Genomic DNA, 115,343 nt, shown 5'->3' with positions numbered 1-115,343 from the left:
CTCGAGAAACCCGCCGAGCGACTGGCGATCGTTCTTCACCCGGCCGGAGCGCAGCGTCTTGCCGCTGCTGTCCTGCACCACCAGATGGCTATAGGATTTGTGGTAATCAACGCCGATATGGTAATCATAGGACGCAGTCATGCTTCCAACTCCCGTGTTGAGATCTCCAAAACCCCAACAGGATAAGCCGAAAGGCCGGAAGCGTGGCTGTCCCTCAATCATCATCGCCATCTCAGTGATCCGTTCTCTCAGCGGACGCGGTCTCTTTCATGCCAGCTCCTGTGCGAAAGGTGTATATTAGCACATATAATCGATAGATTTCACCTTCATTCTAGAGCGCCCTTTCCAAGCTTACCGCCGCGCGTAGTTTTTTCTCCTCACGCCTGGGACTTTGCGACGATAGAGCTTCCAACCATCGGCTCAGTTGAGCGCCGAAGCGACCGTCAGCAAGCCGACCAGACCGCAGGCGCTGCCAGACAGGTGTGTGCAGTCAAAACACCCTTCCTTCCCTCAGATGCGTGGTCGTGCCGTTCAGCAGGTAGTCGCCCAGCACACGCGACTTATGCAGGAGCGGGTTGTGGTTGAGAACGGTGCGGATGTTGCGCCAGTGCCGATCGAAGTTGTTGCCGCGCGAAGTCGCCGAGCCGCCGCCGAGCTCGAACATGCGCTCAGCGCTTCGCAAGCCGAGCTGGCCAAGGACAAGCTGCGCTCGCGCTGTCGTCAGCGCGCTCTCGATCAAGGCGTCCTCGATCTCGGCATCGTTGCTACTGCCCAAGGCGGCAACCGTCCGGTCGAGCGCAACCGCGGCGGCGGCAACCGCCGTGTCGATCGCGAAGGAATTGGCGGCGATTTCGCCGATCACCTGCTGCACGAACGGATCCTGATTGGCCGTTTCGGCGCTGCTGTGGGCGGCAGATCGCGCTTGGCTGCGAACATAGGCAAGGCCGTCCGAAAGGACGTTTCGCACCGCGCCGGCAGCACTTGCCGCCAGATGCAACTGGCGCAGCGTCGAGCAGTGGCGACCGACGAGATTGTCGAGGGCGCGCCGGGCCAATTCGTGCGGAAACACCTCGACATTGTCGAGGATGACGCCGCCGCTGGCGGTCAGGCGCTGCCCCATGCCATCCCAATCGTCAAGAATGGTAATGCCCTGCCGGTCGACCGGCAGGAGAACACCAACGGCCTGCCCCTCCTCGTCCAGCGCGCTGAACGAAGCGAAGTCGGCAAAGGCTGTTCCCGTGGCATACCATTTGCGGCCGTTGAGCCTGTAGGTGTCGCCCTTTCTGGCGATCGTCGTCGTCACCTGGCCGGGGCGAGCCGTGCCTTGCTCTGTATGGGCGCCGCCAAAAAGCTTGCCGCCCAGAATAAGCTCGACCGCACCGGCATCCCGCTCACGAGGCTCGCTGAGGATAACGTTTTCGACATAGTTGAAATGGGACCGGAGCGCGTGGGCGACGTTGGAATCGGCAGCACCGATCGCCGCGATCATCTCGATGTAATCGGCAACAGAACCGCCCGGCCCGCCGAGCACCGCCGGGATGCGCAGGGTTCCAAGTTCCAGCTCGCGGAAAAGCTTGAAGGCTTCGAAGGGAAGTTGACGCGACAGGTCTCGTTCGGATGCGCCCTTGGCGACTTCGGCCACGAAGCCGGGAATGCGCGCGAGAAGCTGCGCGCGTGTTGGGCGGGAAACGGTCAGCACCTTGGTTATCGTCACACGTCAACTCCGACACTGAAGAAAAAGAGAGTGCAGCCAGGGTCCGCTCCGGCTGCACTCGCGCCTTCGACGACTACGTCGTCGAGATCATTTACGATTGCCCGTCGAGATAGATGCCTGCCCCATTGCTCCAGAGATGCTCGACGCCGAGCTTCAGGTTCTTTACCCGCTTGTCGTAGACGGTGATGACAGCCGGGGTGACGATGTCGAGCGTCGGCAGATCCTGAACCACCAGTTTCTGGAACTCGTTGAAGAGCTGCAGGCGCTTCTTCGGATCGATCTCGACAGCGGCCGTTTCGAGCAGTCGATCGACGTCCGGGTTCGAATACTTGGAGCCGTTGGTGAAGGGCACGCCCGGCTTGAAGTTCTTCGACCAGTAGAGCCGCTGAACACCGACGGTCGGGTCGTAGAGGTTACTCATGCCTTCAATGGCGATATCGAAGTCGCGATCGGTGAAGACGCGTTTGACGAAAGTCGCAAAGTCCTGGGTTCGCAGCTCTACCTTGATGCCCACTTTGCCAAGGGCCTGGGCGATGTATTCCGCGGTCTGCTTGGGAGGACCGGAAGGCTGGGTCGGATCGATGAACAGCTTGAAGCGGAAACCGTCGGCGCCCCGCTCATAACCTGCCTCGTCGAGGAGCTTTTCGGCCTTGGCCGGGTCGAACTCGTATTTGGGAAGGTCCGGAGTGTAGAACTTCGCGAGATCCGGGCTGACAGGCCCGTCGAGCCGCGTTGCATAGCCGAGGTAGACGGTATTGACGATGAAGTCCTTGTCGACCGCGTGCGCGATCGCATGGCGCACCTTGATGTCGGCAAGATACTTGTTTTCGAGATTGAACTCGGCGCGGGCGATGCTCGGCGAATAGGGTGCCGGATCGGTATCGACGACGAGGTTCGGGTTGGTCTTCAGCCGGTCGATGTCGGTGAGCGGCAGGTTGGCCGTCGAGACCTGCACCTCGCCGGTCTCGATCGCAGCGACGGCTGCCGCCGGATCGATGATGAAGCGGAAGATGATCTGATCAAGGTAGGGCTTGGGCGAACCCCAATAGTCCTCGTTGCGCACGAAAAGCGCATGGCTTCCGCGCACCCATTCGACGAACTTGTAGGGGCCGGTGCCGACAGGCGCGACGTTGTGCGGGTTTTCCGCAATCTTTGTGCCTTCATAGAGGTGCTTCGGGACGATTGGCGCCTCGAAGCTTGCAAAGGCGGTCAAAAGGTAAGGAGCCGGCTTGGCAAGGATCAATTCGACCTCATGCGAATTGAGAACATTGGCCTCCTTCACATGGGCAAAGGTCGCCCGGCCACGTGGGTGGTTTTCCTTAAGCGCCAGGATCGAAAAGGCGACGTCTTCGGCCGTGAAATCCTTGCCGTCGTGCCAACGGACACCCTGGCGCAGCTTGAACCAGTAGCGCAGGCCGTCTTCGCTGACCGTCCACTCGGTGGCGAGCAGCGGCTGAGGATTGAAGTCCTTGTCATAGGTGAGCAGGCTCTCGGTCGCCTTGCCGCTGATGTAGTAGGCAGCGCCGGCGCTATGGGCGATAAGGACGAGAACTGGCGGTTCGGTGCCGATGTTGATCGATACGCTGCCGCCGCGCGGCGGCTCGTCTGCCGCGAGCGAGGGCACCGGCAGCATTGGAACGGCAATCGCGCTCGCCAGCGCAACGGAGGAAAGGAGGAACGCGCGCCGCGTCGGCTTGAAAGTCCCGTTGTGTCTTGCTGTCATCTGAGTATCCCCTAGCAGGCGAAGCACAGGCAACGCCGATTTCTCCAGCACCCCTGTCAGGGTGTTAGCCAGACTTTATAAAATCTACTATATTTATCGAGATAGTGTAATTCTAAAGTCCGGGGCTTTTCTGAAAAAAGCTACTCACGCCGAAGCCTTTGCCGGACCGGCGATGTGCACGCAGACAGGATGAGTGTCTGTAAAAGCCGCCTTGGTGGAGGAAAAGTTCCCGAAGGGCCCATCGCACGACAATCCATCCCAAGATCGGCGGGCAAAAAGCAATCGACAAAATACATACGATAAATAGATTATTGCGATCTGCGCGCCCAGCATTCTGAAGGAGTTCTCCATGCGTCCCGAATTCATCGGCCATACGTCCAACAGGGAAGGGTCCGACATCGTGCCGGCCTCCGGTCCGGTCATCGACAAGACCTATATTCGCAATCACGTGCAGGCCGCGGAGGCCGCCGGCATCGATCGTATGCTGATCGGCCAGTTCGCGCAATGGCCCGACAACAACCAGATCGCCGCCTATGTCTTCAGCCAGACCGACCGGATCGGGGCGCTGCTTGCCCACCGGCCCGGCCTGATGGCCCCGACACTCGGCGCGCGCCAGCTTGCCACCCTCGATCAGTTCTCCGAGGGCCGCTTGTGGGTGCATATCATCACCGGCGGATCCGACACGGACCAGGCTCGCGACGGCGACTTCGAGGATCACGACACCCGCTATGCCCGCACCGACGAGTATCTGCAGGTGCTGAGGAAAGTCTGGGAGAGCGATCAGCCCTTCGATCACGAGGGGCGCTTCTACAGGTTCAAGGGCGCCTATAGCCAGGTAAAGCCGTTCCAGAAGCCCCGTATCCCGATTTCCTTCGGCGGTTCGTCCGATGCGGCGATCGCCGTTGCCGGTAAGCACGCCGATATCTATGCGCTCTGGGGCGAACCGCTCGACGGCGCACGGGAAACCATCGGCAAGGTACGCACAGCGGCGATTGCCAATGGTCGCGCGGCAGACGATATCCGCTTCACCCTCGCCTTTCGCACCGTCGTGGCTGAGACCGAAGACGCCGCCTGGGCAAAGGCGGCCGATATCCTCGAGAAGGTCAAGTCACAGGTCGCGCGCTCGGCCGGCGGCAACGGCGAGAAGCTGCCATCTAACGTCGGTTCTGTTCGCCTGCGGCAGGCCGCCAGCCGCGGCAAGGTGCTGGACAAGCGGCTCTGGACCGAAGTCGCAGAAGCGAGTGGCGCCGGCGGAAATTCGACAGCTCTTGTCGGGACACCCGAACAGGTCGCCGACGCCATCCTCGACTATTACGACGCGGGCGTTTCCAACTTCCTCGTTCGTGGCTTCTACCCGACAGAAGATACCGTCACCTATGGGCGTGATGTCGTGCCGCTGGTGAAAGCTGGAATTGCTGAACGCGAAGCGAGAAAGGTTGCCGCCGAATGACCGCTCCGCTCGATATCGTCGACATCCATGCCCATCTCTGGCCGCCAGCCTGGCGTCCCGGAGGCAAATACGAAAAGCCCGCTGGCGCATTTTCGCCGGAGATACATCGAAAAATCACGACGCCTCAGGCGCTGGTCGACGAACTTGAACAAGGCGGCGTATCGCTCGCTGTGGTCACGGCGACGATCGAAAGCCTCTTCGGATTGGAGGCAAGCATACCGCTTGAAGCCGTCCGGGAGGCCAACGACTGGCTGGCGACGCTTTCGCGCGAGCATTCTACCCTCACCGGATTTGCCGTCGTCGATGCCTTTGCCGGCGACGAAGCGGCCCGCGAAGCCGAGCGGGCAATAGTCGAGCTCGGTCTTTCAGGACTGGTGATTGACAGTTCACGCGCCAGCAAGTTCATCGCCGATCCCGCCGTCCGCCCCACGCTCGAAGTTGCGGCGCGCCACAGGGTTCCGGTTTTCGTGCATCCCGTTGCCCACCCGGACGCCGGCGTTCTGATCGACGGCGCCGGCAATCTCGGCAACTCGCTCGGGCGTGGATTGATGAACGGCGTCGCCTTCCTGTCGGTCATCCAGTCTCCACTACTCGAGGAACTGCCAGACCTGCATCTGGTCTTTGCAACGCTCGGTCTGGGCGCAATTGTCCAGGCGGCACGCGGCGGCATCTATGCTCGCTCTGCCAGGGAAGCGGGGCGACGGCCCAATATCTACTTCGACACAATGGGACAGGATCCGGACATCGTACGCACGCTGACAGGCTTTTTCGGCGCAGACCGCGTGCTTGCCGGCACGGACTGGCCAATTCTTCCTGCGCTCGATGCGGACGCGTTGCGGCAGAGCTTGGAGCAAGCCGGGCTAAGCGATCAGGAGGCACGTCTCGTTGCTGGCGGCAACGCCCGGCGCCTTCTCGGCCTCAGGCACCAGCAGGCCGTAGCTGCGGAATAGTCACGCGCAAAACGAAGCCCCGGATCGATGATCCGGGGCTCTTTGCAACAGGATGGCACTGGTCGGGAGGTACCCAGCCAGGACCCTCTCAAGCGACGCGCTGCGAGCGGGCGAGCGGGATGATCTCGGCTTCGCCCGTGCCGGACCGCGGCTCACGGCCTTCGAGCGGGTGGCCCGGATCCGTGAAGCCCGGTGTCGACGGATGACCGGGCGCGACCAGGCGATCAACCAGCGCCTCGTCTTCCGCATCGAGCTTGACGTCCAGCGCGCGGATATAGCCATCCCAATGCTCTTCCGTGCGGGGCCCTGCGATGGTCGAGGTGATCAGCCGGTTGTTCAGCACCCAGGCGAGCGCGAAATCGGCGGCAGCAATTCCCTTGGCCTTCGCGTGTGCGGCAATCTCCTTGGCGATCGCCACCGATTCTTCGCGAAACTCCACGTCATGCATGCGCTTGTCGCCGCGTCCAGCGCGGGTATCGGCAGCTGGCGCTTCGCCGGGATTGTACTTGCCCGTCAGAACGCCGCGGGCGAGCGGGCTGTAGGACACAGCACCCAGTCCATAGGCTGCAGCCGCCGGCAGCTGCTCGGCCTCGGCGGTGCGGTTGACGATGTTATAGAGGGGCTGGCTTGCGATCGGCCTGTCGATGCCGAGCTGGTCGGCGAGATGGGCGACTTCCGCAATGCGCCATCCCCGGAAGTTCGAGACCCCGAAATAGCGCAGCTTGCCGGCCTTGATCAGGTCGGCGATCGCCCGCACCGGCTCTTCGAGCGGCGCATCGAAGACGGCGCGATGAAAGTAGAGGATGTCGATGTAGTCCGTGCCGAGATTGCGCAGCGAGTTTTCGACAGTCTGATAGACCCATTTGCGCGAATAGCCCCCGAGGTTCGGCCCCTTCGCACGCGAATTGACGAACTTCGTTGCCACCACCCAATGGTCGCGGTTGGCCTTGATGCCGCGCCCGACCACCTCTTCCGACTTGCCGTCGTGGTAGACGTCGGCCGTGTCGATGAAGTTGATGCCCTGCTCGCGCGCCTTGTCGATGATGCGGAAGGCAACGTCGTCAGGCGTCTGGTTGCCGAACATCATGGATCCGAGCGTCAGCGGCGACACTTTGAGGGCGCTGCGCCCAAGATAGCGATACTCAACCATTCAAGTTCTCCATTTCAGTTGATCTGGTCCGCGACATGACAGGCCACCTGATGGCCCGGTTTGATGGCGCGGAATTCGGGTTCGGTGACGCGGCAGAGGTCCGTCGCCAGCGGGCAGCGGGTGTGGAACCGACAGCCCGACGGAATGTCGCTCGGGCTCGGCAGATCGCCGCCAAGGGGAGCCGCCTGCCGCGGCCGCGAGGGATCGGGAACCGCAGCCATCAAAGCGCGCGTGTAGGGATGGCGCGGGTCCGACCAGAGCGTCTCATTGTCGGCGCTTTCCACGATCCGGCCGAGATACATGACCAGAACCCGGTCGCAGAAATAACGCACCACAGACAGGTCATGGCTGATGAAAAGGTAGGAAAGACCGAACTCCTTCTTCATCTCCACCAAAAGGTTCAGGATCTGCGCCTGGATCGACAGGTCGAGCGCCGATACGGGCTCGTCGCAAACGATCAGGTCCGGGTTGAGCAGCAGCGCGCGGGCAATGCCGATCCTTTGCCGCTGGCCGCCCGAGAATTCGTGCGGATAGCGATTGATGGCATCGGGGGGCAGCCCGACCTTGGAGATGATGCCGGCAACGGTGTCACGCCGCTGCGCTCGGCTGCCGGCCCTGTGCACGATCAGAGGCGCCTCCAGGATTTCGCCGATCGTGTGGCGCGGATTGAGCGACGCGAAGGGATCCTGAAAGATCATCTGGATCGACTTGCGCACGTTCCTGAGCCGACCCTGGTCAAGTCTCGTGATGTCTTCGCCCTTGAATTCGATCCGCCCCTCGGTCGGATCGACCAGGCGCAAAAGCGTCTTGCCAAGCGTCGATTTGCCACAGCCGCTTTCGCCGACAAGCCCGACGGTTTCACCGCGCTCGACCACGAGATCGACGCCATCGACGGAGCGTAAGAGGCCGTCGCGCGTCTTGTAGTGTGTCTTCAGATCAGAGGCTGAGATGAGCGGCATCGGGCACGGCCTTGAGGGACGAAGTGAACGGGCAGGCAACGAGCCTCTCCGGCGTCTGAGCAATCAGCGGTGGCACCTGATGGCCGCAGCTCGCACGCGCCTGGCGACAGCGCGGCCTGAAGGGACAGCCGGCCTCGCCGGCCGCCGAGACGATCGACCCGGGGATCTCCGTCAAGCGGCCGCTCAGATAGTGAAGGTCGTTCTTTAGCCGTGGCGAGGCCGAAAGCAGCCCGCGCGTATAGGGATGCAGCGGATCGTTGAAGAGATCGCCGGGCAAGGCCTGCTCGACCTTGCGTCCGGCATACATGACGACGACCTTGTCGGCCCATTGCGCGACGACGCCGAGGTCGTGGGTGATCAACACCACAGCCATCTGAAGCTCGCGCCTGAGCGTGTCGAGCAGGTCGAGCACCTGCGCCTGGATCGTCACGTCGAGCGCCGTCGTCGGTTCGTCGGCGATCAGCAACTTTGGCCGGCACGCAACCGCCATGGCAATCATCACCCGCTGGCGCATGCCGCCCGACAGCTGATGCGGATAATCGTCGACCCGCTTTTCGGCGGCAGGAATACGCACGAGCTTCAAAAGTTCGATCGCGCGTTCCCGCGCCGCTCGACCTGAAAGCTTCTCGTGCACCTTCAGCACTTCGCCGATCTGCCGGCCGATCGACATGACCGGATTGAGGCTCGTCATAGGCTCCTGAAAGATCATGGCGATGTCGCGCCCGCGCAGCTGCCGCATCTCGCGCGCATCGAGCCCCAGAAGATCGCGGTCGTCAAAGACGATGCGGCCGCTGGTCACCCGTGCTGCGCGCGGCAGCAACTGCATCAGCGCGAGCGCGGTCAACGATTTGCCCGAACCGGACTCGCCGACGATCGCCAGCGTCTCCCCCGCCCCCACCTCGAACGAGAGATTTCTGACTGGCTCGGCACGCGGAAAGCCGATGGTGAGGTCTTCGACCTGGAGCAGCGGCGCCATCGTCAACGATCCTGCGTGAAGCGGGGGTTAAGGGCATCGTTCAGCCCGTCGCCGATGAGATTGAGCGCAAGCACCGTAAAGACGATGGCGAGGCCCGGAAGGGCCGTCAGGTACCAGGCGGTCCGGACCAGTTCGCGACCGGTACCGATCATCGAGCCCCAGCTCACGACATTGGGGTCGCCGAGACCCATGAAGGAAAGTGCGGATTCCATCAGGATTGCGGTGGCGACCATGACCGATGACGTCACGATGATCGGTGGCAGCGCGTTGGGCAGGATCTCGCGGAAGATGATCCGTCCATGGCCAAAGCCGAGACTGCGGGCGGCCATGACGAAATCCTTCTCTCGGATCGCACGAAACTCGGCCCTGGTCAGCCTTGCCACCGTCGGCCAGGAAATGACGGCGATCGCAAGCGTCACCGTTGTTGCCGAGGGCTGGACGATCGCGACCAGAACGACGAGCAGCACGAAGCTCGGCAAGGTCTGGAAGATCTCGATCAGCCGCACCAGGAGATCGTCGATCCAGCCGCCGAAGTAACCGGCGATCGCGCCGACGATCACGCCGAAGGTGAGACCGAGCGCTGTTGCCATCAGCCCCACGAACAGGGAAATGCGCGAGCCATGCAGGATGCCAGCGAGCACGTCGCGGCCGAGCGCGTCCGTGCCGAGCGGGAAAGCCGGATCCTGGCCCGGCCACAGGAACGGTTTTCCGACCATCGACAGCGGGTCGTCGGGATAAAGCACTGGAGCCAGCAGCGCGACGGCGATCACAAGCGCAAGGAAGGCCGTTCCGAACAGGGCATTGGGGTTGGCCAGAAAGACCTTGAGGGCCCTTCGCCCATTGGTAATGGCGACCGCAGTGCTCTGCTGGGAGCGCGCATCGGGCGCCTTTACGTTGGACCAGGACGGGCGCTCCGGCGCGGTAGCCTGTTCGCTCGTGGCAGGAGCGGCATAGGCGCCGCCCGTAACCGCTGGGAAAGCTCCGAAGTCGGTGGCGGACATCAGCGCGCTCCAATTCGAGGGTCGAGCCAGGCGTGGACAAGGTCCACCGTGGCATTGGCAATGATGACGAGAAGTGAGGACAGAAGCAGGATGCCGAGGAGCACGGTGAAATCCCGACCCATGACCGCCTCGAAGGCGAGCCTGCCAAGGCCCGGCCAGCTGTAGACGGTTTCCACCACCACGGCGCCGCCGAGCATGCCGCCGATGTGCATGCCGGCCATGGTCGTGATCGGGATCAGCGCGTTTCGCAAGATATGCCTCGCGGTGACGCCATAAGGCGTCAGCCCCTTGGCATAGGCAGTGCGGACAAAGTCCTGGTTTTTGACTTCGAGCATGGCGGCGCGCGTCAGCCGCGCATAGATCGCGACGTAAAAAAGCGCGAGCGACGTTGCCGGGAGCACCATGTAGCGGGCCTTGTCGAAGAGCGCCGGGAACCCTTTCAGCTGGGATCCGATCGTGCCTGCACCCCCGGTCGGCAACCAGCCGAGCTTGACCGAGAAGAGCACGATCAGCATCAGGCCGATCCAGAAACTCGGGATCGAATAGAAGAGCAGCGAGAAGATCGACAAAAGCCGATCGGGGATCCGCCCCGCAAACGTCGCCATCAGCGATCCGAGGATGACACCGAGGACGATCGCGATGACGAGTGCCACCGCCATCAGCGTCAATGTTCCGGGCAGGCGCTGCGCAATCAGGTCGGCGACCGGCATGCCGTAGCGCGGGGAAAATCCAAGGCTGAATTGCGCGAGGTTGCCGAGATAGGTGGCCAATTGCTCGAGCACCGGACTATCCAGGCCGAAGCGGGCTCTCAGTGCCGCAACGCTTTCTTCGGTCGCCGAACCCGCCTCGCCGGCAAGCACATCGGCCGCGTCGCCGGGAGCCAACTGCAAAAGGAAAAAGTTCAGGATCACAATTCCAAGGATCGTTGGAACTGCCTGCAGAAGCGTTCGTCGAAGCGTTAGCGCAATTCTGATCAGCACCGGCATCGATGTCGCCTCTCCGTTTGGCTGTCCGCCAACAGCGAACCTTCACCTCGGCCTGACTTTGTCGCCGCGGATGATTTTTATAGTTGACTAATTACATAGGCTTTGTCAAATCTGTTTTAGTAATTTCACCCTGAGAGTGACCATTAGCAGGAACGTCATTCCTACAATATGCCGTGAACGGCGCTCGTCTGGGAAATATAATCCGAAATCAGTACGCTAATAGCAATGGCCGACTAGGAAGAGCCACTCCAACGAAAAACGCTTCCCGGCACACCCCATCGAAGACAGCGGAGAACCTCGTGACAAAAAATGCCATCTCGCAAATCTGGTACACGCGCTGCCCTGTCCCGACACCCGTGGGGCTCGCCACCCAGCTCGGCCTGCTCGACAAGGCGTTTGCCGCGGAGGGCATTGCGCTCAACTCGATCATCGACAGCAAGGACCGCTCAGTCCGATCCAGCCACTTCGATCACCATCTCGATTATTCGTTTCGCCATGGCGGCAACGTCCCGCCGATCCGCGCCCGCTCGGAAGGCAACCCGACGCGGCTCGTCGGCATCACCTGGACCGACGAATTCCAGGCCATCATCACGTTGCCCGAGACCGGGATCAAAACGACGCGCGATCTTGTCGGCCGGCGCTTCGGCATTGCGCGCCGACCACCCGGTATCGTCGACTTCATGGCAGCAACGGCGCTGAAGGGCCTGGTTTCCGCTCTGTCTCTCGAAGGGCTCACGCCCTCCGATGTCGAGATCGTCGATATCCCGCTTTCCGAAAGCGTTCTTGATGGCAGGGAGGGCCCGCAGCTCCACGGCCTCAGAAACCGGCAGGCCTACGGGCCGGAAGCGGCCGCACTGCTGCGCGGTGAGGTGGACGCGATTTATGTCAAAGGCACGCCCGGTATTGCCGTCGCCAATCTCTTTGCGGCTCACACGGTCGCGGAATTCGGTTTCCACCCGGACCCGAAGATCCGCATCAATTCCGGCTCCCCTCGGGTGCTGACCGTCGACGAAAGGCTCGCTGAAGATCGGCCCGATCTCGTCGCCAAGCTGATCTCGACCTTGAAGCAGGCGGGCTCGTGGGCCGAAGAGCACCCCGACGAGGTGCGTCGCTTTGTTGCCCGCGAAGTCGGCGCCTCAGAAGAGGTCGTGGCTGCGGCTAACGGCCCGGACCTGCACAAGCATCTCGGCATCGGCCTCCGACCGGAACTCGTCGCGGCGATCGGGCACTACAAGGACTTCCTGCATGAATGGGGGTTCCTCGCGAGCAACTTCGACATCGACCAATGGGTCGACCAGCGCCCCTGGGCGGAACTCGACGCCCGCGCTGTCGCCTGAACGAGTAAAGCCGATGACCGATCCCACACGTTTCGAACCGGTGATTGCCAAGGCCGAAGAACTCGGAAAACGCTTTGCCCTGACAGCACGCCACTATGATGAAACCGGCGAATTCCCCTTCGCCAATTTCGACGCGCTGCACGAGGCGGGGTTGCTTGGCCTGGTCACAGCGCTCGAACACGGGGGCCTCGGCGGTGGACTGACGGAAGCGCTGGCTGCCGTCTCGGCAATCGCGCACGGAGAGCCATCGACCGCTCTCGTTCTTTCGATGCACTACAATCAGCACTTTTCGGTGCGAACCTCAGGCAAGTGGCCGCCCCACCTTGTCGAGCGTGTCACCCGGGCCAATCGCGAGGGTGTCGCGCTCATCAATGCGGCACAGGTGGAGCCGCGCGTCGGTTCGCCATCGCATGGTTCCTTGCCCGAAACGATTGCCCGCCGCGTTGGCGATCAGTGGCGCATTACGGGCCACAAGACTTACGCCACCGGCATCCCGCTCTTGCGCTGGGTGTCTGTGCTTGCGGTTACTGACGAGCCGGAGCCGAGGCTGGGCTCATTCCTCGTTCCGACATCGGCCGATGGCATCCGCGTCGAAAAAACCTGGAACGCAACGGGCATGCGAGCAACCAACAGCGACGACCTGATCCTCGACGACGTCGCGATCCCGCTCGCCGATGTTCTCGACATCGCGCCGGCGAGCGAAGGCCTGAAACGTGACGAGCGCATGGGCGCCTGGTACTTCAGCCTCGTGCCGGCGATTTACGACGGTGCAGCCCGCGGGGCACGCGACTGGCTGATCGAGTTTACGACCTCGCGCGCACCGGCAAGCCTCGGCGCACCGCTCTCCACCGTTCCCCGCATCCAGGATGGCCTTGGCGAAATCGAGGTCTTGCTGACGGTCAACCGCCGGCTCCTGCGCTCGATCGCCGAGGATTTCGATGCGGGGCGCCCCTTCGGCGCCGATGCCGCCGCGGTCAAGCACACGGTCATCGCCAACGCGATCACCGTGACGACCCTTGCCCTCGAACTGGGCGGTAACCCCGGCATCAGTCGCGACAATCCGTTGGAACGCCATCATCGCGATGCGCTTTCCGGCAAGGCGCACGCGCCGCAAAACAACCTGATCCGGACGATGCTCGCCAAGGCGGCGTTCAGCCGCCATGCCGCAACACCTGCCGTTGCGCTCGAGCCGGTGCCCGTTCGACCTCCCCAGCAAACCCGTCTTGCCGTCGTCGGCGGCCGCTAGGAGTTCCCTGATGTCTTCCCTCTCTTCCGTCTGGTACACGCGCTGCCCCGCCCCGACACCATTGTCGATCGCCCATCAGCTCGGCTGGGTCGACAGACAGTTTCAGAACGCCGGCGTTGCCGTCCGCTCGATCCGCGACAGCAAGGATCCGTCGGTCCGCCAGAGCCATTTTACCCATGCGCTCGATTACTCGTTCCGACAGGGCGGTAACATTCCGCCGATCTGGGCGCGGTCCGGTGGGCGCGAGACACGCGTTGTCGGCATCACCACGACAGACGAGTTCCAGGCGATTATCGCGCTTCCAGGTTCCGGGATCGCTGTCGCGAAGGACTTGAAAGGCCGCCGCATCGGCGTACCACGCAAGCCCAGTTCCGACGTCGTCGACTTCCAGCGGGCCACCGCCTTGAAAGGCATCGTCTCGGCGCTTTCGCTCGACGGCCTTGATCACGGTGATGTCGAACTCGTCTATCTCGACACCAACGAGGGCAACCTCATCGAACGGGGCAACGCCGCCTTCCTGGGCCTGAAGCGCCGATATCCCTATGGCGACGAACTCTTGGCCCTGGCCTCGGGCAAGATCGACGCTTTCTTCGTCAAAGGTGCAGAAGGCATCGTGCTCGCCAATCAGATCGGTGCAGTTGTGGTGGCGGAATTCGGTTTCCATCCGGATCCAAAGATCCGCATCAACAATGGCACGCCAAGGCCGCTGACAGTCGACGCCCGCTTTCTTGACCAGCATTTCGACCTCGTCGTCGATCTTGTGTCGACCGTCGCCAGTGTTGGTGATTGGGCGGCCTCGAACCCGGACACAGCAGTTCGGTTCATCGCCAACGAGATCGGCGTCGGCGAGGACGCCGTCTGGGCGGCGAACGGCGCGGACGTCCACCGTCATCTCGGTCTGGCGTTGGACGAAAACCAGATTGCCGCGTTCGACCACTTCAAGCGCTTCCTTCTCGATTGGCAGTTCATTCCTGATGATTTCGATGTCTTCAGTTGGATTGATCGCCGACCGCTAGAGGCCGCCTTGCAGCGGGCCGCCGCATGAGTGAGAGGCCGATCCTCGTTACCGGCGCCACCGGCAAGCTTGGGCGCCTCGTTGTCGAACGACTTCTCGCACGCGGACAACCGGTTCGCGTCTTTACCCGACGGCCGGAGACGGCACGTGCCCTGTTCGGTGAAACTCTGCAGATTGCCGCAGGTGATTTTGGCGACCGCGCCGCGCTCGACACGGCCGTTCGAGGCGTCGGACGCCTTCTTCTGTTATCGCCCATCAGCACGAGGCTTGTCACGGACCAGGTCGCTGTCGCCGATGCTGCCGTCGCCGCAAATGTTGCCCGCATCGTCAAGATCTCGGGCTCCGACTGGACGATCGAGCCGCCAGGGAATTCTATCTCCGGTGAAGCGCACGCTGCCGTGGAACGGCACTTGAATGGCCTTCCGACCGAGGCTGTTTCGCTTCGTCCCAATGCCTGGATGCAGGTCTCGCTCGCCAACACCATCCGGAACGCGATCATGAACAATCAGGTTGTCGCAGCCAACCTCGAGGCCGGCATCGGTTACATCGACGCGCGCGATATTGCCGATGTCGCCGTGCACCAACTTCTCGCCGGTCGCATTCGGGGGCGCACGCTCAACCTCACCGGCCCGGACGTGGTGTCGTTCCGGCAGGTCGCCGCTCTGCTGACGGCTGCATTGAAACGGCCGGTTGCTGCCCTCGAGAAGCCACCCCAGACGGTTCCAAAAGACGGTGACTTCGAACACCGCGCCGTTGCGCAATTCGTAAGATTGATCGCTGCCGGCCGCGCCGCGACGACGACCGACGTCATTCCAACACTGCTTGGCCGTTCGCCCCGTACCGTCGCCGACTTCATCCTCGAACAAGTGACCGCCGAAACCGCAGTCCCCGAGTACCAGCCATGACCATACCCTTCATCGACGTCGCCATCATCGGTGGGGGACCGGGTGGGCTCGCCCTGGCGCAAGGCCTCAAGAAGAACGGCATCGACACCGCCGTCTTCGAGCGCGACCAGGTCCGGTCGGACTATGTGCAGGGTTTCCGCATGCGGATCCGGCAACGGGGCATCGACGCGCTTCAGGCGAACCTTCCGGCGCACCTCTTTCAAGCCTTCCTTGATACGCTCGGGCTTGCGCCGACGGAAAACCTTGTTCTCGATGAGACATTCCAAAGGCTCGAGAACACGAGCCAGGGATCAGGCGAACCCGAAGATACGCATATCGAGAAATCGGTCAGCCGCATCACGCTGCGCCAGATCCTCCTGTCCGGGCTCGACGGCCTTTTTCACACAGGCAAACGGTTCGAGCGCTATGAGCAGCTTGCCGACGGAACCGTGCTTGCGCATTTTTCCGACGGCTCGGCCGTACACGCCAATCTTCTGGTCGGGGCCGACGGAGCGGGATCGGCGGTGCGTCGCCAACTCCTGCCTGACCTCAAGAGCATCGACACTGGGGTACGCAGGTTGGCCGGCAAGATCACGATCGATGAAGCGGAACGACAGGGCATTTCACCGCTGCTGACCGAGTTCAATACCAACATCCGCCCGCGCGACGGTCGTGGTCTGATGATCACCAGCCATCGGGTGGATCCGTCTGCCTATGCGCGTCACGATTTCATAGGCAGGGAAGATCCCGGCCATGCCGATATCCCTGGCTTCCACTTCAACAACTCCACCAGCTACACCTGGTGGAACACGGCCTATGACACGGATGAACTCGGGCCGGACGAACTGCTCGAACGGCTCAACGGCGCGGCCCTCATCGAAACGCTGCTTCACCGTATCCGTCACTGGGACGAGCGCATCCTGAACCTCATTCGCCACAGCGACCCGTCGACGGTCGCCTTCCTCAAGGTCAAGAGCTCCACACCCGGCGCGATATGGCAAAGCGGTCCGGTGACGTTACTCGGCGACGCGATCCACGCGATGACCTATTTCCGCGCGCTTGGCGGCAACACCGCCCTCTACGATTCCGGATTGCTCGTACGCGAACTCGTCGCCGCAAGGCGCCACGGCAAGCCCCTGCTTGCGGCCTTAAACGACTACGAAAACGCCATGCGCGAACACGGCTACGAGGCCGTGCGGTCGTCGCTTTCCGCCATGCAGCGCAATGTCGGCGCCAATCAACCGCTCAAGGCGATACCTGCCCTTTAGCCCTTAAGGAAAATCGATCATGTCCATTGTCGTCTTCGGCGCCTCAGGAAACATCGGCAGCAACATCCGCAAGGAAGCTCTTTCGCGAAATCACCGCGTGACAGCCGTGACGCGCTCTTCAAACCTGGAACCTGCCGGGCGTCTCACGGCACTGAAGGCGGACATTGCCGATCCGGAGGAAGTGGCAAAGATCTCCGCCGGCCACGATGCGGTCATCAGTGCCTATAGTCCCGGTCTGCGCCGCCATTCCGCGGAAGATGCCGCGGTTCTCATCGAGAATGCACATGCTTCCCTGTTTGAAGGCGTCAAGCGCGCCGGCGTCCGCCGCATCATCATCGTCGGTGGCGTCGGAAGCCTCCAGGCAAGCCCCGGCGTCGACGTGGTCGACAGTGATTTCTACCCGGCGGACCACAAGGCTCACACGCTGCGCAACCGAGAGATCCTGCGCAGTCTGAAACGCGGCGAGCACGATCTCGACTGGACCTATGTATCCCCGCCTCTTTCGATCAAGGCCGGCGAAAGAACCGGCCGTTTCAGGCTCGGCGAGGATGCGCTTCTGCGAGACGATACGGGCGAAAGCCGGATTTCCGAAGCCGATTTCGCCGTCGCCATTCTCGATGAACTCGACAAGGGACAGTTCATCCGCCGCCGCTTCACCGCGGCCTATTGAAGGACCTCAATTCGCATGCCCCGCACGCTCAATCTCAATGTCGGCATCAACACGACAGGCTATCTGCCGGCCGCCTGGAAATATCGCAGCGGGAGCCGCCACGACATCTATGACCCTCAATACTACAGACGCCTGACGGAACTCGCCCGCAAAGGCCTGTTCGACGCCGTGTTCTTTTCCGATCATCCGGCCTTGATGACCGACCCGAACAGCCGACCATTCCATACCATCGACCCGCTCATCCTCTGTACGGCGCTTGCAGCACAGGTGCCCGACATCGGCTTCGTCGCAACCATGTCGTCCACATACAATTCGCCCTATAATCTCGCCCGCCGCACCCAGTCGACGGATATCGTGGCCGGTGGCCGGCTGATCATCAACATCGTCTCGTCCTTCAATCCGAATGTGGCAGCCAACTTCGGCTCGGCGCCGCTGCCCCCACGAGCCGAGCGCTACGCCAAAGCTTCCGAATTTCTCGATGTTGCCAAGAAACTCTGGGCAAGCTGGGATCCCGCCCGCGACGGCCATGTGCCCGACGAACGGTTCTGGGATGCGGCGAGTGCGCATGCGATCGACCACGAAGGCGATCATTTCGCAGTGAAGGGACCGCTGAACGTGCCGCGTGGCCCGCAAGGCCATCCGGTGATCGCGCAGGCAGGCGCATCCGAAGGCGGTATCGAGCTCGCCGCCCGCCATGGCGAGATCATTTATTGCAACATCCTCTCCCGCCCTGCTGGCCAGGCCTTCGGCAAGAAGGTAAGGGATCGCGCTGCAGCCATCGGTCGCGACCCGAAGGGCATTAAGATCGTGCCCGGGGTGGTGGTGATCCTTGGCGAGACGAAAGAGGAGGCGTTGCGAAAACACGAACTCTTCAGCGGCGCGGGCTCGGAGGACGGCCTGATCGCACGCTTCGTCAGGGAGAACGGTATTGATCCCAACGGCTTCGATCCGGATGCCATTCTGGATGCCGAGCGTTTCGTTCCGGATCCCAACCGTCTTCAGGCGGTCGGAATGGGCCTTGGTCTCTCCGATCTGCTGACACATGAGAAGTTGACGGCCAGGCAGGCTGTGCGCCGCTCGGAAGGGCACCACCGCCTGCTGCTCGGGACGCCGGAACAGGTCGCCGATGCGCTTATCGACCTTTGGGCGGACGGCACCGTCGACGGCTACACGCTTCAGCCGCCCCGGGCACCTGATGACATCGAAGAATTCGTGAAGAAGGTCGTCCCGATCCTCCAGGACCGCGGTGTTTATCGTAACCGTTACGAGGAACAAACCATTCGCGAGCGCTATGCATTGCCATTTCCGTACTAGTACAGACAGGCCCCGATGCGCCTCAGGCGGCGGCCAATCGCGGCATACCGCTGCCTGAAGCTATGCAGCAGTCGTTGCAAAAATCGGTGACGCAGGCGGCGCGCTACTACAACGATGCGGAGCGAAAGCAGGGGCGAGCGGCCCGTGTATTTGTCTAGTGTCGCACCGCCGTAGCACCGTCGGCCAGACAATCAAGCGTCAAACAGTCGCCTGTCCCAATAGACCGGACGCCGCGCTCGGGCCGGCGCTCGAAGCTGCGGTTCGACAGATCCCTCGCCCGCTCCAGGAAAAAGGCGATGCCAAGGCTGGCTGAAATTGTCGCCGCCGACAAAGCCCGCGATCCACTGCAGATGCCGATTCGGTAACACTCTGCATGAATACCGCCTAAATCGGGATATTTTTGAAACGATTCGACGGTATCGACTGAAATATTCTTGACACAATTCCGTTTCGGAAATTTACTTTGCCTATCAAGGCCGAAATGGAAACGGTGATGACCCAACGCTACCTCGTCGATGATCTGGACCGCGAGATTATCCGTTATCTCTCCGAAGACGGGCGCCTTTCGGCGGCCGAGATCGCCGGCCGGATCGGCAGCGTCTCGGAGCGCACAGTCCGCAACCGCATTGCCGGACTGCTGCAGGCCAAGATGATCGTCATCGGCGCTATTCCCGATCCGGTCGCGCTCGGACGCGATGTCCAGGTCGAACTTCTGATCGAGGTCGAGCCCGGCAAACAGGAGGACGTCGCCATCCTGCTCGCAGAGTACGACGAGATCGGCTACCTCGCCGCCACGAGCGGCACGGCGAACCTCAGTGCTTCGCTCTTCGTGGCCGACCACGCGGCATTGCTTGAATTCATCGATCAGGAAATGGGCAAACTGCCTGGCATCAGGCGCGTCACGAGCTCGGTCGTGCTGCGCCTCTACAAGGTATTCGGCACGAGGACGACCGCGATCAGCCGCGGTACGGACCTCGGCGGCAAGAAAAAGGGATAGACCATGCTTCGTATCGGAGTGGATGTTGGCGGCACCAACACGGACGCGGCGCTGCTGCGCGGCGCCGAGGTCCTGGCCACGGTGAAATCCTCTACCACCGCGGACGTGACATCGGGCGTCAGCGCGGCGATCCGCACCGTTCTGGCCGAAGCAGGCGTTGCTGCCGGCGCGGTCAACGCGGTAATGATCGGCACCACACACTTCCTCAATGCGATCGTCGAGGGTCGGCATCTTGAAAAGGTGGGCATTCTGCGCCTTTGCGGTGCGGCGACGCGCTCCCTGCCACCCATGATCGACTGGCCGGATACACTTCGCCCCATCGTCGACGGGGGTGCCGCTCTGGTTGGCGGCGGCGTCAATTACGATGGTTCTGAGATTGCCCCGCTCGACGACGTGGCGATCCGCGCGGCATGCCGCGATTGGCGGGCGCGCGGCATCTCCGCCGTCGCGATCTGCTCGGTCTTTGCCCTGGTCGATCCGAAAATGGAAAACGACGCGGCGGAAATCGTTGCCGAGGAAATGCCCGGCGTGGCAATCAGCCTGTCGCACCGCGTCGGTCGCACCGGCCTCCTGCCCCGCGAAAATGCCACCATCCTCAATGCGAGCCTCCATACGCTCGGACGCGAGACGGTCGGCGCCTTCGGCGCGGCATTTGCCGCGCTCGGCCTCACCTGCCCGCTCTACCTGACGCAGAACGACGGCACGCTGATGGCGGCCGAGTTCGCCGAGCGCTATCCGGTCTTCACGATCGCGTCCGGACCGACCAACTCCATGCGTGGTGCGGCCTTCCTGACCGGGCTATCCGACGCAGCGGTCATCGACATCGGCGGCACCACCACGGATATCGGCATGCTGGTCGCCGGTTTCCCGCGCACCCGCAGCGAGGGCGCGGAGATCGGCGGCGTGCCGACTAATTTCCGTGTTCCGGACGTCTACTCTTTCGGGCTCGGCGGCGGCAGCATCATACGCCCCGGTTCGTCTTCGACGATCGGCCCGGATTCGGTCGGATTTCGCCTGCCGGAAAAGGCTCTCTGCTTCGGCGGGGACACGCTGACGGCCACCGACGTCGCCGTTGCTGCCGGCCTTGTCGACCTTGGCGAGCGCGACCGCCTCAGCCGCATCACGCCGGAATTTGCCCAGCAGATGCTGGCGCAGATGAAAGCCAGCATCGAAACGGTGCTGGACCGCATGAAGCCGAGCGCCGATCCGATCCCCGCCATTCTTGTCGGCGGCGGCTCGGTGCTGGTCGAGGGCCTGCTGGAGGGAACCTCCGTTTCGCTGAAGCCGGATCATTTCGGCTCGGCCAACGCCATCGGCGCGGCAATTGCCCAGGTCTCCGGCGAGGTGGACAGCGTGGTTTCGCTGGAAGGCACCACCCGGGAACGCGCACTGGAATCCATTGTCGCTGAGGCACGGGCGCGCGCCGTCGAGGCCGGCGCCGACGCCGAGACGACCACCCTTGCCGAAATCGAAGAAACGCCGCTGGCGTACCTGCCCGGCAATGCCGTTCGCGTCGCCGCGAAAGTGATAGGGGAGTTGCGGGCATGAAGTACTGGACGCTCAGCGAAGCGGATATCGATCGCATCGCCATCGGCTGTGGGATTCTCGGAACCGGCGGTGGCGGCAGCACCTACCATGGCCTTCTGCGCGCCAAGGCGCTCCTGCGCGAAGGCAAGCGCATTCGCATGGTGCGCCCCGCCGACATGGCACCGGATGCGCAGATCCTGGGTATCGGCGGCATCGGCGCCCCGACGGTGGGCATCGAAAAGATCCCGGAAGGCAGCGAGGGCGTCCGGCTATTGAACGCGCTCGAACGGCATCTCGGCCGCAAGGTCGATGCGGTGCTCGGTGACGAGGTCGGTGGCGGCAACGGCATTGCGCCGATGCTGACGGCAGCGATGGTCGATCTGCCTGTCGTCGATGCCGACGGCATGGGTCGGGCCTTCCCGGAAGTGCAGATGACGACCTTCTTCATCCACGGCCAGGCGGTGCAGCCGGCGGCCCTTGCCGACGCCGACGGCAACGTGCTCGTCGTCACCGACGCGACGACGCCGAAGATGCTGGAGAAGCTGTTACGCGCCAGCACCATTGCCATGGGATGCACCGCGCTGATGACGACTGCGCCGATGTCCGGTGAATTCGTCCGCCGTTTCGGCGTGCCCCACACCACCAGCCAGGCGTGGAGCCTCGGAGACGCCGTCATGAACGCGCGCGCGGCCAAGGAGGACCCGGTCGAGGCCATATTGAAGCAGTCCGGTGGTGTGCGGCTGATGCGCGGCAAGGTGACCGATATCAGCCGCCGCGTCATGGCGGGCTTCACCCGCGGCAAGCTCACGGTTGCGGGCCTGGATGCCGACGCAGGCCGGACACTCACCGTCGACATCCAGAACGAATATCTGATCGCGCGCGAAGGCGAAGAGATCATCACCATGGTGCCGGACCTGATCTGCATCGTGGATTCGGAAACCGGCCGGGCGATCGGCACGGAAGAGCTGCGCTACGGCCTGCGCATCGACGTGTTGTCCATGCCTGCACCGGTGCTGCTGCGCAGCGAGATCGCGCTCGCCTCCGTCGGCCCGCGTGCCTTTGGTTACGATTTCGACTTTGTGCCGATGGGCGTGTCTGCGGATGCGCCTGCCGTACCCCATTACAAAGAAGACGCCTAAGCGTCCGCCCCTCCAGAACTCGATTGGGAGCCCGACATGAACCGCCGCAATTTCTTGAAAACCGCCGCCCTCACCGCTCGCGCCACAGCCGCCGCATCGCACTGGAATTTTGCGATGGCCGAGGGTACCAGCAGCATCTTCACGCTCGCCTATCCGACGAGCTTTCCGGACCTTGACCCGGCTACCTCGTTTTCCAACGACGGCGCGGTGCTTGCCAATGTCTACGAAGGGCTGACGCGCTACATTCCCGCGACCGACAAGGCCGAAGCCAAAATCGAGCCCCTGCTCGCAACCTCCTGGGACGTGAGCGCAGACGGCAAGACCTGGACGTTCACCCTGCGCGATGGCGTGAAGCTCCATGACGGCAGCCCGCTGACGTCGCAGGCGGTCAAGGGCTCGATCGAGCGGACCAAGAAGATCGGTGGTGGCGCGTCCTTCATCTGGGGGCCGGTTGCGTCCATCGAAACACCGGAGCCACTAAAGGTGGTGTTCCTGCTCTCCGAGCCGTAGCCACTCGACCTCATCGCGTCGGCCGGCTTTGCCGCCTGGATCTACGCGCCTTCCTCGCACGACAAGGATGCGTCCTGGTTCAACACCGGCAACGATGCAGGGACCGGGGCGTTCAAGATTTCGCGCTACGAGCCCGGCCAGCGCGCTGTCCTCGACCGCGTCGAAGGTTATTGGGGCAAGGTGCCGGACGGCGCTTTCCAGACGATCTCCTTCGAAATCGTCGAGGATGCGACGCTCGCCCAGAACATGATCGAGAGCGGCCAGGCCGACTGGACCTACAGCCTCCCTTACGAGAATCTGGAGGCGTTGAAGTCCAATCCCGACCTGAACGTGGTCGTGAACCCTTCTTTCGAAACGCTGTTCGGCCTCTACAACGTCAAGCGTGCGCCGCTCGACAAGGTCAAGGTGCGTCAGGCCCTGTCGCTCGCCTTTCCCTATGACGACGTGATCTCGGCGGGCACGAGCGGCTTCGGCACCCGCGCCAAGGGTGTCGTCCCGGCCGGTATCTGGGGCCACGATGCCAACGCGCCGATCCCGAAGACCGATCTGGAAGCAGCCAAGGCATTGCTTGCCGAAGAGGGCATCGAGCCGGGCCTGGAACTGGTCATGACCTATTCCACGTCCCAGGCGATCGAGGCGGTGGCAGGCGAGCTCTGGAAGGCCAACTTGGAGACGCTCGGCATCACCCTGAAACTCCAGCCGATGGCATGGGAAGCGCAATGGCAGCTCGGCAAATCGAACCCCGAGGCGGCGCAGGACATTTTCGTCATGTTCTGGTGGCCGACCTTCGTCACCCCCTACGACTACCTCTTCAACCTGTTCCACAGCGAAGAGAAGCCGAACTTCAATCTCGGCTACTATTCCAATGCCGAGGTGGACACCAAGATCGATGACGCGGCCAAGCTCTCGGGCACGGACCGCCCGCGCGCCGAGGCGCTGTTTATCGAGGCGCAGCGCAAGATCATCGAGGATGCGGCAGCGATCTTCATGCTCGACCAGCCGAACGTCCATATCATCCGCGCTGACATCAAGGGCTACGCCGACAATCCGGCCTATGGTCACATCGCCTTCGTCAACGATCTGAGCCGGTAGGGCACGCGGGGGGTCTGATGGAACTTCTACGCTACATCCTGCGCCGCACGTTTCTCTCCGCCTTCGTGTTGGTGGGCGTGACCTTCCTGGTCTTCGTGGTGGCACAGGTCGTTCCGTCGGACCCCGCATCGCTCTATGCGGGCCCGCGTCCCACGGCCGAGCAAATCGAAAAGGCGCGCCAGGAACTCAATCTGGACGCGCCTCTCCCTGCCCGTTTCGCGACGTTCGCCGGCGCCATGGCGTCCGCCGATTTCGGCATATCCTACAAGTCCAGGCGTCTCATCGCGGAGGATCTCCGCGCCTATCTTCCGGCCACTCTCGAGCTCGCCATCTTTTCGACCGGCCTTGCGCTCCTGATTGGCATTCCGTTCGGCGTCATTGCTGCAGCGCGGCAAGGCGGCTGGGCAGACCGGCTCTGCAGTTTCGGCTCGATCGCCGCCGTCGCAATGCCGACCTTTTTCCTGGCGATGATCCTGCAGCTCATCTTTGCGCAATGGCTGGGCATCCTCCCGCTCTCCGGGCGACTTTCCAGCGCGCTGCCGAATGCCATGGGCCCCGCACTGACGGTGATCGGCCTTTCCTTCGCCTATGCCCTGACCGGCGCGGTGCTCATCGAGATTATCTTCGCCTGGCCGGGTCTTGGCCGTTACGTATCCGAAGCGATCCTTGCCAAGGACTTTCCGGTCATCGCCGCCGTCACCATGGTCGTGACCATCTGTTACGTCGTGATGAACCTTTTAATCGACATCACTCAGGCCCTTGTCGACCCGCGGGTGGCGCTGTCATGAAAAAGCTTGTCAAACGCCTCGGCTGGCCTGGCACCTTCGCACTGGCTGTCATTCTCATCTTCGTGCTCGTTGCGCTCCTCGCACCGTAGATCGCGCCCTATCCCCTGCAGGGGGCCGGCGGGCCTAATGTCGCCGCCAAGCTTTCACCGCCCTCTGCCGACTACTGGTTGGGGACCGATCATCTCGGCCGGGACATTCTGAGCCGCATCGTCTACGGGACGCGGGTATCCCTGACGAACGGCATGCTGATCGTCGCCTTCTCCTTGCTGATCGGGCTGCCGATCGGTCTTGCCGCCGGCTACTTCGGCGGGTGGATCGATGAAGCGCTGATGCGCGGTACCGACGTCTTCCTCGCCTTCCCGGCGCTCTTGCTGGCGGTGCTGATGGCCGCAGCCCTCGGCCCAGGCTTTCTCAACAGCGTCATCGCCGTCGCCGTCACCTGGTGGCCCTGGTATGCGCGACTCGCCCGTGCGGAGGTGTTGGTGTTGCGTGGCCAGCCCTATGTCGAGGCGGCACAGCTCTCCGGCGTCTCGCATTGGCGCATCATCCTGCGCCACATCCTGCCGGCGACCGGCAGGCCGCTGACGGTGCAGGCAGCCCTCGATGTCGGACCGGCGCTTCTGACCGCCGCCGCTCTCTCCTTCCTCGGCCTTGGCGTATTGCCGCCGACTGCCGACTGGGGCCAGATGGTCGACGCTGGAAGAAAGTTCTTCCCCGCGCGCTGGTGGTATTCTGCGATGCCGGGCCTGACCATCTTCGCTATCGCGCTCGCCTTCAGCGTGCTCGGCGATGCGCTTCGTGATCGCAAGGGAGGGACTGGCCGTGCCTCTGCTTGATATCCGCAATCTTTCGGTCAGCATCCCGACATCGGAAGGTGACGTTCACGCGGTGCGTGCCGTCAGCCTCGAGATCGAGCGCGGCGAGATCCACGGCGTGATCGGTGAGTCCGGCTGCGGCAAGACCATGACCGGGATGGCCGCACTTGGCCTTGCGCCGAAGGGTGCCCTCATCGTTGCCGATCGGTTCCATTTCGACGGCGAGGATCTTCGCGAGCGGGCCACGCAACTGCGTGGTCGGCGCATCGGCATGATCGCCCAGGATCCCGCAGCCGCCCTCAATCCCGTGCTCAGCATCGCCAGGCAAATGGACGACGTGATCCGCGCCCATCGGGACCTGTCGCATCGGGGCCGGCGCACCGAGGCGATTGAACTTCTGGCCGCAACCGGGCTGCCTGACCCGGAGAGAGTGCTCCGTAGCTATCCACACCAGCTTTCGGGCGGCATGCAGCAGCGTGTGGTCATCGCGCAGGCGCTGGCGACCGGCGCCGAGTTCCTCATTGCCGACGAGCCGACCACTGCGCTCGACGTCTCGGTCGGTGCTCAAGTCCTGGCATTGCTACGCAAGCTGGTAACGGAGCGCGGGCTCACCGTGTTGATGATCACCCACGACATGGACGTCATTGCAGAGGCCTGCGATCGCGCCACCGTGCTCTATGCAGGTCGCTCGGTCGAGACCGGCCCGGTCGACGCCGTGCTGCAAAGTCCCGGGCATCCCTACACCCGGGCCTTGCTCGCCGCACTTCCGGACGCCGCGCCGCTTGGCGCACGGCTGGCGGCCATCGAGGGCTCGATACCGCCGCCGCGCTCGGCGATAGCCGGCTGTGCCTTCGCCTCGCGCTGTCCCCAGGCACTCCAGCAGTGCGCAGCCACGCCACCGCCGGGGCGCAACCGGGCCGCACATCGCTGGCTATGCCATTTGCCGGAGGACGCTGCATGACCACGGCCCCGATACTCGACGTCGACAACCTCGTCATCCGCTACCGCGCCGGCCTCTTCGCGACACGGCCAAAACCCGCGGTCAACGGTGCGAGCTTCCGTTTGGCCAGAGGCGAGACCCTCGGGATCGTCGGCGAAAGCGGATCTGGCAAGACAAGCCTCCTGCGCGCCATCCTTCGGCTTCTTCCGGTGGAAAGCGGGCAGATCCGGCTTGAAGGACAGGACTGGCTGGCGCTGAAGGGCAGCGCTCTGCGTCGGGAACGCCAGAAGATCGGGGTCGTGCTGCAGAACCCGATCCTGTCGCTGAGCCCGAGATTGGCGATCGCCGATATCCTGGCCGAGCCAATCCTGGCGCAAGGCGGCCGACAGGACGCCGCGATGCGCGACAAGATCGCGGGCCTGTTGTCAGACTGCGGGTTGCCGGCCGATTTTCTCGATCGCCGCGCAGGCGAACTCTCCGGTGGGCAGGCACAGCGCGTGGCGATCGCCCGCGCACTGGCTCTGGAACCGAGCCTTCTCATCCTCGACGAACCGACATCGGCGCTCGACGTCTCGGTATCGGCGGCGACGAATTGCACGCAGCAGAACGAGGCGATCAGAGACTGGCTGGCCGAGCATCGGAAGGCGCGAACGCGATCGATCATTGACCGCCTGATCGCGGGGAAACGATCGGGGGAGATCCCGGCACATGTCGATGAAATTGCCATAGGCGATTGCTGCGCAACCTTGCTGCACGGGCTTTCGGTTCAAGCACGCGATGGAGTTGAACCGCGTCGTCTTCATGCCATGGTCGACGCTTTTCTCATCGGTTTCGATTCAATGGTCAGCGCGCGTTGAATGCACCGTGGTCGCGGCCCCGCAGGTTGAGTTCAGACAAGTCCGCACCGACGGCAGACGCAGCGACAGTTGCAAGAACGAAGAGAAGCGATCGGTAAGACGGTTTGGACAACGCATCCTTGCAGGTTGGGCCGCCCGTTCAGCGATCGGCCTTTCGCCGCCTAACCTGATGGTGCTTGTGCGGCTGCGATTTTTCCAAGCATTTCTTGCAGCGGCATTTCCGTTTCTTGGAAAACCTCGCGCGCCTCTTGCAAAAGCTGAATGGCAGATCCGTAAGATCTGACGTTGGCATGGATCGTTGGGACGTCTTGTAGCGTGGCCGCATAGTCATTCGGCACGCGCCGCATCACGTCGATAACCTCTTCAAAGAGATGGATTGCATTGCTCGCCACCTCTCGCACGCGCTCTGTAATTTCGCCACCATCCTCCACGAGCAGGTAGTGAAACAAATCGGGGACTGCGCGGGCGACGTTTGCACTCGCTCGCGCCCACAATAACTCATTGTCCTCTCTTTTGCGCACCTGAAGCACATCACCCCAAGCCGTTGCTGCCGCACGCAAGAGTCTGTTCCTGTCGATTGTCGGTGATGCATATGCCAGTCAGCCAAGCGCAGACGCGAGATTGTTGTTGCAGGCGGCCCAGATATCGGGATCGCCTGACTGCCTGATCCCGGCAAGAGCCTCCCGAACTGATGGCTGCAAGATCGGTTCACCTAGCTTCGAACGGCTCTTCCCGCAGTGTCGAAGATGTGGATATCCCGGCGGCGCGCGGTGAAATTAACGCTCTGCGTGCGTGAAAATGCACTCTCCCCATCGACCTTGACCAAAAACTTTTCACGGGCGCCGTTCAGGTCCAGATAGAGTATTTGCACCTCGCCGAGATGCTCCACGAGATCGACGGTTCCGGCAAATGTCGGATCCGTCCCATGACTGTCGCCTATCCGTATGTTTTCCGGGCGAATGCCGACGCTGATCGCCTCGCCCCTTGAAAGGCTGCCACGTTCTGCCTCAATATCAAGGACCACGCCGCAGTCAAGCTGGCAGCGTGCCGATGTCGCGGAACGGCCCACGACCTTACCTTTAAGGATGTTCATTGCCGGTGAGCCGATGAATTGCGCGACGAAGAGGTTCGCCGGCTTGCGGTAGAGATCGGTCGGCGTGCCGACCTGCTCGATGTTGCCGTCCTTGAAGACGACGATACGGTCCGCCAGCGTCAGCGCCTCGACCTGGTCGTGGGTGACGTAGATCATCGTTACTTCCGGCATGCTCTGCTTCAACTTGGCGATCTCAATGCGGGTGGCGACGCGCAGCGCGGCATCCAGATTGGACAGGGGCTCATCAAATAGAAAGACCCGCGGATTTCGCACAATGGCACGCCCGATCGCCACGCGCTGCCGTTGCCCGCCGGAAAGCGCCTTCGGGTGGCGTTGTAGGTACTCGTCGAGCTGGAGTATTTCGCCCGCCTTTCGCACCCGCATATCGATCTCCGCCTTCGGCGTTCCGGTGATACGCAGTCCGAAGGCCATGTTCTCGTAGACGGTCATATGCGGGTAAAGCGCATAGGACTGGAACACCATGGAGATGCCGCGCTTGGAGGGCGCGACGGCATTCATTCGCTCGCCATTGATGACGAGGTCGCCTGACGTGATTGTCTCAAGGCCGGCAATCGAGCGCAGCAGAGTGGATTTCCCGCACCCAGACGGGCCGACGAAGACGATGAACTCGCCCGACCTCATCTCAAGGTCTATGCCGTGCAGGACTTCGAGATCACCATAAGCCTTGCGAATGTTTCTCAGCGATAAATCGGCCATCGTTCCCGTTCCGTTATTTGCAATTGCAAGACAGCGCGCCGTCAGGGCGCGAGCCCGGCCAGGAACCGCGTGACCGGACCCGGCTTTCTGTTGATGATCTCGAGATCGTTCTTGCGCCGGATGGCATGCCGCACGACGCGCGCGCCGAGATAGCGCAGCGGCTCGGGCGGAAGCCGCGTGCGCTTTTCAATGCCAACCAACCCACACCGGCTCCAGGCGTCGTCACGCCCGAGCACAAGGCTTGCCATGATGCGGCCGGCGACGGGCGTTTGCGCGATGCCCGTACCGTTAAAGCCCATCGCGTAAAAGATGTTCGCGTGGTCCTTCAGATGGCCGAAGACCGGCAGGTGCTGCGCCGTGCAATCGATCGGGCCGCTCCAGTCGTAAAGGACAGGCACATGCTTCAACTCAGGATACACCCGGTGCATCTCGCGGATATTGTCGGCGCCGCCGTCGCCGCTGCGATTGAAGCGGGCGTCAATGCGGTCGGCATAGGCGATGCCCCCCGTGCCCCGGCCGAAGACGACGGTGCCCTCGGGCGTGCGCTGGTAGTAGAGCACATGCTGCTGCGCATCGCAGATCGAGGCGCCGTCCGTCCAGCCGATCTGCTCCAGGACATCGCGCGCCGGCGCCGTCGCGATGACCTGGCTGCTAACCACGTAGAGATAGGCATGCAATTCCGCGATGGCCGAAAGCCAGGCATTTGCGGCGAGCACCACCTTGCCGGCGGAAAGCACGCCGCATGCTGTGCGCAGTTGCGGCGTGGAACCGGGCACGATTTCGAGAACCGGGCTCTGCTCATGGATGATGATCCCCCTTTCGAGGGCGAGCCGTCGCAGGCCGAGGGCGAGCTTTGCGGGCTGCACGGTTCCCGCCCTCTCCTCGATGATGCCCACATAGGAGACGTCCGAGCCGGTGCGGCGCAGGATATCGGCGCGCTGGAGCGGATGCAGGCGGTCCTCGGCGAGCGTCCGGCTGAGGTCGCGGGCCGCAGCCCAGGCCTCCTCCTGCGCGGTCGAACTTGCCGTCCACAGCCAGCCGTCGAGTCTCAGATCCATGTCGATGGCACCGGAGGCCTGCAGGCCATTAAGCTCCTCGATGGCGTCGGCGGTCGCCCGGCACAGCATGAGCGCGTCATCCTCGCCGACAAGCGCGCGCAGCATGTCGATTTCGGCAAACCAGCTATGGACCTGGCCGCCGTTGCGACCGGAAGCTCCGGAACCGCAGAAATCCGCTTCGAGCACGGAGACACGCGTTTCGGGCGCTTGTTCCTTGATCCTCAGCGCAGTCCACAGGCCGGCATAGCCACCGCCGACGATCGCGACGTCGCAATCCGCGCTGCCCTTGAGGGGCGGCGTGACGGCATCCGCCGCAATGCTCTGCAGCCAGAAGGAACGATCGCCCTTCGGTGCCGCGACGGGCGGCCTCATCGTGATGGTGTTCATGTTCCCGCCCTCTCGGTGCTGCCGATGACATCGTCATATTTCTTAAGCAGCCATTCCGGGATTGGCCGGATGGGCTGCGGGAAGCCGCCGAGATGGGTGCAGGTCTCGGATGCTCTTTCGGCGGCGCTGTCGAGCGCGGCCTGTCCGGACAGGTCTGCGAAGAACCGCGACATGATGAAGGTCGCGATGAAGCTGTCCCCTGCACCGCAGGTATCGACGACCGTGACCGGCACAGAACCCGCCGCGAACACCGTCGAACCATCATGATAGAAGGATCCCCGCCTGCCGCAGGTGACGACGACCTGTAGTGCGCCCGCGGCCCTGAACCGCGCGATCAGCGGCTCGACCGGCTTGGTCGGATCGTCCGGACCGGAGGCGAAGACAAGCGGCACGCCATCGAGCGAAAGGTCGAAATGCCGTGTGGAAATGTCGATGCTGAAGGGAATGCCATCGGCGACGAGCCGGCGGATGAGCCTTTCGCTGGAATTTGTGCCGAGATGCAACCAGTCGGCTTGCCGCAACGCCTCGTAGCGATCAGCATTTGGAACATAATCCTCGCCCACTCCGAGCGACTCGAGAAGGAAACGTCGCTCGCCGGCATCGTCCGTCAGCAGCGTCACAGCAGACGCGCCGGGACGGATTTCGACATCGTTGCGATCAAGCCCCGCCTCCGCGATGGCGGCAAGCATGATATCGCCTTCCGCATCCGGGCCCAGCGCACCGAAATAGCGGGCATTCAACCCCTGTTGCCGCCATTGGACGGCGACATTGAGGGCATTGCCGCCCACGGTGACGAACCCTTTGCTCAGATAGGCATCGAGGCAATTGTCGCCGACGGCGATCAGGTTGGGATTGGCCTTCGTCATTCTGTGTCCGTTTCATCGAGATGGGGTGCAATGGCTTCGAGGCATCGCCGCCAGGCGGAAACGGGGTCGAGCGCATAGGAGCCGTTGCCGAAAGGTTCGAAAGTCAGCGTGCCGGCGAAACCGTGCCTGCCAATCTGCCCGATATAGTCGTCGAGCGGCAGGTTGCCGTCGCCCCAGGCAAGATGCCCCGCCGGCGTTCCATCCACGACATGCACATGCGCGATGCGCTTGCCGAAGCGCGCGAAATAGTCGCCGACGCTGTCTTCTGCCGTCGCCATGGCGACGAGGTCGAGAACGATATCGATATCGTCACCGTTGAGCGCGCGCCAGAAGCTCTCAAGCGCATCGGCATTGGTGACGATGTTGCTTTCGAGGCGCTGCAGCGGCTCCAGCAGGCAGGAGACGCCAAGCGCGCGCGCATGGGCGGCGATCCGGTTGATTGACTGGATCGAATTGGCCCAGGCGGTTTGTCGGCTTTCGCACTCGAAGCCGCGGCCCGGCGTCAGGAAGAGATATTGCGCTCCCAGCTCCGCGCAGACATCGGCGGCCTGCATGAAACGCTCGACGCTGGCCTCGCGGTAGGCGCTGTCGCCGGAGGCGATGTTGATCGGATAAAGAACCTGCTCTGGCGTGAAGCAACGTACGGCCAATCCGTTGTCGCCGAGGATCGCCTTCACCTCCGCAAGCCGTGCCTGGTTGTCGTGGAAGAGATCGAGATGCGGGGCGACGCCCCAGAGCTCCATCTGCTGAAGGCCCATGGCGCTGAGCTTTTCGGCTGTCCAGCGGAAGGAATGGTGCTGAAAGGAGAAGTTCGCACCGATGAGCTGGGTTCGTTTCAACATGTGCCCGCCCTATTTTCCGATGCCTTCGGCCAGCCCGCGGATGAAGAAGCGCTGGGCGGCGAAGAAGGTGATGACGATGGGAAGTGCGGAGAGCGTCATGGCGGCGAAGACGACGGCATAGTTGGTTCCGTGCTTTGCCATGATGGAGGTGAGGCCGACGGGCAGCGTCTGCAAATCCGCGCCGCTGGTGAAGATCATCGCGAAGAGATACTCGTTCCAGGCGAAGAGCACATGCAGGATGACGCAGGACACCAGGATCGGCTTGCACAGCGGCAGCGTCACCTTCCAGAAAATCTGCCCTTCGCTGGCACCGTCCATGGTGGCGGCCTCGTCGAGATCCCGCGGCAGCCCGAGCATGTAGGCGCGGATCAGGAAGGTCGTAAAGGGAATGCGGAAGGCGGTGTAGAGGATGATCAGCGCCCAATAGGTGTTATAGAGGCCCAGGCCCTGCATCATGCGCACGAGTGGGATGACCGCGACCGTCGGGCTTAGCATGAGGCCACCGAGCACGATGCCGACGAAAAATGGCTTTCCGGGCAATTTCGAACGCGTGAGGCCATAGGCTGTCCAGGCGCTGACCAGCACCGTGCAGACGGCCGATCCGAGCGTGACGATGACGCTTGTCGCGATGTAATTGCGGATGCCCTGGTTCCAGGCCGAGATATAGTTTGCGATGCTGAAGCCGCTCGGCAGCGCGAAGGGGTTGCCGAAGATTTCGGCATTGGTCTTGAAGCCGTTCATCGCCATCCAGAACAGCGGATAGAGCACGACGAAGCCGAGGCTGATCAGGAAGGTAACGAGGCAGGTCTTCGCCAGCACGGCGGCGAAGTCGGTGCGCTCGGTTTCCCCCGGTTGATAGGTGACGCTCACAGATCGACCCTCCGTCTCTTGGTGTACCAGAGCTGCGCGAAGCCGGTGATCAGCGTGATGACGAAGATAACCGTTGCGATGGCCGCGCCATAACCGAAGTCGTTTTCGATGAAACCCTGCTGGTAAAGCCATGTGCCGAGCACCTGGCTGCTGTTGTTCGGCCCACCGCCGGTCATCACCATGACCTCGTTGAAGACCTGGAACGCACCGGTGATCGTGACGATTACCATCAGGCCGGTCATTTCGCGGGTGAGCGGAAAGGTGATGTTCCATAGGCGACGCCAAGTCCCTGCCCCGTCCATGATCGCCGCGTCGTAGAGTTCGCGCGGGATCTTCTGGATCGCGATAGCGAACAGCAGCGTCGAATAACCGAAACCCTGCCACTGGCTCATGGCGATGATAGCGTAGATCGCGGTGCCCTCCTCGCCGAGCCAGGCGCGCGACCACTCCGCAAGCCCGATCTGCGTCAGCGCCGAATCCATTAGGCCGATATCGGGCTGGTAGATGAAATAGAATAGAAGGCCGGTGACGGTGATCGAGATGGCCGAGGGTATGAAATAGACGGCGCGCCAGAACCGGCGCCATCTCTCATCGGCAAGCCCCTCGATGAGGGCCGCCAGCACGAACGCGCCGAAAACCTGGAATATGACGGAGATGACGGCATAGAGCGTGTTGTTTACGATCGCCGTCCAGACGACCGGGTCGCCCTGCAGGCGGCGGTAATTGTCCAGTCCTATAAAAGCGGTCTCGCCTGTGAAGATGTCCTGGTTCTTCGTGCTCACGACGAAATTGTCGATGATGGGATAATAGACAAACCAGAGGATCAGGACGAACGCGACCAGCACCCAGCGAAACGACAGGATCCCGGCCAGCGGGCCGAACCGATGGCTTTGCGCCCGGTCCGGCCCGGCGAAGCCGATTTTGACGGCTTCACCATTCTGCTCGTGCTTCATGACAGTCATCCTGGGCCGATCCTTACTTGGACGAAGTCGCTGCTTCCTTGACCCGTTCCATGACCTCTTCGGGTGTCATGGAGCCGCCGATCAGCGCCTGGAGACCGGAGAGCCAGGCGGCCGCAACGCGCGGCGGATTGGCGGTATCGAGCCAGGGCATCAGATAGGAGGCGTCGGCGATCACCCTGAGGCCGTCGACCACGGCTGGGTTCATGGCGTCTACCGAATATCCGCCGACCGTCGCGCTCGGCTGGCCATAAGGCGGCGCGGAGAGAACCTTGCCGTTTTCGGCCGAGGTGACGAACCTCATGAAATCGATCGCAAGCGGAATGTTCTTGGAAGCTGCATTGATCATGTAGCCTTCCGGCGCGCCTTCGACCGCCTTGGGGTCGCCCTTGGCATCCTTCGGCACCGGCAGCTTGAAGAAGCCGAAATCTTCCCGTTTCAGCGCACCGTCCGCGGTCGACTGGTCGAACTCGATGATTTCCTGATAGTACATGGCGGACTTGCCGTTGCTGAACTGCTGCAAGGCCGAGGCGTAGGATGAGCCGTTCGTGCCTGAACCATTAGAGCATTCGTCGATGAGCTGTTTGAACTGTGTGAGGCTGGCGACATAACCGGGATCGGCAAATTCGGCCGTAGCAGGGATGAAATCCTTTTCGAGCGTGGCCTGCGGCACGTTGTAGGCTAGCAGCTGCCCGGCATAGTGCACGCCCGGCCAGCCTTCCTTGTTGCCGAAGGAGATCGGCGTGACGCCGGATTTCTTCAGGGCGGCGCAGGCGCCGAGCAGCTCCTCGAAGGACTTGGGCTCAGCGACACCCGCCTTTTCGAACAGGCTCTCGTTGTAGCCCATGAACTTGGCGTCGAGATAAAGCGGAATGCCGTAAAGCTTGCCATTGTACTGGAAGGCGGAGACGGCAGCGGTCGCGAGCGACTTGCCCCATTCGGTATCCGGACCGATGACCGGGGTCAGATCGACGGCGCGGTTGCCGCGCACGAAATTCTCACCCCAGCTGCCCGTCCAGGTGAAATAGACGTCGGGCAGCGAATTGGAGGCCACGAGCGCCTTCGTCTTGCCCTTCACGCTGTCGTCGCTCTCCTGGATGAGCTCGACCTTCACGCCGGGGTGGAGCTTTTCATAGTCCCGGGCGGCATCGACGAAGAAGGGAGAAAGCTGCTGCAGACCGAATTTCGTCAGCACGCTGACCGTGCCGGAATAGTCGACCGTCGCATTGGGATCGGCGACGACCGGCTCCGCGCCAGATGCAGCAGCGACGCTGCCGATGACGAAGGCGGCAGCAGCGATCGACCCGAGGCTCGTCGTGCTCAAGAACGGATTGGCTTTCATTTCGCAGTTCCTCTCTGTTGTCTTTCGTTTCTTTGGGACATGCAAGGTCGGGGAACGGTCCGGCGTCGCCGCCGGACCGGAAAACCTCAATATTCGACGCGCTTGTAGTAGCGGCGCGTGGTCAGCGGATGGTCGCGCAGCACCTCCAGATGCGCGCTCAAGCGCTCCAGCATTGTCGCCAGGACAATCGGCGAGATGAGACTGCGCGTCCTGGCCGAGACGCCCGGAAGGTCGGCGGCAGCCGCATCGAGAACGCGCACCTTGTCGGTGTAGCGCTTGGCGAAGTTCTCCACGCGGTCCGTCAATGGGCGGAAGGCATCCTCGCCCTTGAAGATGAAGAGGCTGACACCCGGTTCCACCAGTTCCAGCGTGCCGTGGAAGAAGTCGGATGCCTGCACGGGGCGCGTGCGGATCCACTGCATTTCCTCCAGAATGCACATGCCGTAGTAGTGCGCTTCCGGCCAGACGGAACCGGCGCCGGTGAAGATGTGGTAGTTTTCGTCCTTGATTTCCCGGGCGAGCGCGGCGGCCTCGGCCTCGTAGCCCTCCTTCACCGAAACCAATAGCTCCGGCAACAGCGCCAGTTCGCCAACCGTCGCGTCGAAATCGGCGTATTCGCCGCGCTCGGCCAGCAGCGCGAGCACGATGAGCAGGGTCTGGAGGTAGAAGGATTCCGAGGACGTATCGTCTTCGGCGAAATTGGTGAAGTTGTAGTCGGCGTCGCGGCCGAGCGGCGTGTCCTTGTGCCCGGTGAGCGACAGCGTCTTCACCCCGCGCTCCTTAAGGAAGGCGAGAAGCTGCACGCTTTCCTTGGTCGTGCCCGACAGCGAGGGCAGCACGACCAGCGCCTTCTCGTTGAGGCCCGCCGGGGGCTCCAGCACGACCTGCGCCGAATAGGCGGCCGAAACCGGGAATACCGTCAAAGCGCGCGCAAGCTCGATGGCCGGCTGCGTTAGGAACTGCACGCCGCCGGTCCCCATGAAGAAAATGCGTTCCAGACCGTCGTCGAGCAGACCGCGCATCAGGGCGCGCATGTCGTCGGCGATTGCGACTGCACCGCTTTGTATCTTCACAAAGCGATCTCTATCGAAGTTGAGCATTTGTACCTTCCCGTTTTGCGCTGCGCGAAATCGCCTTTGAAGCGAGGTGGCGTCCCAACGCGAATAAACTTCGAGACGATGTGAGATCGATCTCACATATATTTAGCGCACAAGACTTTCGCGCTGGCAAGTGGGCGTCTCGAATTTTTTGAGGCGGGGTTTGCGGCGCTCAGACGCCGCCGCGGCGGCTCACCGAGCCGCGAACTATCAGCTTGGTTTCAAAGCGGATTTTGCGCGGCGGCTCGAATTTGCCAGTGAGCCTTTCGAACAGCACCCGAGCAGCCGTGCGGCCGATCTCGGAGACGGGCTGCGAAACGACGGTAATCTGCGGATCGGTGAAAGTCGCCAGATTGAAGTCGTCGAAACCGATGAGCGAGACGTCGTGCGGGATGGAAACCCCCATTGACCGAAAGGCCAGGAGCGCGCCTTGCGTCATCAGGCTGTCGACGGTGAAAAGCGACGTCGGCGGTGTCTTCTGGCTGAAGAGCCGTATGGTCGCATCGACCGCGTGCTCCACGGTGGATTGCGACACGGCGACCATACGGTCGTCGGCCGCGATCCCGGCCGCGGCGAGCGCCGACCTATAGCCGCTCCTGCGCTCGCGTGAGGTAAAGATACGCATGTCGTCCTGCAACAGGCCGATGCGGGTATGGCCCATGCCGATCAGGTATTCGACGGCCTTGCGGGCGCCGCCCTCGTTGTCGACGACGACGCTGTCGCAATCGACGCCCTCTGCGACACGGTCGATCAGCACCAGCGGCACGTTCTCGTCGACCAGACCCTGGAGGTGGGCGTTGTTGCCCTCCGAGGTCGGCGCGACGATGAAGCCGCGGATGCTTAGTGACCGGAGGCTCGCCAGAAGGGAAATTTCCTGCGCCAACTCCTCCTCGCTGCTGCCGATGATGAGATTGTGCCCGAACTCGCGGGCGAGGACCTCGATATCGTGCGCGATGCGGGCGAAGAACGGGTTCTGGATATCGCCGAGGATGCAACCGACGATCGGCAATTGCCCGCTACGCAGCGCCTGCGCGAGGCGGTTGCCGCGATAGCCCAGCTTTTCCGCGGCCGCCTGGATCTTTTGGGCGGTTTCGTCGCCGACATATCCGTAACTGTTGAGAGCCCGGGCGGCCGTTGCGCGCGACACATTGGCCAGCGCCGCCACATCCTTCAAAGTCGCCGGTTTCTGAACCATGTCACCTCCAATCGTACGAGCAGGACGCTTCGCGATCCCTTGTAGCTTCGGATAGCACGCTCGCCTAGTCATGCGCGTGACGCACGGGTGCCCCTACAGCGACATCATTTACGAACGAGGCTGAAGGAGAAATGGCTGCCGCGATGGTAGTCGATGGCGTAGTTCACCGGCGCGCCGGCGGCGTTGAAACAAGTTTCGGTGATGAGAAGCGCTGGGCCGAAGTCCTTCAGACCATGACGCTCGACAATGTCGTCCGGCAGCATGACAGCGGAAACGCTAGCCGCCGACATGCGCGGGCGGTTGCCGTATTCCTCCATGAGCTGCATCAGCGAGCCGCTCCAGTCGATGTCGTAGAGGCGCCCTTCAATGAGGCTGCGCGGCATGTAGTCGATGCAGTAGAGGATCGGCTCGTCCTCGTGCAGGCGGATGCGCTCGATACGGATCACGCGGTCCGTCGGGCCAAGCCTTAGGCTCTCGGCGACGCACGCGTCCGGCGCCTCCTCGGAGATCGAAAGTACCTTGTTGACCGTCCGGTAGCCGTAGTGCCGCGCCATGTCCGTAACGCTCTCGAAGACGGTGATCGGTCGATCGACCTGCACGGCTGAGAGCGCCGAGACGAACCGGCCACGGCCATGCTCGACATTGATCACATCGTCCTGTTCGAGCAGTTTCAGCGCCTCGCGCAGCGCCGGCCGAGAAATCTTAAACCGCTGCGTCAGCTGTGCTTCGGTCGGCAACCTGTCGCCCGGCCTCAGCCCTTTATCTTTGATAAGATCGGCGATCCGGTCCCGGAGCTGGACAGCGAGGGTGCGTGAATCGCGAAGGGGCTCCTCCACCGGCGTGCCTCGTCATTGATTGTCGTTGCAACTTCCTTGTCTGACAAATCCGGGATGGTCAAGTGTAGGGCGTATGCAGAAACCGTGCGAGAGGTTGCACTTCCAGCCGCTCCAAGGATCGCCTTGACAGGCAACATCCACAATGTCCGTTGTCTTACAACTTTTTAATCCATGGCAATAAAGACATGTCCCTGCTGAACTTCGACGAACAGTAATCCCTGCGCATCCAGTCGGGCGTCTCGCCCTGCAGAAGCGGATCGACACGGTGATCGCCTCCTGCCTTTCGGCGGGCGCAAAAAGCATCTTCTTGCCCTGCACAGCCGCAGGAAACTCGCTGCCCTCAAGCTTATTTCAGGACAAGCCATCCGGACAGGATGATGATCGCCGCGCCCAGCAGCGTGTACAGCTCTAACGGCGTTGCGAAGAGGAAGATGCCGTAGAAGCAGCCCCAGATGATTTGACTGTACTGGAACGGCGCAACGACCGAAGCCTCGCCAACACGGAAAGCGCGCACCAGCAACGCATGTCCGCCCAGCATCAAGGCACCGCCCGCGACTGATAAGCCAAGATCGGTAAGGCGGAGCGGTGCTGGCTCGCCCGAAACAGCCGCAACCGCGAAGCCGACAGGCGTCATAACGACGAGCAGGCTGGCAACCAGCGCTTCATCCGTTTCCGTCACCTTCGCCCGGCGCAGCAGGATTAACGACAGCGCAAAAAGCACGGCAGATCCAAAGGCGGCGAGATGGCCGAGATTGAGCGGCGCGACGCCCGGTTTCAGCGCCACGACGACGCCGGCAAAGCCGATCAGTACACCGGCCCAGCCGATGCGCGACAGCCGCTCCCTGAGGAAGACGAAGCTCAGCATCGCCACCAGGATCGGCGTGAGGAAGGCGATAAGATAGGCTTCCGCAAGCGGCAACTTGGCGAAGGCATAGTGGATCAGCAGCGTATCGAACGCCAGCAGCAGCGCTCGCCAGAAGGCGAGCGACGGTTGGCGTGGGATGAGGCGGCGAAGACGGCCGGTTGCGAGTGCATGGACCAAGAGCAGAAGGAGAGCTGCAATGGTGACGAAAAAGGTCACCTGCGGCGCAGGCATCGTTCCCGCCATGATCTTGACGATCGCATCGGTTGCGGAGAACATAAAGAAGGCGGCGAGCACGAGCAGCGCGCCCCGACGGTTCGACGACGGCACGACCGGAGTGCCGTCGCTGTCTGCCACGGATGCCTCAGCGGACATTGAAGCGGCCAAACCGTTCCTCGATGCGGGACTGGGCATATTCCAGGCAAATCGAAAGGGTCCAGTAGATCATGGAGGCGGTAATCAGCATCTCGATATGTCGGAATTCCGTCTGGCCTTGGGTGCGGGCGAGATACATGATTTCCCAAACGCCTACGACAGATACCAGCGAGGAATCCTTCAGCATTGCGATAAATTGGTTGCCAGTCGGCGGGATGATGACCCGCATGGCCTGGGGCAAGATGACCAGCATCATCGTCTGCGCCGGAGTGAGACCGAGCGCGGTCGCGCCCTCCGTCTGACCGCGATTGATGCTCTGGATGCCGGCGCGAAAAATTTCCGTCATGTAGGCGCCGTAACACAGCGAGAGCGCGAGAATGCCAGCCGGTACGGCGCCGATCACGTAACCCACCTGCGGTAGGCCGAGATAGATGATGTAAATTTGCATGAGCAGCGGCAGTCCGCGGAAAAGCGACGTATAGAATGTTGCAAGCCCGTAGATCACGCCATTGTTGGAGAGTTTCGCGATGGCGCCGGCCAGCGCGATGATGGTGGCGATGACGATCGAAATCGCCGAAATGAAGAGCGTCGTCGTCACGCCCTGCGTGATGAGGAAGCCGATCTTCTTGGCGATGAAGGCGAAGGAAAGATTGAAGGAGTAGAAGAACAGCATCAGGAGCGCGAACAGCTCGAGCCAGACGGCGACGATCTGCTGGCGGCGTGACAGCTGGCGCAGCGCCTGCCAGTTGGCGGCGGCGATGAGCGCGATCAGCACCGACGAGACGACGCGGCTGATCGCTGGGTTCTCCTTCAGCCAGTCTGTCAAGGACGGCAGAACATGGCCGATCCAGGCGGAACTGACCCCGAGGGCGTAAAGGATCGCCACGACGATCGCAAGGATTAGCAGGCCGCCTGCCCTGCGCGACGCTTCGGGATAGGTGAGTATCAGTCGACCAATCATATTCCGCCCCATTTTATTGTAGAAGCTGTTTAAGCCGCACGCTCGCGCCACCAGTCCTGCGCCTGAAGTTTCCAGTAGGTGAGCTGTGCCACCGCAAGCCCCGCCAGGCCGCCGGCCCAGACGAGACCGAAAGGTTGGTAAAGCTTGTAACGTTCGCTTGTCCCCAAAATGCCCTCGGCAATGACCTTGCCGCCGATCGCCGTGGTATTGAGGCCGTGACCGCCAAAGGCCGTGCAGTACCAGATGCCTGGGCTCATACGTCCGATCTGAGGCATCAGGTGCCGGGCATAGGACATGAGGCCTGACCAGGCGAGCTCCGTCTTGAGTCCGGCAAGTTGCGGATAGGTATCGACCATTTCGGCCCGCAGTTCCTTGACGAGGCCTGCGGTCGAGGCAGCACGCGTGGTGATACGCCCGCCCCAGAGGATCCGGCGGCCTCCGTCGACGAGGCGGTAGTAGTCACCGGCCCGGCGGTTGTCGCCGATGGCGTGCTTCGTGGCGATCGCCGTGGCGATCAGCTCCGGCGCCTCCTCGCTGACCATCACATAGGTGGCAATCGGCAGATAGGAACGCTTTAACTTGCCATTCAGCGAACCGGTATAACCACCCGTCGTGAAGACGACGTCAGGCGCCTTCACCTCGCCCCGTGCAGTTTTCACACGTTTTTCGGAACCGGAAGAAATCACCGAAGTCGCCCGCGACTGCTCGCAGATGCGCCCCCCAAGCCGCTCGATCTCCGCCGCGATGCCACGTAGATAGTTAAGCGGGTGCATATGGAAGGCAGTCGGATTGCGCAATGCCTGGAAGTAACGCTCGGATTTGAGCACAGCACGCACGGCGTCTCGGTCCATGTATTCGAGCTCGTAGCCGTATTCGCGACTTATCTCGTCGGCATAGGCCTTGAGGCTCGCGCCATCGTCGTAACGCAGAACGCTCATGATGCCCGGTTCTGGCTTCGCATTATCGATGCCGAGCGTCTTGATGTTCTCGCGGATGAATTCCATGCCTTCGACGGAGAGGAGGTGCAGCTCGCGGGCCGCATCTTTGCCCGTGACCCGGGCAATGTCGTCGCCGCCGGTCGCATAACCGGGACTGACGAAGCCACCATTGCGGCCGGACGCTCCGAAGCCGACGCTCTCAGCCTCCAGCACCGTGACGCGCTTGCCGGCGCGAGCAAGCTGCAGCGCCGTCGAAAGGCCGGCAAGACCGCCGCCGACGATGACCGCGTCACATTCGACCGTACCCGAAAGGACTGGTCGCGCCGTCCGGTCCGCCATCGTTCGTTTATAGTAGGTGTCTGGATAAGTCATCGGCATGCGCCCCCCTTCGAATGGAAGGGTGCGGGCGAAAAGGCCCGCACCGGTGTTTATCAGTCGGCGCTGTAGTCCTTGCCATACCACTTGGTGGTGAGCTGGCCGAGCGTGCCGTCCTTCTTCATCTCTTCGACGATACCACCGACCTTGGCCGTCCAGTCCGGGTCGACCTTCTCGCTGATAACGACCAGCGGCTCACGGAAGGCATATTCGCCTTCGAGAACCTTGACCGGATAGCCATTCTTGATGGCATTCATCGCGGTCTGCTCGGGTGCGATTACCGCATCGAGGCGAACGCCAGCGCCGAGGCGAAGGTCGTCGAAGGGCAGCATGGAATCGGCGAATGTACGGACCTCACCCGGCTCCAGTTTGTATTCGATCGGCGGCAGGCCCGGAGCGTCGATTTCCAGCTTCCGGTTGATGAAGTCTTCCGAGGTCGTCGCCGTTTCGACGCCGATCACCTTGCCGTTGAGGTCGGTGACGGACTTGGCGTCGCTGTCCTTGTGCACGACGTACACATAAGGGCTGTAGTAATAGATGCCGACGAAATCGATCACTTGGGCGCGTGCCTTGGTGGGCGTTACGGAACCGACACCGAGGTCGTAACGGCCCTGCCAGCGACCGCCCGTGAGCGTCGCCCAGTCCGGCGTCTCGAAGCTCACCTCGACGCTGAGGCGCTTGGCGATCTCGCGCGACACGTCGATGTCGAAGCCGACCATCTCGTTGCTGTCATCGAGATAGCTCTGGGGCGGCCAGCCGCTGTTGGTGGCGACGACCATCGCCTTCTTTTCCATGACGCGGTCCAACGTCTCGCCAGCATGGGCCGATACGGCGGCAGCGACAAAGGCAACACCTACAGTCAGTCGCATGAAGAGCTTTTTCATGTGGTCCTCCTTGTGATCCGTCAGTTTGGATCCCCGTTTATGTAAGATGTCTGACAACGAAAGAGTCTCAACAGCTGCTGCCGCGAGTCAAGTGTCCACTGTTACCGATTCATGAAAGAACGAGATCAATACATGTCTCGTAGATATGAACTGGCCGATCGAGCGATCGGCCAGTTCATATCTAACCGTTTACTACCTCATGCGAGAAGCAAAACCGCTCCCGAAACGCGATCGAGATCGAAGAGCTTTGCTTCCATAAAGGGGAGCGTTGATCAGGATCATGCCATCTTAGGCTCGGGAGCCCTCAGGCGATCAGCGGTAGACTGAGCATGTTGGCAACGGCAACGATCAGCGCAGAATGGGTGCCCCCACAAAAGTCGAAATCGCCCGCCAGCAGCGGGTCCACCAAGCCTGTCAGAACCAGCACCAATCCTGCAACGATTGCCGCGTTGCGGGTCCTATCTGCGTCAGCAAGGCGTGCCGCGCCGAAACCGTCTGGCCCGCCGATCCCAAGACGCAACAACGCAAATCCATATGCGAAAAAAATAATAGCAAGCACGAGGTCGATCGGCGGGTGCCAACTTGTCCAAGAGGCGAAGCGCCGATGCTGCACACGCAAATCATATGCAACACGTGCCATAGGTCGTGTGCGGCGGGCGGAATCACAGCATTCGAAAAGTGTTGGGCATGGGCTGATCCCAGACCTGCGCACTGACGCCTCGGACGTTCAGATCATTGGAAGCGACGCAAACTCTCCACTAGACGACGTAAGTCGGCAGCACGCCGGCTTTCCCTCGCCTTGAACCCATTTGAACCCGAGAGCCCCCCATGGCGAGTCTATAGGTGGTTCCAAGGATTGACGACAGGGACTCCTGCCGCCTCAAAGGGGCTTGTATCGCGTGTCGCGATTGTAAATCCCTTGGAGGCTGCAATAGCCGCAATATATCCATCAGGTGTCGGGAATCCCTTCCCCCCTGCTCGCGCGGTGGCCGCAAGGCCGGCATAGTGCCGAGCCGCCGCAGTGTCGAATGACAACACGCGATCGTCGAACAGTTCGAGCAGGCCATCAAGCGTGTCGGCCAACGCTTTTTTGCGCCGGCCCTCCGGGAGCGCAGCGATGCCAAACAGCAGTTCCGCCAGCGTTACACTGGACAGATACAAGGTTTCGGCTACCTGGTCATTCAACCAATTGCGCACAGCCAAATCCGGGGCGGGCTTCATCGCCTCCGAGACGACATTCGTGTCCAGGACGATCATTCAAACCTCATTGGCTCTGCCGGCGCTTTGTCTCGCATCTGGTCGAACACTTCAAAATCATCATTGGTCAAGCCAATCCGCCCGCTCAACTCAGCCAAGGCATCCCCGATGCGAATACGCTGTTCGGGCTTTACCGCACGTTCCAGAATCTCGCGGACTTCCGCCTCTGTGCTACGGCCGTGATTTGCCGCCCGGACGCGCAAAGCGCGGTGCACTTCATCAGGTACATTTCGTACTGTCAGGATAGCCATAGTCAGACCCTCGCAGGCGCCTTCATTGACTGCAATATAGTTCCGATGCAGTCATTCCGCAAGTTTACCGCGGTCGAGTCAACGTGTATACGGCGATGCAGGGTGTGCGCGGAATTACCAACTCCCGCGTTCCCTCAATTCGATCCGGGCGGCCGCTTTCCGGGAAAGTCGAGGAGACGCCGAACTGAACGCGCAATCTCCTCGTAGACGTACACTGACGCTTTCGGGTTTTCACTTTCAATGTAGCTGAAGATCGCGTCTCGATCGTCAAGCGCATAGTGCGCCCAGACAAGACTCATCGGTCGCCAGCCGCGGCCTTGAAGCCTTCTCGGTCGGGAAGGGCGTCTACCGGCCCTTCTGGCCGGGGCTGCCCAATACCCGCCAGCAAATGTTTGTTGGAGAAAACGTCAAACAGAAATCAGCTGGGAAATCACTCTTTCGGTTCCATTGCGTCGCGCAAACCGTCGCCAAGGAAATTGACGGCCAGCACGGTGCAGAGAATTAGCAGGCCGGGCGGTATAGCAAGCCATGGCGCAACACTGAGCCAGGGTGATGCACTGTTCAGCAAGTTTCCCCATGTGGGAACTGGTGGCTGAATGCCAAAGCCCAGAAACGAGAGCGCCGATTCAAGCATGATGGCGCTTCCAACGGCAAGCGTTGCCGCCACGGTGATCGGGCCGATGGCATTGGGCAAGATATGCCGGAACATCAGCCGTGCACCCCCTGCCCCAAGTGCGCGGGCGGCCTCTACGAATTCGCGTTCGCGCAACGCGAGGAACTGGCTGCGCACCAGTCGTGCAGTTCCCATCCAGATTAGCATGCCGACAATAGCCACAAGCAGAGGCGGGTTCGGGCGGAAAAGCCCTGAGAGCAGCAGGACAAGGGGCAGCGTCGGGATCGACAGCATCACATCCGTAAACCGCATTAGCAGCATATCGGACAAACCGCGATAGAAGCCCGATAGTGCACCAACCAGCGTGCCTGCGATGGTTGCGATAATCGCGCCAGCAAGGCCGACAGCAAGGGAAACCCGCCCTCCGTATATTAAGCGGGTCATGACATCGCGACCGAGTTCATCGGTTCCAAGCCAGTGCTCTGCAGTCATCGGGCCGGGTGAACCGATCAAGGTGAAATCCTGACCATCAAAACTGTAGGGCGACAGGAATGGCCCAATGACAATAACAATCGTCATCAACAACAGAAAGGCGAGACTGGCGACCGCCAGCCGATGTTTCAGAAAGCGCCTGACAACGCGGCGGCTGTAGCTCTGCGGCGGCGCCAAGTGAGCCAATTGCATCGTTGCGTCAACCATAGCGAATCCTTGGGTCGAGAGCGGCATAGGTCACATCGGCGATGATATTGGCCACGACAATGCCGACAGACCCCATCATCATTAGGCCCATCAGCATGGGATAGTCGCGACCATCCATGCTTTCCATGAACAGACGTCCGATGCCCGGCCATGCAAACACTGTTTCGGTGATGACGGCGCCTGAAATGACGGTGGCGAAGTCCACCGCGATGACGGTGACGGCCGGGATCATCGCGTTGCGCAATGCGTGCAGGATGATGACGCCTCGCTCGGAACGCCCCTTCGCATAGGCGGTGCGGATGTAATCCTGGTTGAGCACGTCGATCATGCCGGAGCGGATGAACCGGCTCCAACTGGCGATGGTCGCAAGCGACAGCACGGTGGCCGGCATAATGATATGGGCGAGCCGATCGAGGAACGAGCCATCACCGATTGACTTGTAGCCGGCAGACGGGAGCCAGCCGAGTTGCACGGAGAAGAGAAGCTGAAGCAGCAGCGCCAACCAGAAGACCGGGGTGGAAATGCCGGCAAACGACAGCATCGTCAGCCCGCTGTCGAGCTTCGAGCCGCGCCGGGCAGCACTGATGATTCCAAGAGGGACGGCGAGCAACAGCGAAATCAGAAGGGCGAGACCGCCAAGTTCGAGGGTTGGCCCCAGCCGCAGGACAATTTCGGTCAGGACGGGACGTCCGGTGCGGATGGAGTAGCCCCAGTCGCCAACCAGCATCGATTTCAGCCACATGACGTATTGCACAGGCGCGGGCTTGTCGAGGCCGTAGGCGACCGCGATCTGTTGCAGCGCCTCTTTGCTGACAGCCGGATTCTCGGCGTACATGTCGAGCGGGCCGCCGGGGGCCAGATGCACGATAGCAAACAAAATCAGCGAAATGCCGAGGAGCAGCGGGATGGCGCCGAGCAGACGGCGTAAAATGTAACCGAAATTCATGCCGTCTCCTGGTCAAAAGGAACGAGGCGTCCGGCCACTGAGACCGGGCGCCTCCGTTCATGTTAGCCCATGTACCATTCGGCCGTATGCACGAAATTGGTCATGTTCGTCGGGTTCGGCACGAAGTTCTTGAGCGCCGCGGTCTTGGCAATCAAGGCGACGTTGGTGGTCAAGGGGATCGAAGGCAGGTCCTCGGCCAGAATTTTCTGGAATTCCGCCGCAGCCTGCTTGCGGGCGGCTGGGTCCAGCGTCGTTTCGAATTTCGACAGGGCCGCATCGAGAGCGGGGTTGGAATAGGACTGGCCGTTGTTGGCACCGCCGGTGCCCCAGAACACCGAGTAGACCGGATCGGCAGAGGTGATCCAGCGACCGTAGATCAGGTCGTAGCCACCTTTGTAGCGCGCTTCGCGATAGGCGACGCCGGTCTGGTTGTTGGCAACGGCTTCAATGCCAATCGCCTTGAGCTGGGCGATGATCACCTGTTGGGCCAGCTCGTCGTCCGCCCGGCCCGCCTGGACCATGAAGGCATAGGACAAGCGCTCGCCGTTTTTTTCGCGTACGCCGTCGGAGCCCGGAGCATAGCCCGCCTCATCGAGGATCTTGTTGGCGGCTGCGACATTGTAGGCAATTTCCGGCGTGTTCGGATCATAGAATTCGAACACCGGCACCACCGGCGATTTGATCGGTTCCGGGAAGCCGCCCTGCGCCTTGCTTAGCACGGTGCGGTCGATAGCAGCCGCGATGGCCTTGCGAACATTGATGTCGGCCAGCGACGGGCGCTTGAAATTGAAATCGAGATGCTGCCAGGACAAGAGCGGCCCCTTGACCATTTCGATGCCGGAAATGCCCTCGACCTGCTTGGCCTGGCTGTAGGGTGTCGATACGACCAGGTTGACTTCGCCGGATTTCAGCTGGGTAATCAGCGTGTTGGTGTCCGGGATCATCTTGAAAATGATCTTGTCGAGATAAGGCAGCGCATCACCCTTCTCGCTCTTTGCCCAATAGTCATCGAAACGCTCGGTCACCACGTACTGGCCGCGCACGAACTCCGTCACCTTGAACGGGCCGGTGCCCACAGGAGTTTCGTTGTAGGAGGACGTGTTGAGATCGGTGCCTTCCAGCAGGTGCTTGGGGAAGATGCCGAAGGTGAAGAGAGTGGAGGCAAAGGTCGGCAGTATGGAGTTGTAGTGAACCACGACGGTCAGGTCGTCCGGGGTTTCGATGCTGGCCACCTCGGCGGAACCGTCCTTGGATTCAGCTTTGAACGCCGGGTCCTTGACCGCTTCCCAGGTGTATTTCACGTCGGCTGACGTAAAGGGTTTGCCGTCGTGCCACTTCACACCGGGACGGAGCTTGTAGGTCACCGTCATCGTCTTGCCGTCGGCCGCCACGACAATGCCGCCATTCTCGATGGTCGGCACTTCGGTTGCGAGCACCGGCACATATTTCGCATGCTGATCCGGCGCGAGAAGTCCCTCGACGACGGCCGCCTGTGCATCCCCCAGAAAGCCGGTCGAGTACACGTTCATCGTGTCGATCTCGTAGGTCAGGCCCACCGTCAACGTACCGCCCTTCTGCTGCGCGAGGGCCGGAAACGCATGCATCGTGGCAAGGGTCGCAGTACCAGCGAGTATCGCCTGAAGTGCTGCGCGTCGGGTCAGTTCAAATGTCATGGCATCGTCCTCTCTTTTGCCCTTGCGGGCGTTCCCTATTCGCCGGCCGTGTTGGATCGGCCGGTCGTTAAGTTTTCAGTAGCCCAGCGAGCGATCGACAATGTGTGGCAATTTTTCACCGCGTTCGAAGCGTCGGATGTTTTCGGCCATCTCCTTCACGGCAGCATCTGCATGCGTGGGAGCGGCGACGTGCGGCGAGAGCAGGACTTTCGGATGCCGCCACAGCGTGTCTTCAGCTGGCAGCGGCTCGATGCGGAAAACATCGAGAGCCGCGCCGCTGATATGTCCGCCGTCAAGGGCTCCGATCAGGTCCGCATCCACGACGTGGCCACCACGGGCACCGTTGATGAAGAACGCGCCCTTGGCCAACGCCGCCAGCACCATTGCATCCACAACATCGGCGGTTTCGGCGGTCATCGGCAGGAGATTGACGAGAATATCGGCGCCGCTGATCGCATCCATGAGTTTGTCGCGGCCGGCGAAGCTCCGCGCTCCCTCGATCGCCCGGCCGGACCGGCTCCAGCTACGGGTCTTGAAGCCGAAACGAACGAAATGCCGGGCAACCTCGGAACCAAGTGCGCCCGCGCCCAGGATCGTCACCGTGCGCTCGCGGGCCAGTTTCTCCGCGCAGGGTGCCCATTCGCCCTTTGCCTGAAGATCCTTGTAGACCAACAAATTGCGATGCCATGCCAGCGCCTGCGCCAAAACCCATTCGCACATGCCCTCGGCAAGGCCATCATCGACCAGGCGAACGATCGGCAGATGCCCGGGCACTTCGCCGCTGGCCAGCAGGTGTTCGATCCCGGCATTGAGGCTTAACACCAGCTCAAGCCCCGGCACCGCAGCAATGACGCCCGGCAGGGGTCGTCCGACGACGATATAGGGCACGGGACCGTCGTCCGTCTTGGGTTGTTCGGTCGTGACGACGTGGCTCGGAAGCTCTTTCCGAAACAGGGTTGCCATGTGCTCAGGGTTGCCGCGAGAGGCGATAAATATCCGTTTCATGGGCCACAGCATGGTGCGTCATGAAGGCATCGTGCAATGCCCGAAAAAATCCACTTTGACCGCATTTTAACTCATGCATGAGTTTGGGCGACAATGGGCAAAAAAATACCCCGAATTGCCAATTTCCTGAGCAATTACGGGGTAGGCTGGCTAAAAATAGCCGGGGGATCGGCGCGAAAAATAAGGCTGATCTATTCTCTCAAGTTAAGTTCGTCCGCTCGAAGGCAGGCCACCGAGTGGCGATCACCGCGCGCCTCCAGAGCCGGCACGGCCGCAGCGCATTTTTCGATGGCGAAAGGACATCGGGTGCGAAACACGCAGCCGGAGGGTGGGTTGATCGGGCTGGGCAAGTCACCTTTCAGCGTGATGCGGCTTCGGCGCACGCGCGGATCCGGCACCGGCGCCGCATCCAGCAACGCACGCGTATAGGGGTGGAGGGGTTTAGCATAGAGATCTGGGGCCGTCGCAGTTTCCATGATCTTGCCGAGGTACATGACGATGACGCGATCGCAGAGAAACTCGATAACGGACAGATCGTGGCCGATAAACAGGATCGACAGCCCAAGCTCTTGCCTCAGATCCTGCAGCAGGTTGATGATCTGCGCCTGGATCGAAACGTCAAGCGCGGAAACCGGTTCATCGGCGACGATGAATTGCGGATTGACGGCAAGCGCGCGCGCAATGCCGATACGCTGACGTTGCCCTCCGGAAAACTCATGCGGAAACCGTGCTGCCGCCGAACGAGGCAAGCCGACTTTTTCCAGCAGGTCGCCGACCCGGTCCGGACGCTCCTTCCGGGTGCCGATGTTGTGGAGCAGAAGCGCCTCGCCAATGATCTGGCCCACGCTCATGCGCGGATTGAGACTGGCATAGGGGTCCTGGAAAATGATCTGCATCTGACTGCGCAGCGCTTTGAGCTGTGCGGGCGCAAGACCCGTCACATTGCCACCATCGAAGCTGACAGAACCGCCGGTCGGCTCGACCAGTCGCAGGATCGAACGGCCGAGCGTTGACTTTCCGGAGCCAGACTCTCCGACCAGCCCGACAACCTCTCCTTTGGCGACCTCGAAGCTGACGCCATCGACGGCGCGGATGACGACGCCCGGTTTGAACATCGACTTGCCGATCTCGAAATGCACTTTCAGATCGGAAACCTGGAGCAGGGCTTCAGCCATTCATTTCGCTCCATCTCAGGCAGCGCGCGCCGTGATCCGGGCTCACCATGAAAACCGGAGGGACCGCGGCTCGGCACGCATCGAGCGCCCAGTGACAGCGCGGATTGAAATCGCAGCCGGTTGGTGGATTGCGCGGGTCGACGACACTGCCGGGAATGGCTTTCAAGCGGGCAACCTGCCCTGCCGCGCGTGCCGCGTGATCGACCTGCGGCATGCTGGCCAGCAGGCCTTTGGTGTAAGGGTGGCTCGGCCGGTCGAACAATTCGTTGACGTCGGCGCTTTCGACAATGCGTCCGCCATACATGACAGCGACGCGATCGGCGATTTCGGCGACGACGCCCAGATTGTGGGTGATGAACAGGATACCCATGCCAATCTCTCGCTGCAGGCGGCGCATCAGCTCCAGAATCTGCAGTTGAACGGTGACATCCAGCGCCGTGGTGGGCTCGTCCGCAATCAGCAGCGCCGGATTGCAAGCTAGCGCCATCGCGATCATCACACGCTGGCGCATGCCACCGGACATCTGGTGCGGATAGATGTCGGCCCGTCGCGCCGGTTCGGGAATTTCCACCAGCATCAGCATCTCTATCGCCCGCTTCCATGCCTGCGAACGGGTCAGTCCTTGATGCAGTAGCGCCGCCTCAGCGACCTGCGTTCCGACTTTTTGGGTCGGGTTGAGGCTGGTCATCGGCTCCTGAAAGATCATCGAAATTTCGTTGCCGCGAACGCCGCGCATGGTTTTTTCCGGCAGTTGGGCCAGATCGCGCACCACGCCGTCGCGCCCGCGGAACAGAATTTCGCCAGACGCGATGCCGCCGATCGCAGGCGGGATCAGCCGCATGACAGAGAGGCTGGTCACGGATTTTCCCGACCCGCTTTCGCCCACGACGGCAACGGTCTGCCCCTGCTCAATCTTCAGGTCGACGCCCTTGACCGCCTGCACGATGCTGCTCTCCGTGCGAAATTCGGTAACGAGGTTGCGTATCTCCAGCAGGGGTTCAGCCATCAGTTCAATTGCCCCGCGCGTTGCATCTCTTCAGCGATCCACGCAAGCGGCACATGGCCGTAGCTCAGCAGCGCATCATGAAAGCCAATCGTATCCCCTTTCCATCGGCCGCGCAGCGTTTTGATGCCTTCGACGCCGATCCAGTACATCAGCCGCGAGCCAGGCAGCATGGAATTACGAACCACCTCGCCCTCGACACGTGCCGGTGCGAAGCCCGCCTTGTCGCGGTAGAAGGCCATGGCCTCCGCCATGCTCCAGTCCCCGAGATGCAATTTGACATCGACAAGGACGCTCGCCGCGTTTCTGCGCTCGTACTGCTTGAGGAGCAAGATTTCGGCCGGTTCATAAAAGTCCGGCGCTTCCATCAAAAGGTCTTCAACGTAGCATGCCCATCCTTCAATCAGCGTACCGGAACCGAGAAACGCAAGCCCCAGAGCGCAATCGGTACCGGCAATGCGTGCGAGGTGCGACTGGGCGGAGCGGGCGCGGGTGTTCTGCGTGTGGTGGCCGACGCTGGCATGATGCACGGAGTGGATCGTCTTGACCATGGCCGTGTTGCTTCCGCGCAGAAAGGTGTCGAAATCGTCACCTGGGGGCGTCACCCAATAGACGCTGCCCTGACCGGGGTTGAGGCCGGGCGGAGATCTGTAGAATAGGAAATAGAGGGACTGATTGATCTTGCGGAAGCACGGCGCCATCCAACGGTACTCGAGCCCATACTCCTGGGCCGGCGTCACCAGCGCTGCGCCATCTTTTCGCGCGGCGGCGTCGTGGTGCCGATAGCTTTCGATTACGGCTTCAGCGTCGGCTGGATGATCGTCGGACAGGCCGGCAATCAATTCCTGCCAGCTTTTTTCCGGATCGATGGACTTTGCCATTTCAACCAGTTCGTCGCCGATTCGATCGAAGGCCTCTTCGGCCCTTTTCACCGCTTCGCGCGGACCGAAATCGAGGCCATGGACCGTATTCATCAAAAGCGACAGATAGTCTCCGCCGCAAGCCGGATCGTCATCGACAATATCCGTGAGGCCAGATGCGAAGGTGTCGAACGCGGCTGCTGCGGTATCAGCGGGCGCGGCCCATTGTGCGGAAAATTCGTCGTGCAGTCGAATCTCAATACGCAGGAATTCCGCCATCGCGCGCGCCTCGCGCCGGGCGCGCGCCGTCCACCCAAATGGAGCAGTTTTTCCCTTCAGCCGTTCCAGGGCTGACGTCAGGAATGCCGGCAGAGAATTGAGGCGGGCAATCAGTCCATCCTGCCGGACCGGCGCCGACTGGGGAAGTAGCAGGGAAACAATCGCGAAAGCTGCCTCGCCGGAAAACCAGGCCGGATTGGAAAAACGTGGACGAGATGTCGCGGCTGCCTTCTGCAAGGCGAGCTCCGCCAGGATCATTTTGCGGTCCAGACGATCGCCCAAGGCCTCAGGTTCGGCCGTGTCGGCAAGCCGGCGCTCAAGAGAGGCGATACCCGCCAATTCCTCAGTCAGCGTTTCCGGCCCACAGGGCGGCATACGGTCGTCATGGTCCCTATTGCCCATGAACGTCGCATCCACAGGGTGATAGGTCCAGTGGTGCCTAAGGAAGGCGTCGACCACCGACGGATCGTAACGACACTGCGTCATGCGCCGTTGCCCGGCAGATCAACCCAGCGGCGTTCAAAATGGGCCTGAATGATCGCGTCCACGATTTCCTGGCTCTTGGCGCCATCATAGAATGTGCATTCCTGAGGCCGATCTTCGAGGATTTCATCGACGAAGAAGCGCACGAGGTTGCGATAGTAAAGCTCGGGCCACGGCATACTGAGCGTGGTGCCGGGCGGTAGGGCCGAGGCGCCGACATCGTAGGGAATGAACTCGACGGCTTCTGCCTTAGCCAACTTCAGCGTCTCCGCCGTGCCGAACTCGGAGATCAACCGGGCGATGGCCGCCCCTTTCGAACCATAGACGCGCAGTTCCACGCCGGGATAATTGCCGACCGCGACATAGCTCGTCTGCAACAGACCCTGCGCACCGCTCGCATATTCGACAAGTGCGACAGCACCGTCTTCAACCTTGATCTTCTGCAGCCCCTCTTCTCCCCGTACGATACGTTCGGGAATGAAATTCTTCATGGTGGAGGCCACTGAGGCGAACTCGCCTCCCAACCAACGCATCAGATCGATAAGATGGGAACCGTATCCGACGATAGAGGCCGGAATGAGCGAGTTGCGATCGATACCCGGCGTGATCTGACGCAGTGGCTCCTGCGGATCCAGCCATTGGCTGTTCTGCTCGAAACCGTGGATATGAAAAATCTCGCCCAGCGTGCCGTCGTCGATCCATGCCTTGATCTGGCGGATCGCCGGTGAATAGCGGAAGGTAAAGCCGAGCTTGGTGCGCACACCAGCCGCATCGGCCTTGGCAGCAGCCTCGAACGCTGGAGCAGCAAGCGTATGGAGCGGCTTTTCCGAGAGCACATGCTTGCCGCCTGCGATGGCAGCGAGGCTCAGCGGCAGATGCGTATGCGTCGGTGTGCAGACGTCCACCATCTGCACGTCCGGATCGGCGATGAGCTTTTCAGGGTCGGTATAGATTTTGCGCGCCCCGTATTTTTCGGCCATCGCCTTGGCGCGGTCGCCATCCACGTCGCACACCGCGATCAGGTCGACGCGCTCATGCGCATTGTAACCGGGGAGATGGGCCTTGTCGGCCCAGGTATGTGCGCCGATCAGTCCGACGCCGAGCTTGGTGGTCATGGGAGGGTCTTTCCGATTGAGGCAATATAAGCTTCGAGTTCATCGAAATTGTGGAAACCAAGGTCTCGCTTGCCGTCCTCGATCTCGTAGATCATCGAAAACAGTTTCTCATTCAGCCTTGTGTCGGCGCCCGTCTTCTTGCCGAAGTCGATGAGCTTGCCGCTGGACGAGCGGGTTTCCGAAGGGCGTTTGCGATAGACAATGTCCCACCAGATGCCCGAACCCTTCTTCTTGAAGTTGTGTGCGGGCTTGGTGTCCTGATCCTTCTTCAACAGCCAGATGGCATGATTGATGTTGGCCAGAAGCCTCTGGGTATCCGCAGCCGTCTTCACCCGATAGTTTGACGGATCGAAGAAATCGAAGGCCTGTACATCGATGCCGTTGGCATCGGCAATCTCCAGCGCTTCCTTGACGACTGCGCCGGCAATGCGCGCATAGCGCTCGACGCCGAGTGTGTCCCGGATTTTCGCGTCAGCAAGAGCGGAGAACACCACCTGCGAGGCATAGACTTCCTTGGCCCAGATCTGACCCCAGATGTGGGTTGAATATTGCACCTCGGTCAAAGCACTCAACGCTTTGCCAAGAGCCTTGAGGCGCGGTGTCATCTCGCCATTCAGCTCACCGAGCTGGATAGGGCCCTCATGCACGAATTCCACATAACCGGGATCGACCAGCGCGCCGCCATAGTTCGGGATCGATCCCATGACGATCCTCTCCCCGGGCAATCCCGCCTCGTTGAGCGCGGCGATCATGTCCGGCTCGTTGAAGCCGTTCTGGAAGGAGACAACGCAGCTGTCGGCGTTGAGTAGAGGAATGATCTGCTTCAGCGCCTCCACAGCGTGCTGCGACTTGGTCGCAATCAACACTGTTCCGAGTTCGCCCGTCAGTTGGTCCGGCGTCGCAGCCTTGACGGGAACGGTCATCTCGCCGCGTACGCCGTCGATGAACAGGCCCTTCTCATCGAGTGCAGCAACATGTTCGACCCAACGATCGACCAGAAGCACCTCGTGCCCGGCCTTTGTCATATACGCTCCGGCAAGACCGCCGATGGCGCCGGATCCGAGAATGGTGATCTTCATGGATCAACCCTGTTCAATTACGGTTTGCGGAAACATTTCGAGGCTCTGTGGGCTGTTGGCATGGCTATAAAGCGCCTCCAGGAACAACGGCCACTGGTCCTTGCTGACCCGTTCGCGCACGCGGCGAACACTTTCGTTGCCGGCCCAATAGGATGCGATGAACGGTCCACGGAACGGGTGGGCCGCCATGCGCAGCCTTCCTTGAACCCAGGCTTCCTGCCCCATGGCGGTACTACGCAGATACCCCGCCACGTACTCACGCGGCAGCCCCTCGACCATCAGCATCCAGGCTGCACTCGTCTGGGCGGCGGAGCGGACGCGACGAAGCTCCATATGAATTTCGTCATCCTCGTCCTCGATGAAATCGATGAGGTGGATACCCTGATCGCCGATGCCTTCCTGCACGCAGCCGGTGATCGCATCGGTTGTGATCAGCAGCGCATCGGCCGGCGCTTTGCCGGCATCGAACGCTGCCTTGGTGGACAGCAATTGGGTCGAATGGCCCGGATAGACCTCATGGCAGACGAGATGCTTGAGGGCAGCCCGCGTGAAGCTCAAATCGAAATTGAGATCCATCTTCCCTTCGTTGAAAGAACAACGCGCCGTGTAGAACATGCCGCGCACGGGATTGAGCACCATATCGTAGTCCCCAGTGTCGAAGACCAGGCTATCGGTTCGCGCTTTCGCTTCGGCCATCAGATCCCGAAACACCGTTTCGATCTGATCTGTCGGTACGGCGCGCGCCTCCTCCCAACTCTGGACCCGTTCAGCCAGCGAACCCCGGACGAATCCCGCCTTGCGCAGCAGCGCATCGGCCCTGGCACGGGCATCCTCGATCAACGCCGCGTCCTCGCGTCCGGCGGGCGCGCCGACCAGATCGGTAACCTTTTCCTCGAAGGATGGGCTCGCGCCTGACAGCATCTTTACGGCAACTCGCACCGACTTGAGCATGCCCTGCAGAAAGACCCTGCGGGGTCCAGCGGGCAAGGCGGCGACCTCCGGGTCGAGCCGGGCGAGGTCGGCGCGAATGGCTTCGCGGTCATCGTAGTGTCGGGCGTCAACTAGGCCATCGCCCAGATAGATAGGAACAAGGCCGTCGCCGCCGAGCAGGCTGCCCTGAGCGGGCATGCTGCGTTCGAGCGCATCGATACCCATCGTGATCGCGGTCAGCTCTCTGCCGATTTCAAAAGAATTCATTTGTTTCTCGATCTCAGTCACAGCGGCCGCGGCCGGAAATATCAGTGTTCAAAGATGGCGTCGGGGTTCTTGAAGGACTTGAACTCCAGGGCGTTGCCAGCCGGGTCCTTCAGAAAGAATGTTCCCTGCTCGCCCGGTTCGTCCTGGAAGCGCACTTTGGGCTCCATGACAAAGGGGTAGCCGTCCTTGCGTAAACGCGCGATCAGACCATTCCAGGTGTTCCAGGGAAGCACCGCGCCAAAGTGATGCAACGGCACCATGTCATTGCCGACCTTGGACGTTGCCGTCGACTTGGGATCTTTGTTGAGATGCGCCGAAATCTGGTGCCCGAAAAAATCGAAATCGATCCAGTTTTCAGCTTCGCGGCCGACCTTGCAGCCAATGATTTCGCCGTAAAAGTGACGGGCGGCTTCCTTGTCGTCGATGGCGAATGCCATATGGAAAGGGATCATGCTGAACACCTTTTCGGTGATTGGCCTATGGGGTAGCCGATGCTCTTGCGGGCGGCTCTGGCAGAAAAGCTATCTTCTTGACCGGAGTCCGCAAGGCGCATAAAGATCGCAATTCCATGACTTGAAGGAATGTAAAATCGTGCGTGGCCGCCTTTTGCCTTCACTCAACGCTATAAGAACGTTTGAAGCCGTCGCCCGACACAATAGCTTCACCCGCGCCGCGGAGGAGTTGAACGTCACCCAGAGCGCCGCCAGCCGGCTCGTTCGCAGTCTTGAAGAATATCTGCAGGTGGCGCTGTTCACGCGCCAAAGCCGCCGGATCGAACTGACTGATCAGGGGCGCTTCTACAATACACTGCTGCGCGACGCGCTCGATCTGATCGAGGCGGGCACTGTCGAGCTGATCTCGTCGAAGGAGGGCAAGGGGACCCTGTCGATCGGCATGTTGCCGACCTTCGGCACCCGTTGGCTGTTGCCACGCCTGCCTACCTTCCAGGAACAGCATCCAGAGATAGACCTGAACATCGTCTCCAGTGATGGCGAACTGGATTTCACAAAGGAGCGGATCGATGTCGCTATCCGCTTCGGCCACGGCAATTGGACGGATGCAATTATCGATCCTTTGATGAGCGAGGAGATACAGGTCGTCTGCAGTCCCAAGCTCATGGCGGGCAAACATCCTATCACCAGCTATGAGGCACTGCGCTTTCATCGCCTGATCCGTCACTCGACGCGACCCAACAGCTGGGAGCACTGGTTTCGCTCGGTCGGCGCACATCGCGACGACCTGCAGTGGGGGCCAAGCATCGAGCATTTCTTCATGATCATCCAGGCAGCTATCGCGGGTCTCGGCGTCGCTCTCTTGCCAACCTTTTTGATCGAAGAGGATATTCGCGCCGGCAACCTGATTGCGCCATTCAGTGACCGAATTTCTGGACCAGGAGCCTACTATCTCGTCACGTCCGCAGCCAAGAGCGAACTCCCGCGCGTTAAAACGTTCCGAAGCTGGTTGCTGAGCCAACTGGCATAGATTCCGCTGCCAGCCTGACATTCTCGTGGGAAACAGACGACTTAGGAGTTTCGCAAAGTCGGGAGGGCCGGACGTTGGGTGCATCACCAATGGCCGGACGAGCCGAAGGCGAGAATCGTTTCGATACGGGTTGAAGACGAACCACCTGTCTTCGTGGGGGACGATGGCGAGGCGGAGCAAGCTGGTGTTGCCCGCAATAACATTCTCGCTGACCGCATGCTCCGTGAAATGCTCGGGTGCGATGATCTGAACCCTGCCAGCCTTCACGTCGGCCTCACCGACGATGCCCCGGACGCTGCCGTAATGGTCGACGTGCGAGTGGCTGTAGACAACCGTGACGATCGGCTTTTCACCCAGATTGGCAGACACGAGCTCACCGATGCGGCGACCGTTCGTGTTGGTGACGAAAGCCGTGTCTGAGGTGCAATTCGTCAATATCTTTGCAGCTGCGCCGAGCGTCGTTCCGGATTTAATGAGCGGCAGCGATCTGTTTTCCGACCGGGAACTTTCTTGCATTGCTCCCGGTTCCCCTAGCTCCGGCATACTGCCCGTTGACCGTCAACCGGCAAGAAGAAGCGGTTTCGCTCGCAGGGGGTCAGGTCGCGCAGTACGATGCTGTGGGCAAAAGCGATGAGCTCCCCAGTTGTCGGAAAAACCCGAATGATCTGTACCTTTCGGTACGCGGAAGCGACTGCGATCTCGGTTCCATCAGAGCTAAAGGCTGGCCTCATTGAACTTGGTTCCGTGTCCGTTGCATCCCGCTGATTGTCAAGGAGCATCACCTGACGGCCCGCATCCACGTCCCACAGTCTCACCGTGTGGTCTTCAAAAGATGCCGTTGCAACGAATGAGCCATTCCGGCTGAATGCGGCGTAGTTCAGCGCGCCATCGTGCCCTCTGAGGATTTGCCGCTCCGTTCCATCGGGAACATTCCAAATGCGGGCCGTACCATCGCGCGAAGCGGTCACGATTGATCGTCCATCCTGGCTGAAAGCGATATCTGTCAACCCATCGCCATGGCCTCTCAACGTGGCGACGACACTGCCATCTGTAGTGGACCAGACGCGGGCGGTCCCATCCAGCGAGCTGGTCGCAGCCAGACCGCCATCGGGACTGAAGACGGCCGCCGTGATCCGCTTCTGATGCCCAGCCAGAATTTCCACCTCGGTTCCGTCCGTCCTCCACAGCCGCGCCGTGCCGTCTGTCAACGCTGTGATTACAAGCTTGCCATCGGGGCTGAACAGAACCTTCCGCAAGTTCGCGCTTGCCGTCAGAACGGCCACTTTGGCACCCGTCGACGTGTTCCATAGCTGCGCCGTTCCATCCGCGGACGCCGATGCCAGCAGGTCGCCGCGAGGGCTGAACTGAATATGGACGACTGCCGTGCCGTTGACGGCCAACCGACGTGTCGCGCGCCCGCTCTCGGCGTCCCAAAGCGTAATACGGCCGTACGAAGAAGCGGTCGCAACGACGCGGCCATCCGGACTGAAGGTCCCGTACTCGACCGCATCGCCATCGGTTTCAAGTCTCGTAGTCTCGCGGCTGCTCGCCACATCCCAAATGCGGGCGATGGTATCCCCGGTCATGACGCGCTTTCCATCCGGGCTGAATACAGCAAACGCCGGTCGGTGTTGGTGTCGTAAGGTAGTCGCCAGGACACCATCGATGTCCCACAGTCGGACCGTACCGTCGTACGAGGCCGTAAGGAGACCACTACCGTCGGGACGGAAAGCCAGGTGTGTGACTGGCCCACGATGTCCTCTGATAGTCGCGAATTCAGTGCCACTCTCAACATCCCATATGCGGACCGCATTCTCCTTTGCAGCGGTGGCGAGGAGCCGGTCGTCAGGGCTGAATGCGCAATTCATTTTCTGGTCGCCATCCGCGGCTTGGAAAGCAGACAGCTTGAGACCACCGGTTTCCTGCCCCAGCGCGCGACGCATATTGCCGGATATGCCATCCCAAAGACGCGCCGTGCCATCGAGGGAGACCGTCGCAATATAGCGGCCGTCATGGCTGAAGGTGCCACCATGAATATCGCTGGTGTGACCGAGGAGTGACGCAATCAGGGTTCCGCTCGGCACATCCCAAAGGCGGGACGCCATGGTCCATGTTATTGTGCCCCATGAGGCTGCCAGGATCTTGCTGCCATCGGGACTGAATACGACCTCATCGGGCCAAAACTGGTTGTCCAGGCTTCTGATTAACTGACGGTTCTCAATCCTCCAGATGCGAACAGAACGTTCATGCCCGTTGCCGGCCGCGACACTCAGACCATCAGGGCTGAACGCAGCCGACGTTGTCCCGAAGCTCTCAGCGATTTCAGTTCTTCCGCCGGTCTTTGTATCCCAGATAGTCAAAGCTCCTTGATCCGATCCGGTGAGCACCCGCGTGCCGGCAGGGCTGAACATCGCGGTGTGAACGTGGCCAGGCTGGGGAAGGACGAAGATCTGTTTGCCCGCCGCAACGTCCCAGATTCTCGCCGTGCCGTCGCGGCTGGCCGTCACGACACGACTGCCGTCCGGATTGAAGGAAGTGCTTTCGACCGCGCCCTGGTGGCCCCTCAAGACGGCCATTTCCGTCCCGTTTGCAACGTTCCAGATGCGCGCGGTCCGGTCGTAAGAAGACGTTACGATACGGTCTCCGCCTGCATTGAAAGCGGCATATGTCACGCCAGCATCATGGCGGAATATCATGGTCTGATGGTGCTGGAACAGCGCCTGGTAAAGGGCAAATTCCGCTTCTTTCACATAGGGCCGTTCCGGGGCAGCAACGTCCTTCGGTAACGCCTCCAGCGCCAACAGAATGGCGGCTTCGGTGTCGCCGGTCATAGCGGTCTGCTGAGAAAGAAGCGAGAGGGAAAGGGATTGATTGCGGAGCGCCTGGTTACGCGCCTCAATGGCCTTCCGCTCCGCTGCACGGGCTTGGTCTGCATTGACTTGCGCCACCATAGCCTGTCGTCTCGCCTCGTGTTGCCCATGGAATCCGGCGATCGCACCAGCACCGGCGATGACGCCCAAACTTATCGCGATGATGGCTGCGTAACGCGTGCGCCGCGCAAGGCGTATCGCGGCCTCGGCCGCCAAGCTTCGGCGTTCAGCCTCACTTTCCAAACGCTCTCGCTTCGTGGTCTCTTCCACCTCTATGCGCATGCGCTCAACTTGACGCTCTTTCGCCAGCCTGGTCTGGTGCATCTGCAACGAGGCTTCGACGTAGGCGACGATCTCGTCTTCGACCTCGTCACGTCTCGACAGAAGTTCTTCGCCCTCTGCTAACCGCTTGCCGGGGGGCAGCAGAAGGTCTGGGTTCTTGTTGTCAAAAAGCCATAGGCGAGCATCCGCCTGCACGCGCGCACGTGTCTCGAGGAAATTCCGGTTCGCATACGCAATGTCCCGCGCTCGCGGCCAGCGAGTGAGAAGCGCTTCATGTGTTACGCGCACAACTGCATCGCCCGCAGGATTTTCGTCGCTGGCCAGGAGCCGGGCGGCCATCATGGCGTTGACGAGAACGATTTGCGCCGGCCGGCCGCTCCATTGCGAGAGCGAGGCAGGACGCGCCGTGATCGCCTCTTCGTCGAGGCGTACTGTAGTCAGAGCGGTGAGCACGGCAGGCAAGGCATCCTGTACGTCAGGGGGAAGCGACCCGACTACCTCGTCGGCGCGACGTGCAATCGCGCCTTCAAGGCCGCCAAACGCTCTATACGCCGCGAATGTGAGCAGACGGCGCTCTCGGCCTGCCTGGAAGAGCGCTTCCAGCATGAATTCGAGAAGGGGCAATGATCTGGCATCTGCAACCGCTGCCTCCTGCAGCACGTCCTCGAGCCGCCCCTGATCTGCGTCCTCCTCAAAACGCAAACCGGCTGCGCGTGCCGGCTCGCGGATGATCTGAGCGATTTCCGGGCCAGTCGGGGGCAACAGTTCATAGCTGCTGAGCCCATCCTTCAGCGTCCAGAAACCGGGAACCTCGCTGCAGCGGTGAAAAAAATCAGACCGGATCGTGCCAATCACCCAAACGAACCCGCTTCCTGCAAACGTCGCGAGCGCTCGCACTAGTTCCGTGTGGGACATCGGCTCCACCTCAGTCGTGAACAACTCCTCCATTTGATCTAAAGCGACCACCAACCGCGCCTGCGCACTGGCGTGCGCAGGCATAGTAGCTTTGGCAAGTGCGGCGCGGATCATCCCAAGGGCGCGCTCGGGTGCGCTACGAAGGTACTGCGTCAAATCCGTCACCGTTGTCTCTTGCGCCAATTCCGGCAACGCATCTTCACGAAGCAATGCGGCGGCCAATGACGCGATCGCGTCGGTTCCTTCTGACGGCCGGAACAGGCAACGCCGCCACAGAGCGATGCCCGCCACCGCGCCAGGTCGTGTGATCGTAGGGAGTAGCCCCGCACGCAGGAGAGAGGATTTGCCTGACCCGCTCATTCCATAGATCAGCAAGAAAGACTTGCCGTTCGCCGCTAGCTGTTCCAGCCGGTCGATGCAGAGGCAGATAGCGTGTGTACGGCCGAAGAAGAGATCGGCGTGTTCGAACTCAAAGGCGTCAAGGCCACGGAAGGGTGAATTGATACGCTCCTCCGACACAAGAGGCACACGATAAGCACGCACAGGCCGAGCGATGTTCTTCACCTTGTGCTCACCAAGGTCCACAAAATCCAGGGCGACCCGATCGCGAACCTGGGCATGGATCGCCTCGGAGACGCATATCCCGCCGGCCGGTGCAAGCGCCTCCAAGCGTGCAGCGACGTTTACTCCGTCGCCCAGAAGATTGTCGCCGTCCGCCACCACGTCACCGAGGTTGATGCCGATACGAAATCGCATACGGCTCGGCTCGGGCAGGTTGGTGTTCCGGGTGTCGATCTCCAGTTGGATTTCGGTGGCACAGCGCACTGCCTCGACAGGGCTCGCAAACTCCGCAAGAACACTGTCGCCAGCGCTGCCAAAGACGCGGCCTTCATGACGTGCGATCAGGCCATCAATGATCTCACGATAAGCCTTCAAGGTGGCAAGAGTAAGCTCTTCGTTCTGGCCGGTCAGCCGACTATAACCAGCCACGTCGGCCACTACGATGGCAGCTAATCTTCGCCGAAGGTCCATGGCTGGTGCCTGCTCTCCGCCAAATATCTTGTCACATTTTACGGCTGTGTAGGGAGAGTGTCCAAACAAAGCCTCAGGACCACGCCTCCCGGATCAGCCTTCGAGTCTTGCGGCGACATACATGCCGACGCCATAGCAGTAATAAGGGCCGGTCGCGGTTGCGACCGGCCCTCGATCAACGAACTCTGCGCTCGGCGCTCAATCGCGGCGACCTTGAATTCTGCCATTGCCTCGGCAACCGGCGCTTCGTAGATAGTTGTGCGGTTGAACCAAACCGTCATATGCTCGCCCGCCGCCAACCTCGGTTTCAGGCCAAATCTTCTGAGGCGATGTGCGCCACTTCGGTGATCTTCAACAGCGGAATTTGCGCAACCTCATTCGCCTCCTGCACTCGCTCGGCTGAGGGCGCCTCAAAGAGGCAGAAGGACTTTTCCTCCGACGGCACGAACGTCGAGCGCAGATAGCGCACGGGCTTTCCCTGCTGTGTCATCTCGGCGGTCACCGCCTTTGCGCGCCCAGCGGCGGCCATGAGCTGCTCTGGTGTGATGCCCGGCAAGTGTCGCTCGACCATATATTGTGGCATGATGAGGCTCCCTTTCAGCTTCAGCGAAGGCGTTGTCAAACCCTCGTCAATATGCGCATCCTCTAAATAATAGCGCGCTCCGCTGGTGAACGGTATGAGTATCTACTTCGCCGCTGTATTCACGGACCTGGTTCGACACTCCGCCGTGTGGAATAAGGTATCTCGCGACACCGTCACCCACGTCATCACCGAGTATCGGTATCTATCGCGCTCTCTCGCGGGCCAGTATGGCCGCCGACACGAGAACTTCACCGGTGACGGTCATCTCTATCTGTTTGAGTCTGCGGATGTGGCCGTCCATTTCGCGTTGAAGCTCATCGCCTACTGGAAGCAGCGCCGCCGCTCACTGTTCTCTGTCCCGGGTGCGCAAGATCTGCCGGTCAGAGTTGGCTGTCATTTCGGCGAATGCTCCCAGATGGAAGAAGAAGATGCCTGGGTAGGACGGGCGATCAACCTCGCCAAACGTGTGGAATCCAGCGCAGAGCCGGATTCGCTTTTCGTCACACAGACGATCCTCGAACTCATCGACCTGCCCACCTACGAGTTCAGCGAGGCTGGGTTCTTTGAGTTGAGAGGGGATTTTCTTCCGGCAAGACTGCTCTATCGGCTGTCATCAGTAGACAGGGCGGCGCTTGCAGCGCGGCCCGAAGACAGGCTGACGGCTGAGGACTGGTTTCTGAAAGGGGTCAGTCTTTCGGATCCACAGGGCAGCGTTTCGCAAGAGGAACTGCGATGCTACCAAGAAGCCCTTCGGCTTCGTAGCAACTATCCGGAACCTCACAACAATCTGGGTATCCTCTTCAAGGCGAACGGAGATCCAAACGCGGCCATCCAGCACTATCACGAGGCGCTTCGCCTTTGGTCGCAGTACCCCGAGGCACACTACAATCTAGCCATTCTCCTTGAAACCATGGGAAACCGAGCCGAGGCTGCGAACCATTACCGTCAGGCGATCAAACTTCGTCCCGACTATGTGGATGCATTGCTGCGGTATGCCGGCCTCCTCGATATCGCTGGTGACAGGTTTGGAGCCGAACAACACTACAATGAATCCATCCGCCTTCGACCTGGCTTTGCCGAGGCGCACAACAATTACGGTATCTTTCTGGAGAAACACGGAGACGCGTCGGGCGCGGAGCGCCACTACGCTCAAGCTCTCAATTTACGTCCTGACTACGCCGAAGCGCATTACAACTACGCGATGCTGCTTGAACGCGAAGACGGGGCCAAGGCCAAGGAGCATTACCGCGCCGCTATTCGTGCGTGTCCGGACTATGCCGAGGCACACAACAATCTGGCAGTTCTGCTGCACGAAAACGGCGAACTTGCTGCTGCGGAGCAACATTACCTGACTGCCCTCCGCCTCCGCCCGGACGATCCGGAAGCAAACTACAATCTCGGCTTGCTGGCGCAGCTCAAGGGCGACTTGGAGCTCGCCGACCAGCTCTTTCGTCGCGCTAAGGAGTTGGGAACGCGGCATTGAGGGCGAGCAACTGGCCGCGCAAGGGGCCGCGTTTCATACGTAAACCGGTCACCAAAAAAAGCCGGGGCCTTCCGCTAGCCGCAGGCGAGCAGGGTGCAAGCGCCCCGCCGGACCACATCAGTCAACGACCCCGCACCCTTCCAAGATAGGGCCGCCGTTCCAGCTCAGTGGATTTATGGGATTGCCTCAGGCGAAGCAGGTCCTTGCGGGTGACAAGACCGACCAAGGTCCCCAATAGCGGATCGGTGATGGGGATCCTCGCAACATCGGTCGCAATCATGATGTCCGCGATGTGACCAACGGTATCGTCGGGGTGCCCGATCGGGATCGCGGTGTCCGATACCTTGTCAGCCAGGATGTCGGCCCCCTCCGGACCTCGCTGCCACCGAAGCGCGTCTGCACGCGAAACCATACCGACAAGCGCACCGGCTTCGTTAACCACCGGATAGGTCCGGTGTGCATCGTCCGCCGCGGCGAAATGCGCACAGACCTCGGTCACCGACATTGTCGCCGGTAATGTGTCGACGGTGCTGACCATAATGTCGCGAGCGCGCGCGAATTCGAATGGATCGACACCATATTCTCGGCTGATGTGCTGGCCTCTCCGCGCAATTTTCTCCGTCAGGATTGACCGTCGCAGGAGAAGAACAGTCACCGCATAAGCGGCAACCGTGGCGGCCAGCAAGGGAATGAGCGTGTTGAGATCACCGGTGATCTCGATCGCGAAAAACGTTCCCGTCAACGGCGCGCGCATGGTGCCCCCCATCATCGCCGCCATGCCGAGCAGTGCCCAGAACCCCGGATCTCCGGGAAGCGACAAGCCCACCAACCAACCAAGTGCGCCTCCAAGGATCAGCAAGGGAGCCAGCACACCGCCTGATGTACCGGACGAGAGCGCGATCAGCCAGATCGTGGCCTTTACCAAGAGGATGGCGACCACAGTCGATGTCGGCAGGCTGTTTTTCAGCAACCCTTCAATGACATCGTAGCCGACACCAAGAGCACGGGGTTCGATCAGCCCACCAAGCCCAACGGCAAGTCCCCCGAGCGCCGGCCACCACATCCAGTGGATCGGCAGGCGCTCGAACAGATCTTCAATCTTGTAGAGGAGAGTCGTGAGCACCCCGGACTGAAGGCCGGCAATAATCCCCACTCCGGCACAAAGCAGAATACCCCACCACGGAAAATCGATCTGGAAATGCGTCGGGAACAGCGGTCCACTTCCGAACAGCAGCGGGCGCCAGGAGATGGCGACGCAGGCCGAGACCGCGACGGGAATGAAGCTGCGGGGTTTCCATTCAAACAGGAGAAGCTCGACCGCGAGCATCACGGCAGCGATTGGAGAGGCGAAGATCGTCGTCATGCCTGCCGCCGCCCTGCGACCAACAGCGTCTTTCGCTCTGCCGCACTCATGTGGAAAAACTGGGCAAACAGCGAGCCGATGGCGCCACCGGTCATGATGATTGGCCCCTCTGCTCCGAACGGTCCTCCCGTGCCGATCGAAAGGGCTGACGACAACGGCTTCAGCACGGCGACCTTTGCCGACATACGGCTGCCGCCGATCAGGATGGCCTCTATCGCTTCCGGTATACCGTGCCCGCGGATCTTCTCCGAGCCGAAGCGCGCCATCAGGCCGATGACGAGCCCACCCACCACCGGGATCAAAACCATCCAGGGTGAGAAGATCACGTCGGCTATCCGCGCCTCCTGCGTGCTCACCCGCCCAAACCAGACGATGTTGGTGACAAGCGCAATCAGATTGACGAGGAACCAGGCCGCAAACGCGCCGCCCGTTCCGACGATAAGCGCCATTCCGATCAACAGGAGCACGCGCCTATCGGTGGTGAAGTCGCCGGCTTCGCGGCGTGCAAGGCCGCCCATGAAATCGTGCTGATGCGGACGGGAAGATTTCGATGACATCGGTATACCTGCTGAGCCGGCGGAACGGTGGGTGTGATCGACCGCAGCGCTAATATGTCGTAATACGATATAAATCAAGACGGAGTTGGCAGACGGTGCCTAGACGGGTATGGACGTAGCCAGCTGAAACAGTACTGGTGTCAAAGTCTGTGGCCAAGAAACAAGACGCACTTACGGATGCCGACTACGAGGCGCTGGCTAACCTGCGCTACATCCTGCGTCGTTTTATGGACTTCTCGACGTCCGCAGCGCAGCAGGAGGGGCTCCCCAGTCAACAACACCAGGCCCTGCTGTCCATCAAAGGCCATCGCGGCGAAGTGCCCATGACAGTCGGGGTCTTGTCCGAGCGCCTCGTCGTTGCCCGGCACACCGCTTCCGAACTCGTCGAGCGGCTCGTGGGGGCAGGCTATGTGACGCGGGAGCCCGATCCGTCCGACAAGCGCCGCCAGACGTTGGCGCTTACCGTCAAGGCTGAAGACGTCCTCACGCGATTGAGCGCCATTCATCTGACCGAAATCCGTCATATGGCCCCGCGCCTGATAGAGTTGCTCGGCAATCTGCAGACGAAAGACCCTTTTTCCGAGGCTTGACCGCTCGACCGCCGACAGCTTGCTCATTCCAGCGACCTGATTTGGACCGTTCCGCCTCGTGACCACGGATACAAGGGAGCGAACGCCGCTTTATTTATATCGCATCACGATCTATCTTATCCCGTGCGGGATAGTTTTGGTGTCTCTCCCGGGCACTGACCCGTCGCGACCGGTTATTCCAGTAGCGCGTTTACTACGCTGCGAAAGTCCGATCGCCCGAATTTAAGGTGTTGTTAACAAAAGTAGCTGGGAAAGCGAGGTGGCAAGCCAAATTGGATACGGGTAAGGGTGCCGACATCGTCGGAGCAGCCGGCATCGCCGGTGCGCGCATAACCATCATTGTTTCAGCACTCGGCGCCGGCGGCACTGAACACGTCGTCAGCCTTGTCGCCAGTCACTGGGCGCGGCTCGGCTGCGCCGTCACCGTAATTACCCTCGAAGCGCCTGCCTCCGAACCCTACTACAAGTTCGATCCACGCGTCGCCATCGAGCGGCTCGACGTGCCGACTGAGAAGGCCACAAAGTTGCGTGCCGCATGGCTGGTGGCACGACGGCTCTATCGTCTGCGCTCGACGATCACCCGCTCCCGTCCCGACTTCGTATTGAGCTTCCTGACCCGGACGAATGTCCTGACGCTGGTCGCGACACGCGGCCTCGGGCTTCCCGTAATCGTCTCCGAGCGCAACAACCCGGCGGTACAGCCCTTCGGCCCCCTTTGGAAATGGCTGCAGCTTCGCCTTTATCCGCGCGCATTCGCTCTCGTGACGATGACCAAAGGGGCGCTCGACTACTTCTCGCCTGAGGTCCGCCGCCACGGAAGAGTAATCCCCAACGCCATCAACCTGCCCGCCGGCTGGGAAAACAGACGCGGCAACAAGATGCTCACGGCCGTCGGCCGGCTAACCCGACAAAAAGGCTTTGATCTGCTGCTGGAGGCCTTCGCGAGGATCGCCAAAACCCATCCCGACTGGAAGCTCGTCATCTGGGGGGAAGGCGAAGCAAGGCTGGAACTGGAAGCCCAGCGCGACGCGCTCGGCCTCAGCAACCGGGTGGAAATGCCGGGCCTCACGCCAAGGCCCGGCCTCTGGCTCGAAACCGCCGACGCCTTCGTTCTCTCATCCCGCTACGAGGGCTGGGGCATCGTCCTGCTCGAAGCCATGGCCGCCGGCCTCCCCGTCGTCTCGTTTGCCTGCGACTGGGGCCCGACCGACATGATCGCAAACGGCGAGGATGGCATCCTCGTGCCAAACGGTGACATCGCTGCGCTCGCCGATGCGCTGTCCAACCTGATGGCCGACGAGGCCTTGCGCGCCCGCCTTGCAGCGAACGCCGAGGCCAACGTCCGGCGCTATGATGCGGCTCACATCCTGTCTCAATGGGACGCCGTTGCGCTATCGGCGCTGGAACACGCAAGCGCGCGCAAAATGCCGGTAAAGCCCTATCCGGCCAAGGCGGCGGGTTAGACAGCCTGATGATCGCGCAGTCGGCGATGCAAGCGAGCACGTCGGCGAGCCACGCTTATGGATCGATGTCATTGAGCTTGGCGCCTAATGCCACGCGCGGCAGGCGGTTTCGGTCAGCGAAAGGATCACCGCGGCTAGCCGCTTTTCGTTTATGCATATAGGCAACTCGCGACCGGCCCCGACCAGCTTCAGAGCTGCGTCTCCCGCATGTGCGCACGGCTGCCATCGGTATGGCACGCACTGAGCTTCTCGCCCGCTCATAGGGCCGTCTGTAAAGCTCGCGCCCCCACAACCAGGGAATGAGGCAAGTCGCGCGCGAAAGGGCGAATTTGGTCGTGAGAGCCTCTATCGACGCTCGTTTCGAAGGGATCAGTTACTAGAAATGCGCTGACGAGTGCGTTTGACCACAGCGCAATGACTTTAGAAATCGTCGTATACGTCAATCGATAGCTGTCAAATTCGACAGAATGTAAAGTGGCCACTCTGCTCAACCTTTGTCCTAGACAGCAGGCGTCTTGGCGCACGAGATCTCCTGCTCGGTTGACGGGGTGGGAGGTCACTAACGGGTTCTAACCGGATCGGGCTACGCCTTAGTTTATTTTCAACTACATTAGACTTTAGTAGAATGAGAGTGCGCAGGGAGGAGGCAAGTATGGAACGCTTGGAAGCCGAAAGGCTCGAAACCGACGCTGCCACGAAGGTCTGGTCCGTCCATGATTTCTGCAAAAGGCACCGCCTTTGTATGGAGGAGGAACGCCGCCTCACAAGGCTGTTTGGACTGTTCGCAACAGCCCGCGAACTCCTGAACAACGCGCAGCGCACACCAAAGTGGCGGTAATGCGGGCTCGCTCCCATGCGCTACCTTCGTGCGGCCATTGTGCTTTCGCTCATTTTCCTAAGCCCTTACGCGTGGGCCGAAAAGCGCGTCGCGCTGGTCATTGGAAACTCGCCCTATCAGCATGCGCCGCAGCTTATCAATCCCCAAAATGACGCCAGCGACATGGCGTCGAAATTGACAGGACTGGGGTTCGTGGTGGTCACGGGCCGCGACCTCGACCTGACGGGATTGCGTCAGTCGATCCGCGAGTTCGTCAGCAAAGTCGAGGGCGCCGACGTGGCGCTCTTTTTCTATGCCGGTCACGGGCTTCAGGTAAACGGCGGCAACTACTTGATCCCTGTCGACGCGCAGCTTCGCTCAAACAACGATTTGGATTTTGAAGCGTTGCCGATCGAGCTTGTGCTATCCGCTATGGAGCGCAACGCCAAGGTCAACTTGGTCTTCCTGGACGCATGCCGCGACAATCCACTTGCAGCGACATTGGCCCGTTCCAAGGGAACCCGATCCTCGGTCGTCGGCCGGGGATTGGCGAAACTCGATACGGGTGTGGGCTCGCTGATTGCGTTCGCAACCCAGCCCGGAAACGTCGCCCTTGACGGAGCCGGCAGGAACTCCCCGTTCACGACGGCTTTGCTGAAACACCTCGGCACCCGCGGGCAAAGCATAACCGACGACCTGATTGCAGTGCGTCGCACCGTTCTGCAGGCAACAGATGGCAAACAGGTTCCCTGGGACAGCTCTTCCCTGACAGGCCCCGTCGTCCTCAATCTATCGCCAGTTCCGGACACAACGACGAGCCCGGCGGCGACGACCGCTACGGACAGAACCGTGGAGCTTGCCTACTGGAACTCCATCAAGGATTTGACCGCAAGCAGCTTCTTTGAAGCGTACCTACAGGAATATCCAAATGGAGCGTTCGGGACGCTTGCGAGGTTGAAGATCGCAGCAATCGCGGAGCGCGCCGTAAACCCGGGAGACGCCGGCCAAACCGACGTCGCTGCACTCGAACACGCCACCCAATGGCCAAAGCATCAGGTTCGTCCGGCGGGCACATGACCGCCGCCGACCTCGCGCTTGCCACCCAAAGTCAATTGGCGCGGATTGGATGCCTCAGCCAGATCGACGGCAAGTGGGGTGAGAGCAGTCGGGAGGCCCTGCAGGCCTATGCCGAGCGCAAGGGGCTCAAGCTGGCTTCGCTCGCCCCCACCGAAGAGCTTCTGAACGACCTGAAAGCGATCGGCAACCGTGTCTGTCCACTCATCTGCGGCAAAGGAATGGAGGTCCGCGACAACCGTTGTGTGGAGCCCGGCCTGAGTGCTTACGACGGCGCTTGGTACTTAACACGGTATGCAAAGACAGACTGCGGCGACTGGCGCGAACTCTCGACACTCATTTTCGTACGAAACGGTATCGTGTCGTCTAGCACTGGGTTTTCGGGAAAAGTCTCCCGAAACGGAACCGTCAACATGACCAACACTTTCATCCATAAAGGAAGGAAAGGAGGCAACACCCTGACGGGAGTGATAAAGGGAGACAAAGGGACCGGCAGGTTCAAAGGATCCGGTGCAGGCCGCGGCTGTTCAGGAACCGTCGCGATGAAACGGATGTAGCGTAAAGGCTATATCAGGTCCTCGGCTCGTTCATTGTGCCTGATGACTACACCCACCGTGCCAGCGGCCGGACCGACGCCCTACAGGACAAAGCACGAAGTTGCGGTTCGCCAAATCCCTTGTCCACTCCGGCACAAAGCCGATGCCGAGGCCGGTCGAGACGAGCGACACCAACGAGAAAGTGTCGTCACAGCTAGGCAATGTTGCCGGTCAGACCATGGGTATCGAACACCTCGGAGAAATAGTGCTCGCAGAGAGGTTCTGGATCTTCTCACACTTCAGCGCTCCAGTGTCGATCTCGCTGTGAAGGTGAAGCGGGCTCGTTCTTTCTTCAATGCATCACCCGGCGCTCAGATGCCCGCCGCGATTAGAGCCCTGATGTGCCGCATGTCCGAGCCGCAGCATCCGCCGACGACGCGCAGTTTAGGGAGCCGTTTTGCCAGGTCGGCGCAAAGCACGCCGAACTGCTGCGGGTCGCCGTCATCGAGCTCGGTGGCTTCGTCCAGTTCGGCATGGCTGCGGTGAGAAGCGTTTGGTCGGACCATGCCAATCCGGTTGAGCCAGCGCGATGGCAACTGTTTGCAGAAATGCTCGGGATGGGCGCAGTTGATCCCATAGTAGTAAACGTAGCCGCCAGTCGCGGCTTCGACCTCGCAGAGCGCTGAATCGAGGTCCTGCCCGGTCGGCAACCGCCCGTCGGTCTCGACCGTGAATGAGAGTGCTAAAGGCAGGCCAAGGTCGCGCCCGCGGTTGACCATGCCGATGGCTTCACCTGGATGGGTGATTGTGAAAGCCGACGCAATGTCCACACCTTCCTCGGCAAAGGTCTCCAGCTGGGCGCTGTGCAGGCGGGCCGCTTCTGTCGGGGTCAGGAGCTGGTCGGGTGCGTAACCATCCCCTGCCGGCCCGAGAACCCCCTCGATCAGGATATGGTCCCGCCAGGGATGGGCGCCCCGCAGATCGCGGGCGAAGGCAATAGCGCGCCGGTTGACGTCCCGGATCCCTGCGTCGTCGAGCCCGAGCTTCGGCCCCCAGCCGCAATTGGCGCGCCAGGTCGGCGTGCCCATCACAAACCCGCGACTCGCGGCCTGGGCCAACTCGAAATACGATACCGCGTAGCGCCGCAGCATCTCGCGCCCCTCTGGGCTGTCGAGCAGGACGAAGGAGGCGAAAAGCGGCATTTCGGCGCCTTCGTGGAAGATAAGGTCTGTCTCCATGCCACCATCGCTGATGAATGGGTATGGCGACGAAAGCAGGCGGTCAAGTATACCCATGGCATCCACCCCAAAGAACCATTGTAGCAAATTCCGGCGGGGTGATCGAACTTTGTGACGGGGCGCGACCGGCGAACGCCACGCCCCGACGACCCGGCGTCGGACTATCATTCCGGAATGCGAGCAGGATGGACGCTTGGAGCCCGAGAGCCAACTTCAAACCTATCGCCCTGAGTAGAACGGAACCCAGAAGAGGGATGGTTTCGTGTTTTTACTACTCCGACCCATCTCCGTCGGAGAACCGTCTCAGCGCTTGCGTGTCTAAGATCGTTACGGAACGATAGGTGTATTTGACCCAACCTGCCCTTGCGAAACTCTTCATTGCGGAATTGACCTGCTGTCGTGATGCATTCGCCATGACGCCAAGGGCGCTCTGGGACAACGGGATGGCCATGTCACCGAGCCAACCCGCTCGCTGAAGCACGGAGGCTATTCTGCATTCGACATTGCGCTTTTGTAGGTCATGAATAATACGGACGAGGACATCCACGGTTAAGACGGTGTTCAAACCCACCGCACGCCATACGGCGGGATCCCGTGCCGCCATCTGCTCCAATGCGTCCAATGGCACGTGCATCATCCAGGTCTCACCAAGGGCTCTCAACTCAACCCTGCGGGGCTGGCCGGTGAGGAAAGGCCCTTCCCCCGTCCATGCGCCCGCCATTCCGAGATGGATTAGACGCGGGATCGCGTCGGGAGGCGCCGAGTTGATGGTGAGAGAACCGGCGACAAGGCCATACATTCCACCAGCCGCGTCGCCATATCGATAGATGATTTGATCGGGAGAAAATTTCTGCAAATGCCCTTGGCGCAGCAGCTCCGTCCGGAATTGCGCGCTCATATGTGCGAGCCAAGGCCCCTGGCACAGGACATGTTCTGCCTTCTCTCGTGTCAACTCCAACGGGATCCCTCCACATGCACGGTCTGGACAGAACGTTTTTCGCTGATCGAACACAAAATTTCGTAAATTGTCTGGATCCGGACAATCTGTGGTCGACACATGTGCACATGTGAGCTTATCGCCGAGGATCGATGGGGTTACATAAAACTTGAGCTCTTCAATAGCTTCACACTGCTGCCGTAAGGAAATTCCGCGCCCCCGCGATGTCGTCATCGTGAGCCTTCAATGCTGGCACCTCGCCCACAACAGGCAGCGTCGGTTGCCGTCCCAGTTGACGATACCGCAAACCAGTGTTCAGCCACACTCGATGGTGGGGCCAAGGCGATGAAATCTTTTCTCTTGGCGGCACCATTGTTCACCGCTTTGATGCATTCTTCGTCCGCAAACAGCGCGGACCTTCAACAGCCATTCCTTGTCCCTGAAGCCAATGCCGAAGGTTGGAGCTTTACCGCAAGCCCTTATTTTTGGGTCGCCGGCATCTCTGGTGATTTCGGACAGTTCGGTCTACCCGCAATTCATGTTGTGTCCGATTTCGGCGATATCCTGAAGGATCTCGACGTTGGCTTCATGGCGATCGGTGAAGCGCGTCACGATCGGTTCAGCGTCTTTGGTGACGTGATCTACACCAAGGTTTCGTCGCAAACTGCCACGCCGCTCGGTGTCGTTGCCCGAGGGGTCGACACCACGTCGGAGACATTCGCTGGTCTCGTTGGTATGGGCTATGCCATCTTTCAAGATGGCCGCAGTAACGTCGACGTCGTGGCCGGGGCACGTATCTGGCATGCGAGTACGCGGATCTCCTTTTCCGGCGGGTTTCTGAGTGGAGTTTCGAGCCGTGACAGCGCCACATGGGTGGACGCCATAGCGGGCGTTCGCGGTCGTTACTTCCTGACGGACCACTTCTATCTGAGCGCCTGGGGCCTGGCCGGGGCAGGACAGGCGGATCTTGATTGGGATCTCGCCATAGGAATCGGTTACGAGTTCAGAGACAGGATCTCAACCATCGCTGGCTATCGCGCGCTCGGCGTCGATTACAGCCACGACGGCTTTATCTTCGACGCCGTGCAACAAGGTCCGATCCTTGGACTCGTCGTTCGCTTTTAATGTTCGCCGGTCAATCCGCTTTTCTAATTTCAACTTGGTGGGCTTCCATGTCTCTTGCAAAATTGAGCTGCTCGACGATTGCTGCGGTGTCACTGCTTGCTGCGCTGCCGGCTTTTGCCGACCCGATCCTCGTCAACAGCGACAACTTCGTGCGCGCTGAGAGCGACCTTTATTTCTCCGGCATCGCCGGAAATGGTGGCTTTGGCAAGTTCGATCATACGCGCGAAATGGTACCGCTCGACAAGCAGACTATCATCCGCCTGAACCGTGACACGCTTTATTCTTCCGCCGTGTTCGATCTCGATGCGGGGCCGGTGACGATCAATGTGCCGGACACCGACGACCGCTTCGTGTCGCTTCTGGTGATCGACCAGGACCACTACGCCCATGGCGTATTCTATGGGGCTGGCTCGTACACGTTGACTCGCAAGGATATAGGTACCCGCTATGTCGTGCTGGCCTTTCGCTTTTTTGCTGACCCCAACAGCTCCGAGGACATGAAGAAGGTTCATGCGCTTCAAGATGCGGTAACGTTCAAGCAGTCAGCACAGGGTAGTTTTGAGATCCCGGAGTGGGACAGTAAAAGTCGTGACAACACACGCCGCGCGCTGCTCGATCTCGGAGCTTTGCTCCCAAACACCGCGAAAATGTTTGGACCGCGCGATGAAGTCGATCCGGTCCGGCACCTGATTGGAGCAGCACTTGGATGGGGCGGAAACCCAGACAAGGAAGCGTTTTACCTCAACGTGACGCCGGAAAAGAACGACGGCGACAGCGTTTACCGGCTCACGGTGAAGGATGTCCCCGTCAAAGACTTCTGGTCGGTCACGGTCTACAACAAGGAAGGCTTTTTTACGCCCAACGCGTTCAATGCCTATTCCCTGAATAACGTGACCGCGCAGAAGAGCCAGGATGGCTCGGTCACAGTCCAGTTCGGAGGCTGCGATGGCAAGGTGGCCAACTGCCTGCCGACACCCGAGGGATGGAACTACATGGTCCGCCTGTATAGGCCCGAGATGCAAGTTCTTGAGGGAAGCTGGAAGTTTCCGGCCGCAGAGGAAGTGAAGGAATGAAGCGCCGCACCTTCTTGCAAGGAACCACTGCGCTAATGCTGCTGCCGCCTCTTGAGGCATTCGCGCAGGATGACATCGGGGCCATCGCCAGAGAGGTGTATATTTACACCTATCCGATGGTGAAGAACTACCTCACCATGTACCAGTACGCACTGGAGCCGGGTGGCGGCCAGTATAAGGGGCCGCTCAACACACTGGTCAGCGTCGCCAGGGTTTACACGCCCGAAGATACGGCAATCATCACGCCGAATTCCGACACCCCCTATTCCTTCATTGTCTTCGATCTGAGGGCTGAACCTGTCGTCGTGACGATGCCACCGATCGAGAAAGACCGCTACTACTCGCTTCAACTCATCGACCTCTATACGAACAACGTCGACTATCCAGGCACGCGGGTGGACGGCAACGACGGCGGCGATTTTCTGATCACCGGCCCAGGCTGGAAGGGCGATATACCGACGAGGATCAAGCGCGTGGTCGAAATGCCGACCACGCTTGCCATAGGCATTATCCGGACGCAGCTTTTCTCGCCCGACGATCTTGAGAACGTGGAGCAAATCCAGGCGGGCTACAAGGCTACGCTGCTGTCAGTCTACGCGGAAACGCCGGCTTCCGCTCCTCCGCCATCCGTTGACTGGCTTCCAATCTCAGACGATTTGATGATTACGAACTACTGGGCGCTTGCCGCATTCCTGCTGCAGTTCGCACCACCTTATCCCGGTGACGAGACGCCACGGGCTAACCTTGCCAAGCTTGGCGTCCAAAAAGGAGCGACCTGGTCCGGAGCGGATCTTTCACCAGAGACAGTGAAGCTCATGAATGCCGTGGCGGTCGCGACCGAGAAGGAGATTCGAGACGAGGCCGCGCGGTTGACAGATTCGTCCAAGTTATTCGGCACGCCGGAATTCATGAAGGGCAGGTTCATGGTCCGCGCCGCGGCGGCGCAAGGCGGCATCTACGGCAACTCGGTGCAAGAGGCACTCTATGTGATCTATGCCGTCGACGCACAGGAGGCGCCACTTGACGGACGTAGAGCAAGATACACTCTCACCTTGACCCCTGAGACGCTGCCACCGGTCGAGGCCTTTTGGTCGCTGACCATGTATGACAGACCGAAGCAGTTCCTTGTCGACAACCCTGTCGATCGCTACCTGATCAACTCGCCCATGCTCGCGAGCCTTCAGAAAAGCGCCGACGGAAAGATCGTTCTGTATTTGCAGCACGAAAGCCCAGGAGCAGCGTTGGAATCAAATTGGCTCCCAGCGCCGAGCGAATCCTTCTATGCGGTCATGAGGCTCTATCTGCCCACGGCGTCAGCGTTGGACGGGCATTGGAAGCCGCCCGCGATCCAGGCCGTTCCGCAATAAATGAGATCATAACGATCTTCAGCCGCGTTGCCGATACCCAGAAACCACGAACGCCTCTAGCGAAGTCGATTAGCCTTAGGGCCCGCTTCAAACGAGACACCCAACCTTGAACTTGCGACGCACAGCGCTGGCACGCGCGCGGGAGTGCGGTTCACCGAGGCGAGGACTCGATCAATGGTGGCGGCTGTCACCTGGCAGGGAGCTGAGGTCTAGGCGGACTTGGCGGCTCCAGTCACCCTCGAAGCCCTTCCAAACGCCTTAGACCGGAAGCAAGGCCCGTCGAAGAAACATCCATGGCGTCAAGTGTCGCCCTCGGTATATTGTCGAAGTTCCGATCACCAAGGCCATTAAATTGGATCAGATACTCGCCATACGAACCTTCGTCCGCGTTGCCGAAGCGGGATCCTTCGCAAAAGCCGCAGACACGCTGAACTTGCCCCGGTCCTCCGTCAGCAAACTCGTACAGGATCTCGAAGCGCATCTCGGGACGAAGCTCGTAGAACGAACGACCCGAACTGTGACTGTGACCACGGAAGGCGCCGCCTATCATGAGCGCGCACTTCGCCTGCTCGCGGATCTCGATGACATGGACGGCACTGTCGCCGGCTCGCGCAGCACCCCCAAGGGAAGACTGCGTGTGGACGTCGGCTCTGTGCTTGCGAACCACATTATCATACCCTCTCTTTCGGATTTCCAACGGCAATACCCGGACATCGATCTCATGCTCGGCGTCAGTGATCGCTCCGCCGATCTGATTGGGGAAGGGATAGATTGTGTAATCCGCGGCGGCTCTCTTGCAGACTCAAGCCTAAAGGCCCGCAAACTATGCGAACTCGATTACATTCTTTGCGCGGCACCTACCTACCTGGAAGGTCGAGAGCTACCGACGCGTCCAGACGAGATCGAGGCGCATCGAGTCGTCAGCTATTTCTCAGCATCGTCAGGAAAGCGTTTTCCGTTGCGGTTCCTGCGAGGAAATGAGCGAACTGAATATGTACCGACATCCAACGGCATTTCGGTCAACGAAAGCACTGCTCACTTAAATTCGCTCGTGGCCGGGCTGGGCATCGGTCAGAGCTTCGGCTTTCTGGCAAAGCCGCATATCGAGCGCGGCGCTCTCGTCGAGCTCCTCCCCAGATGGAAGCCGGAAAACCACTCACTGCATCTCGTTTATCCGGGAGATAGGTTTCCCAATCCGAGGCTGCGGGCCTTCGCCGATTGGGTGACGGGCGTTTTCGAGCGCGTCGATGCCAGGCGCAGTTCTGCGACCGAGACCATTCATCCAGATGGATAATGTCTCCATCCCGAGCGGCTTCTCGCCGACGGGGAGACCAACTACGTTCGTCCCATCGGAAGGCGACGCGGGCGAAGGCCAAAGCCCCCTACGAACATTTCAAAAACTTCCACAGGCCGCGCATTCGGACTGGATCCTTTCGCGCGTGCAGCATTAGGAGAATAAGATGACGAACAGACTTGCAAACAAGATTGCCGTGGTAACTGGAGCAACCAGCGGCATCGGACTTTCGACTGCCAAGCTCTTTGCAGCCGAAGGCGCCCGCGTCTACATTACGGGCCGCCGCAAGGACTCCTTGGACAAGGTAATTGCGGAGATCGGCGAGGCTGCCGTTGGCGTGCAGGCCGACTCATCGAGCAACGAAGACCTGGACAAGCTTTTTGCCCAGGTGAAGTCGGAACACGGACGCCTTGACGTCCTTGTCGTAAACGCCGGTGGAGGCAGCATGCTCCCGCTTGGGCAGATCACCGAGGAGCAGGTCGACGATACCTTCAGTCGCAACGTGAAGGCCGTCATCTTTACCGTGCAAAAAGCGCTTCCACTGTTGGGTCACGGCTCGTCGGTCGTGCTAACCGGTTCGACCGCCGGTACCGAAGGTACCGCCGCCTTCTCGGTCTATTCCGCTTCCAAGGCCGCAGTCCGCAACCTGGCTCGCTCCTGGGCGCTTGACCTCAAGGGTACCGGCATTCGCGTCAACGTGGTTTCCCCGGGGGCCACACGCACCCCCGGCCTCGTTGAACTGGCTGGCAACGACAAGGAACAGCAGCAGGGTCTCCTCGATTATCTCGCTTCGCGTATCCCGCTCGGCCGGGTCGGCGAGTCCGAGGAGATCGCTAAGGCCACCCTGTTCCTTGCCTCCGACGACGCAAGCTTCGTCAACGGCTCCGAACTCTTCGCCGACGGTGGCCAGGCCCAAGTCTGATCGGCCGCGTTTTAGGGGACCGCAAGGACTTTCGACGTATGACCAAGTGACGCAAAAGACGCGCGGCGTATGGTGAGTTTCAAGCCTCACGATATGCCGGGCGCTATCCTCTTCCAGTCGATATTTACGCAAACATTTTAGCCCAGAACTTGAAGAGTACCGCAACTAGGGTGCACAGAGGTCAACCATGGCCCTTCGCACCTGGGTCACCGGCGTTGACCGCTCGGGGCAGGTAGCGCGAGCCCGGGCCTTGTTCTTGCCTGACTGAAGATGGCTCGCGCAGTTCATCCTCCTTCCGGGCTTAATGGCGGCGTAACGGGTTATACGCTTCACGACCTTGCCAGTGACCGTTGCATGTCACTCCGCAAACACCTTATGCCGAGCTTGAAATTTAGCTCCACCTAATATCTACTAGCTGTAATTGCACTGTGCACCGCTCCAAGCTTTTGATCATGGGATGGCTTTGCTGAGGATGCTTCATGTTTTTGGTCCGCACCGATCTCGATGAAGCCATCCAACGATGGCGCGACATCATATTCGCATCCTTGCCATCCGACCGACTTGGCGCGTACGTCGCTTTGCGCAAGCATGATCTGACGATCGAACTTCACGACGTCGAGGAGGATAGTGATCTTCTTGTCTTTGCCTCCGAAGGCGTAGCGTTGGCCGAACGATTTCGTTTGGCTTACCCCTATGTCGTGACATATGCAGGCAATCCCGGCTATCCGCTAGAATATCTGGTTTGGCTTTCATTTCACATGCAAGCAAACTTCGATCGGCTAGGTGTCCTCGAAATGAGTGCGACTTATGAGGACCAGGGCGGCGAAGTCGAAAGCATGTCTGCCGTTGCGATGGGCTTCTCGCACCAGACGGATCTTGAAGAATTTATAGATCGGTTTGATGGTCAGGACCTGAGCCAGGACCCCCACTTCGGCCACGAGGTGTATGTCTCCGAAGTCAGAGGCCCCTCTCCATCCCTGGGTTCGCCGATGATCCCGCCTCCGCTGGACGCCGGTTGAAATCGAGGATCCTTGAAATAGCCCGGCGGTTGCTGCGTAACTCGAATTGATTAGCCAGAGCCCCTATAAATTCATTGCTATTCAGCGTCTCACTTGCAACAATATACCTGTAATTGCGCACCCACAAAGCACACGTTAAAAATGAGATCCGTGCTGGTTTTTATTGCCGCGCAATTCCTCAATTTACGAACGCGCACCTTGATTGAGCCTCCGCCCCCTGCGGGGGCTCAATCATCTGCGCCGACCTCCGAAGTCTCGACGTTTATGACTTCGTGAGACGGTGCGCGTGTGCGCTGGTGGTGATAGAAGCTACTCTATTTCCGGAGGCAATGAGGCGGCTCGCAACAGATATGCAATGAGAGCAAGGATCAGCACCAGGACGCGAAAAATCGCATAGCCCCCAACGGTGTCCTTGCTGCAGGGTGCCACGAGGCGGCCGACATGAATTAGTTTATCATATGGCCGTCTTGTAGGTCGCGGAAGACCTGGCCTGAACAACCGGATGGATTCTCTGGGACTGCACTCTTCGTAGGCACCATAGACCGAGGCGCGTTCCTAGGCACCCACGAGAACGATTACGCCGAGTGGGTGATAAAACAATAGCAGATGAGCCAGCATGAAGTAAAAGCCATACCCCTGCGACCCCAGGAGGAGATCTGGTTCTCCAGATTCCGGAGGTCCAGGTGACACCTTCTGGTTCTTCTCATTGGCTTTGCCAGAACTAGATGGATTGATATCGAAGAGTTTCGCGTCCACGCTTGTCCGAACGTAAACATCATAGTCGTTTATCTGCAGCAAGCCGCCGTCAGTAGGCGTGTAAAGCTGCGTCCCGAATAACGCGAGCATATCGTAGGGGGAACAGGACCAATGGTCTTTGAGCGTCGAGAGTTTTTTGGTTCCCAGTTTCGGAACACACGTTATGAACTTGGTTCCCCCGAGGTCTCTCCTCCCGAATGGGCCGTCCAGTTGGCGACTATCGTGCGTAGACCTCGGAACAAGCGTATAGCTACCTCCCACGGTATCTGATCCGTCCTCCGTCCAGCTTACATCTTTGACGTCAAAGGCTGCCTCATACCATCTCCCATCAGGACCTTGCTGGCGGAATGCGAGGTAATGAAAATCTGCTCCTTGATTGTCGTTCTCTGGCACATGCGTGCAACCCTCAAGAAAGCCGCTTTGAGGCTTAATCTCCCACCACCCGTCCGCCAGCCAGCCCCCCCACGCGCCACTGTAGATCACGGCGACCTTCACAGTCGCGTTCCCAATGTTGGATATACATAACCGGCTGCCCGAAGCCTCCACTTGCTCAGCTGGCCAGCAAAGGAGCGGAATAGAGAGAACGAAGAGCCGGAGGAACACGAACGAAGATATTGCACGCATTATCTTCATAACCCGGCTCCATTCGCACGCTCGGAAATTATCACCCGAGGCGAAGGGCTGAACAATTCGCCTATTCGATGTAGCCTTGACGTTGCGCCTGGAGCTGTTTTCGCGACGCCACGCGCCGAGCGGCGAGTTTAATGAAAGGTGCGATCTCCGGGCGGGGGGATGGAGCCAAAGGCCTTCGGTTGCCAAGTGCATTCAGAGGGCGGTTGAGCAAACCTCACACTATAAATAATAACAACTCGTAGCCGCCGTCGCTGGCGGCTGTCTCAAACAATCAAAGCTCGACCTCGCAGCCTAACCCCATCTTTTTCCCGCTTCCAGATGAAGGCGCCTTCCCCCGCAACAGTGGTCGCGGCGCTTCCGCTGTGAAGCTAGCCCATAGTGTCTACTTCAACTTCCGTGGAAAAGCGGCACTATGTGAAGCTCGGACCAAATCTGTTGACCCCTTAGACCAGCGTCTTTTGTGCATCGCGCCAGTTCAGTCCGACAAGCGATACTCGCCTCGCTCCTTTTTCATGGAGGAATCGAATGGACGTCGTAGATTTTCCAAGGATTGCCGCGTGGAGCCTGCTAGCAGGGCTTGCCTTCGCAGATGCTCACGCGGCTGATCCGGTTTATGAATGTCGACGATTGGCTGGATCTGTCGAGGAGCCGAACAACAAAGAGCAGATCGGGGTCGATCTTCCATTTATCGATACGTCCGCGGCGACGACAGCATGCGACGAGGCGGCGCGTTTAAACCCGCAGGACCACGCAAGCGAATTTCGGCGAGCCCGCGCCTACATGGCGCCAGGCCCAAAGCAGGATATCCGGTTTGCGCTGTATACGTTCTCAAACGCTGGTGGGCTGGCGAGAAGGAACGAAGGGACGATCGGCAAGGATGTATCCGACTGGTATCGCCAGGCAGCCCGGAACGCTGTCACGCCAGCCACGTATGAGAAAGCAGCAAAGGCCGGCGATGTCGAAGCACAGCTCGTGCTTGCATTCCTTCATCAGGAGCCACGTTTCGGCGCTCTTGATGAAGCGAAAAGCCACAAGTGGATGAAGGCGGCCGCCGAGCAAGGGAATGCAAAGGCGCAATGGTGGATGGGGCAGAAGGCTGAGGCGCGTGGAGAATTCGAAAAGGCGCGGGAATGGTATCAGCTGGCAGCCGACCAGAACGACCCGTCCGGCTACTTCAGCATTGCAATGCACTACAAGCTCGGAAAGGGTGTACCCGAGAACAGGGACGAGGCCGACCGCCTGTTTGAGATTGCCGCGGAACTTGGCAGCAAGACTGCGGCCGAGCATTTGGAGACAGCCGCACATTCGCGGCGTGAGCGAAGCCTGATGGCTGATGGAAAGACGATCGTGGTGCCAGCCGACTACACGGAGCCGGACGAGCGAGAGATCGGGCTAGCCTTCATGCGCGCCTATGCCCAATACGGAAAGCAGACTGGGTTTCGCAGTTTCACCTATGGCCTGTTCGCCGATACGGCGTGGGAAATTGAGATCAACGGGATGCACAAGGAACGCTGCGTCAAAGGCGGGCAAGGCTATACATGCGCTTTCGTGGCAGATTTGACCTACCGTCGCTCGAAAGAGATGATCTCAGCGCTCGGCAATACTCTACAGGGCCAGGTTATGAGTTCAGCCGCCGACATGATGACGCGCAACGGGTCCAAGCGACAGGAAGAGGTTTTCATTCTTGGCTCGGAAGGGTGGTACTCGCCAACGCTTCAGATGCAGGCGCAGAAAGGAATGGTTGCAGCGATGGGAACTGTTGCTGAGGCCGTGGGCGGCACGGCATGCGGACTAGACGCGGTTAGCGGCGGCGAAGGCTGCTGAGGACCTTGGTACGGGGTTGCCGCGCTTTCGCAAATTGCGCCGCCATGAAGCGGCTCTCGCACGCTATGGGGGCTCATGATAGCGACGATTTCCTTCCGAAGTAGCTCCACTTTTTGTTGTGAGGCCTGCTTCGTCGTAGTCGGCATGGTTGCACCTTCGTTCTGGTCCTTGACTATCTTTGTTCCCCGTAATTTTAGGGGTTTCTTATTGACCGAAGCGACAGTAAACGGCCTCGCGGCGTAAGCGAAAGGTTGGCCGGCTCAATTGGCTCACGCAGAAATGCGATACTTGTGCATGTCTGGTGATGCGATGACGGGCAGCAAATGTCCGTTCTATTTGGTTCCGCCGCAGGGCGCGGCGTAGACCGACGGTAGGGTTTCCAGACGATTAGCTAGCTCTGGCACAGCCAGCCGGCTGAAATCACAATTCTCTTATGTAGCTACGATATGAATATTTCTCGTCAGCATTTGGAGTGGCAATGCGAGAGAAAAAGCTTCGTGAGACCGAAACCATCTCCGAAACGATCCGGGAATTGGCGGTCCCGGGGATGAGGCCAAAAGCGCTGATCGAAGCCGTCAAGGCCAGACATCCAAGTGCTTCGAAAAAAGAAATCGCTCGAGCGGCGTTTCTCACCATCATCCTGTCTGCTGAGTATGCGTCGGAGGACGCCCAAGCGCTCCACGATCTAGCAATCGAGACATCCGACGGAGACGGCGCTGAATAGGGAAGTCGATCGGTGATTGGTGAAAAGAGAAGGATCCGGCCGCATCACCTCTACGGTAACAATGAGGCAGCCTCACATTAGGCGATGGTGAGCAACCCCTTTTGGACGGCTGTGGTCGCATCCATACTGGCGCCGCGCTCATCTCCAAGGAAACCGCCAACCCCTTTAAGGTCGCGGGCATTCAAATGAAGCTCATACGTGGTCTCCAGGGTTCTCTTCCGGTGCTGGCCGGAGAGAGACGTTCTCACTGTCGCCGAGTAGAGCCCGGGAGGAATGTTCAGCCCGTCAATGTGGACATCACTCTGCGCTATGAGGCCTACGATTTTTCCTCGCCTCGGCATTTATACTCCTCGCGGATTTCTTCGGAGCGGCGCTGCTCTTATTCCACGGCGCACCAGTCGCGAATATGCGAGATTGCAAACCGCATCTGAAGCCCGCGATATTCTACGACCAATTTGTCCGCTTCGCGGCGCATGAACTTGGCAACGTAGTTGCGAACCGCACCCGCCTCGTCGACCACTTCGAATACATACGTATCAGGTATCGATAGTGATGGGTTTGACGGCGCAAATCGCTAGATCCTGTATCCAGAGCCCCTCTAGGGCCGTCGGAAGAAACATTTTCGCCGACGTCCCCTTAAGCCCAACCCCTCGCATTGCCCGTGCAGAGCGACTGTGCTATAGGTAGAATATAGACATTTAGGAACCATGGTCGACAAGAATGGCGCTGAGCATCAAAGACCACGACACTGAACAGCTGGCCCGCACCCTTGCCGAACGGACCGGCGAAAGCATCACACTCGCAACCAAGCGCGCGCTCGAAGAGCGCCTGCGACGGCTTGGCTCTGACTTGCGCAAAGCCGCTCTCCTCGAGGACCTCGAAGCGATCCAGCGACGCTGGAACGCTCGGCCCGTTCTCGACAGCCGCACAGCCGACGAAATTCTCGGCTACGACGAGAACGGACTGCCATCCTGATGGTCATCGATACCTCCGTCCTTGCCGCCATCGCCTTCAATGAGCCGGAAGCGGCGGCTTTCCGCGAGCGCATTGCAGACGACCCCGTCAGGCTCATCTCCGCCGCGACCGTCCTAGAGGCTGCCATGGTGATCGAAACTCGACTTGGGGAGGCCGCAGGCGCCGATCTCGACCTCTGGCTCTACAAGGCAGAAGTCGAAATCGTCCCAGTTACAGCCGAACATTCCGATCGTGCGCGGCGCGCCTGGCGTCGCTATGGTAAGGGACGTCATCCGGCCAGCCTCAACTACGGCGACTGCTTTTCCTATGCTCTTGCGGCGCTTTCGGGAGAACCGCTCCTCTACAAGAGCAACGATTTTTCGCAAACCGACATCGAGGCGGCGTGAGGACGAATTCCTGGTGGCTCGAAGCGGCCCAGCAAAAGCGCCCACGGACGTGTCGGCGACCACACAAAGCGGCAAGCGGAGCCAGAGCGGAAAATCCTGCTTGATCGACGAGGTATGGCTGTGCGCCGTAGAAGGCATTCCGGGTTCGGAGCGCCGCGTGATGTCGGCACACGGCGATCTCTATATCAACGGCCTGCCGAAATGAGCGAACCCGCCTCAGAATCCGTCCTCAAACGCGCTGAAGAACTCAACGCGCTCGACGCCATCCTGCCCTTCGATCGCCGCGGTCGGCTTGCGGCCCTCCTAACCAACGACGATGTCGCCACGCTCAAGCATCTGGCCAGCGAGGGCGAAGTCATTTCGTTTCGAGCCCTGCTACTTGGACTTTTGGAGAGCGGGACGGCTCGGCCTCCCACCGAGCGCCGGAGATTTGCGAAGCGCTTCGTCGCCCCTCAAGCTTGGTTAATTCGTTCGCCGCCGTTGGAAGTAATCTGGCGGGACCTGTAGCTCGATGGTTAGAGGCCGCTCAATGGGTCGCAGGTTAGAGTCCTGCCGGGCTCACCATGCCCTTAGGATCGAAGTCCGCCGTCCATGCTTTTTGGGTCCCGCCCGATTGATCTCTCTTGGGCGTCAATCCGAAGTGCTGCAGTGTAGCCGCTTTGGGCCGAAAGAAGCCATCGCGCGCTATTGGCCGCTGATTTCAACCAGTCTCGGGTGCTGATAAATAGTAGGACGGCCAGCGTGATCTCGCGGCAGCAACGTGACGTCAATCGGTCGCCCGACCCCGTTCTAAAAATAACGGCGATCGCGTCCCTGAGGACTTTTGACAGGCCGGGGACATTTAGTCCACCCAGACTCTGCCCGACTAGCACGACTCTTTTGTTCGCCGGGTTTTGAGCTGGGGACCTTGTCGCCAAACCACTTCAGGATGGCGTGCACTGCGACTGACGCGCTGAGGCGCCAGTCGTAGAGGAATTGCAGGACCGAGCTTAAATATGGATGGCCTGCCCAACGGTCGGAGCCCCACCGCGATGAATGATCAAGTCCGTCGGCCTGATTGCACTGAAACCGCCTGATCCGTTGCCGCTGGTCATCAGGTCAAGCGGCCATCGAAATCAGTAAGCCGGTGCGGCAATGTCGGGTCCAGACAAGTTGGCGACATTTGAACATCCGCTATTCGCGGAGTATTCGAGCGACGCTGCGAACGGACGCGTGGCAGGTGTTCACTTCCAACGCTTATGACGCTCAGACAAATATAGGTACATTCTAATGTAAAGTGCGACATGCCAATGATTTCAATGGTTCCCCTTGGTGATTTTGGCATGTCTCGACGCTATTCTCAGCTGAATCTGGCCGATCGACGCCGCCTCTTCCACTTTGTCGAACAAAAAAGGACAGCCATAGTCAGACGCTCGGAGGCGCCTTCATTGACCGCAATATAGTTCCAGTGCCTGCAAGTTTAACGCGGTCGACTGTCAACGTGGATTTCACCTTGACAACCGCGTCATGAGACATCACTCTCGCAACTAAGATATCAGTTTGCGGAATGATATGTCTCAAATTGTCGAAATTCCTGCCTTACCCCTTGAAGAATTGCTTCGTTCCTTTCCGAAGGAGGGACCGGGCAACACCACGGCCAAGGTCTATCGGCTGCTTCGACAATTGATCGTCGAAGTCAGGCTTCTGCCCGGACGGGCGTTGCCGGAAAAGGAAGTGGCCGCGATCCTCAACGTCTCCAAGACCCCGGTTCGCGAGGCGATCATCCGGCTATCCGAGGAGGGCTTGGTCAAGGTCGTGCCACAGGGCGGCACCTTTGTCGCGACGATCGAGGTGCAGCGCTACATCGAGGCCTGCTTCATTCGTTTTCGCCTCGAGTCGGGCGCAGCGGCAGAGGCAGCCAAGCGGCATACGCTGGAAGATCTTGGCCGATTGGAGCTCTCTCTCAACCAGCAGATCGAGGCTGTCGCAACCGAGGACTACACGAGTTTCTTCGAGCTGGACGAGGACTTTCACCGGGTGATCTTTTCGACGGCGAGGCTGAGCGGCGTCTGGGCCTTTGTCAATCAGGCCAAAGGCGAGATTGACCGGATGCGCCATCTGAAGATGGTGTTCGGCGTGCGCAGGACCGGCGAGGTCATCCACGAACACCGCGACATCATCGATGCGATAAGGGCCGCATCTCCGGATGAAGCGGTGGCCGCTATGACCCGGCATCTTGGCTCTCTCGAAGCCAAGATCACAGAGCTTTCACGCGATCCGAAACTGTGGAGCTACATCGAATCGATCAATGCAACCACAACAGAAAAACGGAAACCACGGCGCAGCCTGACCTGAGGTAGGCGCCGTCGGGAGGAAAACTGAAATGTCTGCAGTGGAATTGAACGACGTAGTGAAACGCTACGGCGCACTCGAAGTCGTGCACTCTGTAAACCTGAATGTCGAACGCGGGGAGTTCGTCGTTCTCGTCGGGCCGTCGGGATGCGGCAAGTCAACGACCTTGCGGATGGTGGCGGGCCTGGAGGAGATTTCCGGCGGAACGGTCTCGATCGGCGGGCGGCTCGTCAATCGGGTCGCGCCAAAGGACCGCGACGTAGCGATGGTGTTCCAGAACTACGCGCTTTATCCCCACCTCAATGTCGCTGAAAACATCGCCTTCGGCCTGCGCGTAAGGCGTGAAAAGAAGGACGCAATCGAAGCGGCCGTCAAGGAAGCGGCGGCTATCCTCGACCTCACGCCCTACCTTGCACGCAAGCCCGCGGACCTGTCGGGTGGCCAGCGGCAGCGCGTTGCCATGGGGCGGGCGATCGTCCGCAAGCCGCAAGTCTTCCTGTTCGACGAACCTTTGTCGAACCTCGATGCCAAGCTTCGCACCCAGATGCGCGCGGAGATCAAGCGGCTTCACAAACGCATGGGCGTCACCAGCATCTACGTCACCCACGACCAGATCGAGGCGATGACGCTGGCAGACCGCATCGTCGTCATGAACGGCGGCCGCGTCGAACAGGTCGGCACACCGATGGAGCTTTTCCTCAAGCCGGCCAATGCCTTCGTTGCAAGCTTTCTCGGTTCACCACCCATGAACCTCCTGCGCGCAACAGTCGTTTCCGTGGACGGTGAACTGCAGGCGCGCATAGACGCTGCCGACGCGGAAGCCGCCCTCCTCAGATTACCGATGGCAATCGTTACATCCCTGCGCGCCGATCAACGTATCCTGGTCGGCCTCCGGCCCGAGCACGTCGCGGTCGGCAAGCAAGCGAGCGGGGACGTCCAGGAAATCGCCGCGACAGTCGACCTCGTGGAGCCGCTTGGGTCCGAGGCTCTTCTGCACACCAGGATTTCCGGCCAGCCGATCGTCGCCAAGATCGAAACGCCCGCCGATGTCGAGGCACTCTCGCAGATCGGCAAGCTGCAGATACCGGTGGGCCGTCTCCATGTTTTCGACGCCGAGAGCGGCAAAGCCGTCAACGGTCATGCGTGAGGCGAGGATGACATCGATGATCGCCGGATATTTCAAGCGCCTTGGCGAGGACCTCCGGAAAGACTGGCAGCTTTACCTGCTTATCCTTCCGATGCTCCTTTGGTTTATGCTCTTCCTCTACAAGCCCATGGAAGGGCTGCAGATTGCGTTCAAGGATTTCAGCCCGTTCCGCGGTATCGCCGGAAGTCCCTGGGTGGGTCTTGAGAACTTTCGCACCCTTCTTGGCGACCAGATCTTCATCCGCGCATTCGTCAATACGATCACTATCAGCGGCCTCGGGCTGATCTTCGCCTTCCCCGTACCGATCGTGCTCGCCATCATGTTCAACGAGCTCCAGAGCGAGTTGGGCCGCAGGTTTTCCCAGACCATCGTCTATCTGCCCCACTTTATCTCGGTGGTGATCGTCGCGGGCATTGTGATCAACCTGCTGTCTCCCACGACAGGCGTGGTCAACCTCATTCTGTCGAGCCTCGGCCTTGACCGGGTCTACTTCCTCACCCAGCCGGAATGGTTCCGCACCGTTTTCATCGGATCGAACATCTGGAAGGAAGCAGGCTTCGAATCGATCGTCTATCTCGCGGCGATCGCCGGCATCAGCCCGACGCTCTATGAATCGGCCCGGGTCGATGGCGCATCGCGCTGGCAGATGATGTGGCGCATCACGCTTCCGTGCATCCTTCCGACGATCATCATCATGCTGATCATCCGCATCGGCAACCTCGTCGAGGTCGGGTTCGAATACATCATCCTGCTCTACCAGCCGGCAACCTACCGCACCGCCGACGTCGTCTCGACCTACGTCTACCGGACGGGTCTGCAGGGTACGCAGTACGACCTTGCTACCGCCGCCGGCCTCTTCAATGCGGTCATCGCCTTCGCTCTCGTCTTCGCAGCCAACCGGATCAGCCGGAAGGTTTCGACAACCTCGCTCTGGTGATCGTCATGGCTAGCTTCAATCTCTATTCTCGCGGCGACCGGATCTTCGGATATGCGAACGCGACCCTGATCGGGCTCTTCGTCCTTTCGACGCTCTACCCGTTCATCTACATCCTGTCGGTATCGATCTCGTCGGGTGCCGCAGTCACCTCGGGTCAGGTCGTGCTGTTGCCGAAGGACCTGACACTTGCGGCCTACGAATTCGTTCTTTCGGATCGGCTCTTCTGGATCGCCTACGGCAATACCTTCATCTACACCTTCGGCGGCACGGCGGTCAGCCTCGCGATCATGATCCCCGGCGCCTATGCGCTGTCGCGTGCCCGCCTAAGGGGGCGCAAGATCCTCAACATGATGGTCGCGTTCACCCTGTGGTTCAACGCCGGCATGATCCCATTCTTCCTCAACATGCGGGATCTCGGGCTGCTCGACTCGCGGTTGGGCATCATCATCGGTTTTGCCTGCAACGCCTTCAACGTCATCTTGCTGCGCAACTTCTTCGAGGCCGTGCCGAAATCCTTCGAGGAGGCCGCCAAGATGGATGGCGCCAGCGAGTTCCAGCTGCTTTGGAAGGTTTTTATCCCCTTGTCCAAACCGGCGATCATCACGGTCGCGCTGTTCTGCATCGTTTCGAGGTGGAACAGCTACTTCTGGGCCATGGTGCTGTTGCGCGGCGAGGAGAAGATCCCGCTTCAGCTCTACCTCAAGCGGATCATCGTCGATCTTACCGCCAACGACGAGTTCGCAAGCAGCCTTTTGACGTCTCGTTATTCGTTCGAGACCGTCACCGCGGCGATCATGATCGCTTCGATAATTCCGGTGCTGCTCATTTATCCAAGCATCCAGAAATACTTCAACAAGGGCATCACCCTTGGCGGCGTGAAGGAATAACGGCCGTCTCAGTCAGTTCTGTTTAAGGAGGAGAATGGAATGAGATATATTCGAGACACGTTGGCGCTGCTTGCCACCTGTGCGTTGCTGCAATCAGGCCCTGTCTATGCGCAAGACGCTTCGACGAAGATTACGGACGACCCGCTCGAGCTGACGATCCATTTCCATTTCCGTGACAAATACGTCTACACGGAAGACTGGCCCGTCGAGAAGAAGGCGGCCGAATGGACCGGGATCCACGTGAAGAATGTCGCCTCGCTTGCGACCAGCAGCAGCCGGGATGCGTTCAACTTGCTGATGGCCTCGGGTAACCTGCCGGACATCGTTGGCGGCGACGTCACCGGCGGGCTGAAGGACGACTTCATTCGCTATGGCATGGAGGGCGCCTTCATGCCGCTGGATGACCTGATCGAGGAGAACGCCCCCAACCTCAAGAAGTTCTTTGACGAGCATCCGATCGTGCGCCAGGCCATCAGCGCACCTGACGGTCACATCTACTTCATCCCCTACGTGCCCGAAGGCGAGTTCTCGCGTGCCTGGTTCATCCGCCGGGACTGGCTCGACAAACTGGGCCTGAAGGTTCCGGAAAACGTCGACGAACTCTATGCCGTTCTCAAGGCTTTCCGCGAGAAAGACCCGAACGGCAACGGCAAGAAGGATGAAGTTCCCTACTTCGCACGCGAGCCGATCGAAGCAGTCCGACTGATCAACATGTGGGATGCCCGCGTGTCCGGCTCGGAACGCTACGGCGACTTCATGATCGAAGACGGCAAGGTCGTGCATCCCTGGACAACACCGAACTATAGGACCGGCATTTCCAAAGTTGCGCAGTGGTTCAAGGAGGGCTTGATCGATACGGAGGTGTTCACGCGTGGAGCTCGGGTGCGTGAATACATGCTCGGCAACAATATCGGGGGCATGACGCACGACTGGTTCGCAAGCACGTCCAACTACACCGACGCTCTGAAGGACAGCGTTCCAGGCATCGACTTCGCGCCGATGCTGCCGCCGAAGACCGTGTCCGGGAGGCGCTTCGAGGACAGCCGGCGTGCGACCGTTCAGCCGGCAGGTTGGGCGATCTCCTATTCGAACCAGCACCCGGTCGAGACGATCAAGTACTTCGACTTCTGGTTCTCCGAAAAGGGCCGGATCCTGTCGAACTGGGGCATCGAGGGCGAGACCTATGACATGGTCGACGGCAAGCCCGTCTATAAGCAGACCGTCCTTCACAACCCCAAGCCGGTGAACGCCCAGATGTGGGAAATCGGCGCCGGCGTGCCGCGTGGCTATTGGGCCGCCTATGCCTCCGAGGAGCAATGGACGAACAAGATGGCTCTCGACGGGATCGCCATGTACGAGAAGGAACCAGGGCTTCTGCAGCCTGAGTTTACCGGCGTCTCGATGAACAGCGACGAGCGCGCCGTTTACGACAAGTACTGGCCGAGCCTTCTCACCTACATGATGGAAATGCAGCAGACCTGGGTCCTCGGAGCCCAGGATGTCGATGCCTCCTGGGACGGCTACGTCGCCCGGCTCGACCAACTCGGCTACGCCAAGGTCTCCGAGGTGATGCAGGCGGCCTATGACCGCCAATACGGAAAGAACTGACCCGATTATCGGGCGCGACCGGGTCGCGCCCGCCTCTATCACGTATTCAAAGGACGTCATTTCGATGCCCAAAACCGCTGAAGCACCCCGCCTGCAATATCTCGATGAGCCAAAGCCGGGGACCCTGACGATCGGCTATCAGCCGGCCGGCGAAAGCTCTGTCGAAAATCCGCCCCGTTTCAGCTGGCTGCCGGCCCTGAACGACGATGCGCGCTATGTGGTGCGGATCTCGAGCGATGCGGGCTTTGCGCCCGAGCGGACGCTGGTCTTCGACAATATCGCCTGGAACTTCTTCACCCCGGATACAGCGCTCGAACCCGGTTCCTACTGCTGGTCATTTGCCCTTTGGAACGATGCCGAAAAGCGCGCGGCCTCCGATTGGAGTAGCGTGCGTGAATTTACGCTCAAGCCGGGCCTTCCCGAGACGGCCTTGCCGCGCGCGGCAAAGCGGCGCGACATCATGGATCTTCGCCATCCCCGCCTGTGGCTCAATCCGGATGGCATCACCAACTTCCGCAGCCGGTTGCAGGAGGATCCTGATTGCTGCGGCTGGAAGACCTTCTACGTGAACTCGGTGGAGCCGTGGCTCTCGCGGAGCCTGATCGCCGAACCGCAACGTTACCCGGATAATGTGCGCACCGCCAAGCTCTGGCGGCAGATGTACATCGACTGCCAGGAGGCGATCTACGCCATCCGGCACCTGGCGATTGCAGGTGTCATCCTGGATGACGCAGACATGATTGCGCGGGCCAAGGACTGGCTGCTGTCGGTCGCGGCCTGGGATCCGCAGGGAGCAACGGCCCGCTCCTACAATGACGAGGCGGCATTCCGCGTAGTGACCGCGCTCGCCTGGGGCTACGATTGGCTATACGACCATCTCGATGACGGTGAGCGAGATCGCGTGCGTCGTGTGCTCCTTGCGCGGACACGCGAAGTCGCAGACCACGTGATCTGGCGTGCGCGCATCCATGTTTTCCCCTATGACAGTCACGCGGTGCGCTCGCTTTCGGCGGCCCTCACAGCGGCATGTATCGCGCTGGCCGGTGAGGAAAAGGAAGCCGAGTGCTGGCTGGACTATACGGTCGAATTTCTTTTCACCCTCTATTCGCCATGGGGCGACAGCGACGGCGGGTGGGCGGAGGGTCCACACTACTGGATGACCGGCATCGCCTATCTGACGGAAGCCGCCAATCTCATCCGAAACTTCCTCAAGGTCGATCTCTATCGGCGGCCGTTCTTCCAGAAAACAGGTGATTTTCCGCTCTACACGAAGGCGCCGGGTACGAGGCGGGCCTGCTTCGGAGACGACTCCACCCTCGGCGATCCGCCTGGTCTCAAGGTTGGCTACAATGTCCGCCAGTTTGCCGGCGTCACCGGCAACGCCCATTACCAGTGGTATTTCGAGCGGCTGAAGGCGGATGCCGCCGGTACCGCCATGGAATTCTATAACTACGGCTGGTGGGACCTCAATTTCGACGAGCTTGTCTATCGGCACGATTACCCGCAAGTCGAGGCAAAGGCGCCTGCCGACCTGCCGCCGGTCAAGTGGTTCAGGGAGATCGGCTGGGTTGCGATCCAGAAACACATGGACGATCCCGATCGCCACATCCAGTTCCTGTTCAAGAGCAGCCCCTTTGGTTCCTTGAGCCACAGTCACGGCGACCAGAACGCATTCCTGCTCTATGCCTTCGGCGAGGATCTGGCGATCCAGAGCGGTTACTATGTCGCCTTCAACTCGACCATGCATCGCAACTGGCGCCGGCAGACCATATCCAAGAACGCGGTCCTCATAGGCGGCAGCGGGCAATACGCCGAAGGCGACAAGGCGATCGGCAAGAAGGCGGGAGGTCGGATCACGGCGGTGCGCGAGGAGCCGACGCATGTCTTCATCAGCGGCGATGCCACGGCGGCCTATCGGGCGAACAATCCGCTGGTCCTCAGGGTCGAGCGAGACATCCATTTCGCACGCAGCGACTTCCTCGTCATCGTCGACCGCGTCGAATGCGTCGAACCACAGCCCCTCAAATGGCTATTTCACTCCGCCCATCAAATGGACGTGGGCAGCAACAGTTTTCGTCTGACCGGCGAACGGGCGGGGCTCTACGGGCAGTTCGTGTTTTCAACCGCAGGGCCGCCGCAGATACGCATGATCGAAGGTTTCGAGGGCGTCGATCCAACCGAAATCGAGGGCCTGGCCACCCAATATCACATCGAGGCAACGCTTCCAGCGTCCACCAAGCAGACCCTGGTGACGCTTCTCGTTCCCTATGCCCTTAGCGAACCCCGGCGGGTCTTTCACTTCGTCGATGACCAGGGCTTCAGTGCCGACCTCTATTTCACCGATGTCGACGACAACCAGTTGCGCATCATCATCCCCAAGAACTTCTGATCGGAAAGGAAATGTCATGAACGGACTGAAGGACAAGGTCATTTTAGTAACTGGCGGCGGCCGCGACATCGGCAAGGCCTGCGCCGAGAGGCTTGCCAGCGACGGCGCAAAGGTCGCAATCACCTACCTTGGCTCGGCGGCTGGCGCCGAGGAGTGCGTGAGGGCGATAACGGCTTCCGGTGGCAAGGCGATCGCCATCAAGGCGGACATGACCGTGGCCGCCGATGCACAAGCGGCTGTCGACGGGGCAGTTGCCGCGTTCGGTCGGCTCGATGGGCTGGTGCATGTCGCCGGCGGACTTTTGGCGCGCAAGACCTTGCAGGACATGGACGAGGCGTTCTTCCGGCAGGTGATCGACGTCAATCTCACTTCACTCTTCAACGCATCCAAGGCGGCCGTTCCGGCGATGGCCGACGGTGGCGCGATCGTCACCTTTGCCTCACAGGCCGGCCGCGATGGCGGCGGCCCTGGTGCGTTGGCCTATGCCACCTCGAAGGGGGCGGTCATGACCTTCACGCGTGGTCTTGCAAAAGAACTCGGACCAAGGATCCGCGTCAATTCGGTTTGCCCGGGCATGATCTCTACGACCTTCCACGACACGTTCACCAAGCCGGAAGTGCGCGAGCGTGTCGCTGCCGCAACGCCGGTCAGGCGCGAGGGCCGATCGGACGAGGTCGCCAATCTGGTCGCCTTCCTTGTCTCCGATGAGGCGTCGTTCATCACCGGCGCCTGCTACGATGTAAACGGCGGCACGCTGTTTTCCTGATATGGTCATGACAGTGCGATTTCCGATCCATGGCAAGCGCGTCGCCCTCATCGGCACGTCGCTTGTCCAGCAGAACCACCACGCAGGCGACAGGCACATCCACTCCTGCGCCCGCGGGTGGGCGACATGGGCGGAGGTTCTCTCCGCCGGCCAGCTCGACATTACGGTGTTTCACGATCCGCGCGTATTTCCCGGCTGGGAGCCAAGCGGCAGGATCGGCGTCACCCGTGGCTTCGGCGGACTGAACGCCGGCGTTTCGGGCCAGAAGGCCCGGGACATCGCACAGCGTCTCGAGGAGGTCTTGAAGCTCGATTTTGACCTGATCGTCGTCGATGCCGGCACGAACGACATGATGGTTGAGACAAAGGAAGTCATCCAGTCTATCCGCGAAGCGGTCGTTGATCGACTGATAGCGGCTGGAAAGACGGTGATCCTGCTGCCGATCCTGGCGCGTGGCACGCAGAAATGGGTCGCTGGCGGATCGGAACGGGCAAAAGCACACTGGATCAACCAGAAGAGCCTCGCCTTTGCAGCCATGAGACCGCACTGCCACGTCTTCGACTGGAATTCCGTCTGGGTGGACCCTTATTCTGCCGATGGGGCGCCACACGATGGCTTCTCCGACGACGGCACGCACTTTTCGGTTCCGGGCGGCTACGCGGTCGGCAAGGCGTTGGCAGCCTATCTTAGTGGCTTCCTCGCTCCACCCGCTCCTCGAATATGGGCGCAGGACGACCGCTTCGATGCAGTCAACAACCCGATCGGCAACATCCTGCCAAATCCTCTTCTTGCCGGGAACGGACCGTTGGCCGAAGGATTGGCCGTTTCTCACGGTCGAACGACTGCAAGCCGGATCATCTGCCAGCCCGACCGCATGGCGAACTGGCAGGAGGTCGGTGTGGCGATAGAGGGGTGCCGCGTGGATCTCCTGCCGGACGCTTTCGTTAGTCCGCTGCCGGCGGGCACCTGGGTGCAGGCAAGCGTCCAGGTGGAAGTGCCCGCGCACGGTGACTGGCGGGACATTTCGCTGATCCTGGAAGATGGTGCGGCGGAGGGCCTGGTGTCGCAGGCGCTCGCTCCGTTCGATCTCGGCGATGGAAACCTCGCACCCTTTCCAAGGGAGGCGTGGTCGGGCGTGTTGAGGACACCTCCGATCAAATTGAAGACGCCGATGCAAGATCTCCGGCTTGGGCTCAACCTGCAGGTTGGTCCGTCAAGACAACCATCAAGCATGCAGTTTTCAAGCCCCGAGTTGCGTCAGGTCATGCCTCCACAGAGCCAGCTGTTTTGACGTGAATGGCCGTGGCTCGTCTCAACACGCGCTGAACGCGGCCCACAGAGGACCAAATCCGTAGGCGATACTCCAAAATCCCATGAGTTCCGATTATGCGGCAGGGCTTTTGGCTTGGCCTGGAATGCGTTCTCGTGGTCTTTCTGCTAACCTCGACGACCAGAACGCGCAGAAACTCGCGACCACGGCAAGCGCTGCAATGATCGCTCCAACCCACGGCAGGGCGTGGACTGAGAGGTTTGCAAGCGCGATCCCCCCAACTGCCGTCCCGAGCCCTACACCGATGTGCATTGTCGACAGGTTCAGGCTTATGCCGGTATCGGCCGTCTCCGGCCCGGCTGAGATCAAGAAGCTTTGTACCACCGGCGAGATCATCCAGCTGATGCAGGCCCAGATCATCAGCACGCTGAACATCACCCACGAGCTGCCCTCGACCAACGGTATCGTGACAAGGGCGAGCAGGTAGGCCGTCGGCGTGAGCAAAAGGACGTTGCGCGGCGAAAACCGGTCGGCAAGCCAACCACCGAGATAGCCACCGCTCACGCCGGCAATACCAAGGACCGCAAAGGCTATCGCGATGTTTTCCGCGGCAACGCTGGCAATCTCAACGAGGTAGGGGCCAAGAAAGGCGAACAGCACGAAGTGCCCGCCAATCATCAGAATGGAGACAAACTGGCCCGCAACGAGAGGCGGCTTTCGCAGGTGGTCCAGATACCTTGGAAGGGCGGCTTTACGGCGAGCGGAGACCGGAACATGCCGCCAGCTTGCCAACCACACCAAGCCGGCAAGCAGGGACAGTGCGATGAAGACGCCCCGCCAGCCGATAAGTCCGCAGATGAAAATTCCCGCGGGAACGCCGAGCACCAGCGAGCCACTGATCCCCATGAAAATGATGCCGATGGCTCGACCTTTCATGTCTTTCGCGACCAGCTCGGTCGCCAACATCGTTGCCAGAAGGCAGACGGTCGCGCTCGCCATGGCCATGCCGATGCGGGCGACGACAAGCGTTGCGAAATTGGAGCTCGCTGCCGCACAGAGATTGCTAACGACGAACAGGCCCAGAGCACAAAGAAGAAGGCGCCTGCGCTCGATCTTCATCGTAAGGACGAGCGCCAAGGGCGCCGTCAAGGCAAACACGATCGAAAAAACGGCCGTCAACTGCCCGGCAAGCGCGATCGAAACGCCAAGCTCGCCGGCGACATCGGAGAAGATGCCGACTATGATGTTTTCAGCGGTTCCTGTGGCAAATGTCGCAAATGCGAGCAAGACAACGATAGGGTTCATGCGCCCGTTCTCCCTGCATGATGACCCATGCGGGCACGAACCAGCGATCGCCCCGACATGGAATGGACATGTCGGGTTTCGAGGCAGAGCTTCGGTTATCCCTATGGCAGCTTGACTAGCACGTCGGTGCCCGAGCCGGAAGCCCCTCTCGGCCACCTATGCGAGCACTGCGCCGTCAGCCACCCGCGTGCCGTCGCGGCCGATTGCACCGCAGAGGCCAGGTCACGACACCTCCTGCAAAGACAGCGACCCAGACGACGACCGGTTGGAGCGGCAGCCTGACGGCGTGATACAGCCACTGCCAAGGAGCGACTTCTGGCGCACTCAGGCTGTCCAGCGCATGCTTGATATTGGCCGGAAAGACGAGCACCGCATAAAGGGCGAGCGCAATGCCGGCATATTTGCGAAGAGCCGGGATCAGCAGACCGATCGCTCCTGCGATCTCGCAAAGTCCTGTCAGCAAGATCACCTCTGGCGCGTCAGGCACCCACGAAGGGGTGATGGCGACAAAGGGCGCTGGAAAGGCCACGTGCAGAACGCCCGCCGTTCCATAGAGCGCGACCATGCCTGCCCTGCACCTCAACCGCCAGAGATCAACGCTCGCCATCTGCCGCGATCCGCTCTTCGAGCGTCCTTGCCACGGCGCTCAGATCGACTTTCCGGCCACTGATCTTTTCGATCGCCGCGACGGCCAGATCGCTTGCGACATAGTCCGACTTGTGCCCGAGGTTGTGCACGACCATAAGCCTCGCGCCGCGGATATCCCGGGCCAGGTGCCGTGCATGCACATTGGGTGAGACAATCCTGTCGACATCGCCGGTGATGATGACCGTCGGCGCCTTGATCTTGCGGTATTTCCGACTTGCCGTCCGGGTCCAGTCGTTGAGTGCCGCCACTTCCTGGGCATTGTGCCGGAAGGCTGCGGGCCTGAGGGCCTGCAGTGTCCGGGCTTCACGCAGATAGTTTTTCGGCATTTTGTTCGGCGCAAATGTCGCGCGGGTCGCGCTGCCGATCGCAAGAAGGCCGATTGGCGGGGCGATCAGAGTGCTGAAGAGCGCACCCGACACAGGAACGGCTGCTGCGTCATAATACCAGGCGACGCCGCCGTTCCAGGGGTAGACGGCTGGCGACAGGAAGACGAGACCGACAACCCTTTCGGGATGACGCACGGCAAGGGCCGCTGCGATCGCGCCGCCAAAGGAGTGGCTGACAATGATCGCCTTCGGAATCCCGCGCCTTGCCATAAGACTTGCGATGGCGTCCGCCTGTCCGTCAGGCAGTATGTTTTCAGGTCCGCCGACATCCGAGCCGCCATGTCCCGGCCGATCGACGAACAAAAGTGTCGCTCTTCCTTCGAGCTTCCCGCGAAAGGCATACATCGGGTCGTAAAGACTGGCGCTGGCACCGTGGATGAAAACGATCGGTGGCAGGCTCGTCTGCTTGCCGGGTTTAAGAAGTACGCTGTTCAGACTGAAGCCGCCGACATCGATGCGAACCGGCCGCGCCTCGTCCGCGATCGCCCTGAGCGGCTCGAAAATGGTCCCGATCAAAATCAGCAGGCTTAGGACTACCTGAAATCTTGCGCGCGCTTTCATGTTGCTCCTGAAGAATAGCGACCTCCAGGAATATACGTGTGAGAAGCGCAATCGGTTTTGGTCTCTAATCCGGTGTGGTTCGCGACAGCATCGAACACTATCCAACCGTCTATGCGGCGGAACTCCGTCGCATCGCCGAGAGCAGCGTCAAGGTGCGATGCCGAGTGACGTGTCGCGAGCCCGCATTCCTACCGGCTCGCCGGCGCGCGACCATAGAGCAGAAGCATCAGGATAATCACCACACCGTAGATGATCTGGCGCCCGGCTTCGGGCATCTGCGTAACGGAAAGGATCGATTGCAGGAGCGTGATCAGAATGACGCCCGCCACCGTACCGAGATAGGATCCCTTCCCGCCGAGGATTGACGTTCCTCCAAGGACGACCGCCGCAATGGCCGGAAGAAGATAGGCATCACCCATGGATTGCGCGGCCTTAGAGGCATAGCCCGCGAGCAGCACCCCGCCAAGGGCCGAAAGCCCGCCCGAGGCGGCAAAGGCAATCATGACGATGCGGCGGGTGTTGATGCCGGAGAGATAGGCCGCACGCTCGCGATTGCCGATGCCGTAGACCGCGCGCCCGAAGCCCGTCCGGCGCAGAAGAAAGACCATTGCCGCGCCGATCAGCGCCCAGATGAAAACCACGTTCGGAATACCGGGAACCAGAGCACCGGTGGCGAGATAGCGCATGGCTGCGGTGGCGGAATCCTGTGGCGAGAAACCGCCCGTGTAAACCACCATCACGCCTTGGGCGACGGCATTGGTCGCCAGCGTCACGATCATCGAGGGGATGCGCAGATAGGCAACCCCGACGCCGTTGATGAGCCCGATGCCGATGCCGCACAGGACGCCGAAGGGAATGGCAAGCGCTGTCCCGACCGGACCGTAGGCCGCGGCGGCACAGGCCATCATCGCGCCCGTGGCAACAGTCCACGGCACCGAAAGATCGATCTGGCCGAGCAGGATGACGAGCATCATGCCGGTGGCGATGATGCCGAGGAAGGACGCCACCTTCAATTGTTGCAGCAGATACTCCGGCGACAGGAAGCTGCGCGAATAGAGGCTGCCGAGCACAAGCAGCAGCAGGATGCAGCCGAACGCAGTGACCACCGCCGGGTCGAGATTGCGTATGAAGGTCGATTTGCGTCCGGTTGCGCCAGTCATTGCCGTCTCGCTCACAGGAACCACTCCAATCTATTGCGCACCCTGAAGAGCGCAAGGGCCCCGAGGCTGATGGCCGCCAGCAGGATCAATCCCTGGAACAGCGGTTGCCAGAGCGGATCGAGATCGAAAACGAACAACAGGTCGCCGATCGTGCGGAATGCCAGCGCACCGAAGACCGCGCCGATGGCGCTGCCCTTGCCGCCGAACAGCGAAACGCCTCCCAGCACCACGGCTGCGATCGAAAACAGCGTGTAGGCGTTGCCGCTGGCGAGTGCTGCGTCGCCGGTATAGGTAAAAAAGGTGAGAAACAGCCCCCCGAGAGCGGCGACCAGACCCGCAAGCGTGTAGGCGAGCAACTTGCCGCGGCGGATCGGCATGCCGGACATGTAGGCGGCCGTCTCGGAGGAGCCCACGGCATAGGCTGCACGCCCATAGACCGACCGGCTGAAGGGCACCCATATCACGACGACTACCGCTGCAAGCGCGACGAGGCTCGCCGGCACAACTGCGAAAATCCGGCCGGTCAGGGCATCCGCGAGCCCCTCGTTGACGGATCCGCCGGGAAAAGGCCGCAGCAACAGGGCAAAGCCGAAATAGACCGCCCCCGTTGCGATCGTCGCCACGATCGGCTGCAGCCGCCCATAGATGACAATGGCGCCATTGATCGCGCCGCAGGAGGCCCCAACACTCAGGACGACGAAGACGCCGAAGGCCGTCTCAAGCGGCGAGCCAACGACCAGCCACGAGGCCAGGCAGTTGGTGAGAAGGAAGATCATGCCGACCGAGAGGTCGATGCCGGCGGTGATCACCACCATGGTTTGAGCCATCGCGACAAAGGCAAGCAGCACGCCTTTGTTGGCGGCCGTCTGGATAACGTTGGCGGTGAAGCCGGCCGGATGGTTCGATGTGTAGATGATGAACATCACCACGAAGATCGCAACCGCCGCCAGCGTGCCCCGATGCTCCGTCAGTCGGTACCGCCAGTCGTTCATTGGATGGGCTCCCGGTGGCTTGGGTCTGCGGACGGAATGTTGAGTGCGCTCGCAATCAGCGCGCGCTCCGTTATCTCAGGGCCCGCCAACTCCCGTTTTACCGCCCCGTCATAGAGCACGAGGACCCGGTCGCAGCAGCCGATGAGTTCGGCATAGTCGGTCGAATAAAAGAGGATAGCCGCGCCTTCGTCCGCCAGACGCCGCAAGAGCTGGTAGATCTCCTGCTTGGTGCCGACGTCAATGCCGCGCGTGGGGTCGTTGAGAAGGACGATGCGCGGCTGCCGCATCAGCCATTTCGCAATGACGACCTTCTGCTGGTTGCCGCCCGAAAGCGCCCCGACCGGCGCGTCAATGTTGCCCGCCTTGATGGACAGCAACGTCATCATCCGGTCGATAGCGCTCTCTTCTTTGGCGCGATCGATGATCCCGCCGCGCGTCAGCCGGTCGAGAGAGGCGAGCGAGAGATTGTCACGCACCGTCATCGGCAGCATCAGCCCCTCGGTCTTGCGGTCCTCGGGAATGAGCGCCATGCCGATGCCGTGCCGGCGCGCCTGCGCAGGGCTGCCGATGCTGATCGCTCTGCCGTCGACGAGAACCGTGCCGCGCAGCCCGCGCAAGACCCCGAACAGCGCCAGGAGGAGGTCGCGCTGTCCCTGCCCGTCCAGCCCGCCGAGACCGACGATTTCGCCTGCACGCAATGAAAACGAGATGTCGTGAAGACGGTTCGCCCAGGACAGATTTCGCGTCTCAAGGACGGGTGCCGCTGGTGCAAGCGGGCCCGGCTTGGGTGGATAGACGCTATGATATTCACGACCGATCATCATCTCGATGACCTCGCTGTCGCTCCTCGTCCCTGCCGCGTAGCTTGCAACCTTGCTGCCGTTTCGAAACACGGTGCAATCGTCTGCCAGTTCCGCAATCTCGTTCATCCGGTGCGAGATGTAGACAAGCGCCAGCCCTTCAGAGCGCAGCCGCTTCAACACGGCAAAGACCTTGGAAACATCGGCCGCCGTGAGCGCCGACGTCGCCTCGTCGAGAATGAGGATGCGTGGCTTGCGCGCGAGCGCCTTGGCGATCTCGACGATCTGCTGGCGCGACAGCGGCAGGTCCTTGACCAGCGCCAGAGGGTGGATGTCTGCCGCACCGGCGCGCGCCAGCGCCTCTTCTGCCAGACGCCGCTGGGCCTTGCGGTCGATCATGCCGAACCGGGTCGGCGGATTGAAAATGACGATGTTGTCGGCAACGCTGAGTTCCGGGATCAGCGACAGTTCCTGGAAGACGCAGGCAATGCCGGCGGCGTTGGCGGCGGCCGGTGACGCAAACGTCACGGGCTGTCCATCGAGCGTCATCTGCCCCTCGTCGGCGGCCACAACGCCCGCCATGATCTTGATGAGCGTCGACTTTCCGGCACCGTTCTCGCCGAGAACGGCGTGAATGGCGCCGGTCCTGACGGACAGTTCGGCATTTTCAAGCGCCCGCACCCCGCCGTAGCGTTTCGATATGCCTTCCATGCGAAAGAGCGGTGCGCCGCTTTCCATTGCGCTCTCCGGAAAACCGTTGTTGACGACAGGGCACTGCACAGCTGTGCGGTGCCCTGATCCTGATCGAACTACTGGTTATCCTTGCTCTGCTTCATGATCTCCTGGGCGGAGAAATTGATCCCGCAGGTGGGGAACGAATTGCCGACGAAGAAATTGTCGGACTCCGCCTGGAAATAGTCCTGGCCTTCCTTGAAGTTCGGATCTTCGACGATGGCCAAGGGCAATTTGACCGACTGCGGCACCACCTGGCCCTCGAGCGCGGCAATCGCCGTCTTGATGGCGACGGCCACTTGCGCGGGTCCGGTTCCAGCCGACGAGCATTTCAGGCCGTCGGCGGCATGTGCCGCACAGAACTTGCGAAATCCGTTTTCGGTTTCGCCGCCGAAAGGCACGAAGGGGTGCTTTGCGTCGATCATCGCCTGAACGATGCCGGTGTCGCCGCCCTGCCCGGTAATGCCGTCGAAGGGGCCGCTGGTTGCGATTGCGTCCGCAGTCACCTTCTGGGCGACGCCGTCGTCCCATTTGCCCATGACCTCGACGACCTCGAACTTCTTGCCCGACGCCTGGAGCTTCTCATGGATGCCGTCGTGCCTGTCGGTATCGACAGACGTGCCGGCGACACCGCGCACCTCAAGCACCTTGCCGCCATCAGGCAGATGTTTGACGAGCCAGTCGCCCCACAATTGCCCGAGCCCCTTCTGGTCGACGTTGACGTTGATGGCGTCCTCGGTGTCGAGGATGTTGTCGAAGGCGACCAACACCACGCCAGCTTCCTTCGCCCGCTTGATGACCGGCGCAAACGCCGTCGGATTCTGGGCATTGACGACGATCGCGTCATAGCCGGAGTCGATGAAGTTGTTGATCGCCGAGATCTGGGCCGGCACATCCTCGCCCGTCGAAACGACCTTGAACTCCTTCAGTTTGGCTGCGACGTCGGGTTGAGCGGCATAGGCCTTGGCGGTCTGCACCATCTGGATACGCCAGGTGTTGGCGATGTAGCCGTTGGCAAGTGCGATGCGATACGGGCCGTCCTTTTTCGGGAACTTGAAGAATTTCGTGTCCGCCGACCACGGCGCGAAACATTCCGGCTCGGCTGCAGGCCCTGAAACGATTTCCGGATCTGCATAGGCAGCAGATCCCAGCATGAAAAAGGCAGTGGCGGCAACGATGCCGCCAGCGAGTGACTTCACCATCGACATTTCCTCCCATTGGCGCGCCACTTGTTTGTTCTCCAGCCCGGGGATGAACTCACCCTCGAGCGGCACGAACTCCTGCGGCACCGGCACGCTGGATGCCTGCGTTCACCATTGACGAGGCGCTCTGGTCTCCTCCCGAAAACACCGCTGTCTCTTAATTAGGTAGCGCTACCACATGCGATTGTAAAGTAACATTTGCGGATTATTGAGAACCGAATATCACCGGTTTAAGATCAAAATCAGCGTGATTTCGGCGTCTTCGAAGGAAGCCTATTCCCTTCCGCAATGATAGCGCTATCATATCGCGACGCTTAAGAATGCGTTCTTTGCCGCATGAGAGACCCCATGGCCGAGGATTTCGAGATCGTAGACCCGCGCTTTGCCCGGCTGGTCAACCACAGCGCCCGCGTGGAGCAACTTTATACGGGGTGTCGCTGGACCGAGGGGCCGGCCTATTTCGCCGCCGGGCGCTATCTCGTCTGGTCGGACATCCCCAACGACCGGATGCTGCGCTATGACGAAACCGATGGGCATGTGAGCGTCTTCCGGCAGCCGTCGAACTTTTCAAACGGCAACACCACCGACCGACAGGGCCGCCTGGTAACCTGCGAGCACGGCGGCCGCCGCGTGACCCGCACGAACCATGACGGCAGCATCACAACCATCGCCGATCGCTGGAACGGCAAGCGGCTCAACTCACCGAACGATGTCGTCGTGCGCTCCGACGGGTCGATCTGGTTTACCGATCCTGCCTACGGCATCGAGAGCGATTACGAAGGCCACAAGGCGGAAAGCGAAATCGGCGCCTGCCATGTCTATCGCGTCGACCCGGCGACGGGCGCGGTCACTGCCGTCATTAAAGACATGGTGCGGCCGAACGGCCTTGCCTTCACCCTTGACGAAAGACGGCTCTACGTCGTCGACACCGGCCGGACGCACGGCCCTGACCTTCCGGCGCATATGCGTGTCTTTAATGTTGATGAAGCGGGCTCCGTGTCGGGCGGCGAGGTCTTTGCCGATTGCACCGCCGGGCTGTTTGACGGCTTCCGTCTGGATGACGAGGGCCGGATCTGGACAAGTGCCCGCGACGGCATCCACTGCTATCACCCGGACGGCACTCTGCTCGGCAAGGTCAGAGTGCCTGAAAACACCGCCAACTGCGTGTTCGGCGGGCCGAAGCGAAACATCCTCTACATCTGCGCAACCAGTTCGCTTTATGCCGTTCGGCTGATGGTCAACGGCGCACGTCTCTACTGAGGCAGGAGGTCAATCATGCCGTTCGGGCGGATCACCATCGTACGAGAGGTCCTCGGCGACGATCCTTCGGTCAAGAAAGCTGCGATCGCAAGCAAGGTCGTAACGGCGATTGCCGAAGCGACCGGGCTTGCCGAGCGTGAAATTTCCGTCGTCTTCGATGAGGTCGACGCAAGGAACTGGTATGTCGGCAACACCGATGTGGAGACCTTGCGCGCGCGCAACCGGCAGGGATCGACGTGACGGACGACATCGTCTCCAGAGACCAGGGGCGCAAGGCAAGCCGGCGCGGCAGTGGCAGGCCGACGATCGCCGACGTCGCCAAACTGGCCGGCGTCGCGGCGATCACCGTCTCGCGCGCGCTGCGCGACCCATCGCTCGTTTCGGCCGAACTGCGCGCCGAGATCGATACGGCGGTGATCCAGCTTGGCTATGCGCCCGATCCCAATGCTCGCGCGCTCGCGTCCGCGCGAGCCGATGTGATCGGCGTTCTCGTGCCGTCGCTGACGAACATCGTCTTCGCCGACACCCTTCGAGGCATCTATGACGGGCTCGGCGACGGCCCGCTGCAGATCCAGATGGGCAACACCCACTACTCTCCACGGGAAGAGGAACGGCTGATCCGGATGTTTTTGGGCCAGCGGCCATCGGCGTTGATCGTGTCCGGTATCGACCAGACCGAAACGACCCGCAAACTGCTCGAGAGCGCGGATTGCCCCATCGTGCAGATCATGGAATATGGCGAGGATCCGGTCGATATGCTGGTCGGCTTCTCCCACTTCGATGGCGGCAAGGTGGCCACCAATCATCTGATCGAGGCGGGATATCGCCGCATCGGCTTCATCGGCGCCCGAATGGATCCACGCTCGCAGCGCCGCCTCGCCGGCTACCGCTCGGCGCTCGAGGCCGCACAGTCCTTTGATCCCAAGCTGGTGACAACCACGTTGACGCCGTCTCGCGTCTCGCTCGGCGGGCAGCTCCTGGCCGACGCATTGGCAAAGGTCGCCGATCTCGACGCCGTCTTCTGCAACAATGATGACTTGGCCATGGGCGTGCTGTTTGAATGCCAAAGGGCAGGCATCGCCGTGCCGCACCGCATGGCAATTTGCGGCTTCAACGACCTCGACATGATGCACGTCGCCTATCCGTCGCTCACCAGCATCCGCACGCCGCGCTATCAAATCGGCCGACAGGCTGTACAGATGGTGCTTGATCGACTGGCTGGCCTGCCAATCGCATCGCCAATCGTTGACCTGGGCTTCGAGCTCAAGGTACGTGAAAGTACGATGCAATGACAACGCACCGCGCTGGAACCGAGCGGATCGGAACATCCGGAAACTTGCCGCAGACACCTCATCGCCTCGTCAATACCTCTGCTTCGAAGGCTGAGGCCTTGGTGGTATCGTCGGGCGGCTAGCTACCGCCCACTGAAGCGTCCGCAAATTGCCACCATGAACTGAGCTTTAGTGCCGATGTGCGGAATGTTCACCGAGCACGGCTACGGCAACGTCGAGTTCGGCCTAACTGCGCTTTGTTCGCGACAATGATTGTCGAGGATGGGTGGTGCTGAAGCCGAGCGCGACGATCAGGCAATTGATTAAGCGGCCCGTTCGTCTGGATTTCATCCTAGCCGGCTAAGGATCTTCACCGCGGCTCGATGGAGGTCGGCGTTTGCAGCCATCAACACGGTGTCGTACCGTGTCGCATCCGCAAGAGGCTGCCCATCCCAGTCGGTCACGATGCCGCCTGCAGCCAGAATAATGGGCATCTGTGGCAGGATGTCGTAGTCGAAAACATTGCTTTCGACGAGTAGGTCGATGCCGCCCAGCGCCAGCAGCCCGGCCGCGTAGCAATCGTGAGATATGCGGGTGAAGCGTACCTTGGCAGTCAAGGCATCGAAGCGCTCGTGGCGCGCGCGGTCGAACTGCTCAAGGGCCGAGGTGTAGAGGATCGCCTCGCCGAGCGCGGTCTTTTCGCTGGTGCGGATCGGCTCCTCATTAAGGGTCGCGGAGGAGCCTATGCCGAACCATCGTTCGCCGGTGATCGGCTGATTGATCATGCCGAGGACAGGTTTGCCGCGATGGAGCAATGCGATCTGTGTGCCGAAGGCGAGCGAGCCGGAGATGAAGGACTTCGTGCCGTCGATCGGGTCGAGCACCCACACCCATTCGGCATCCGTTCGGCATGCGCCGAATTCTTCGCCCCTGATCCCGTGGTTGGGAAACTGCGCCTCGATCATGCGCCGCATCGTGGCCTCGGCGTCGCGGTCGGCAATGGTGACGGGGCTGGAGTCTGCCTTGGCGTCGACGACAACACGCTTGCGGAAGTGCGGACGGATGACGCTGGCAGCGGCATCGGCCATGGCGTGCGCAAGTGCCATGTAGGGCGGTGGGCAGTCAGGCTCATGGGTCATCGTTCTATCCTCAAAGCTTCGGCAGCAATCTGATTGAGCATGGTTCTTACGGTTTCGAGCTGCCGATGAGCGGCGATGGCCTCTTGGCGCAGCCGCGCGCCAAGGTCGGTGGTCCCGATGTCCGTGAAACTCGCGGAGCGAGCCGCGATGAACGGGTCGCTTTCCTCCGAGGGGAAGCGCAGGGCGGGCGCGAAATAGCCCTCCTCTTCCTCGAGCCCGAAGCTTAAGACCTGCGCACGGTCCTGGCCAAGCAGAAGCAGGTCCACGAACATCGCATGCAGCGGCAGATGGCCGGTGCCAGTTTGGCAGGCGAGGTGCGCCCAGCCGTCGCGATCTTGCTGGACGAGGCAGTCTTTGACATGCACTTCGGTCACATAGGGTGCCTGTGCGGCAAGCGCCGGCAACGGCAGCTCATAGGCATTGATCATGTTGCCGAAGTCGAACAGCAGGCCAAGGCGCGGATTGGCGACAGCCTTTACGATGCCGATCAGCTCCTCCGACTTCAGGTCCTCGTGCTGTTCGAGCGTGTAGCGAAGCCGCCCCTCGGGATCGAAGGTCTCCAATCGTCGCAGATCAGCAATCGTTTGTGAGACAATTTCCGAGACGCGTCCCTCGTAGCGCGGATAGCAACGCAGCGACGTCGCGCCAGTGGCAAGCGCGATACGTACCGCATCAAAGAGACCTGTCTCCTGCGTCGTGCTGGTCTCGATATGGAGCTCCAGTCCGAACTGCTCGACTGCGGCACCATATTCAGAAAGCGCTGCGTCTGACATACCGGCGAGACTGGCTGCCTCGCCGTCCTCGACATGGACCTTGAGGCCGACGAGCCGCTGCTCATAGGCGAATTCGGCAAGCTGCAGCGGTGTCACTCCGCCAAAACGCATGTTGAGATGAAAGGCATAGGCGTGCGCAAACAGCGGCGCGTTGCGCGCCCGCTCCGCCAGCCGGGCGCGGGCCGGGCCGGAAAGGGTGGCAATTTTTGCGCGCCAGTCCGGCGACGCCAGATCGTCAAACGTCGTTTCGGTCAAAGAGCCGGCTCCTTCACAGGCGACTTCAAAGCTGAGGGAACATCAGGCGGCAAGCACCAGAAGATCGCGATGCGGCAGGCTGACCTCTACGGTGGTGCCAACCGAGGGCGGCGGCCTGTCGGGCTGGTTGAACGTATCGAGCGAAACGAACTGGCCCCCGACCGCCACTTTGATGCGGATCACTGAACCGAGAAAATGCACTGCTGCAATTTCGCCGGAAAGGACGACGCGATCGCAGTCGCTGCGCCCCAGTTCGACCGATTCTGGACGCATCGCCAGGCTGATGCGCTCGCCGGGCCGACCATTAAGCGGCTGGTCCAGCGCCACCGGGACACCACCAAGCCGCACCTTGCCGGTGGTCGCATCCAACACGTCGGCGTCGAGAAGATTGAGCGTACCGACGAATTGCGCAACGAAGCGCGTCGCCGGCCGGTTGTAGATCTCGAACGGCGTGCCGACCTGGTCGGCGACGCCCTGGTGCATGACCACGACGCGATCCGAAATGGACAGCGCCTCCTCCTGGTCATGCGTCACGAAAATGGCGGTGATGCCGAGATCGCGCTGGATTCGACGGATCTCGTCACGCAGGCTAATGCGAACCTTCGCGTCCAGAGCCGATAGCGGCTCATCGAGCAGCAGCACTTGCGGGCGCGGCGCCAGTGCGCGCGCAAGCGCCACACGCTGCTGCTGGCCGCCGGAGAGCTGGAACGGATAGCGCCCCCCGAGTTGAGGCAGGCCAATCAGATCCAGCATTTCACCGACGCGCCGTGCAATGGCCGCCTTGCCCTCACCCGCGACCTTGAGGCCGAAGCCTATGTTTTCCGCCACCGTCAAATTTGGGAAAAGTGCATAGGACTGGAACACCATGCCGATATTGCGCCGGTTGGCGGCAAGCCCTGTCACCTCCCGTCCGTCGATGCTGATCGCGCCTGATGTCGGCGTCTCGAAGCCGGCGACCATGCGCAATACCGTGGTCTTGCCGCAGCCAGACGGGCCGAGGAAGGAGACGAACTCCCCTTTTTCGATGTCGAGGTTGAAATCCTTGACGACACGGGTCGGGCCAAAGGATTTTTCCAGGTGATGGATATCTAGAAAAGCCATGGTCAACGCCTCACGGTGGAGAATTTGGAGAAATGGGTGACAAGCTGGATCAGGGCCATACAGGCCCAGGTGATGGCGAAAGCGACAACGGCGAGCGCCGAGGGTTCGTAGGCGCGGTTGCCACCCATCCAGACCATGTAAGGGCCGAACGAGCCGACGTTGAGCAAGGCGGCAAAGACATATTCGCCGATGACGATCGCGAAGGTCAGGAAGGCGCCGGATAGCACCGAGACAAAGACGTTTGGCAGGATGACGACGGCAAGGATCCGCGTCCAGCCGGACCCCAGGCTCTGGGCCGCCTCCGTCAGGCTGCCGACATCGATGGTGCGCAGGCCCGTGTCGACGGAGCGATACATGTAGGGCAGCGACAGTGTCGCATAGCCGAACAGAAGGAGGAGATTGGTACCCCACCAGCTTCCTGTGAGCGGCAGGACGGAGGATGTGTTGTAGATGCGGATGTAGCCGAAGACGATGACGATCGGCGGAATGACCAGTGGCAGCAGCGTCAGGAACTCGACGACGGGGCGCAACCCGGGAAACCGCAGCCGGACAAAATAGGCCGTCGGCACGATGAGCAGGATTCCAAGAACGATCGTGAGCAAGGCCAGAACGACGGAGTAGCCGAAGGTTTGCTGGAACTGCGGATCGGCCAGCACGACGCGGTAAGCTTCGAAGCTGTAGCCATCGCGCTGCATGCGCATGGAGAAGTCAAACATGCCGACGAGCGGAAGGAGGAAATAGAGCCCACCCAAAGCGACGGCGAGCCAGGACCAGACGCGCCTTTCCCTCATTTGACCCACCTTTCCGCGCGCATGCGCAGGAGGATATAGATTGCGTTGGCAATGGCGGTGAGAAGGATCATGGCAAAGGCGATCGCATAACCCAGATGCGGATCATTGAGCACGTCACCGCGGATCTGGGCGAACAGGACGATCGGCGCGATCGAGAGCGATGAGCCGGTCAGCGCAATGGCGGTCGCAACTGCTCCAAAGGCATTGGCGAAAAGCAAAGCCAGCGTGCCGAGAAGCGAGGGCCAGAGCACTGGCAACGCCACCAGGCGCCAGTACTGAAAACCGTTGGCGCCGAGACTTTCGGCCGCCTCTCGCCATTCGCGGCGCAGCCCCTCCAGTGCCGGCGTGATGATCAGCACCATCAGCGGGATCTGAAAATAGAGGTAGGTAAGCGCCAGTCCGAGGAAGGAGACGATGTTGAAGCCGGCGCCATAAAGATTGATGCCGAACCAGTGGCGCAGCAGCATCGTCACGAAACCAAGGCGGCCGAGGGTTGCGATGAAGGCGAAGGCGAGCGGCACGCCGGCGAAATTCGAAGCGACGCCTGAGAAGGTCAGGATGGCATTGCGAAGGGGTCGCGGAAGGCCGCCGAGCGTGATGGCGGCGGCCATGAGGAAGCCGAACAGACACCCGAGCGCCGCTGTCAGCAGGCTGAGCTCGATCGAGATCCAGAAGGCCGATCGTATGGATGGCGCAAGAAGCTTGCCGAGGTTCTCCAGCGTCATCTGTCCCTCAGCGTTGCGGAACGCGCCGAGCACGATGTTGAGCGTGGGCAGGATGAGGAACAGCGTGGCGAAGACGAAGAAGGGGGCGACCCCGAACCAGCTGAGAACCTGTCGTGGCCGGAAGACGGCCGGCAGGGATGCGACGCTTGTCGTCATCGGATTTGTCCCTGGGAAAATTGCGCCAAAGGGGGGCGAGAGGCTTCACGACCGGTGAAACCTCTCTCTCAAGCGGAGGATTACTTCACGTTGGCGCCGACCACCTTGTCCCAACCCTCGACGATCGCCGTCTTGTTGGCGGAAAGCTCGTCGACCGTCGGGAAGATCGCCTTTTCATAGGCTTCGGCAGGCGGCAGCTTGTCGAGCAGCTCCTGCGGGAACTTGCCAGCCTTCAACATGGCATTGAAGCGCGCCGGGTGGCAGTAGCCCTTCAGCCAACCGGTCTGGCCTTCGTCGGAATAGAGATATTCCATCCAGAGCTTGGCGGCGTTCGGGTGTGGCGCGTAGGCCGAGATTGCCTGAACATAGACCCCGGCGACCACACCGCTTGCCGGTACGACGACGTCCATCGGCGGGTTGCCCTTCAACGCGTCACGCCAGGCCAACAGATTGTAGTCCCAGGCGGCGACGATCGGGGTCTGCCCCTGCGCGATCGTGCCGGCCTTGCCGAGCACAGGCACGAAATTGCCGGATTTGTTCAGTTCCGCAAAGAGCTCCAGGCCCTTGCCGCCCGATTCCGTTCCAGGCTTGGCGCCCCGCGAGATGCCTGCCGACATCAGCGCCAGGATGGCCTGTGCCGAAGACCGTGGATCGCCGGTGAGTGCGACAGCCCCGGAGTACTCCGACTTCGACAGATCCGACCAGTCGGCCGGTACAGTATCAAGCAGGTCCTTGTTCACACCGAAGGCCATGACGCCGTAGTAGTCGCCGTACCAATAGCCTTGCTCGTCCTTGATGTTTTGAGGAATTTCGTCCCAGGTCGCCACCTTGTAGGGTTGAAGGAGGCCCTCCTTGGCGGCAGCCGGCGCAAAAGCCAGGCCCAGATCGACGACGTCAGGCGCCTGCGAACCCGTGTTGCCCTTGTTCGCGCGGATGGCTTCGAGCTCGTCGGCGGTACCGGCGTCGGGGTTCAGTTCGTTGACTTCGATGCCCGGATACTTCGCCTTGAAGCCGGCAATGACGTCTCCGTAGTTGCACCAGTCGTGCGGAAGCGCAATGACGGTCAACATGCCTTCCTCCGTTGCGGCAGCGACCAGCTCTTGCGATGCCTCAGCCTGGGCAAGACCCGGCAGGGCCGCCGCCAGGGCGAGTGTGGAGACGAAGGCGCGACTGGTTGCACGCGATAGAAGCTTGTTCATGAATTCCTCCTGTTGACCGTCGACGACGGATCGTGGGCGATGGCTGCTTTTTGTCCTTGCATCCGGTCGTCGGCACCGCCGCCTTTCCCGGTTCCCCCGCACCTTGTCTGCGTCCTGCGAAGGGCTGCATCGGTGCGTTTTCGTGTAGGGACAGGATGTAACAATTGGACGACGAAGAAACGTCCATTATGGTGCATTCTACTGTACCAATTTTTGGAGGCGCACCGGTGGTCAAACAGCTTGAAGGGCCAATCCTGCCTTTCCTTCGCCTCGACGCGGCAGTCGCCCTGCCGAAATTCCGCCAGGTGCAGGACCAATTGCGCATGGCGATCCTGAAAGGGCACCTGCGCGCCGGAACACGGCTCCCTGCAAGCCGAATCCTTGCCGAGGAGTTGGGACTGTCGCGCCAGACGCTGGTGCGGGTGCTCGATAACTTGAAGGCGGAGGGCTATCTGGAGGCACGACAGGGTGCCGGTACTTTCGTCTCGGCCGCCTTGCCGCGCCAACCGGCAAAGCCGCTGTCGAGGCCCACCCGCCACGATGTCGCCGACCGCGCGCCGCCGCGGCTATCGCGAATTGGCGACCTGTCATGCCGGATGTCGGCCGATATCGGCCAAATGGAAGACAGGCCTTTCCTCCCCAACCGTCCGGCGCTCGACCGGTTTCCCTTCGCTGTGTGGAGGAAATGCTGGAACGCCGTGACGCGCGGCGGCAAGGCCGTGGCCATGGGCTATGGCGACGTCGCGGGCGAACTGGTGCTTCGCCAGAGGATCGCCGAATATCTGGCCCTGCACCGGCGCGACCCTTGCGATCCCGAACAGATCGTCATCACGCCCGGGGGGCACGCCGCCTTCACGCTTTCGGCTTTGGCGCTTGCCGATCCTGGCGACGGGATCTGGTTCGAAGATCCGGGGCCGGTGACCACCAGCAACCTGTTTCGCACGCTTGGGCTGCGGCTGTGTCCGGCCGATGTCGATGCAGACGGCATGGATGTCGAGGCTGCAATGGCTCGCTATCCCGACGCGCGCCTCGCCTTCGTCATGCCGTCGCGCCACCACCCGCTCGGCATCACCCTATCGCTTCCACGCCGGCTTGCCCTGCTCGAATGGGCGCGCGCGAGCGACGCCTGGATCATCGAGGACGACTACGACAGCGAATTCCGCTACGACGGCGCGCCTTTGCCTTCGATGCGCTCCATCGACAGCGACGACCGGGTGATCTACGCGGGCAGTTTCAGCAAGGCGCTCTATCCGGGCATCCGCGTCGGCTTTCTCGTCCTGCCACCCCAACTCGTCGGAACATTTCGCACGCTCTCGGGGCTGATCCACCGCAGCGTCCCGGTGGAAACCCAGCTCGCGCTCGCCGAGTTTATCGGCGGCGGTCACTTTGCCAGCCATCTGCGCCGGATGCGCGGCCTTTACGCCGAGCGCCGCGAGGCTTTCATGTTAGCCGGGCGGGATGCGCTTGCCGGACTTGCCCGCATCGACTGCTCCGAAAGCGGGCTCAATGCACTCGCCTGGCTGGAGGGCGGCCGAGAAGACCAGGCCTCCCACCGCGCCGTGCTCGATGCCGGACTGCAATGCTATCCCCTGTCGGACTACACGATCGCGACACCTCAGCCGGCTGCGCTCA

At 60.8% G+C, this 115,343-nt stretch carries 101 protein-coding genes and 6 pseudogenes (2 of these 107 running past the window's edge); 48 read left to right on the top strand and 59 right to left on the bottom strand.

Annotated elements, in window-relative coordinates; translation table 11 throughout:
• The 3 genes from IB263_RS27960 to IB263_RS27950 all read right to left on the bottom strand — a co-directional run.
• Window positions 1-141, bottom strand: partial view of an IS110 family transposase gene (locus tag IB263_RS27960; protein WP_192373398.1) — the 5' portion only. 930 nt of this gene lie to the left of the window's left edge; 141 of the gene's 1,071 nt are visible here — the first part of the coding sequence; it begins with the start codon at window positions 139-141; the stop codon falls past the left edge of the window.
• A 349-nt stretch (window positions 142-490) separates the two neighbouring features.
• A complete protein-coding gene (locus IB263_RS27955) occupies window positions 491-1,714 on the bottom strand; it encodes an acyl-CoA dehydrogenase family protein (RefSeq protein ID WP_192439303.1) in 1,224 nt (407 codons plus the stop codon).
• 91 nt (window positions 1,715-1,805) lie between these two features.
• A complete protein-coding gene (locus tag IB263_RS27950; protein WP_192439302.1) occupies window positions 1,806-3,437 on the bottom strand; it encodes an ABC transporter substrate-binding protein in 1,632 nt (543 codons plus the stop codon).
• A 349-nt stretch (window positions 3,438-3,786) separates the two neighbouring features.
• Here IB263_RS27950 and IB263_RS27945 point away from each other — a divergent pair, with 349 nt between their 5' ends.
• Complete coding sequence (locus IB263_RS27945) at window positions 3,787-4,887, top strand: LLM class flavin-dependent oxidoreductase (protein ID WP_192439301.1); 1,101 nt, start codon at window positions 3,787-3,789, stop codon at window positions 4,885-4,887.
• Window positions 4,884-5,837 (top strand): amidohydrolase family protein, encoded by a 954-nt coding sequence (locus IB263_RS27940; RefSeq protein ID WP_246811098.1) that lies wholly within the window; start codon window positions 4,884-4,886, stop codon window positions 5,835-5,837. The genes IB263_RS27945 and IB263_RS27940 overlap by 4 nt, the downstream gene beginning before the upstream one ends.
• An 88-nt stretch (window positions 5,838-5,925) precedes the next feature.
• Here IB263_RS27940 and IB263_RS27935 read toward each other — a convergent pair whose 3' ends face one another.
• From IB263_RS27935 to IB263_RS27915, 5 genes are read right to left on the bottom strand one after another with little or no spacing between them, the layout of a single operon-like run.
• Window positions 5,926-6,987, bottom strand: coding sequence for an aldo/keto reductase (locus IB263_RS27935; RefSeq protein ID WP_192439300.1), 1,062 nt, complete (start codon window positions 6,985-6,987; stop codon window positions 5,926-5,928).
• Window positions 6,988-7,001: 14 nt separating this feature from the next.
• On the bottom strand, window positions 7,002-7,946 hold the full coding sequence (locus IB263_RS27930; RefSeq protein WP_192439299.1) for an ABC transporter ATP-binding protein: 945 nt from the start codon (window positions 7,944-7,946) through the stop codon (window positions 7,002-7,004).
• Window positions 7,924-8,922 (bottom strand): ABC transporter ATP-binding protein, encoded by a 999-nt coding sequence (locus IB263_RS27925; RefSeq protein WP_060521254.1) that lies wholly within the window; start codon window positions 8,920-8,922, stop codon window positions 7,924-7,926. The genes IB263_RS27930 and IB263_RS27925 overlap by 23 nt, the downstream gene beginning before the upstream one ends.
• A 2-nt stretch (window positions 8,923-8,924) precedes the next feature.
• The gene (locus IB263_RS27920) at window positions 8,925-9,923 is read right to left on the bottom strand and encodes an ABC transporter permease (protein WP_113188437.1); all 999 of its coding nucleotides are present in this window, start codon (window positions 9,921-9,923) and stop codon (window positions 8,925-8,927) included.
• The gene (locus IB263_RS27915) at window positions 9,923-10,909 is read right to left on the bottom strand and encodes an ABC transporter permease (protein WP_192439298.1); all 987 of its coding nucleotides are present in this window, start codon (window positions 10,907-10,909) and stop codon (window positions 9,923-9,925) included. The genes IB263_RS27920 and IB263_RS27915 overlap by 1 nt, the downstream gene beginning before the upstream one ends.
• 299 nt (window positions 10,910-11,208) lie before the next feature.
• Between IB263_RS27915 and IB263_RS27910 the strand changes: the two genes are divergently transcribed.
• From IB263_RS27910 to IB263_RS27835, 16 genes and pseudogenes are all read left to right on the top strand, one after another.
• Complete coding sequence (locus tag IB263_RS27910) at window positions 11,209-12,246, top strand: ABC transporter substrate-binding protein (RefSeq protein WP_192439297.1); 1,038 nt, start codon at window positions 11,209-11,211, stop codon at window positions 12,244-12,246.
• Between the two features lie 13 nt (window positions 12,247-12,259).
• Window positions 12,260-13,492 carry an acyl-CoA dehydrogenase family protein gene (locus IB263_RS27905; RefSeq protein WP_192439296.1) on the top strand — a complete coding sequence of 411 codons (1,233 nt, stop codon included), beginning with the start codon at window positions 12,260-12,262 and terminating at the stop codon, window positions 13,490-13,492.
• 10 nt (window positions 13,493-13,502) lie between these two features.
• The gene (locus tag IB263_RS27900; protein ID WP_192439295.1) at window positions 13,503-14,537 is read left to right on the top strand and encodes an ABC transporter substrate-binding protein; all 1,035 of its coding nucleotides are present in this window, start codon (window positions 13,503-13,505) and stop codon (window positions 14,535-14,537) included.
• On the top strand, window positions 14,534-15,412 hold the full coding sequence (locus IB263_RS27895; RefSeq protein WP_192439294.1) for an NAD(P)H-binding protein: 879 nt from the start codon (window positions 14,534-14,536) through the stop codon (window positions 15,410-15,412). Before IB263_RS27900 ends, IB263_RS27895 begins: the two co-directional genes overlap by 4 nt.
• Window positions 15,409-16,659, top strand: coding sequence for an NAD(P)/FAD-dependent oxidoreductase (locus IB263_RS27890; RefSeq protein ID WP_192439293.1), 1,251 nt, complete (start codon window positions 15,409-15,411; stop codon window positions 16,657-16,659). The genes IB263_RS27895 and IB263_RS27890 overlap by 4 nt, the downstream gene beginning before the upstream one ends.
• A 19-nt stretch (window positions 16,660-16,678) precedes the next feature.
• Window positions 16,679-17,329, top strand: a complete 651-nt coding sequence (locus tag IB263_RS27885) for an NAD(P)-dependent oxidoreductase (RefSeq protein WP_192439292.1) — start codon at window positions 16,679-16,681, stop codon at window positions 17,327-17,329.
• Between the two features lie 15 nt (window positions 17,330-17,344).
• Entirely contained in the window at window positions 17,345-18,643 is a 1,299-nt protein-coding gene (locus IB263_RS27880; protein ID WP_060521262.1) for an NtaA/DmoA family FMN-dependent monooxygenase, read from the top strand.
• A 29-nt stretch (window positions 18,644-18,672) separates the two neighbouring features.
• A pseudogene (locus tag IB263_RS34260) lies at window positions 18,673-18,801 on the top strand (integrase); the annotation flags it as partial.
• 335 nt (window positions 18,802-19,136) lie between these two features.
• On the top strand, window positions 19,137-19,640 hold the full coding sequence (locus IB263_RS27875; protein WP_162251910.1) for an Lrp/AsnC family transcriptional regulator: 504 nt from the start codon (window positions 19,137-19,139) through the stop codon (window positions 19,638-19,640).
• 3 nt (window positions 19,641-19,643) lie between these two features.
• Window positions 19,644-21,188 carry a hydantoinase/oxoprolinase N-terminal domain-containing protein gene (locus tag IB263_RS27870; RefSeq protein WP_112975019.1) on the top strand — a complete coding sequence of 515 codons (1,545 nt, stop codon included), beginning with the start codon at window positions 19,644-19,646 and terminating at the stop codon, window positions 21,186-21,188.
• Window positions 21,185-22,306 carry a DUF917 domain-containing protein gene (locus tag IB263_RS27865; RefSeq protein ID WP_060604921.1) on the top strand — a complete coding sequence of 374 codons (1,122 nt, stop codon included), beginning with the start codon at window positions 21,185-21,187 and terminating at the stop codon, window positions 22,304-22,306. Before IB263_RS27870 ends, IB263_RS27865 begins: the two co-directional genes overlap by 4 nt.
• Before the next feature lie 36 nt (window positions 22,307-22,342).
• Window positions 22,343-23,908: pseudogene (locus IB263_RS27855) on the top strand (ABC transporter substrate-binding protein).
• 17 nt (window positions 23,909-23,925) lie between these two features.
• On the top strand, window positions 23,926-24,696 hold the full coding sequence (locus IB263_RS27850; RefSeq protein WP_112975016.1) for an ABC transporter permease: 771 nt from the start codon (window positions 23,926-23,928) through the stop codon (window positions 24,694-24,696).
• Window positions 24,697-24,863: 167 nt separating this feature from the next.
• Window positions 24,864-25,532 carry an ABC transporter permease gene (locus IB263_RS27845; RefSeq protein ID WP_210338331.1) on the top strand — a complete coding sequence of 223 codons (669 nt, stop codon included), beginning with the start codon at window positions 24,864-24,866 and terminating at the stop codon, window positions 25,530-25,532.
• Entirely contained in the window at window positions 25,519-26,472 is a 954-nt protein-coding gene (locus IB263_RS27840; protein WP_060521269.1) for an ABC transporter ATP-binding protein, read from the top strand. Before IB263_RS27845 ends, IB263_RS27840 begins: the two co-directional genes overlap by 14 nt.
• Window positions 26,469-27,308 carry an ATP-binding cassette domain-containing protein gene (locus IB263_RS27835; RefSeq protein ID WP_192439291.1) on the top strand — a complete coding sequence of 280 codons (840 nt, stop codon included), beginning with the start codon at window positions 26,469-26,471 and terminating at the stop codon, window positions 27,306-27,308. Before IB263_RS27840 ends, IB263_RS27835 begins: the two co-directional genes overlap by 4 nt.
• Before the next feature lie 161 nt (window positions 27,309-27,469).
• Here IB263_RS27835 and IB263_RS27830 read toward each other — a convergent pair whose 3' ends face one another.
• The 30 genes and pseudogenes from IB263_RS27830 to IB263_RS27690 form a co-directional block, all read right to left on the bottom strand.
• A complete protein-coding gene (locus tag IB263_RS27830) occupies window positions 27,470-27,868 on the bottom strand; it encodes a hypothetical protein (protein ID WP_192439290.1) in 399 nt (132 codons plus the stop codon).
• A 152-nt stretch (window positions 27,869-28,020) separates the two neighbouring features.
• Window positions 28,021-29,118: an ABC transporter ATP-binding protein gene (locus IB263_RS27825; RefSeq protein WP_034798613.1), complete on the bottom strand. Its 1,098-nt coding sequence runs from the start codon at window positions 29,116-29,118 to the stop codon at window positions 28,021-28,023.
• Window positions 29,119-29,159: 41 nt separating this feature from the next.
• Window positions 29,160-30,563 (bottom strand): FAD-binding oxidoreductase, encoded by a 1,404-nt coding sequence (locus tag IB263_RS27820; protein ID WP_112975013.1) that lies wholly within the window; start codon window positions 30,561-30,563, stop codon window positions 29,160-29,162.
• Window positions 30,560-31,429 carry a PfkB family carbohydrate kinase gene (locus IB263_RS27815; protein ID WP_060529935.1) on the bottom strand — a complete coding sequence of 290 codons (870 nt, stop codon included), beginning with the start codon at window positions 31,427-31,429 and terminating at the stop codon, window positions 30,560-30,562. Before IB263_RS27815 ends, IB263_RS27820 begins: the two co-directional genes overlap by 4 nt.
• The gene (locus IB263_RS27810) at window positions 31,426-32,271 is read right to left on the bottom strand and encodes a sugar phosphate isomerase/epimerase (protein WP_112975012.1); all 846 of its coding nucleotides are present in this window, start codon (window positions 32,269-32,271) and stop codon (window positions 31,426-31,428) included. Before IB263_RS27810 ends, IB263_RS27815 begins: the two co-directional genes overlap by 4 nt.
• Window positions 32,272-32,280: 9 nt before the next feature.
• On the bottom strand, window positions 32,281-33,141 hold the full coding sequence (locus IB263_RS27805; protein ID WP_060529937.1) for a carbohydrate ABC transporter permease: 861 nt from the start codon (window positions 33,139-33,141) through the stop codon (window positions 32,281-32,283).
• Window positions 33,138-34,094, bottom strand: a complete 957-nt coding sequence (locus tag IB263_RS27800; protein WP_234824559.1) for a carbohydrate ABC transporter permease — start codon at window positions 34,092-34,094, stop codon at window positions 33,138-33,140. Before IB263_RS27800 ends, IB263_RS27805 begins: the two co-directional genes overlap by 4 nt.
• Window positions 34,095-34,116: 22 nt before the next feature.
• Complete coding sequence (locus tag IB263_RS27795; protein WP_060529938.1) at window positions 34,117-35,442, bottom strand: ABC transporter substrate-binding protein; 1,326 nt, start codon at window positions 35,440-35,442, stop codon at window positions 34,117-34,119.
• A gap of 86 nt (window positions 35,443-35,528) precedes the next feature.
• Window positions 35,529-36,542, bottom strand: a complete 1,014-nt coding sequence (locus IB263_RS27790) for an SIS domain-containing protein (RefSeq protein ID WP_112975011.1) — start codon at window positions 36,540-36,542, stop codon at window positions 35,529-35,531.
• A gap of 169 nt (window positions 36,543-36,711) precedes the next feature.
• Entirely contained in the window at window positions 36,712-37,704 is a 993-nt protein-coding gene (locus tag IB263_RS27785) for a LacI family DNA-binding transcriptional regulator (RefSeq protein WP_234824558.1), read from the bottom strand.
• Between the two features lie 134 nt (window positions 37,705-37,838).
• On the bottom strand, window positions 37,839-38,570 hold the full coding sequence (locus IB263_RS27780; RefSeq protein WP_060529941.1) for a GntR family transcriptional regulator: 732 nt from the start codon (window positions 38,568-38,570) through the stop codon (window positions 37,839-37,841).
• A gap of 346 nt (window positions 38,571-38,916) precedes the next feature.
• The gene (locus IB263_RS27775; RefSeq protein ID WP_234824557.1) at window positions 38,917-39,789 is read right to left on the bottom strand and encodes a DMT family transporter; all 873 of its coding nucleotides are present in this window, start codon (window positions 39,787-39,789) and stop codon (window positions 38,917-38,919) included.
• A 7-nt stretch (window positions 39,790-39,796) separates the two neighbouring features.
• On the bottom strand, window positions 39,797-40,768 hold the full coding sequence (locus tag IB263_RS27770) for an amino acid ABC transporter permease (protein WP_112975009.1): 972 nt from the start codon (window positions 40,766-40,768) through the stop codon (window positions 39,797-39,799).
• A gap of 29 nt (window positions 40,769-40,797) precedes the next feature.
• Complete coding sequence (locus tag IB263_RS27765; RefSeq protein WP_112975064.1) at window positions 40,798-42,078, bottom strand: FAD-binding oxidoreductase; 1,281 nt, start codon at window positions 42,076-42,078, stop codon at window positions 40,798-40,800.
• Window positions 42,079-42,137: 59 nt separating this feature from the next.
• Window positions 42,138-42,965 carry a transporter substrate-binding domain-containing protein gene (locus IB263_RS27760; protein WP_112975008.1) on the bottom strand — a complete coding sequence of 276 codons (828 nt, stop codon included), beginning with the start codon at window positions 42,963-42,965 and terminating at the stop codon, window positions 42,138-42,140.
• A gap of 304 nt (window positions 42,966-43,269) precedes the next feature.
• A complete protein-coding gene (locus tag IB263_RS27755) occupies window positions 43,270-43,605 on the bottom strand; it encodes a hypothetical protein (RefSeq protein ID WP_192439289.1) in 336 nt (111 codons plus the stop codon).
• Between the two features lie 197 nt (window positions 43,606-43,802).
• Window positions 43,803-44,222 carry a type II toxin-antitoxin system VapC family toxin gene (locus IB263_RS27750; RefSeq protein WP_060529946.1) on the bottom strand — a complete coding sequence of 140 codons (420 nt, stop codon included), beginning with the start codon at window positions 44,220-44,222 and terminating at the stop codon, window positions 43,803-43,805.
• Window positions 44,219-44,473: a hypothetical protein gene (locus IB263_RS27745; RefSeq protein WP_060529947.1), complete on the bottom strand. Its 255-nt coding sequence runs from the start codon at window positions 44,471-44,473 to the stop codon at window positions 44,219-44,221. Before IB263_RS27745 ends, IB263_RS27750 begins: the two co-directional genes overlap by 4 nt.
• Window positions 44,474-44,537: 64 nt before the next feature.
• Window positions 44,538-44,772: pseudogene (locus IB263_RS34255) on the bottom strand (type II toxin-antitoxin system RelE/ParE family toxin).
• Between the two features lie 131 nt (window positions 44,773-44,903).
• Complete coding sequence (locus tag IB263_RS27740; RefSeq protein WP_060529948.1) at window positions 44,904-45,785, bottom strand: ABC transporter permease; 882 nt, start codon at window positions 45,783-45,785, stop codon at window positions 44,904-44,906.
• A complete protein-coding gene (locus tag IB263_RS27735; protein WP_060529949.1) occupies window positions 45,778-46,731 on the bottom strand; it encodes an ABC transporter permease in 954 nt (317 codons plus the stop codon). Before IB263_RS27735 ends, IB263_RS27740 begins: the two co-directional genes overlap by 8 nt.
• Before the next feature lie 62 nt (window positions 46,732-46,793).
• A complete protein-coding gene (locus IB263_RS27730; protein WP_060529950.1) occupies window positions 46,794-48,404 on the bottom strand; it encodes a peptide ABC transporter substrate-binding protein in 1,611 nt (536 codons plus the stop codon).
• A gap of 75 nt (window positions 48,405-48,479) precedes the next feature.
• Window positions 48,480-49,421 (bottom strand): glyoxylate/hydroxypyruvate reductase A, encoded by a 942-nt coding sequence (locus IB263_RS27725; RefSeq protein WP_112975005.1) that lies wholly within the window; start codon window positions 49,419-49,421, stop codon window positions 48,480-48,482.
• Window positions 49,422-49,600: 179 nt separating this feature from the next.
• Window positions 49,601-50,584, bottom strand: coding sequence for an ABC transporter ATP-binding protein (locus IB263_RS27720; RefSeq protein WP_192439288.1), 984 nt, complete (start codon window positions 50,582-50,584; stop codon window positions 49,601-49,603).
• Complete coding sequence (locus IB263_RS27715) at window positions 50,577-51,593, bottom strand: ABC transporter ATP-binding protein (protein ID WP_210338336.1); 1,017 nt, start codon at window positions 51,591-51,593, stop codon at window positions 50,577-50,579. The genes IB263_RS27720 and IB263_RS27715 overlap by 8 nt, the downstream gene beginning before the upstream one ends.
• The gene (locus IB263_RS27710; RefSeq protein ID WP_192439287.1) at window positions 51,590-53,212 is read right to left on the bottom strand and encodes a DUF885 family protein; all 1,623 of its coding nucleotides are present in this window, start codon (window positions 53,210-53,212) and stop codon (window positions 51,590-51,592) included. Before IB263_RS27710 ends, IB263_RS27715 begins: the two co-directional genes overlap by 4 nt.
• Window positions 53,209-54,324 carry a Gfo/Idh/MocA family protein gene (locus tag IB263_RS27705; protein ID WP_060529955.1) on the bottom strand — a complete coding sequence of 372 codons (1,116 nt, stop codon included), beginning with the start codon at window positions 54,322-54,324 and terminating at the stop codon, window positions 53,209-53,211. The genes IB263_RS27710 and IB263_RS27705 overlap by 4 nt, the downstream gene beginning before the upstream one ends.
• Window positions 54,321-55,403, bottom strand: a complete 1,083-nt coding sequence (locus tag IB263_RS27700) for a ketopantoate reductase family protein (RefSeq protein WP_060529956.1) — start codon at window positions 55,401-55,403, stop codon at window positions 54,321-54,323. The genes IB263_RS27705 and IB263_RS27700 overlap by 4 nt, the downstream gene beginning before the upstream one ends.
• A gap of 3 nt (window positions 55,404-55,406) precedes the next feature.
• Window positions 55,407-56,600 (bottom strand): hypothetical protein, encoded by a 1,194-nt coding sequence (locus IB263_RS27695; protein WP_112975063.1) that lies wholly within the window; start codon window positions 56,598-56,600, stop codon window positions 55,407-55,409.
• A gap of 41 nt (window positions 56,601-56,641) precedes the next feature.
• Complete coding sequence (locus IB263_RS27690; protein WP_112975062.1) at window positions 56,642-57,052, bottom strand: VOC family protein; 411 nt, start codon at window positions 57,050-57,052, stop codon at window positions 56,642-56,644.
• Window positions 57,053-57,191: 139 nt separating this feature from the next.
• On the opposite strand from IB263_RS27690, the gene gcvA reads away from it, so the two are divergent.
• Window positions 57,192-58,082: a transcriptional regulator GcvA gene (gene gcvA / locus IB263_RS27685; RefSeq protein WP_162253364.1), complete on the top strand. Its 891-nt coding sequence runs from the start codon at window positions 57,192-57,194 to the stop codon at window positions 58,080-58,082.
• A gap of 123 nt (window positions 58,083-58,205) precedes the next feature.
• Here the strand turns inward: gcvA and IB263_RS34595 are convergent.
• The 3 genes and pseudogenes from IB263_RS34595 to IB263_RS27670 all read right to left on the bottom strand — a co-directional run.
• A pseudogene (locus IB263_RS34595) lies at window positions 58,206-58,598 on the bottom strand (MBL fold metallo-hydrolase); the annotation flags it as partial.
• Between the two features lie 14 nt (window positions 58,599-58,612).
• On the bottom strand, window positions 58,613-63,250 hold the full coding sequence (locus IB263_RS27675; RefSeq protein ID WP_246811097.1) for an adenylate/guanylate cyclase domain-containing protein: 4,638 nt from the start codon (window positions 63,248-63,250) through the stop codon (window positions 58,613-58,615).
• Between the two features lie 238 nt (window positions 63,251-63,488).
• A complete protein-coding gene (locus IB263_RS27670; RefSeq protein WP_090297863.1) occupies window positions 63,489-63,764 on the bottom strand; it encodes a DUF4242 domain-containing protein in 276 nt (91 codons plus the stop codon).
• 94 nt (window positions 63,765-63,858) lie between these two features.
• Between IB263_RS27670 and IB263_RS27665 the strand changes: the two genes are divergently transcribed.
• Complete coding sequence (locus IB263_RS27665; protein ID WP_090297778.1) at window positions 63,859-65,247, top strand: tetratricopeptide repeat protein; 1,389 nt, start codon at window positions 63,859-63,861, stop codon at window positions 65,245-65,247.
• Between the two features lie 121 nt (window positions 65,248-65,368).
• On the opposite strand, the pseudogene IB263_RS27660 reads toward IB263_RS27665, so the two are convergent.
• Window positions 65,369-67,167: pseudogene (locus tag IB263_RS27660) on the bottom strand (chloride channel protein).
• Window positions 67,168-67,316: 149 nt separating this feature from the next.
• Between IB263_RS27660 and IB263_RS27655 the strand changes: the two are divergent.
• From IB263_RS27655 to IB263_RS27635, 5 genes are all read left to right on the top strand, one after another.
• On the top strand, window positions 67,317-67,757 hold the full coding sequence (locus IB263_RS27655) for a MarR family winged helix-turn-helix transcriptional regulator (protein ID WP_060521341.1): 441 nt from the start codon (window positions 67,317-67,319) through the stop codon (window positions 67,755-67,757).
• 272 nt (window positions 67,758-68,029) lie between these two features.
• Window positions 68,030-69,220 (top strand): glycosyltransferase family 4 protein, encoded by a 1,191-nt coding sequence (locus tag IB263_RS27650; RefSeq protein WP_060521293.1) that lies wholly within the window; start codon window positions 68,030-68,032, stop codon window positions 69,218-69,220.
• Between the two features lie 652 nt (window positions 69,221-69,872).
• Complete coding sequence (locus IB263_RS27645) at window positions 69,873-70,058, top strand: hypothetical protein (protein WP_060581975.1); 186 nt, start codon at window positions 69,873-69,875, stop codon at window positions 70,056-70,058.
• A 15-nt stretch (window positions 70,059-70,073) separates the two neighbouring features.
• Window positions 70,074-71,114: a caspase domain-containing protein gene (locus IB263_RS27640; protein ID WP_192439286.1), complete on the top strand. Its 1,041-nt coding sequence runs from the start codon at window positions 70,074-70,076 to the stop codon at window positions 71,112-71,114.
• A complete protein-coding gene (locus tag IB263_RS27635; protein ID WP_146243008.1) occupies window positions 71,111-71,668 on the top strand; it encodes a hypothetical protein in 558 nt (185 codons plus the stop codon). The genes IB263_RS27640 and IB263_RS27635 overlap by 4 nt, the downstream gene beginning before the upstream one ends.
• 90 nt (window positions 71,669-71,758) lie before the next feature.
• Here the strand turns inward: IB263_RS27635 and IB263_RS34245 are convergent.
• The 3 genes and pseudogenes from IB263_RS34245 to IB263_RS27625 form a co-directional block, all read right to left on the bottom strand.
• A pseudogene (locus IB263_RS34245) lies at window positions 71,759-71,918 on the bottom strand (LysR substrate-binding domain-containing protein); the annotation flags it as partial.
• Window positions 71,919-72,018: 100 nt separating this feature from the next.
• On the bottom strand, window positions 72,019-72,942 hold the full coding sequence (locus IB263_RS27630; protein ID WP_060521298.1) for a homocysteine S-methyltransferase family protein: 924 nt from the start codon (window positions 72,940-72,942) through the stop codon (window positions 72,019-72,021).
• A 214-nt stretch (window positions 72,943-73,156) separates the two neighbouring features.
• A complete protein-coding gene (locus tag IB263_RS27625; RefSeq protein ID WP_082566518.1) occupies window positions 73,157-73,783 on the bottom strand; it encodes a Crp/Fnr family transcriptional regulator in 627 nt (208 codons plus the stop codon).
• A 384-nt stretch (window positions 73,784-74,167) separates the two neighbouring features.
• On the opposite strand from IB263_RS27625, the gene IB263_RS27620 reads away from it, so the two are divergent.
• From IB263_RS27620 to IB263_RS27595, 6 genes are all read left to right on the top strand, one after another.
• The gene (locus IB263_RS27620; protein WP_192439340.1) at window positions 74,168-74,947 is read left to right on the top strand and encodes a hypothetical protein; all 780 of its coding nucleotides are present in this window, start codon (window positions 74,168-74,170) and stop codon (window positions 74,945-74,947) included.
• Window positions 74,948-74,994: 47 nt separating this feature from the next.
• Window positions 74,995-76,020, top strand: coding sequence for a DUF1214 domain-containing protein (locus IB263_RS27615; protein ID WP_192439285.1), 1,026 nt, complete (start codon window positions 74,995-74,997; stop codon window positions 76,018-76,020).
• A complete protein-coding gene (locus IB263_RS27610; RefSeq protein WP_192439284.1) occupies window positions 76,017-77,387 on the top strand; it encodes a DUF1254 domain-containing protein in 1,371 nt (456 codons plus the stop codon). Before IB263_RS27615 ends, IB263_RS27610 begins: the two co-directional genes overlap by 4 nt.
• 352 nt (window positions 77,388-77,739) lie before the next feature.
• Window positions 77,740-78,681 (top strand): LysR family transcriptional regulator, encoded by a 942-nt coding sequence (locus IB263_RS27605; RefSeq protein ID WP_060581980.1) that lies wholly within the window; start codon window positions 77,740-77,742, stop codon window positions 78,679-78,681.
• A gap of 166 nt (window positions 78,682-78,847) precedes the next feature.
• A complete protein-coding gene (locus tag IB263_RS27600; protein WP_060521303.1) occupies window positions 78,848-79,603 on the top strand; it encodes an SDR family NAD(P)-dependent oxidoreductase in 756 nt (251 codons plus the stop codon).
• Between the two features lie 479 nt (window positions 79,604-80,082).
• Window positions 80,083-80,622, top strand: a complete 540-nt coding sequence (locus IB263_RS27595; RefSeq protein ID WP_113135874.1) for a hypothetical protein — start codon at window positions 80,083-80,085, stop codon at window positions 80,620-80,622.
• Between the two features lie 555 nt (window positions 80,623-81,177).
• On the opposite strand, the gene IB263_RS27590 is transcribed toward IB263_RS27595, so the two are convergent.
• Entirely contained in the window at window positions 81,178-82,011 is an 834-nt protein-coding gene (locus tag IB263_RS27590) for a hypothetical protein (RefSeq protein ID WP_060521305.1), read from the bottom strand.
• A 525-nt stretch (window positions 82,012-82,536) separates the two neighbouring features.
• Here IB263_RS27590 and IB263_RS27585 point away from each other — a divergent pair.
• From IB263_RS27585 to IB263_RS27525, 13 genes are all read left to right on the top strand, one after another.
• On the top strand, window positions 82,537-83,835 hold the full coding sequence (locus IB263_RS27585; RefSeq protein WP_060521306.1) for a tetratricopeptide repeat protein: 1,299 nt from the start codon (window positions 82,537-82,539) through the stop codon (window positions 83,833-83,835).
• A gap of 478 nt (window positions 83,836-84,313) precedes the next feature.
• The gene (locus tag IB263_RS27580) at window positions 84,314-84,559 is read left to right on the top strand and encodes a hypothetical protein (protein ID WP_060521307.1); all 246 of its coding nucleotides are present in this window, start codon (window positions 84,314-84,316) and stop codon (window positions 84,557-84,559) included.
• A 720-nt stretch (window positions 84,560-85,279) separates the two neighbouring features.
• Entirely contained in the window at window positions 85,280-85,534 is a 255-nt protein-coding gene (locus tag IB263_RS27575) for a type II toxin-antitoxin system VapB family antitoxin (RefSeq protein WP_034798574.1), read from the top strand.
• Window positions 85,534-85,920, top strand: a complete 387-nt coding sequence (locus tag IB263_RS27570) for a type II toxin-antitoxin system VapC family toxin (protein WP_060520810.1) — start codon at window positions 85,534-85,536, stop codon at window positions 85,918-85,920. The genes IB263_RS27575 and IB263_RS27570 overlap by 1 nt, the downstream gene beginning before the upstream one ends.
• Window positions 85,921-86,121: 201 nt before the next feature.
• Entirely contained in the window at window positions 86,122-86,427 is a 306-nt protein-coding gene (locus tag IB263_RS34790) for a hypothetical protein (RefSeq protein ID WP_060520811.1), read from the top strand.
• Between the two features lie 1,086 nt (window positions 86,428-87,513).
• On the top strand, window positions 87,514-88,254 hold the full coding sequence (locus IB263_RS27560; protein WP_371814227.1) for a GntR family transcriptional regulator: 741 nt from the start codon (window positions 87,514-87,516) through the stop codon (window positions 88,252-88,254).
• A gap of 28 nt (window positions 88,255-88,282) precedes the next feature.
• Window positions 88,283-89,398, top strand: a complete 1,116-nt coding sequence (locus IB263_RS27555) for an ABC transporter ATP-binding protein (protein ID WP_060520813.1) — start codon at window positions 88,283-88,285, stop codon at window positions 89,396-89,398.
• Window positions 89,399-89,405: 7 nt separating this feature from the next.
• Complete coding sequence (locus IB263_RS27550; protein WP_244496934.1) at window positions 89,406-90,335, top strand: sugar ABC transporter permease; 930 nt, start codon at window positions 89,406-89,408, stop codon at window positions 90,333-90,335.
• A 5-nt stretch (window positions 90,336-90,340) separates the two neighbouring features.
• Entirely contained in the window at window positions 90,341-91,222 is an 882-nt protein-coding gene (locus tag IB263_RS27545; protein WP_060520845.1) for a carbohydrate ABC transporter permease, read from the top strand.
• A gap of 39 nt (window positions 91,223-91,261) precedes the next feature.
• Complete coding sequence (locus IB263_RS27540) at window positions 91,262-92,830, top strand: extracellular solute-binding protein (protein ID WP_060520815.1); 1,569 nt, start codon at window positions 91,262-91,264, stop codon at window positions 92,828-92,830.
• Between the two features lie 64 nt (window positions 92,831-92,894).
• The gene (locus tag IB263_RS27535; RefSeq protein ID WP_192439282.1) at window positions 92,895-95,219 is read left to right on the top strand and encodes a DUF4962 domain-containing protein; all 2,325 of its coding nucleotides are present in this window, start codon (window positions 92,895-92,897) and stop codon (window positions 95,217-95,219) included.
• A 16-nt stretch (window positions 95,220-95,235) separates the two neighbouring features.
• A complete protein-coding gene (locus IB263_RS27530; protein ID WP_060581988.1) occupies window positions 95,236-95,985 on the top strand; it encodes an SDR family NAD(P)-dependent oxidoreductase in 750 nt (249 codons plus the stop codon).
• Window positions 95,986-95,992: 7 nt separating this feature from the next.
• On the top strand, window positions 95,993-97,276 hold the full coding sequence (locus IB263_RS27525) for an SGNH/GDSL hydrolase family protein (RefSeq protein WP_060605055.1): 1,284 nt from the start codon (window positions 95,993-95,995) through the stop codon (window positions 97,274-97,276).
• Window positions 97,277-97,369: 93 nt separating this feature from the next.
• Here the strand turns inward: IB263_RS27525 and IB263_RS27520 are convergent, their stop codons facing one another.
• From IB263_RS27520 to IB263_RS27490, 7 genes are all read right to left on the bottom strand, one after another.
• Window positions 97,370-98,560, bottom strand: coding sequence for an MFS transporter (locus IB263_RS27520; RefSeq protein ID WP_192439339.1), 1,191 nt, complete (start codon window positions 98,558-98,560; stop codon window positions 97,370-97,372).
• A gap of 175 nt (window positions 98,561-98,735) precedes the next feature.
• Window positions 98,736-99,167, bottom strand: a complete 432-nt coding sequence (locus IB263_RS27515; RefSeq protein ID WP_060520819.1) for a hypothetical protein — start codon at window positions 99,165-99,167, stop codon at window positions 98,736-98,738.
• Window positions 99,154-100,155, bottom strand: a complete 1,002-nt coding sequence (locus IB263_RS27510) for an alpha/beta fold hydrolase (RefSeq protein WP_060520820.1) — start codon at window positions 100,153-100,155, stop codon at window positions 99,154-99,156. Before IB263_RS27510 ends, IB263_RS27515 begins: the two co-directional genes overlap by 14 nt.
• Window positions 100,156-100,343: 188 nt before the next feature.
• Window positions 100,344-101,315: an ABC transporter permease gene (locus IB263_RS27505; protein ID WP_110819009.1), complete on the bottom strand. Its 972-nt coding sequence runs from the start codon at window positions 101,313-101,315 to the stop codon at window positions 100,344-100,346.
• 11 nt (window positions 101,316-101,326) lie between these two features.
• Complete coding sequence (locus IB263_RS27500; protein WP_192371500.1) at window positions 101,327-102,307, bottom strand: ABC transporter permease; 981 nt, start codon at window positions 102,305-102,307, stop codon at window positions 101,327-101,329.
• On the bottom strand, window positions 102,304-103,845 hold the full coding sequence (locus tag IB263_RS27495; protein WP_060520823.1) for a sugar ABC transporter ATP-binding protein: 1,542 nt from the start codon (window positions 103,843-103,845) through the stop codon (window positions 102,304-102,306). Before IB263_RS27495 ends, IB263_RS27500 begins: the two co-directional genes overlap by 4 nt.
• 71 nt (window positions 103,846-103,916) lie before the next feature.
• Complete coding sequence (locus IB263_RS27490) at window positions 103,917-105,041, bottom strand: sugar ABC transporter substrate-binding protein (protein ID WP_034798635.1); 1,125 nt, start codon at window positions 105,039-105,041, stop codon at window positions 103,917-103,919.
• A 348-nt stretch (window positions 105,042-105,389) separates the two neighbouring features.
• Here IB263_RS27490 and IB263_RS27485 point away from each other — a divergent pair, with 348 nt between their 5' ends.
• The 3 genes from IB263_RS27485 to IB263_RS27475 are packed head-to-tail and all read left to right on the top strand — an operon-like array spanning window position 105,390 to window position 107,593.
• Window positions 105,390-106,301: an SMP-30/gluconolactonase/LRE family protein gene (locus IB263_RS27485; protein WP_060520824.1), complete on the top strand. Its 912-nt coding sequence runs from the start codon at window positions 105,390-105,392 to the stop codon at window positions 106,299-106,301.
• 15 nt (window positions 106,302-106,316) lie between these two features.
• Window positions 106,317-106,541, top strand: a complete 225-nt coding sequence (locus IB263_RS27480; RefSeq protein ID WP_060520825.1) for a tautomerase family protein — start codon at window positions 106,317-106,319, stop codon at window positions 106,539-106,541.
• Complete coding sequence (locus IB263_RS27475) at window positions 106,538-107,593, top strand: LacI family DNA-binding transcriptional regulator (RefSeq protein WP_244496935.1); 1,056 nt, start codon at window positions 106,538-106,540, stop codon at window positions 107,591-107,593. Before IB263_RS27480 ends, IB263_RS27475 begins: the two co-directional genes overlap by 4 nt.
• A gap of 326 nt (window positions 107,594-107,919) precedes the next feature.
• Here IB263_RS27475 and IB263_RS27470 read toward each other — a convergent pair whose 3' ends face one another.
• From IB263_RS27470 to IB263_RS27445, 6 genes are all read right to left on the bottom strand, one after another.
• Window positions 107,920-108,678, bottom strand: a complete 759-nt coding sequence (locus IB263_RS27470) for an inositol monophosphatase family protein (RefSeq protein WP_256385319.1) — start codon at window positions 108,676-108,678, stop codon at window positions 107,920-107,922.
• Window positions 108,679-108,707: 29 nt separating this feature from the next.
• On the bottom strand, window positions 108,708-109,739 hold the full coding sequence (locus tag IB263_RS27465) for a sugar phosphate isomerase/epimerase (RefSeq protein WP_060520827.1): 1,032 nt from the start codon (window positions 109,737-109,739) through the stop codon (window positions 108,708-108,710).
• 42 nt (window positions 109,740-109,781) lie between these two features.
• Window positions 109,782-110,840 carry an ABC transporter ATP-binding protein gene (locus IB263_RS27460; RefSeq protein ID WP_060520828.1) on the bottom strand — a complete coding sequence of 353 codons (1,059 nt, stop codon included), beginning with the start codon at window positions 110,838-110,840 and terminating at the stop codon, window positions 109,782-109,784.
• Window positions 110,841-110,842: 2 nt separating this feature from the next.
• Window positions 110,843-111,631, bottom strand: a complete 789-nt coding sequence (locus IB263_RS27455; RefSeq protein WP_060520829.1) for an ABC transporter permease — start codon at window positions 111,629-111,631, stop codon at window positions 110,843-110,845.
• The gene (locus IB263_RS27450; protein ID WP_192439281.1) at window positions 111,628-112,512 is read right to left on the bottom strand and encodes an ABC transporter permease subunit; all 885 of its coding nucleotides are present in this window, start codon (window positions 112,510-112,512) and stop codon (window positions 111,628-111,630) included. Before IB263_RS27450 ends, IB263_RS27455 begins: the two co-directional genes overlap by 4 nt.
• 80 nt (window positions 112,513-112,592) lie before the next feature.
• Window positions 112,593-113,711 carry an ABC transporter substrate-binding protein gene (locus tag IB263_RS27445; protein WP_060520831.1) on the bottom strand — a complete coding sequence of 373 codons (1,119 nt, stop codon included), beginning with the start codon at window positions 113,709-113,711 and terminating at the stop codon, window positions 112,593-112,595.
• Between the two features lie 227 nt (window positions 113,712-113,938).
• Between IB263_RS27445 and IB263_RS27440 the strand changes: the two genes are divergently transcribed.
• Window positions 113,939-115,343, top strand: partial view of a PLP-dependent aminotransferase family protein gene (locus tag IB263_RS27440; protein ID WP_192439280.1) — the 5' portion only. It continues 107 nt past the right edge of the window; 1,405 of the gene's 1,512 nt are visible here — the first part of the coding sequence; its start codon is at window positions 113,939-113,941; its stop codon lies off the right edge, out of view.

Source organism: Ensifer sp. ENS03, assembly GCF_014852035.1.
Taxonomy (GTDB): Bacteria; Pseudomonadota; Alphaproteobacteria; order Rhizobiales; family Rhizobiaceae; genus Ensifer; species Ensifer adhaerens.
This window is presented reverse-complemented; position numbering and strand designations above follow the sequence as displayed.

Bases quoted from the DNA above. Each gene is read 5' to 3' on its own strand.
- IB263_RS27950 (WP_192439302.1), bottom strand. From the start codon at position 3,437: ATGACAGCAAGACACAACGGGACTTTCAAGCCGACGCGGCGCGCGTTC.
- IB263_RS27945 (WP_192439301.1), top strand. From the start codon at position 3,787: ATGCGTCCCGAATTCATCGGCCATACGTCCAACAGGGAAGGGTCCGAC.
- IB263_RS27940 (WP_246811098.1), top strand. From the start codon at position 4,884: ATGACCGCTCCGCTCGATATCGTCGACATCCATGCCCATCTCTGGCCG.
- IB263_RS27935 (WP_192439300.1), bottom strand. From the start codon at position 6,987: ATGGTTGAGTATCGCTATCTTGGGCGCAGCGCCCTCAAAGTGTCGCCG.
- IB263_RS27930 (WP_192439299.1), bottom strand. From the start codon at position 7,946: ATGCCGCTCATCTCAGCCTCTGATCTGAAGACACACTACAAGACGCGC.
- IB263_RS27925 (WP_060521254.1), bottom strand. From the start codon at position 8,922: ATGGCGCCGCTGCTCCAGGTCGAAGACCTCACCATCGGCTTTCCGCGT.
- IB263_RS27920 (WP_113188437.1), bottom strand. From the start codon at position 9,923: ATGTCCGCCACCGACTTCGGAGCTTTCCCAGCGGTTACGGGCGGCGCC.
- IB263_RS27915 (WP_192439298.1), bottom strand. From the start codon at position 10,909: ATGCCGGTGCTGATCAGAATTGCGCTAACGCTTCGACGAACGCTTCTG.
- IB263_RS27905 (WP_192439296.1), top strand. From the start codon at position 12,260: ATGACCGATCCCACACGTTTCGAACCGGTGATTGCCAAGGCCGAAGAA.
- IB263_RS27900 (WP_192439295.1), top strand. From the start codon at position 13,503: ATGTCTTCCCTCTCTTCCGTCTGGTACACGCGCTGCCCCGCCCCGACA.
- IB263_RS27895 (WP_192439294.1), top strand. From the start codon at position 14,534: ATGAGTGAGAGGCCGATCCTCGTTACCGGCGCCACCGGCAAGCTTGGG.
- IB263_RS27890 (WP_192439293.1), top strand. From the start codon at position 15,409: ATGACCATACCCTTCATCGACGTCGCCATCATCGGTGGGGGACCGGGT.
- IB263_RS27885 (WP_192439292.1), top strand. From the start codon at position 16,679: ATGTCCATTGTCGTCTTCGGCGCCTCAGGAAACATCGGCAGCAACATC.
- IB263_RS27880 (WP_060521262.1), top strand. From the start codon at position 17,345: ATGCCCCGCACGCTCAATCTCAATGTCGGCATCAACACGACAGGCTAT.
- IB263_RS27875 (WP_162251910.1), top strand. From the start codon at position 19,137: ATGACCCAACGCTACCTCGTCGATGATCTGGACCGCGAGATTATCCGT.
- IB263_RS27870 (WP_112975019.1), top strand. From the start codon at position 19,644: ATGCTTCGTATCGGAGTGGATGTTGGCGGCACCAACACGGACGCGGCG.
- IB263_RS27865 (WP_060604921.1), top strand. From the start codon at position 21,185: ATGAAGTACTGGACGCTCAGCGAAGCGGATATCGATCGCATCGCCATC.
- IB263_RS27850 (WP_112975016.1), top strand. From the start codon at position 23,926: ATGGAACTTCTACGCTACATCCTGCGCCGCACGTTTCTCTCCGCCTTC.
- IB263_RS27835 (WP_192439291.1), top strand. From the start codon at position 26,469: ATGACCACGGCCCCGATACTCGACGTCGACAACCTCGTCATCCGCTAC.
- IB263_RS27825 (WP_034798613.1), bottom strand. From the start codon at position 29,118: ATGGCCGATTTATCGCTGAGAAACATTCGCAAGGCTTATGGTGATCTC.
- IB263_RS27820 (WP_112975013.1), bottom strand. From the start codon at position 30,563: ATGAACACCATCACGATGAGGCCGCCCGTCGCGGCACCGAAGGGCGAT.
- IB263_RS27815 (WP_060529935.1), bottom strand. From the start codon at position 31,429: ATGACGAAGGCCAATCCCAACCTGATCGCCGTCGGCGACAATTGCCTC.
- IB263_RS27810 (WP_112975012.1), bottom strand. From the start codon at position 32,271: ATGTTGAAACGAACCCAGCTCATCGGTGCGAACTTCTCCTTTCAGCAC.
- IB263_RS27800 (WP_234824559.1), bottom strand. From the start codon at position 34,094: ATGAAGCACGAGCAGAATGGTGAAGCCGTCAAAATCGGCTTCGCCGGG.
- IB263_RS27795 (WP_060529938.1), bottom strand. From the start codon at position 35,442: ATGAAAGCCAATCCGTTCTTGAGCACGACGAGCCTCGGGTCGATCGCT.
- IB263_RS27790 (WP_112975011.1), bottom strand. From the start codon at position 36,542: ATGCTCAACTTCGATAGAGATCGCTTTGTGAAGATACAAAGCGGTGCA.
- IB263_RS27770 (WP_112975009.1), bottom strand. From the start codon at position 40,768: ATGATTGGTCGACTGATACTCACCTATCCCGAAGCGTCGCGCAGGGCA.
- IB263_RS27765 (WP_112975064.1), bottom strand. From the start codon at position 42,078: ATGACTTATCCAGACACCTACTATAAACGAACGATGGCGGACCGGACG.
- IB263_RS27760 (WP_112975008.1), bottom strand. From the start codon at position 42,965: ATGAAAAAGCTCTTCATGCGACTGACTGTAGGTGTTGCCTTTGTCGCT.
- IB263_RS27755 (WP_192439289.1), bottom strand. From the start codon at position 43,605: ATGGCACGTGTTGCATATGATTTGCGTGTGCAGCATCGGCGCTTCGCC.
- IB263_RS27750 (WP_060529946.1), bottom strand. From the start codon at position 44,222: ATGATCGTCCTGGACACGAATGTCGTCTCGGAGGCGATGAAGCCCGCC.
- IB263_RS27745 (WP_060529947.1), bottom strand. From the start codon at position 44,473: ATGGCTATCCTGACAGTACGAAATGTACCTGATGAAGTGCACCGCGCT.
- IB263_RS27740 (WP_060529948.1), bottom strand. From the start codon at position 45,785: ATGGTTGACGCAACGATGCAATTGGCTCACTTGGCGCCGCCGCAGAGC.
- IB263_RS27735 (WP_060529949.1), bottom strand. From the start codon at position 46,731: ATGAATTTCGGTTACATTTTACGCCGTCTGCTCGGCGCCATCCCGCTG.
- IB263_RS27730 (WP_060529950.1), bottom strand. From the start codon at position 48,404: ATGACATTTGAACTGACCCGACGCGCAGCACTTCAGGCGATACTCGCT.
- IB263_RS27725 (WP_112975005.1), bottom strand. From the start codon at position 49,421: ATGCTGTGGCCCATGAAACGGATATTTATCGCCTCTCGCGGCAACCCT.
- IB263_RS27720 (WP_192439288.1), bottom strand. From the start codon at position 50,584: ATGGCTGAAGCCCTGCTCCAGGTTTCCGATCTGAAAGTGCATTTCGAG.
- IB263_RS27710 (WP_192439287.1), bottom strand. From the start codon at position 53,212: ATGACGCAGTGTCGTTACGATCCGTCGGTGGTCGACGCCTTCCTTAGG.
- IB263_RS27705 (WP_060529955.1), bottom strand. From the start codon at position 54,324: ATGACCACCAAGCTCGGCGTCGGACTGATCGGCGCACATACCTGGGCC.
- IB263_RS27700 (WP_060529956.1), bottom strand. From the start codon at position 55,403: ATGAAGATCACCATTCTCGGATCCGGCGCCATCGGCGGTCTTGCCGGA.
- IB263_RS27695 (WP_112975063.1), bottom strand. From the start codon at position 56,600: ATGAATTCTTTTGAAATCGGCAGAGAGCTGACCGCGATCACGATGGGT.
- IB263_RS27690 (WP_112975062.1), bottom strand. From the start codon at position 57,052: ATGATCCCTTTCCATATGGCATTCGCCATCGACGACAAGGAAGCCGCC.
- IB263_RS27670 (WP_090297863.1), bottom strand. From the start codon at position 63,764: ATGCCACAATATATGGTCGAGCGACACTTGCCGGGCATCACACCAGAG.
- IB263_RS27665 (WP_090297778.1), top strand. From the start codon at position 63,859: ATGAGTATCTACTTCGCCGCTGTATTCACGGACCTGGTTCGACACTCC.
- IB263_RS27645 (WP_060581975.1), top strand. From the start codon at position 69,873: ATGGAACGCTTGGAAGCCGAAAGGCTCGAAACCGACGCTGCCACGAAG.
- IB263_RS27640 (WP_192439286.1), top strand. From the start codon at position 70,074: ATGCGCTACCTTCGTGCGGCCATTGTGCTTTCGCTCATTTTCCTAAGC.
- IB263_RS27635 (WP_146243008.1), top strand. From the start codon at position 71,111: ATGACCGCCGCCGACCTCGCGCTTGCCACCCAAAGTCAATTGGCGCGG.
- IB263_RS27630 (WP_060521298.1), bottom strand. From the start codon at position 72,942: ATGGGTATACTTGACCGCCTGCTTTCGTCGCCATACCCATTCATCAGC.
- IB263_RS27625 (WP_082566518.1), bottom strand. From the start codon at position 73,783: ATGAGCGCGCAATTCCGGACGGAGCTGCTGCGCCAAGGGCATTTGCAG.
- IB263_RS27620 (WP_192439340.1), top strand. From the start codon at position 74,168: ATGAAATCTTTTCTCTTGGCGGCACCATTGTTCACCGCTTTGATGCAT.
- IB263_RS27615 (WP_192439285.1), top strand. From the start codon at position 74,995: ATGTCTCTTGCAAAATTGAGCTGCTCGACGATTGCTGCGGTGTCACTG.
- IB263_RS27610 (WP_192439284.1), top strand. From the start codon at position 76,017: ATGAAGCGCCGCACCTTCTTGCAAGGAACCACTGCGCTAATGCTGCTG.
- IB263_RS27600 (WP_060521303.1), top strand. From the start codon at position 78,848: ATGACGAACAGACTTGCAAACAAGATTGCCGTGGTAACTGGAGCAACC.
- IB263_RS27595 (WP_113135874.1), top strand. From the start codon at position 80,083: ATGTTTTTGGTCCGCACCGATCTCGATGAAGCCATCCAACGATGGCGC.
- IB263_RS27590 (WP_060521305.1), bottom strand. From the start codon at position 82,011: ATGAAGATAATGCGTGCAATATCTTCGTTCGTGTTCCTCCGGCTCTTC.
- IB263_RS27585 (WP_060521306.1), top strand. From the start codon at position 82,537: ATGGACGTCGTAGATTTTCCAAGGATTGCCGCGTGGAGCCTGCTAGCA.
- IB263_RS27580 (WP_060521307.1), top strand. From the start codon at position 84,314: ATGCGAGAGAAAAAGCTTCGTGAGACCGAAACCATCTCCGAAACGATC.
- IB263_RS27575 (WP_034798574.1), top strand. From the start codon at position 85,280: ATGGCGCTGAGCATCAAAGACCACGACACTGAACAGCTGGCCCGCACC.
- IB263_RS27570 (WP_060520810.1), top strand. From the start codon at position 85,534: ATGGTCATCGATACCTCCGTCCTTGCCGCCATCGCCTTCAATGAGCCG.
- IB263_RS34790 (WP_060520811.1), top strand. From the start codon at position 86,122: ATGAGCGAACCCGCCTCAGAATCCGTCCTCAAACGCGCTGAAGAACTC.
- IB263_RS27555 (WP_060520813.1), top strand. From the start codon at position 88,283: ATGTCTGCAGTGGAATTGAACGACGTAGTGAAACGCTACGGCGCACTC.
- IB263_RS27550 (WP_244496934.1), top strand. From the start codon at position 89,406: ATGACATCGATGATCGCCGGATATTTCAAGCGCCTTGGCGAGGACCTC.
- IB263_RS27545 (WP_060520845.1), top strand. From the start codon at position 90,341: ATGGCTAGCTTCAATCTCTATTCTCGCGGCGACCGGATCTTCGGATAT.
- IB263_RS27540 (WP_060520815.1), top strand. From the start codon at position 91,262: ATGAGATATATTCGAGACACGTTGGCGCTGCTTGCCACCTGTGCGTTG.
- IB263_RS27535 (WP_192439282.1), top strand. From the start codon at position 92,895: ATGCCCAAAACCGCTGAAGCACCCCGCCTGCAATATCTCGATGAGCCA.
- IB263_RS27530 (WP_060581988.1), top strand. From the start codon at position 95,236: ATGAACGGACTGAAGGACAAGGTCATTTTAGTAACTGGCGGCGGCCGC.
- IB263_RS27525 (WP_060605055.1), top strand. From the start codon at position 95,993: ATGACAGTGCGATTTCCGATCCATGGCAAGCGCGTCGCCCTCATCGGC.
- IB263_RS27520 (WP_192439339.1), bottom strand. From the start codon at position 98,560: ATGAACCCTATCGTTGTCTTGCTCGCATTTGCGACATTTGCCACAGGA.
- IB263_RS27515 (WP_060520819.1), bottom strand. From the start codon at position 99,167: ATGGCGAGCGTTGATCTCTGGCGGTTGAGGTGCAGGGCAGGCATGGTC.
- IB263_RS27510 (WP_060520820.1), bottom strand. From the start codon at position 100,155: ATGAAAGCGCGCGCAAGATTTCAGGTAGTCCTAAGCCTGCTGATTTTG.
- IB263_RS27505 (WP_110819009.1), bottom strand. From the start codon at position 101,315: ATGACTGGCGCAACCGGACGCAAATCGACCTTCATACGCAATCTCGAC.
- IB263_RS27500 (WP_192371500.1), bottom strand. From the start codon at position 102,307: ATGAACGACTGGCGGTACCGACTGACGGAGCATCGGGGCACGCTGGCG.
- IB263_RS27495 (WP_060520823.1), bottom strand. From the start codon at position 103,845: ATGGAAAGCGGCGCACCGCTCTTTCGCATGGAAGGCATATCGAAACGC.
- IB263_RS27490 (WP_034798635.1), bottom strand. From the start codon at position 105,041: ATGGTGAAGTCACTCGCTGGCGGCATCGTTGCCGCCACTGCCTTTTTC.
- IB263_RS27485 (WP_060520824.1), top strand. From the start codon at position 105,390: ATGGCCGAGGATTTCGAGATCGTAGACCCGCGCTTTGCCCGGCTGGTC.
- IB263_RS27480 (WP_060520825.1), top strand. From the start codon at position 106,317: ATGCCGTTCGGGCGGATCACCATCGTACGAGAGGTCCTCGGCGACGAT.
- IB263_RS27470 (WP_256385319.1), bottom strand. From the start codon at position 108,678: ATGGCACTTGCGCACGCCATGGCCGATGCCGCTGCCAGCGTCATCCGT.
- IB263_RS27460 (WP_060520828.1), bottom strand. From the start codon at position 110,840: ATGGCTTTTCTAGATATCCATCACCTGGAAAAATCCTTTGGCCCGACC.
- IB263_RS27455 (WP_060520829.1), bottom strand. From the start codon at position 111,631: ATGAGGGAAAGGCGCGTCTGGTCCTGGCTCGCCGTCGCTTTGGGTGGG.
- IB263_RS27450 (WP_192439281.1), bottom strand. From the start codon at position 112,512: ATGACGACAAGCGTCGCATCCCTGCCGGCCGTCTTCCGGCCACGACAG.
- IB263_RS27445 (WP_060520831.1), bottom strand. From the start codon at position 113,711: ATGAACAAGCTTCTATCGCGTGCAACCAGTCGCGCCTTCGTCTCCACA.